The organism is Streptomyces sp. NPDC002851 (genome assembly GCF_053591935.1).
On the sequence record NZ_JBSFUT010000024.1, the window covers coordinates 1 to 115,343 of the forward strand.

Here is a 115,343-nt window from a genome sequence, read left to right on the forward strand (position 1 = left end):
GTCATGGCCGCACTGCGGGTGCCGCGGCCACTCGGCCGTCCACGGGTACGCCCGGCGGTGGTGCTGGCGGACAAGGCGTACTCCTCGCGCGCCATCCGCCGGCACCTTCGCCGCCGCCATATCCGTGCGGTGATCCCGCAGCCCATCGACCAGATCGCCAAACGCAAACGCCGAGGTCAACAGGGCGGCAGACCACCTGGGTTCGACCGCGACGCCTACCGGCAACGCAACACGGTCGAGCGGTGCATCAACCGACTCAAGCAGTGGCGCGGGATCGCCACCCGCTTCGACAAGACCGCCACCATCTACCAGGCCGGACTCCACATCACCGCCATCTTCCTCTGGGCCGCACCATGATCCGAGAGAAACGGCCTAGATCCCGGCCCCGCCTGCGGCCGCGCACCGTGCGGGGCCGCGCCACCGCCGCGGTCGCCCTGGTCCTCGCCGTCGCCCTGGCGGTGGGGTCGGTGGTGTTGGTGCCTGTGGTGTACGCGGATCTGCGCCAGGACGCCGAGGACACCGCCCGTCAACAGGTCAAAACCGCACCCATGAGGGCTGGGGCTGAAGGAGATCTGTCAGGTCCTGGTGCTGGGAACCGGGCCACGGCATGCTAAGAGGATGCGCGCCAAGCTGAAACGCCTCGTCAGCCGCAGCATCCTCAGCGAACCCGAATCCGGCCTGTTCGCCCTGTCCCGGCCGGCGCCGTCCGCACCAGGCACCGACTCGATGTGAAACCCAACGAAGTCTGGCAAGATGCCCTCTTACACACTTTACCGGGCGGCGTTCCTGGAGCATCTCATCCATGGGCTCAGGCTACGGCCGGGGCATGTGTCAGTCCTCGTACTTTTCGCGGGCGTGGTCGAGTCCGACCCCGTTGTATGAGGTGGCGGCGGCGCATCCTTCGGCGAATGCCCGCTCGGCCTTTGGGTCGTCCATGAACGCCTCTTCGGGGTCGCTTCCGTACTCGGCCTCAGTCGCCGCGTATCCGGCTTCACGCTTGCAGGCGATTTCGGCCACGGCGGCGTCGTGGCTCATGGCGGCCCGCATGGCGTCGTCGCTGCTGTCGCCGTCGATGGGGGCGTCGGGGAGGCTGGCCATTTCTTCTGGCGTGAGGGTGATCTCTTCGCTGTCTTCGAGCATCTTGTCTCCGCGCTTCGCGCCTGCGTCGAACGCCTTGCACGGGTCGCTCGTGCACGCCTTCCGGGACGGTTTCGAGGACGTCTCGGAGGCGGCCTTCTGCGTGCACGCGGTGAGGAGCGCGATGGTCGCGAGTACGACGGCTATGTGTGGGGTGCGTCGTCTCATGCGCGTGAGGATATCGGTCATGCAGCGGGCACCGGCAGGTCGACCGTTGCCCCTGTTCAGCGAAGGTCCAACCGTGACTGCTGGAGACGGTTCTATGCGAGTACGTGACTAGAAGCTCGTCACCCTTGTGGGCCGGGTAAGACACTCCGTCGCTTGCTGACCACAGCGGCCTGCCGGGATACGGGCTGCCATTGGGTGCTGTGTTACGGGTGTAGGTCGGTCAGCGAGATGGTGTCGAGTTCGCCGCGGGTGGGCATGGCCGCCTGTCCGCCGATGCGCCGCACGCTCACGGCGGCGACGTGTGTGGCGAAGGTGGCTGCTTCCACCAGACGGTGGCCGGAAGCCAAGGCGTCGGCCAGTGCACCCGTGAAGCAGTCTCCGGCCCCGGTGGTGTCCACGGCGTCTACCAAAGGGGCGGGCACGAGTCGGCTCTGCGGGCCGTCGACGACGAGTGCTCCGTGGCTGCCCAGCGTGACCACGACGCGACGGCAGGGCAGTTGACGGGCCAGCTTCTCGACCTCCACTGCGGATTCGGGGATCTCGGCGGTGCACAGTTGTGCCAGCTCGCCGCGATTGGGGACCACGACGTCGACGTGCTGCCACAGTTCGGGCGGCAGCTCGGCGACCGGTGCGGGGTTGAGGATGAAGGTGCCCGATGTGCGGCGAGCCGCCTCCAGTACGGTCTCGACGGGGATCTCCAGCTGGGCCACAACGACCTTGGCAGTGTTCAGCCAGTTGCTGGATCGCTGGGCCGCGGCGGCGTCGACGTGGGCGTTGGCGCCCGGCGAGATGACGATGCAGTTCTCTGCGTGCGGGTCGACCAGCACCACCGCTCGGCCTGACGGCCCTGCCACCCGTCGCACGTGTGAGGTGTTGATGCCTTCGGCGGCCAAGGCGGCGAGCAACCGGTCGCCTGCCGTATCGGTGCCCGCCGCTCCGACGAACCCGACGCTGCGGCCGAGCCGGGCCAGCGCCACGGCCTGGTTGGCGCCCTTTCCGCCTGCCAGGCGCTCGACCGCGCCGCCGCGTACGGTCGCTCCGGGCGACGGAAGGTTCTCCACCGGGATGCGGTGGTCTTCGTTGACGCTGCCGATGACGACCACGTCGGGGGGTGGGGTCATGCCCGGTTCGGCTCGTGTGCGGTGGGTCACATGCCCCCCATTCCGGAGCTCGCCAGTCCGTTGATGAACCGGCGCTGCAGCAGCAGGAAGAGGATGAGCATTGGTGCGATCATAATGAATCCGGCCGCGCTGATCAGTGTGAAGTTCTGGGTGAACCCCTGCTGGAAGGTGAAGAACGTCGTTGACAGCGGCATCTTCGAGTCGGTTTGGATCATTGTCACCGCGAACAGGAACTCGTTGTACGCGGACAGGCCCGTGGTGAGCGCCACGGTGAGGATCCCGGGGAGCATGTTGGGGAGCACGATCCGGGCGAAGACGCGCAGCTCGCCGGCTCCGTCCATCCGGGCGGCCTCCTCGATCTCCCGGGGGAGGTGGAGCATAAACGCGCGCAGCAGGAGGGTGGCGAACGGGGAGAACATGCCGCAGTAGATGAGGACGAGTCCGAGACGTGAGTCGTAGAGCCCGGCTTTGGCCCACATGTAGAACAGCGGCACCAGGAACATCTGGGCGGGCAGTGCGCCCACGACGAGCAGGTAGGTCATGAACGCCCCTGCCCCACGTACTCGCAGACGCGCCAGGGCGTAGGCGGCGCAGCTGGCGACGGCGCAGGTGAGGGCGACGGTCCCGATCACGATCTGTACCGAGTTCCACAGGCCCGCGCTCATGTTGGCCTGTGTCCACGCGGTCGTGAAGTTGCTCCATTCCCAGGTCGTGGGCAGCCCGAGGGAGTTGGCCGCGTACTGGTTGTTCGTCTTGAGGGCGTTGAAGAGGAACAGCAGGATGGGGCCGATGGCGAAGATCGCCAGGGCGGTCAGCAGGACGTAGACGGCAGTGCGGCCAGCGGAAAGGCCGCGGCGGCGGTTTGTGGTGGGGGCGGTGGGGCCGCCCGGCGCCTTGGGGGCGGGTGTGTGCGAGGGCGCGGCGACGCTCATGTCTCCCACTTCCTGAGTTTCCGGACGACGAGGTAGATGGTGACCACGACGCCGCTGATGAGTGCCATGACGACGCCCATGGCGCTGGCGTAGCCGCTCTGGAGGTTGGAGAAGGCGTTGCGGTAGAGCACGGTGGAGAGCAGGTCGGTCGAGCCGGCCGGTCCTCCCTGGGTGAGGATGTAGACGTAGTCGAAGGCGAGGAACGACCAGATGACTGTCATCAGTCCGAGGAAGGCGAAGGTCGGGCGGATGGCGGGCAGGGTCACCGAGAAGAACTGTCTGGTCGCCCCGGCGCCGTCCATGGTGGCCGCCTCGTACAGGCTCGGGTCGACCCCCTGCATGGCGGCGAGGAACACGACGACGAGGAATCCCCACCAGGCCCAGTTGTTGACGAACGCCACCGACCACAGGGCCAGTTGCGGGTCGCCGAGCGGGTTGATGCCCAGCAGGTCGCCCACGCCGCTCTGGGGGTCGAGGATGCTGCGCCAGATGGAGGCGTTCACGACGCTGGCGACGATGTACGGGATGAAGTACAGGGTGCGAAACAGCAGGCGGAAGCGGCGGATCCTTGATAGGGCGTAGGCGCCGAAGAGGCCCATGGCCATCGGCACGGTCAGGAAGAAGAGCGTCCAGAGGATGTTGTGCTGCAGGCCCTGGACGAACTCGGGGTCGTGGAACAGGTTCGCGTAGTTGTCGAGACCGACGAAGTTGGCCTTGTTGCTGATGCCGGTCCAGTCGGTGAACGAGTACCAGACCGTGAAGGCGCTCGGGATGAGGACGACGAACAGGTTGAGGATGATCAGCGGCAGTAGGAACAGCCAGCCGGACACCCTGCGATCGCGCAGTCGGGAGGGCAGACCCGAGCGCTGCTTCGGCGAAGCGGGGGCCGGTCGGCGGCCTGGCGTGCGGGGCGAGTGCGTGCCTGTCGCGGGCGAGGGGGTGCGGGTCGTCATGACAGCTCCCCGCCCGGCCTGGGGGCGGTGGGCACGCGGCCCTTGGCCCTCTCCGCTGTGAAGCGGGACTCGATGCCCTCGCAGTACTTCTTCGCGGTCATCTGGCCGGTGATGACGTTCTCGAAGTAGTCGATCATGTATGTCTCGGTCTGCTGAGGGAAGAACGTCCAGGTGGTGTAGCCGATGGATGTCGCGGCCGACAGCTCGGAGTACAGGCGTACGATGCGCTGGTCCGCGCGTGCGGAGAAGTCGGAGCTGTCGATGTGGACGGGGGACGGGGGGAAGTTCGCCTGCTCGACGCCGGCGATGATCGTCTTGAGGTCGGTGGTGAGGAAGTTGAGGTAGTCGGCGGCCGCGGCGGTGTCGGAGAAGTTCGTGTTGACGCCGGCGGACTGTCCGATCGCCAGGTCCCAGACGACTGAGGGGACCTCGTCACCCAGGGAGGGGACGGTCGTCCAGTCCCAGGTGGCGTCGTTGCCCGCGTCCTTGCCGAAGTACGACGACAGGTTCGGGAATTCCCATGAGCCCGAGAGCATCGCTGCTGCCTTCCCCGTGGCCAGCTGCTGGTAGACCGTGGGGAAGCTGTTCGTGAAGTAGAGGTCGACGCCCCCGCCGAACCATCCCTTCTTGAAGTACGACGCCAGGCGTTCGATCGCGTCTACGAAGACCGGGTCGGTCCACTTCGTCTCCCCAGTGAGGGCGGAGTGCACCGCCTCGGGGCCCGCGCCATGGTTGAGTCCAATGCCGACGAACCACTCGTTGGCGCCCTGGTAGTCCGCGTTGCCCGCGGCGAGGGGAACGTAGCCCTTCCCTTTCATTTCGGTGCAGAAGTTCTCGAACTCCTCGCGCGTGGCGGGCGCGTTGAGGCCGAGCTTGTCGAGCGTGGCCGGATTGACGTAGAAGACCATGGTCTCGTACGAGGTGGGCAGGGTCACGAGCTTTCCGTCGACCTCGGAGGCGGCCAGCGCCCAGGGCGCGAACTTCTCCCGCCACCGGTACTGGCGCTCGTACGGCGCGAGGTCGGCGAGATACCCGGCGGAGGAGTAGGCGGCCACGAAACTCGACGGTCCAGGCGTGACGATGATCGACGGTCCTTGGCCGGCGGCCAGTGCGGTCTGGGTCAGACGGTCGATCGTGCTGTGTGATCTCGGGCTGAACCGGACCGGGTACTTGCCGCGGTAGCCCTCGGCGAAGTGCTTGCGGAAGTAGGCGTTCTGCTGTGCGTCGGCAAGGTTGTTCCAGATCGTGATGACGTCGCCGGACTCCTGGGGATCTGTTGGTACGCACGCGCCGAGGAGCGCGACCGTACCGAGAGCACCGCCGGCTCTCAGGAGCTGGCGGCGGGTAACCGTGGCCATCCTCATCTCCTCATCTGCGTTGATCGAGGGTGTGTTGACCGGGGCCTGCCGGGCAGGCCCCGGAGCCGTTCAGCCGGTCTGGGCGAAGCGCACGGTGCGGGCGGCCAGGTCGGAGATGACGGAGTTGTCGAACCCGAACAGCGCCGAGCGGGTCCGGTCCTGCAGGGGTTCGATCAGATGGCGCGGGAGCGCCGCACTGCCGGCGAGGATGCCGGCGACCGAGCCGACGGTCGCCCCGTTGGAATCGGTGTCCCAGCCGCTCATGACGGCCTTGCCGACGGCACTCGTGTAGTCGCCGTCCGACCACAGCAGGGCCGCGGCGATGGCGGCGGCGTTGTTGATGGTATGGACCCACGAGTAGTGGCCGTAGGCGGAGCGGATCTCGTCCAGCGCCACTTCCCAACTCGTGCCGGCCGCCCGCAGCCCAACGACGTGGCTGATGGCCTCGTGCAGGCGCGAGCGCGGCGGAACGACACTCAGCGAGGCGGCCACCGCCTCAGCGGCATCCGAGGCGGTGAAGGCACTCGCGACCAGGGCGGCGGCCCACATCTCCCCGTACACGCCATTGCCGGTGTGGGAGAGCGCGGCGTCCTGGTAAGCGAGCGCGGCAGCCGCCCACGGGTCGCCCGCGTTCACGTAGCCGAACACATCACCGCGGATCAGCGCGCCGATCCACTCGCGATACGGGTTGCGGAACCGGGCGACCTGCGGAACCCGCAGCCCGTTGACGAGGTTGACATAGGCCGCCCGCTCGGCGGTGAAGATCTGCCGCAGCGGGAACAGCGCCGTCCAGGCCTCGCCGACCTGCTCCGGGCGCAGCGCTCGACCGTGCGTCTCCAGCAGGTGCAGCGCGAGGATCGGGTAGTCGATGTCGTCGTCGCGCGCGGATCCCTTCACACGGCCGCGCGTGGTCTCGGGCCAGTTCTCCCGGAACTCGAACCCCTCCGGCATCGGGTCGAGGACCGGGAAGTAGTCCGTGAGCGGGTACGCGTCCGCGAGCGTCAGGTAGTCGCGAATGCGCTCGACGGTCCAGTTCTCCCCCCACTCGACCGGCTTGCCGAGGTTGCAGCCGGCGATACGTCCCAGCCACGCCGCGTGCACCTGGTCGCCGTAGCGCTTGGGGTCCACCGCGACAGCAGGTGAGGGGGCCACGGCGGCGCGGATGTCCGCAAGCGTCTCGGGCTCCTCGTATGCCCAGCCCGGCAGGCGCTCACTGTCGCCCATCGCGTCGACCAGGGCGAGCACCGCGGCGCGGTCTTCTGGATCGGTGGCGTTCGCGGCGCGCACCACGTCGTCGACGTCGTACCCGCTCTCGCGACGCTGGGCCACCTCGTCCGCAAGAAGGTCTTTCGGCAGGCAGGCGTCGAAGGTGCTGTTGCGGTACGCCATGCCGAGCTCGGCTGCGGAGCGGGCTGGGGTTTGGGTCATGAGCGGGTGGATCCTTCTCTTCCGTGGTCGTGCAAATCGATTTGCACTCGAGGTGGAGGTGACCGGCCTACCTCAGGACCGGCTTCTGGGCCGGCGTCAGGCCGACTGTCTGACGACCAGACGGGTGGGGAGAACGGTTCGCTTGTACGGCACGCCGGGACCGTTCTCGACGCGCCACAGGATGGTGCGGGCGCAGGCGTCCCCCACCGCCGCAGCGGGGTTGACGACCGTGGTCAGGCGGGGGGTGACGAGATCTGCCGTCTCGATGTCGTCGAACCCGATGACCGCGACGTCCTCGGGGACCCTCAACCCGGCCCTGCGCGCGGCCTCCATGGCGCCGATCGCGATCAGATCATTGCCGCAGAGTATGGCCCGGGGACGATCGGGACGGCGCAGCAGCCGCGCTGCCGCCGTCGCACCGCCGTCGCGCGTGAGCGGCCCGTACTCTGTCCATTGCTCCGGCACGCCCAGCCCGGCGGCGGCAACGGCTTCCCGGAATGCGGACAGCCGCAGCGGTCCGGCGGCCGCGCCCGGCGGTCCGGCGATGAACCCGACCTCGCGCACGTCCTGTTGCGCTAGATGGCGGACGGCCTCGGTGAGGCCGGTGACGTCGTCGGTCAGCACCCGGTCGGCGGGCACGTCACCGGCGTCGGCCGTGGTGAGCACGAGCGGCATCGTCGGGCCCGCGATCTCCCGCACCTCCGCGCCGGAGAGCGCCATGGGCTGCATGACCACGCCGTCGACGCCGCGGGCCACCATTTCCTCGAGAAGCCTGCGCTCCGTGCCGGCGTCGCCGTCGGTGTTGCCGATGAAGGAGACGTAGCCCTCGGCGGCCAGTACGTCATGAATGGCGCGAGCGACAGCCGGATAGTAGGGGTTCGCGATGTCGACGAGCAGCAGAGCCACTGACTGCGTCTTCTGGCTGCGCAGGCCCTTCGCCACCAGGTTGGGGCGGTAGTTCTGCTGCTCGATGGCCTCCAGGATCCGCTTGCGCGTCTCCTCGGAGACGGCCCGCTTACCGCTGAGGGCATGGGAGACGGTGGTGCGGCTGACGCCGACAGCGGCGGCCACACTCGCGATGCTGGGGCGGTCGGGCTGTCTCGGCACCGCGTCACCTCCTCGACCACGTGATGCAAATCGTTTTGCATCGCTTGGGGCGTCACCTTAGCCGGGCGATGCGCCGCCCTGTCAACCCACATGTGTCCGCCACGCGTAGTGGTCGTGAACGCCCGTCTCCTGGCGTACGTCCGCGCGGGAGCCCGCCGCGAACACGGCCGTCTCGTCGAACGCCCCAACTGATCCACAGGTCTTGACGATTACCCGTTCGACGACCATGTTCTTCCCGGCGGGCCGCTGTCGTTCTGACCCCACCGCTGCCCATGCCGCATCCAGTTGCACCGACCCAGGGAGACTTCTTTCATGTCCATGCGCGCCCTTGGTGCAGCTGCCGCTACCGCGGTCGTGTTCGGGAGCGTCCTTGTGACGCCAAGTGCCGCGCGTACTCCCGACGGCGGGGCCTGCTCGTCGTCCGTCGCCATCGACGGTTACTCGGACGCCCTCGACAAGACCGAATTCCAGGGCGTGTTCGTGGGGAACCTGTCCGCCCTTGCCACCGACGCGGGCGGCAGGACGCTGGCCCTGTCCGACCGCTCCCAGCTGTTCTCGCTCGACGCGGACAGTCTCCGGCCCCGTGGTGTCGTGCGCCTCGCGGACGAGAGCGGGGAAGGCCTGGACGCCGAGGGACTGGCCGTCAACCGTGACGGGACCCGACTGGTCGCCTCCGAGAGCGAGCCCTCCATCCGCCAATACCGCCGTAACGGCGCCCTTGCCGCAAGCCTGCCCGTGCCGGATGCCCTGCGGGTCGCGCCCGTGGGCCGCGCGGTGGAGAACCAGACGTTCGAGGGGCTCACTCTCAAGCCGGGCGGGCGCACCCTCGTCGCCGCCATGGAGGGACCGCTCGGCGGAGACGGCGCGGGCATCGTGAGGCTGCAGACCTGGAGCCGGGATGACCGAACCCGCGACTTCCAACTCGCAGCGCAGTACGGCTACCGCACGGATGCCGATCTCGGGGTCAGCGAGACGGCCGCCACACCGGACGGGAGGCTCCTCGTCCTGGAGCGGGGGTTCACCGCAGGGGTCGGCAATACCGTCCGTCTCTACCTCGCCGACACACGCCGGGCCACCGACGTGAGCGACGTCGAGCATCTCAGCGGTCAGGAAGGAGTCGACCTGGTGCACAAGACGCTCCTCGCCGACCTCGTGGACTGCCCGTCCCTCGGCGCCCCCGCCAAGCAGCCCCAGCCCAATCCCCTCCTCGACAACATCGAAGCGATGGCCGTCACGGGACGCACCTCCGACGGAGGCCTCTGCCTCCTCCTGGCGAGCGACGACAACGAAAACGCGAAGCAGATCACCCGCTTCTACCACCTGACCGTACGGACGCCCGCCCAGCTTGATCGTTGACGTCAAGGGTCGACCGCGCCCTTGAACTTGATCACTCGCAGGGGTAACTGCCGTACGCGCAGGCGACCTTCGCCCGACCGGCTTTCCCGCGGCGCCGCGACGACCGGCGGGACCGAGCCCCGGACCCGTCAGCGCAGGGCGGCGGTGACCGCGTCGGCCATGGCCTGCTGGCCTCGCGCGTTGGGGTGGATGGGCTGTGCGGGCTGATGCGGCGTAATCCCCTCGATCCAGCGCTCCCAGGGGACCTGACAGATGTCGTGCCCGATGCTCGGGGTGTAGGTGTCCACGTAGGTGGCCCCTGACTGCTGCGCGGTAGCGGCGAGCAGGGAGTTGAGCTCCTTGATCCGGTCCCGCAGGAACGCCGCGTCGTTGACGGTGATCGGCTGCTTGAACAGGCAGTCCATGTGGTCCTCGGGCAGCACGGCCGGATAACCGACGAGAAGCACCTTCGCCTCGGGTGCGCGCTCACGGATCTGTGTCACCGCCGATGCGATCGCTGGAGCCACGGCGTCGATACGGTCGGACAGAGTGTTTCCGTAGCTCTTCGAGCAAGGCGCACCGGCAGGGTCGGTGGCTGCCAAGGCGACGCACTTGACGAGCACTTCGGCCATGCCGAGATCGCCGGCGCCCAGATCGTTACCACCGATGGTGAGGGTGACCAGCTTGGTCTGTGCGGTGACGGCGTTCAGCTGCGGGTCGTTGACCTTGCCGACCACGGGATAGGTCTGGAGCTCGGTCATGTGCTTGATCTTGGCGCCCGCACAGGTGACATCGCGTACGTCGGTGATGTCGGCCTTGGCCGCCACGAGGCGCGGGTAGTTGCGGTCGGAGCGCGCACACAACCCGGCGCTCTGGTCGGGAACACCGGCGCCCGCCGCGTAGGAGTCGCCCAGGGCCACATACAGCCCTGCGGGCTCTTCGGCCGCGGCTGCCGGGGCGGCACCGACAGCGAACGGGACGGCGACGGCGGCGGCAAGCCCGGCGCGCATCGCTGATGCGCGGATGGCCGAATTCCATTTCGGCATACGGGAGTTACCAGCGAACACAGCTTCTCCTGTCACTTGGGGGGTGGCTGAAACTGCCTCTTACCTCTGGTTAGCCAGGAGAATGACGCGTGTTACCGGCAGGTACAACTGGCGGGTAGGTCACGTTTCGGTCACCTGTTGCGGTGTTACGCGGGTGATACGCAACTGCCGGTCTGTTGTGATGCCGGGGTGATGACGCCGACGCCGACAGCCCGCGGCTGGCGTGCCTGATACCGGGTGGACGAAGGGGCTGCCAACTGCTGCGGCTATCGCCATCGGACCTCAATGTCTCTCAGAAGGCGTTATGGGGTTTGATGTCTGTCGTACGTTTGGTGCGAGCTACGGCTCGGTGCTCGTGGGGTTGGGTTCGGGGTTACGGGCGGGGCTGGGCGACCAGGCCGGGCTCGGCGAGGATCCCGCGGCTGACCAGGCATTTGAGCTTGGAGCGGGTGCCTTCGGTGTGCTTGGGCAGCAGGGTCAGGCACAGGTCGCGGGCGCGCAGCGGCCCGTCCTCATCGGCGAAGACAGCCATAATCTGCTGGTAGGCGGGGTGCTCGGGCAGCTCGGGTGCCGGCTGGGCCGGTAGTTCGAGGTCGGGTTCGTCGGCGAGGGCGAGAACCGTCTTGCGGGTGATCCGCAGGTGTTCGAAGGTGCCCCCATCGCCAGTCGGGCCCGCGCCGCCCTGCGGGTAGTACGCGATGCACCGTCCCTCCGTGCAGACTCCGGCGCTTTCGGCGGCTGTCCTTACCGCGATCGGCGGCATGAGACCGGTCGGACAGGCTGCGCAGGCACAGAAGGTAGGACGAGGGCAGCGGACGCGAGCGTGACGGGCGGGACGTCGAGCACCAGGCGCACGGGCACGCGCGTACGCGCGTGGTGTTGCGGGTAGAGGGCGACCAGTTTGAGGACGTAGGGAGGGTGGAGGGCCGATGGTGAACGCCACAATGTGCAGCTTCCCCGGCTGCGGGAACGCCGCGCTTGCTGTGCCGTACGCGGATAGGCGTCTGTGCGGCGCCTGTATGCACCGGATACGGACCCAGGACCAACGGGCGCAGGACCGACGGGCGCGGGAAGAGCAGGTGCGGGAGGTCGTGGAAGAAGGTCGGGTGCAGCGGAGGGCGAAGGAAGACGCGAAAAGGGCCCGGAGTCGCGCCGCATCCCCGGCCCGGCAGGAGGCGGCGCGACTCCGGGCCGTTGAGACACTGCGCACCGAACCCGCACCGCCGAAGAAGACGGCCCACACGCCGCCGCGGCCTTTGCGTGAGCGCGCGCCGGGATGGTGGGAGATCAACGACCGCTAGTGACGGCGAGCAATAAGAGGAGTTATGAGGCTTGATGCCCGTTACAGGTTTGGCGTGGGGTAAGACTTGCTGCTCGTGGGATTGGGTGTGGGTTACGGGCGGGGCTGGGCGAACGCGGATGCCTTCGGTGTGCTGCTCATAACGCCGTCTAATAGATTGCTGGTGGCGGGGGCGGGAGTCTCTCGGTGAGGACTGGCCGTTGGCGACTGCGGCCAGCGTCAACTCGGGGTAGGCGTCCAGCGGCGCTGTACCTATCGCCGTCGGCGACCGCGGCGCTGGGGCCAGCCCAGGGCGACGGACTCCAGCGTGATGAGCCAGCCGTCCAGGCCGTACCGCCCGCCGCGCGGCACGTCCGGACTGATGTCCCTGGCCGCGGAGTCCTCGACGGCATGCAGCCACAACTGCCCTGGCACGGGAGCGAACGAACGTAACCCGGGCGGGTCCTCCCGCCGGCGCAAGGCCACCGTGTGGATCGCGCCGATGCGCGCGGTGACCCGCTCGGGCTCGCCGCCGATCGCGCCGTGCCAGCACACCTGCACCATCCCGTACAGCCGTGCCCCCTTGGGCGGGGAGACAGACTCCCGCTCCACGGCCGTGCGGCGCAGCGCGGGCAGCTCGTCCGGGGTGAGCTCGGTGAGATGATCCCGCCAGGTGGTCCGCCGGTCCGTGTCCAGGTCCATCAGAGCGAGCTCCCAGGCCACCTCGTCCCCGACCCGGAATGGCTGCCCGCAGCAGGCGTGCTCCCATTCCTCGTAGAACGCCTCCATTTGCTCCGCCCCTCTGGTCAGGGCGACCCTGCCGGATCGTCCGTCGTGTATCCATTGACCGTGACCGGTGACTTTCAAGGCGTAAGGGCCTGACTGTGCCAAGCCCGCGCGTCTCCGGCTGATGGGGCGGAGTTTTCGAAGCGGCGTAGAAGTTCCTTCAAGGCGGTCATCTCGGCCGTCAGCGCTGTGCGGCCCTGGTCGGTGATCTCCACCCAGGTGCGGGGGCGTTTGCCCTGGTAGCCCTTGGTGATGCGCACCAGGTCCTGCCGGGCGAGGACTTCGAGGTGGCGGCCAAGGTTCCCGTCGGTGAGCTGCAGTAGTTTCTTGAGGTAGCCGAAGTCGGCTTGCCCGGTTTCGTGGAGGACGGCGAGCACACCGAGGCGTGTGCGTTGGTGGATGGCATCGTCGAGTCCCGTGGTCGGGTGGTCCGTGGCATCCATGGTTATCGACCGGCTCGTTCGTTACGCAGCGACACCAGACCGGCTGTCAGGACCGCCAGCCCCATCAGGGCGTAGATGAGGGGTTGTACTTCGTAGATCTGGCCGCCGTGGGACGGCGGGCCGATGATTTGTTCCGCGATGGTGTTCAGCTTGCCGCTGAGCAGATAGGAGCTCTCCATCGCGGCGGCGATTCCGAGAGCTGTCGCGCAGACGGCGAGGTAGGTGTTGCGCTGGGGTACGGCCAGGGCGGCAAGGACCAAGGCGATCAGGACGGGCGGCCCACCGATAAGCGACGCGGGCAGTGCCAGGATGAGCAGCAATGCGACCGCGAGGGCCCCGGCACCATAGGCGCCGCGACCGGAACCGACCCCGAACCTGATGCGCCGCCTGCGATACCAGAGAGCCACGACGGCGAAGCCCAGCGCCCCCGCCACCCACCAGTACAGGTACCCCTGTCTCCACAGCGGACCGAACGGGACGTACTGGAACGGCGCGCTCAGTAGGAACACGGCCCCGAAGGTGAGCAGCGGGACCGAGGACGCGCGACGGTCCCCGCGCGCCCGTTCGCACAGTGCGTCCAACTGGGCAAGCGTCCCCGATGTGTCAGCGGCTTCCATCACAGGCCCCCCATCCTCGTTTCCTAACTCCTTACTCTGCAGTGCAGAGTATTCTCCCGTCAAGAGCCCAGAGTTCGGGTGCGCTTGTCAGATCACGGAGCGGACGGCGGGGAGTTCCATCGAGGCGCCTTACCGGCGCATGCCGAGTTGATCGGGCCGCTGAAGCCGGACGGGGGCCTGGCAGCGGGCGCCGTCGTCGCGGATCGCGTCCATCGGGATCAACTCCGCCCGGCGGGCCCGTTGAGGGCTTCGGTCAGCCGCACGTACGGGCCGACTTCTGCGTCGCGAACCCGTATGCGCCGACCAGCCGGTAGAAGGCGCGTTCTCCATCGTTTCGATGTCTCAGGTGACATGGCATGTCCGCAGCGTTCGGGCCTGAGTGGGCGTCAAGTCCGATCTTCCTCGGTCCGTGATCGCTCGGTCGTGGTACTGATCGCCACGTAGGCCATCTGCTGGACATGTCCATGTGGAGATGCGGGGCGGGGAAAGAGAGCCGTATCGCAGCGACTTATCGGACGAGCAGTGGGCGTTGATCGAGTCGGTGATCACGGCCTGGAAGCCGGACCGGGTGGCGCGGTCGGCGACCGGGGACCCGGGATCCTCCGCCCCCGCTGTCCCGCACCAGCGCAGGCCGGACGAGCGAACGTGATCCCGACGGTCCACCAACACGCTGATTCTGACGGCAAGTTCAGAGAATGCCTGATCTTCCGTATGGCCTTAGACATCACGAAGGCCGTAACGACCTCATGGACGAGGGCTGGGAGGTGGGCCCCGCCGTTACTCCGTACGTCACGAGCAAGACCAGTCGGCCGACACTCCGGTTGCCCTCCACCTTCGAGAGTGCGGTCGCGGATGGCTTCGCATTCCATACCCGACAGGGCCGCCAGCGCAGGTGACCAGGACGCCGGAGGGGCTTCGACGGCGTGGCCGTCTCCGACTGGATGGCCGCCCGTACCACCGAAGGAGCCTCGCGGGGTGGCCTCGACCTGGTGATGCCGGGCCCGCTCGGCCCGTGGGGCGACGCGCTTGTGGCGGCAGTGGAAGCAGGCCGTGTGCCACAGGAAGTGGTGGACGACAAGGTGCTGCGGCTGCTGCGGGCCGCGGCCCGAGTAGGGGCGCTCGGCCCCATCCGGTCAGGACGCCCCCGCCGCCCCCCCGGCCGCTCTGCGGCCGCCTGTGAGCCCCTGGCTAGCGGTAGTGATGGGAGTACCGTGCACGATGGGCCAATTTTCATGGCTCTGGGGAAGCATGGTGCACACCATGATCCTGGCAGGGCCGGTGCGCCTACGTGCTGACGGACAAGATCGGGAACCGTCGTTTCATGGAAAGGCACAGCGGGTTGAGGTGTTAGTGCCTCAACACCCGGCAATCTGGCCCGGTTTGACAGGAGCTAGAGGTAAACCGGGCATTGATGTCACTGGTTGGAGCCGCAGGGCATAGCAGACCCCGGACCGGAATGGAGTGGAGTGGGTCGACGATCTAGGCCAAGTAGCTGCGGTGTTCGGGCTGCAGGGTCTCAGCGATGTCCTGGGCGAGTTCCGCCTACCGTGCCCGTGGCCTTGCCGGTCTCGTCCCCGCCCGGCGCTCGGACGCCGGGCACGGACGTATCCCCGAGGAACTGCTGCACCTGGTCGAGGGGCTGGCCCTGCGCCGTCCGGCTCCGCATGTGACGTGCGTGCACCGGCGGGTGGTCGAGGTGGCCAAGGACCACGGCTGGCCGGTGTCGAAGCCGTTGGGGGTATCGGCCCCAGGCGGCCTGCAGGCGCCCGTCGGGTGAACTCGCAGGTGAGCGCTGCGTTTTACCGGACGCTGGTGTCGCTCCTGGTCAGTGTCGTGAGTACGTCGGCGACGGCGTTCGCGGAAGCGGTCATCAGCTTCCCGTCGACATTGTCGAGAGAGTCACACGCTTGGTGATAACACGGAGCGAGTCCAAGGTGCCGTCTTCCTTGGTCTGCATCGTCGCCATGCTCACGTTTCCCGTGGGGACACCCGCTTGGGAGAAGCCGGCCGAGTCGGTCGCGCGATAGCCCATCAGGTCCTTGACGATGGGAATGCCGCGCTGTTTGAGCGCATCGGTGAGAAGTTTCTCGACAGTCGCCGAGCCACGTGGCGGAACAGGATCCTTCTTCAACTCCTCTTGCAATTCCTTTGGTTGGTCGTCCAGACTCGAATTTTCGCCGTCCATGACATATGCCTTGCCGCCCCTCGTGCCGAGCATGTCGACGTTGACATAGGCGGTGAGGGCCTTGCGGTCACGCTCGGACAAGTTCCGCAGATATCCCGCGGACCCGAGCAGCCCCTCCTCCTCGTCCCCCCAGAAGGCAAGGCGCACGGTCCGGTCCGGCCGGAGGCCGTCACGCTTGAGGCTCTGGGCGAACTCCAAGAGCGCGGCCACGCCGGTGCCGTTGTCGTTGATGCCCGGTCCCTTGCTCACGCTGTCCAGGTGGGCCCCGGCCATCATCACCTGGGACGGGTCGGTCTTTCCGGTCAGTTCGGCCACTACATTGCTGGTCTGCCGGCCCTTGTGCGGGGTTTCGGTGGCGGTGACCTTCTGCCGGGTGACCCGGAAGCCGGCGGCGGTCAGCTGCTTGGCCACATAGTCCATGGAAGCCGTGTAGCCGGGGCTGGAGCCAGCGCGATTGCCGCCCTTGCTGTCGGCGATCTCCTGCAATGCGCGGACGTGCCGCCTCAGCTGTTCGCCGGTCATCCGGTCGGGAGCGGATGCCTTCCCGGATGTGGTTGCTCGCGGCGGGGCCCCCGCTTCTTCACCGCTTCCGCAGGAGACCGTAAGCAGGGTCACCGACATCACGACGCCGAGGACCGCGGCGCATCGGGGCTTCGACGGAATTCTGTGGTTCATGATCCTTCCATCTCTTTGCGAGTTGACAAGGGGCTTGGACGAGGGGCAGCCGCTGAGTCCTTCCTGCTGGATCACACCGTTCGCCCGGGGACGATGGCTGCGCGCGACGCGGAGCAGTCGCTCAGTTGGGGCACAGGGCGTTCTTCGACGGCAGAGTGCCCTCGACGAGGTAGGCATCGACGAGCCGGTCCGTGCAGGCCGACCCGGATACGTAGGCGCCATGCCCTGCGCCCTGGCGGGTGATCAGCGAGGCGGTGCCCAGGTTCTTCTGTACGGAGCGGGCGTTGTCCAGGGGCGTCGCCGCGTCGCGGGTGAAGGAGACCAGGAGCATGGGCGGGGCGTCGGGGGCGATGATCGGTTCGACCGTGCCGGTGGGGGAAACGGGCCAGGACGCGCAGTCGAGCATCGTCCACGCGTTGGAGGCGCCGAACAAGGGGGATTGTTCGGCCAGTTCCGCTGCTGCCTCAAGCAGGCTGCGTGCCGAGCGGGGTGCCTTGCTGTCCAGGCAGAGGACCGCCGACTGGGCTATGTCGGAGTTGAAGTCGGCGTCGACGCGGCGGACCGGGCTTCGCCGGTCGCCCTCGGTGCGGCCGGCGCCGTCCTGTGGGTCGGCTTCGTCCTCCTCGGCCAGGCGCATGAGGGGTACGCCGTCGCCGTCCATGGCCGCGTCCAGCGCCTCGGTCAGGTGGGGCCACTCCTCCTCGCGGAAGAGGATTCCGGCCAGGGCGTCGGTGGCGGCCAGAGTGGTCAGCTCCGTGGCGTCGAGGCCCGGCAGGGGGTTCTCGTCCAGGTCCTGTATGAACGCGGTGATCTCGTCGATGACCTGGTCCGCGGTGGTGCCGAAGGGGCAGGAGCCCTGGGCGGCGCAGTGCCGGGCGTAGCGCCGGAAGGTGTCCTGGGCGACCTGCACGTCGCGCGCGGTGACCTGCTGCATGGTCATGCCCGGGTCGACCACGCCGTCCAGCACCAGCTTGCCGACCCGGGCTGGGAAGAGCTGGGCGTATTTCTGCCCGATGTAGGTGCCGTAGGAGGTGCCGACGTAGGTGAGCTTCTTGTCGTCGAGCGCAGAGCGCATGATATCCAGATCACGGGCCACGCTGGTGCTGTCCATGTGGGAGAAGACCGGGCCGCTGGCCCGCTGGCAGGACTTGGCGCGGGCCGCTGCGGCCGTAATGGCCGTGTCCGCCTCGGACTGGGTGCGCGGTAGATACGTCATGTCCGGTTCCGGCGGGGCGTCCTTGCCCGTGGGGCAGGTGATCGACGCGGATTCGCCGATGCCGCGCGGGTCGAAGCCGACCACGTCGTAACGGGCCGTCGTCTGGTCGCCGGGCGTCCAGGCGCCGCTCGCCACATCTGCCGCGGCACCGGCCCCTGGGCCGCCGGGGTTGTAGAGCAGGGACCCAAGGCGGCGGTCCGGGTCGGTCGCCTTGAGGCGGGAGACCCGGATCTTGATGGTCTCGCGGTCCGGGGCGGCGTAGTCGACCGGCACGGTCACCCAGCCGCATTCGGCTTCCGGTAGCGCGTCCTTGGTGACCTCGGGGCCGCAGGCCGCCCATCGGATCTTCTGTTGCGTGAAGTGGGCCGGCACCGGGCGGCGCTCGGTCTGGTCCCTCTTGGTGCCTTTGTGGTCCGCCGACGTCCCCTGCGGAGTGCATCCGGTGACCACCAGTACGACTGTGGCCAGCGCCGCCGCGCAGGGAACCGCAAGGTAGCCCTTCGCCATGTCCGTCGATCTCCCTGTGTTCCAAGAACAGCACTGTCAAGCCGTACGGCTTCTCCGTCGGCGCTGCTGTCGCTCCTGGGGCCCGGGCCGCTGGTCCGCGAACGCTGCCGCGGTCAGTGCGAAAGGGGCCTTGTGCCAGGGTCACCTTCGTGTTCGGCAGCCCTGTCACACGGGCATCTCGCCGGTTCGGCATTCCGGTGTCGCCTGTGTAACGGGCGGACAGCGAAGGCTCAGGCGTGGGGCAGCCTCAGGACCAGGCGGGCGCCACCCAGGACGGGGTCGGGGTCCTCGGCGGTGAGGGTGCCGCCGTGGGCGGTGGCGATGGAGCGGGCGATCGCCAGGCCCAGGCCGGTGCCGCCGCTGTCGCGGTCACGGGCGGTATCGAGGCGGGTGAAGCGTTCGAAGACGCGCTCGCGGTCAGCGGCGGGAATGCCGGGTCCGTCGTCGCTCACCTCCACCACGGCCTGGCCGTTGTCGGTGGTGACGGTCAGGCGCACAGCGCTGTCGGCATGGCGGCAGGCATTGTCGACGAGGTTGGTCAGCAGCCGCTCGAGCTGGGAGGCGGCGCCGTTGACGGGTGTGGGAGCGGGGGCGCGGACCTCTACGGCGGGGTCGTCCTTAAGACGTTGGGTCTGCGCGTGGGCGAGGTCGGCGAGGTCGAGGGGGCGGTGGGCGGTGGGGGTGTGGGCGTCGAGCCGGGCCAGGAGCAGCAAGTCGCTGACCAGGTTCTGGAGTTGCGCGGTGTCCTTGAGTGCTTCGTGAGCTACGCGCGGCCAGTCGGCGCGCTCGGGGCGGGCGGCGGCGACTTCGAGGCGCGCGCGCAGGGTGGCCAGGGGGCTGCGCAGTTCGTGCGAGACATCCGCGGTGAAGGTCTTGAGCCGTGACACCGCCCTCTCCAGGCGGTCCAGGGTGGAGTTCAGGGTGGTGGCCAGGCGGGAGATCTCGTCATGGGAGGCGGGCACGGGTAGGCGGCGGTGCAAGTCGGTGGCGGTGATCTCGGCGGCGTCGCGACGCACGGCCTCCACCGGTGCCAGCGCCCGGCCCACCGCGTACCAGGTCAGCAGCGCCGCCAGGAGCAGGATGAGCAGTACGCCGGGGATGAGCACGATGAGCAGGCGGGCGAGGGTCTCGTCGGTGGAGGTGAGGTTGATGGCGGTGGAGATGCGGTAGCGGCCGTCGCCGCTGGTCTCCACGATCGACTCGTCCTCCGCACTGGACGACGGCGTAGGGGACGGGGCGGGCGAGGCATCGGGCACCGGCTGTGCGGGCTCGCCGCGGGTGACGTCACCGTCAGGGCCGATGACATAGTCGCCACCGCTGTCCGCCCCGGTCGAATCGAGCAACTCCGCTACAGTTTTGACCTGTTGGCGGGCAGTGTCCTCGGCCTCCTGACGCAGATCCGCGCGTACCGCGCTCACCAGGACCACCGAGCCCACAGCCAGCGCGAGCGCCAGCACGGCGGTGACGGCGAGGGTGGCGCGGCCCCGTACCGTGCGGGGGCGCAGCCGGCGGCTAGCCGCCATGGGGGTCGAGCCGGTAACCGGCGCCTCGGACGGTCTGGATGCTCTTGCGCCCGAACGGTGTGTCGATTTTCCGGCGCAGCGCACTGACGTACACCTCCACGATGTTCAGATCGCCGTCGTAGTGCTCGTCCCAGGCACGCTCGAGGATGTCGGTCTTGGTGACCACCTGACCGGCCCGCTCAGCCAGGCAGACCAGAACCGCGAACTCCTTCGCGGTCAGGGAGACTTGCTGCCCGTCGCGCCAACAGCGCAGCCCGACCGGCTCGATCCGCAGATCGCCCAGCTCCCACACGGTGGTCGTGGTCGGCCGGCCGGAGCGGCGGATGAGGGCCTTGAGGCGGGCAGCGAGCACCACGAAGGAGAACGGCTTGCTCAGATAGTCGTCGGCGCCGGTGTCCAGGCCGTCGGCCTCGTCGTACTCCCCGTCCTTGGCGGTCAGCATCAGGATGGGGGTCTTGTCTCCGGCGGCGCGCAGGCGGGCGCAGACGTCGTAGCCGTGCAGGCCCGGCAGCATCACATCCAACGTGATCACGTCGTACGTGCCTGCCCTGGCCAGGCGCAGGCCCTCGCGGCCGTCGCGGGCCCAGTGGACATCGAAACCCTCGGCGGCCAGGCCGTCCCGCAGCACTTCGGCCAGCCGTTCGTCGTCCTCCACCACCAGTACGCGCATGCGGGCAATCCTGCCGCAAGTGTGCCGCATCCACCTGAAGCGGCCTTCAGGTCTTCAGGCTCGGTTCAGGTTCTCAGGGCCGCTTCAGGTTCTCAGCGTGGCCTCAGCCCTCGCCCTGCACGGTGGAGCACATCGCCACCGCGCTCCGAGCGGCGGCAAGCACCGAAAGGGACTTCCCATGAAGGCCACCAAGACCGCCAAGCGTCTCGTGATCGTCGGCGCCACCGCCTGTTCGGCATCGGCGCCGCGATCGGCACCGCCAACGCCACCGGCGGCGACTCCGACAAGGCGGCGACCAAGGCCGAAAAGGTCGAGGGCGCCGAGCCCACACACCCCGCGGGCACCGTCATCCAGAGCGACGGCACCGTGTCCACCATCGTCGACCCCAACGACGGCGGCGAGGAGACGGAGAACGGCACCCCGGCCCAGCCGAACAGCAAGGGCTCGGACGCCAAGAAGTAACACTCTTCGCGGGCGGGGTACAGGCAACTGGGCCGGACCCCGCCCGCGAGAGTATGGCGCAACGCGGGTGTACAACTACTGCGGCGGGCTCGAGCAGTCCCGATGTGGGCGTGCGCCGCACGCGGCGACGTGATCGTCCAAGGGGAAAGCCCTGATGCTATCGCTGGGCGGGCGGCTCCGCGGGGCAGGTGGTGCCGTCGTCCGGCACGGTTCCCTTGACGAAGAAGGCGTCCACCTTGGTGCGGATGCACTGTGAGGGGAGGTAGGCGCCATGACCCTCGCCCTCGTACGTGATCAGCACGCCGGACCCCAGCCGCTTCGCCGTGTCCTGGGCCCAGGCGTACGGTGTCGCCGGATCGTTCTTGCTCCCGATCATCAGGATCTTCGGGGCGCCGGGCTTGTCGATCCGGCGAAGGTAGTCCGTACCCTTGGGCCAGCCCGCGCAGGCCACCGCCAGTGCGGCCGAGCCCGGCCCGAAGTACGGGGAGACCTTGGTCAGTTGCTTGTCCGCGTCCTCGTACTCGCGTACCGGATCGGCCGGCCGCTCGGGGTCGTCGGCGCAGTTGATCGCGAGTATCGCCTCGCTGCCGATCCTGTCGCCCGTGCGCTTATTGATCGCCATGAGAGTCCCCGGGTCATCGGCGTCGAGGATGTCCTTCACGCCCTGCGCCAGCGCGGGCCAGGACTTCTGGCTGAGCAGCGCCCCTTGGGCGGCCTTCTGCAGATCCTGTGCGGTGACGTCCTGCCCGTCCGCGGTCTTCAGCGGCCGTTCGGTGAGCTTCTTGACCGCTGCGTCATAGCTCGCCTGCACGGCCTGCGGGCTGCTGCCAAGGCCGCAGCCTTGCTCGGCGCAGCCCGCGAAGAAGGCGTCGAGCGCCTGCTGGTAGCTCTTGGTCTGCATCAGCGCGCGCTGTTTCCCCGTGAACTGCAAGGTGTCCACGGCGTCCAGGGCCATCCGCCCGGTCTTCTTCGGGAACTGGCTGGCATACACCGCTCCCAAGCGTGTCCCGTACGAGATCCCCATGTAGTTGAGCTTCTTGTCGCCGAGGGCCTGGCGCAGGACGTCCATGTCCCGGGAGACGTTGATGGTGCCGACGTGGTCGAGCAGCGGCCCAGTGTCCTTGCGGCACGCCTCGGCGAGCTTCTCAGTCGCGGCCACGATTTCTGCCGCGCCGGGCTGCTTGCCGCTGCCGTCCTGGGGCAGTTCCTCGCGTTGCTCCTGGCCGCCGCACTTGACCGGCGAGGAACGGCCCACCCCACGCGGGTCGAAGCTGACCAGGTCGTAGTACTCGGCGATTCCGGCCGCCTCCTGCCTGAAACCGGGGAGCGTGTCGATGCCGGAGATCCCGGGCCCGCCGAAGTTGAAGACGACCGAGCCCTTACGGTCCGTGCCGGACGCCTCGGTCCGGAAACGGGACAGGGCCAGTTCGAGGGTGTCCTCGCCGGGGTCTGCGTAGTCGACCGGCACCGTCAGCTTGCCGCACTCCATTCCCTCGGCGGCCTCCGTCTCCTCTTCGGACGCGTCCTCCTTGGCTTCGCAGGGGCTCCAGTCGACCTGTTGTGTGTAGAACCGTGTGAGGTCGGGTTGCGAGGCAGCTTCGGTGACGGCCGTGGAGCCCGCAAGCAGCAGGGCTGCACCGGTCCCGGCCGCGATCACGCGTCGTACGTGCATGGGTCAAACCCTTCAGGGAGTAGTGCCCCTCGATCAGCCTAAGCACCGCTGTGCCCGCTGCGCGCGGCGAGCGCGCAGGCGCCCTCCGCCATGGCCGCCCCAGGGCGGGGCACGGGCACGCTCGGACTCGGTGTGGCGCCGGATCCGAAGCCGCGTGCGGCCAGACGGACGGCGGCCTTCAGGCGGGTGGGAGCGTCAGGCGGGCAGGGCGTAGAGGACTGTGCCGAAGGCGGTCAGCCGGCCTGGGCGCTGGTGTCGCTGGCGTGGGTGAGGTCAGGGGTGTCGCGTCAGTCCGGTCCGCGGCAGTCTCTCGTGCCGCCGTGAATCCACCTGTGGACCTGCCGGAGTGCGCCAACCGCTGCGGCCGTCCCGCCCGGGTGCCCCCACGGCGGGACGGCGCCCCGGCCCCGGAGGGGCGATTGACACCCCGTTCCTCCGTTCGAGGGAAACCCCCGCGCTGCGGCGACCGGCGGGGCGGACGGCACGGTGCGGTCATCGTGGAGCATGACCATCCAGCACACCGCCGATACCGATGGCGCAGCATCTGGGCTGTCGAGCCGCCGTCTCGCCGTCGGTGCCGCGGCCACGGCCGCAACCATCGCGGTCCCGGAAGTCCCCGCGCATGCCTCGTCCCCCGACGCCGCCATCAACGGCGTCACCTCCCCGGGCACGGCCCGCAGCGTGGCACGGGCCGTCCTCCTGCTGGACGAGAACGAGCGCGAACACCCCGCTCTACCGGAAGATCCTGCTCAGGGAGGGCCTGCCCCGCACCCGGAGCGGGCCGAACAAGGTCCTAGTCATCGGCGCGGGCATCGCGGGCCTGCCCGCCGTCGGCATCCGGGTGCGTCGTTCCGCCTACCAGAAGTCCCCACGCGCGGTGAACCGTTCCTTCGGCATCCCCCAGAAGTAGCCGGACACGCCCTCCTCGCAGATCCTGGACGACGTACTCGATCCCGTACGTGACGAGTTCAGCACCGTCGTGGCCGGCCGACGCGTCAACAAGCCCACCGCACAAGCTCTGGAGGGCTGGACCCGGGTGATCGAGCGGTTCGGTGACTGGTCGATGTACCGCTTCCTGACCGAACACGCCAAGCTGGACCAGAACACGATCGATCTGATCGGCACTATCGAGAATCTGACGTCGCGGCTCGCGCTGTCCTTCATCCACAGTTTCGTCGACGCCTCGTTGATCAATCCGCAGAGCCGATTCTACGAACTGGACGGCGGCACCGCGAAGCTCCCCGACGCCTTGCTCGCCCTCGTACGCGATCAGGTGCGCTTCGACCGCCGGGTGACTCGCATCGAGTACGCGGCCACCGCCCGGCCCGACCCCGACGTCACCCACGCCGACGCTGACGGCCCGCGGGTGTGGGTCGACACGGTTTCCGGAGGACGGTAAGGCACGGTTCAGCGTGAGCAGTTCACCGCAGACTGCGCCATCATCACCGTGCCGTTCTCCGGACTCCGACAGGTCTCCGTCGCCCCGCCGCTGTCGTAGGGAAAGCGCCGCGCGCTCATCGCGCTGCACTACGACAGCGCCGCCAAGGTCCTGCTCGAATTCAGCCGCCGCTGGTGGGAGTTCGACGAGGCCGACTGGAAACGGGACTGGAGGCGATCAAGCTCGGTCTCTACGACGCCTACCGCAGAGGCCAGACACCCGACGACGGCAGCCTTCTCGGCGCCCACCCATCGGTGCCACCCGGACACATCAGGGCCACCCAACGCGTCCAGTACGCCGCGCGCCGCTGGATCTCCCGAAATCAGCCCGCGGCCGCGGCCGTGACAGGCGGAGGACCAGTCACCGACAACCACAGCCGCCTCATGTTCAACCCTTCCCACCCAGGGCCCGGCAGCAAGGGCGGAGTCATGCTCGCCGCCTACTGCTGGGCCGACGCCCGCCGCTGAAACTCCTTCGACGACGATGCCCGCTACCCCTACGCCCTGCGCGGAGTGCAAGAGGTCTACGGACAACGCGTCGAGGTCTTCTACACCGGAGCGGGCCGAACCCAACGCTGGCAACGCGCCCCCTAGGCCTACGGCGAAGCCTCCGTCCTCCGCCCCGGCCAGCACACCGAACTCTTCCACCACATCGGCCCACCCTCGAAGGACCCCTGCACTTCGCCGGCGACCACACCTCGCTCAAACCCGCCTGGATCGAAGGCGCCCCTCGCGCAAGGGCTGCCACCAGTTGGTGATCGAGCCGTTCAAGCCGGTCATCGATGCCTGGCTGCGGGCCGACATCACGCTGAAGGGGACGGTGATCCACGAACGGCTGGTCGATCAGTACGGCTTCACCGGCAACTACCAGCGGGTCAAGCTCTATCTGCATCAGGCCAGGCCGCGGGTGATGGACGAGCTGGGCATCAGTCCGGACGAACTGGACGGTCTGCACCGCAGGTTCGAGGTGTTTCCCGGCGTCCAGGCCCAGGTCGACTGGGGCGACGAGGGCGGCATCCTCGCCCGCGTGGGGATCAAGAAGGCGTACTCCTTCCACATGGTCCTGTCCTACTCGCGGGACCCGTTCTGCTGTTTCACCACGTCGATGGACCTGGCGACGTTCTGGGATTGCCACCGACGGGCGTTCGCGCACTTCGGCGGGGTGCCGAAGACGATCGTCTACGACCGGACCAAGACCGTCGTGCGCCGTCATGTCGCTCCGGGCGAGGCGGTCCCGCTGCATCCGGAGGCGGTTGCGTTCGCCGGGCACTACAACTTCGACATCGACGTCCTGGCCGCCTACCGGCCCCAGGGCAAAGGGCGGGTCGAGCGGCAGGTCACCATCGACCGCGATCATGTGCTGGCCGGGCGGCCCTTCGGCTCGGTCATCGAGCTGGATGCGGCCTTCGTGAACTGGGTGCCGTTGCGGCGGGCGCGGGTCCACCGCACGCACCTGGAGGTAATCGGCCTGCGGGCCGAGCGGGATCACGCCGCCCTGCGGCCGCTGCCGAAGCGGCCCTATCTCGTCGCCGACCGGCACCTGCGGCACGTCAGCAAGGACTGCCTGGTCGCCTTCGAGGCCAGCCTCTATTCGGTGCCGGCCCGAAGAGTCCGCCCGAGGCAGTTGGTCGAGGTCAGGGTCGGAGGCGACACCGCCTCCCTGCATCTGCTGGCGCCGGACCTGAGCGGGTCCACGCTGCTGGCCGTCCACCCGCGAGCGCATGCCCGTGGGACCTGGACGAGTCTCACTCGGACGGCCTGCCTGATGGCACGGGCCGTCGCACCACCACGTAGGTTCCCGACTTCGCCGTCCGGCCCGGCAGGCCACAGAGTTAGGAGCGGTTCAGCGGTCGAGGGCGGCGATGGCCGCTTCCCGGGCCTTCTGAGGCCCTGCCCCGAGACTGTCCGGGGCGCCGTTGCGGCCCAGGGTCTCCCACTGTTCAGGGGTGACAACCGCGTGGACCTTGATGTCGTCCAGCGGGTCGGCGGTGCCGTCTGGCTGCTTGCCGGACTCGGTGGTGCGGCCCTGCCACATCTTGGCGAGCTCGTGGATCATCGGTGCGCGCCACTGGCCACCACCTTTGAGGACCGGAGAGGGAGCGGGTCAGCTCCGCAGAGTTGACCATGTGGCGGTCATGGGTGTTGCTTCTGTTGTGGGGTTGTGGGGGTGAATTCGGTGTGGTCGAGGTGGAAGGTGATATGGGCTTCGGTGTCACCGTTCCAGGTGAAGCCCGGGCCGTGGTAGCGGGGGCTGCCGCGTTCGAAGGTGACGCTTCCGGTGATGAGGTAGCCGAGTTCGTTCAGGTAGGCGGTGGCGTCGGGGCGGTGGGCCCAGGTGCGGGCGAGGTCGTCACGCAGTGCGATAAAGCGGGTCTCCGCCTCCCGCGCGTGCCGGCACACGGTGTCGACGGCGGTTTGCAGGTCCATGCCGCGGCCGTGGCGCAGGACGGTGATGGCGTTGTTCATCCAGTCCCCGCCGATGGTCTCCTTGCGGTAGGAGTACAGGTCGTTGACGAGGCTGAGGTGGTCACACACGGCATCGATGAGGGCGTCGTAGCGGGTGTCCGAGGTGAGTGCCTGGGGGAGGTCGACGCCGAGGGTGTATTCGGTCAGTACGGCGAAGGGGCGGGCGACGACGGTCTCACGCCGGATGCGCAGGTATTCCTCGTAGCCGGGCAGGTAGGCGCTGGTGTTGTTGGCGAGCTCGGTGACCATGTGGTGCTGGTAGGTCTCCACGACCTGTAGATACCGTTCGGTCATGGCGGGGGGCATGGTGCGCCGGATGCGGCCCCACACATCGGCCAGCATGCCGGCCAGCGCGCCGTGGTCTGCGGCGTCCCCGGTGCGAAAGACCTGCAGGAAGACGTCGGCGGCCGCCGTGGCGGCGGCGAAGTCGCGGCCGAGGCCCGCGGTTTCCTGGCGGGGGTCGCGGGCAGCGGTGAGGGCGAAGACGTCGTCGATGGAGGTCAGGCACTGGGTCATGTCGGCCGCCTCACGCAGCCGGACCGGGTCGGCGTGGGGGTAGACCATGGCGGTCCACCATGCGCACAGGTAGGAGGCGAACCGCCGGGGATCATCGGGGTTGCCGAAGTGCCGGGTGAGCCATCGGCCGGTCCAGGCATCGGATGCCTGCATCAGCTGAGGACACCAGGGGTGGCATGCGGTGGGCAGGGTGTGCAGGACGTCGGGCAGGTAGTGCTGTTCGCCGACGATGTCTGGCCGGATGCTCTGAACTGTGGTCATCGGATGCTCCGTTGGGGCGGCGGCGCCCCGGTGCGGTGGGCACGCTTTAGTCGCGGGCTGACGGGATTGACGGGGTGCCGGAGCCGTAATGGAGGCAGGCCGCGGCTGTAGTTGGCGTGGTGGCGCGAACCGCTGGTGCTCCTTGGCCGCTTTGGCGGTCTCCACATCCTCGTGGCTGGGGTCATGTGCTCCTCCTGGTTGCGGATCGTGCGAGTTCGCGTAGGGCAGGGGCGGTGGCAGTCGGGATCGGGCTGCGGGTGAGGGCCTGTTCGGCCTGCCGGCAGCGGTCCTGGATCATCTGCTCGACCATGTCGGGGGCGCCGGTGGCGGTGATGATGTTCCGGGCGATGTCGGCCTGGTCATCGGTGAGTTGGGGGCAGCCCAGGAACTGGCGCAGCTGGGCGGCCTGGGCGCGGCTGGCGCGCTGGAGGGCGAGGGCGATGAGGGTGGTGTGTTTGCCGTCACGCAGGTCGTCGAGGTTGGGTTTGCCTGTCGCTGTGGGGGTGCCGTAGATGCCGAGGAGGTCGTCCCGGAGCTGGAAGGCCTCGCCGATGGGGAGAGCGAATGCGCTCAGTGCGGTGCGGAGTTCGCGGTTGGCTCCGGCGAGGGCGGCGCCGATGTGCAGGAGCCGTTCGACTGTGTACTTGGCGGTCTTGTAGCGGATGACGGCCAGGGCGAGCTGGACGTCGTCGGTGGGTTGACCGGTGGCGGTCAGGTCGAGGTACTGGCCGTACATGACCTCGGTGCGCATCGCGTCGATCAGCGGCAGGATGCCGGTGAGCTGGCGGTGGGTCAGGCCGGCGGTGTGCAGGAGTTCGTCGGACCAGGCCAGGGCGAGGTCGCCGATGAGGATCGCGGCTCCGGCTCCGAGCTGGTCGGCGGCGGTGGGGCTGCGGCCGTGGGCGTGGCGAGTGGCGATGATGCGGTGGACGGTGGCTCTGCCGCGGCGGGTGTGGGAGTGGTCCATGATGTCGTCGTGGATGAGGGCGAAGGCGTGGAACATCTCCAGTGCCGCCGCCACCCGCAGCACGCGGCGGATACCTTTCTGGCCGTCGGCAACGTGCCAGCCGGTCATGCACAGGAGGGGCCGCAGGCGTTTGCCGCCCGCCAGGAGGAAGCCGCGGAGGGTCTCGACCACTTCCGCGGGCATCCGGTGTGCGGCTGCGGCGGTGGCCTTGCGGTCCAGGTACTCCTCCAGGATGAGGTTGGTCTGTTCCCGTACGGCGGTGAAGTCGCCGGGTTCCACGACGAGGGTTGGGGCGGTCATCGGCGGTCGCCTCCCGCTGCCATCGCGTTCTCCTCTACAAGACGGAGGGGGCCAAGGCCCGCGCCCTGAACGAACTGGGCGACCGGGCGGTGGTCGCGGTCATCGGCGACGGGGCCGGCGGCAGGGCGTGGGAGGCACTGAACAGACCCGCCCGCATACGACAACGCCGTCGCGGCGTGCGACCTCTCCACCCAGTCGTGCACCGACTCCGCCCGGGAGGTATACCCCGACAGGCCGTCCGCCTGCGGCAGGGAACCGAAGTTTTCGCGGCGGCCGGTCAGCAGCTTGTGGACGTAGGCCTGGCGCCCGATGTCGAGCACGAGCCCATCCCGCGGGGAGTCGAAGACCCGATGCAGGCGAGGGTGAGCTCCGCCATACCCAGGTATCGGACCCAGCTGCCCGCCCGTGGCGCGTCCCGGTCACCGCGTCCTGCCGTCCGGGGACAGCCCCTAACCCGTACACCTTCAATCTCCCCCCTTGCCCGGGCCGCCACTCCCCGCCAGACGGGGGCGCACGGATCACAACGAAGCAGCGCGCATGGCAACTGCATTCCCGCACGCCACCACAAGCCGACCCACGCCCCCAAAGCGCGCTCCCGCACTCCGGCCGGCCACACCGCCAGAACGGCTGACAGAGCCGACCCCGGACGACGAACCCGGCCTGCACCCCATCGCGCCCGGCTCTGGCTTCGAGTGCGGCGCTCTCGGTCGCCGCGGCGCCCGGCCAGGTTCCCCCGACCCGCCAGCGAGGCGGAGGGCGGGATCGCAGGGGGCGGGCGGGACGTGCAGGCAGTTGGTGCTGTAGTCGCTGAACCTCAGGACATGCCCGGGACCGTCTTGTTCCGGTCGGTGGGAACGTACATCAGGGCCTGATGAACACGATGAGCGGAGAGCGTCCTCGTGATGCGCTCCACGACCCTGGCCCTCAACTTGTCGGGTCCCACAAGGTCACGAAACTCGCTTCACGTCCGCCGCGAGCAGGCTCCCAGGGGATTCGATCTCTTCGGCAGGTTCCTTGGACAGGGACCTCGCCTGACGCTCCCGTTTGGGCTGGTCGCCCGAAGGGCTCTCCCTACGCCGGGTGAAAACGTGGAGAGCCTTGATCGTGCCCCCTTCAACACTGGTCGGCTCGCGGAGGAAGCCACTCTGATCGCCCGGCGGGCGAAGCGCGGACTGCGGCGAGATACTGATCTGTGTCCGTGAGGCGGCAGGAGGACGAGTGGTGCATGTGCCGATCCGCCGCGTGATGACGGCCCTCGCCGCGTTCCTCCTGTGCGGCTGCGGAGCCGCGACGGGGCAAGCCAAGCCGGAGCCGACCTCAGTCCCCGAAGGGCCGTGCGCCCTGAAGTGGCACGACAACACCGACAACATTGGGGTGCCCACCCCGCCCGGGAAGTGGACCAACTCCACCGGCACCGTCAAGGCCCTGACCCTGTTCGTCGACTTCCCGGACATCCAGGACACCGAAGGCGTCCAGGCCCGCCACGACCGGTTCTTCCCCGCCACTGCGGAGTACTTCAAGACCGCCTCGTACGGGCGGCTTGACTACCGGCCGGAGCCGGTCATGAAGTACCTGCGGATGCCCAAAGCTTCCAGCGTGTACGGGCTCAAGCGAGGCGCCTCCTACGAGACCCGCCTCGCCCTGGTCAAGGACGCGATCGCGGCGGCCGACCCCGATGTCGACTTCAGCAGGTACACCAAGGGCGACCTGGTCAACATCATCGTCACGCCCGAGGCCGGCAAGGGCATGGATCTCGCGGCGACGCACATCGTCGCGGAACCGATCGACACGGACGAGGGCCCGAGTCCGATCATGCACGTCGTCGATGTCTGGGACGACGACAGCTCCCTGAGCCTCAACCACGAGAACGGCCACACCATGGGCCTGCCCGACCTCTATCCCGCCGAGGGAGAGGACCCCGCCTACCCGGCCGGGCGCTGGGACATCATGAGCGACGCCACCAGCGACGAAACCGACATGCTGGCGTGGAACAAATGGAAGCTCGGCTGGATCGACAACAACCAGGTCGACTGCGCCGCCAAATCGGGCACCACCACCGAGCACACCCTCACCCCGCTCGCCACCACCGGGGGCAAGAAGATGGTCGTCATCCCGTCCAGCGACAGCATCGGCCTTGTCGCCGAGGTCCGCACCAAGAGCGGGCTCGACCGAGCCCAGTGCGCCGAAGGCGTCCTCGTCTACCGGGTCGACACCAACAGACCGGGCGGCGAGATCCCGGTCACCGTCCACGCCGCCAACCCGCCCGATCAGTGCGGGAAGTCCAAGGGCGGCCACGGGGAACCGCTCTCCAACGCCCCCTACCACGCGGGACAGAGCTACAAGGATCCGAAGAGCAACACCACCATCTCCGTCACCGGCAAGAACGAGGACGGCAGCTACACCCTGAAGGTCACCCGAAGCTGAGCGAAGGCTCCTGCGGTACACGCCCAGAGGCCCACGAGCTCACCCAAACTTCGGTGTACGGCGGCGGTTCGTCTGTGCCGGGCCCGTAGGTTCGTGCCACTCCTTCACCGAGCGGTCTGTAGGTCCAAGACCACCGACAGTCGCCCTCAATCGGCGGAGGCGGTCCCTTTCGGGATGGACCGATAGGACGCCATGGCGGTCGCTGCCAGGAGCGCGGCCGCTGTCCCCGCGGCGACGCGCAGTCCTGTCGTCATGCCGAATCCGGTGGTCGAGATCAGGACGCCGAAGACGGCGACGCCGATCGCGCCTCCGGCCTGCCTGCATGAGCTCAACAGCCCCGAGACCACGCCGGCCCGTTCGGCCGGGACCGCTTCGAGCAGTGCCGTCATCATCGGCGGCGAGGCGACGCCGCCGCCGATGCCTATGGGCACCATGGCCAGAAGCAGGAGCCAGGTCGGTCCGTGCGGTCCGACCGCCAGAACGCCTGCGAAGCCCGAGGCTTCGAGCAGCAGTGCGCACGCCATCGGGTAGCGCGGTCCGAACCGTGTGGTGAGCTTGCCGGACAGCAGGTTCGACGCGAGAACGAATACCGTCAGTGGCAGGAAGGACAGGCCGATCTCCATCGGTGACCAGCCGCGTTCCTGCTGGAAGATGAGGGCGAAGATGAACATGAGGCCGTAGTAGGCGAAGTTCAGCGCGAATCCGGTGGCGAGGCAGGAGGCGAATACGGGCGACCTCAGTTCCCTTGGGTTCACGAGGGGGGCCACGGCGCGCGCCTCGATGCGGAGGAACCAGAGCGCGCCGGCGAGGGAGACGAGCAGCGGTAGGAGCACGGCCGGTGATCGCAGGCCCGTCGATGCCGTCTCGATCGCGGCGAACGTGAAGCCGGTGAGCGCGACGATCGCGGTGAGCTGACCGGCCAGGTCGGCCGGGGAGCGCTGTGGTGCCGATCGGGGGGCCCGTGCCAGGCCCGTCATGGCGAGCAGACCGAAGGGGACGTTGACGAAGAAGATGGCGCGCCAGCCGAGCTGTGCTGTGAGGAATCCTCCCGTGAGTGGCCCGGCGGCGACGGCCGCTCCGCCGCCCGCTGCCCAGATGGCGATCGCCCGGGCCCGTGCGGCCGGGTCCGGCAGGCACTGGCGGAGCAGGGCGAGGGAGGCGGGCAGGACCGCCGCGGCGGCCGCGCCTTGCAGGATCCGGGCGATGATGAGGACGGTGATGTTGGGGGCGAGCCCGCAGGCGGCTGAGGAGATGGAGAAGGCGAGCAGTCCGTAGCCGAACAGGCGGGTGGCGCCGATCCGGTCGGAGACGGTACCGGCCGAGAGCAGTAGTCCGGCGAAGGCGAGGGTGTATCCGGCCACCACCCACTGGAGGTTGGACAGGCCCGCGTGCAGTTGGCGGTCGATGGCCGGCAGCGCCACGTTGACGATGGTTGCGTCGAGGTTGATCAGGAAGAAGCCGAGACAGGATGCCAGCACGACGATTTTCGTCCGGCCTGGCATACCCGTACCGGGCTTGGCGACATCGTCTGGCGTGCCGTCACGCAGCTGGGGCGACCTGGCGGTCATGGGCGACTCACCTGTCCTTCGCGGGGCTCGGCGGTGGGAGCGATGTCGACCCGGTTGTCGTGGTAGACAGGCCCTTGACCCGTGTCGGTATCGCGTTCGGCCACGGTGGCGTTGACGTTTGCCCCGCCGGTGAGCTTTGACCAGTGGCCTTTTGTGGTGGCGGCGACACCGGGCCGTACCGCGTCGGTGACCTGGACTTGGGCGGAGAACGATCCGCGGTCGTTGAACACCCGGGCGTCCTGTCCGTCGACGAGGCCGCGGCTTGCGGCGTCGACGGGGTGCACGGCCAGGCTCGGTGGGCCGACTCGCTTGGCCAGGCCGGGCCGGTTGGCGAAGATCGTGTTCAGGAAGTAGTGAGAGGCGGCCGAGATGAGGACCAGGGGGAATCTCCGCGCGAGTTCCGGATCAGCGACTTCGTGCGCCGGGGTGTAGCCGGCCACTCGGTCGAGGCCGGCTGCCTCGGCGGCGGCGGACACGAACTCGAGCCGCCTGGAAGGGGTCGGGAAGCCGTCTCGGAACCGAGCCTCGTGCGCCGAGTGGTTCAGCCGTACCCAGCCTTCAGCGCGTAGGCGTTCGAGGGTGATGCCGGACAGGGAGGGGTGAGCGGAGGCAAGCAGTTGTCGGGCGAGCTCTTCGTCCGAGTCGAACAGGCTCGGCTCGGTCAGTCCCATCCGCCGGGCCAGGCGCCTGAATATCTCCGTCGTTGGGAGGCACTGCCCGGCGGGTGCCACGGCTGGCTCGTTCCAGGCGAGGTACAGGTGGCCGTAGCCGGTGTGCAGGTCCATGTGCTCGGTTTGCATGGTCGTCGGCAGCACAATGTCCGCGTAGTCCACCGTGTCGGTGGGGAACTGGTCGATCACCACCGTGAACAGGTCGTCACGGGCCAGGCCGCGCAGCACTCCGTTCTGGTTCGGGGAGCTGGCCGCCGGGTTCGCTCCGTAGACGAACAGGCACTTGACGGGCGGATCGTGGAGGTCGAGCAGGCCCTCGGACAGACGGGTCATCACCAATCTGCGTACCGGCGCCCGGCGCAGATCGTCGCGGCGCAGTGCCGCGATGTCGCCGCCGAAGGCCCCACCGGTGGAGTACGACAGGCCCCCGCCCAGGTATTGCCAGTCCCCGGTCACCCCCGGCAGACAGGCCAGAAGACGCAGCGCGGCGCCCCCGCCCGCATGCCGCTGCATCCCCATTCCCGCCCGGATCGCCGTCGGGCGGGTGCGGGCGAGCCGCTCGCCCAGCCCGATGATCTGCTGCTCGGGCACCCCGGTGATGTCGGCCACGCGGACAGGCGGATACTCCATGATCCGTCGGCGGAACTCGCTCCAACCGAGCGTGTGCTGGGCGAGATAGCCGCAGTCCTCGAGCCCGAGGGTGACGACGACGTGGAGCAGTCCCAGCGCCAAGGCGCCGTCGGTTCCCGGGATCAGGGCGCAGTGTTCATCGGCCTGCTTCGCCGTTCGAGTCAGCACCGGATCGACCGCGACGATGTGGGCGCCGTTCCGCTGTGCTTGTTTGATGAAGCGCCACAAGTGGTGCCCCGTGGTGAGCGTGTTCACGCCCCACAGCAGGATCAGCTGGGCGTGCGCGAGCGACTCCGGATCGATGCCCTGTTTTGTTCCCGTGGCGAACTGGACGCCTTCGGTGCCGGCGACCGAGCAGATCGACATCACATGCTCGGATGCGCCGAGCACGTTCCACAGTCTGGCCCCGGCCGGGCCGCGCATGCCCTGGAGATGGCCGAGGCTTCCGGTGCCCCAGTACGGCCAGATCGCCTCGCCGCCGAAGGCGGTGCGTATGTCGTGCAGGCGCTCGGCTATCTCGTCCAGCGCCTGATCCCACGTGATGCGTTCGAAGCGGCCGGCGCCTTTGGGACCGGTGCGACGCAACGGGTGACGCAATCGGTCCGGTGCCGTCGTGTGCTCCACGTACTGGTTCACCTTGACGCACAGTGTGCCGCGGGTGAAGGGGTGGTCGCGGCGGCCCTCGAGCCGCACGGCAGCGCCGTCCTGGACAGTCACGGTCCAGCTGCACCCGTCCGGGCAGTCCAGCGGACAGGCTCCGGATGTCGTGTGCACCGGGAGGGTGGGGAGGTTCTTGCGGTCAGAGGGCACGTGAGGATTCCTTGCTCCGCAGTCGCTGCCGCACCCGGCCCATCTCCGTGGCGAGCGCGGCGATCTCCGACGGTTCCACGGTCCGCGGGAGTTGCACATGGCGTTCGACCGCCTCGAGGGTGCGATCGGAGAACTCCGCGCGCCCTTCGCGGTCCACGGCCACGCCGTCCCTGGCGCCCCAATACGACTGCCACACGACGGCGGTCGCCTCGCTGACGCCAGGGGGCAGGTCCAGCTCGATCCGCCCCTGTTCGATCCGCACCGGATACCCGCCGGGCAGACCGAGCGGTCCGGGCACATGCGTGCTGACCGGGTGTTCACCCAGCAGATCACGCACGAGCAGTGCTGCGGTGTGCCCCGTCAAGGAGTTGAGCATCCGCCGATCGCAGGCCCGCAGGGGCGCGAGACGGTCGTGGACGTCGGTGACTTCGTCTGCGCCGATCCACGCCCGCGCCTCGTCCTGCAGCTCCGGCGTCGACAAGTGGTAGTGGTGCGCGAGAAGGCGGAGCTGCTCCGGTGCGCCCGCATCGGAGCCGGCGCCGGTCAGGGATGCGGCCAGGGTGGCGATGTTGCCGACTCCGCAGTGGATCGGGCCGCCGAGAGCCGCCAGGACCGGGTTGACGGCATCGGGGAAGCTCGCGTTCACGAACATCGTCCCCGGCCCCCCTGCGCGCGCGACGGCGTGGGACATCTGTGCGGAGAACTGCGCATGGAACGCAAACGCCAAAGCGATGCCGCCGGCCCGGACCAGATCGGTCCATGCGGAGGGGCGAACACGGGCCTCCGCAGGAGAATGTGTGGAGGAGCAGTTGAGCACGATGTCGGCGCCGACTTGGCCGACGAGTGCCGCCACCGAGTCTCCCGGCCGGTCTGCGTTCATCTGGTGGGGTGTGCAGCGCATCGACGTTCCCCGCAGGGCCGCCCGGCACGAGGCCACATGGGCCATGGTCGACAGCCGACCCAGGGATCGGGCGATCAGATGCACGGCGGTGGGCCCGCCACCGCTGTCGGTATCGGCGAGCGAGTACAGGACGCTCTGCGCCAGGGAACCGCTCCCGATGACAACGACCGTTCCCCTAGGAGTCCTTGACATGGCGCGTCACCGGCCTTCGGCTGCGCGGCGTACCGCTTGGTAGAAGTCGTCGACGCCCTGGATCTGAACACTGCGCGCCGAGTTCAGCACGGTGTAGTCGTCCTCGCTGTAGCTGCCGGATGCGTGGACGAGGATGTCGCGATCGCCGATCAGCCCTCGGTCGATGCCGTTGAGGACCCCGGTGACCGCCATGACCAGGCTCCACTCGCGCAGCCTGCGCGGATCGGCCGGCAGCGGCACGCCTCCGGTCACTGCGACGAGGTCGCGGACCTCGTTGTAGCGCTGGAGGCACTCATGCACCGACACGACGATGCCGGCACCGCCGTTCTGTCTGATGACGCTGTTGATCCGCTCCGAGGTGACCGGAGTCCTGGAGTAGAAGGTCGCATCCAGGTGCTCCGCGGGGTCGAACGTGACCGCAGGGAAGTGCGGGTCCTCGTCCTGGACATAGAGCCCGTCGGACTCCCGTCGGCGGTAGGTCGGCACCAGGTCCATGTCGAAGGAGTCGTGATAGAGGCCGAGCACCATGTCCGGCGTGCCGAGGTGCTGGACCAGCATCAGCTGCAGGGCCGGCAGGTCGATGCCGAGCTTGGCGAGCTCTCGGTGACCGAACTGCAGTCCCAGCAGGCCAAGCGCGCTGGAGACGGCATGTGCGTGCATCCGGCCGCGACCGGTCGTGGGCATCAGGTCGTGCTCGGCCAGAGCACGGACCATGTCCGCCACCATGTAGTTGCGCAGTTCGAGCGTATGCCACAGCCGCACCCCGTAGCGCGAGAAGAACTCCTCGCTATGGCGGGACATGAACTCCGCGACCATGAGCTTCACATGCACGGGCACGTCGCAGTCCATGACGGTCATGGGGTTGAGCTCCCGCAGCCGCGGATCGTCGCTGAGCGCGGACGACCACAGCTTGTGCCGCGACGCCTCGGGTACCACGGTCGCGATCTGTAGCTCGGTGTCGCGCACGAGTCCCACCTCGACGGCCCGCTGCACGGCATGGCGCAACGCCGTCGCCTTGTTCCCCGACGAGGGCGAGATGAGGAATACCCGCTCACCGGTGTTCCTGATGTGGTTGACGGCGCGAGCGACGTTGATCATCGATCCGAACGTCTTGGTGGTCCGCGTCCCGGGATTGCTCATGAGGTTCAGCAGCCGCAGCGAGCAGTCGCCGTACGCGCCGAGCTCGGCTATGCCGATGCCGGACGGCTGCAGGAACTTCTCCATGGTCGCGTCGAGCACTGGCAGGTCGAACGCGGGCAGGAACTGCTCCGCGGGGACGAATTCGTCCGACTGCTGATATTCGTTCATGGCGCTCTTGAGCACGTCGTAGTAATGCGCCAGGGCGTTTTCGATGTGGTTCATGGCAGCCTCGTTGGTCGTAGTGTCTGGCCGTGGAATGTCTGCGGGGCCTACTGGTGCGCGTCGGGCTCCGGGGCCGAACTCCCGTGGAACGCGGCCCAGAAGCCGTCCAGCCACACCACGATGTCCCGCATGACGACGTCGTTGTGGTGCGGGCGCAAGGCGGAGAACTGATAGGTGGCGCGGGCGGCGGCCGCAGGCCCGAGGACGGTGATGGCGTCGACGGGGCGGCCGTCGTGGCCGAGCGCTCGGGACCGCTCATCGAGATCCAGATAGCCGGGGACGAAGTCCGCCTGGCCGGGTGTCGTGTTGCGCCAGAGCCGGGCCAGCTTGCGCTGGATGAGGTTGCGATACAGCGGACGCACGTCCCGCGACGCGTCGAAGGGGTGCACCCGTGCGTCGAGCACCACATCCAGCGCCGCGCGCAACGAGGTCTCGCGGCCGTGCAGGACGAACTTCCCGTTTTCCTCGTCGAGTTGGAGCATCGCCCGCGGCCCGGCCGAGAGGTCCAAGATCCCCTGTTTGGCAAGGGCCCGTATCTTCGCCATCACCACGGGCGAGGCACCACCGGAGAGCTTGTTCTGGATACGGCGGTGATGTTCCAGGAAGCGGCGATGCGCATCGCCGCTCAGTCCGCCGCCGTCCACCGCGTAGCTGATGACCTGCCGCAGGTCACGCCATACGCCGTCCACACTCGCCTTGAACGGGTTATCGCGATTGCCCTGGTGCGCCCAGGTGAGATCGCGGTCCAGGAAGTCCAGATACGCTCGGCGGAATTCGTCCGGTGCCGCCCCGGCTCGTGTGCGGACGGGGTGGAGAATCGTCTGCCAGTCAAACCGGTTGCCTGTCGGATCGGTGTCCAGGCGCCAAGGAGAGCGGTGTGGAACCGGCACCGGCGAAGGACGGTCGTCATCGATGGTGACCTTTGCGGCGACGTCCGGTCCGAAGACCACTGTCAGCCAGCGGGTCAGCGTCCCCCGGGCGTCCCAGCCGGGCACGACGCGCCTGGCTTCGTTCACCGACCGCTTGTCGGCCATGACGTCGCGCAGCGTCCCGCCGATGATGTCGACCAGCGCGTCGACTCCCGGCAGCAGCCGCTCAACTCCCGCCCCCGCAGCGGGATCGACCGGTCCCGTAAGGAAGCGCTCGTAGTCGCCTTGTACGTGCGCGACGATGAGATCGCCGACCGACGGCCCGAACAGCGTGCGGTAGTGCACATACGCCATCTCCAGGACGATCAGCGGCATCACATGTGCCTCGAAGTCCAGGCGAGGACGCTCGCCGTTGCCGGCGCGCAGTCCGGAAGCGTCCCTGATGCGGTCTACCGCATCCCTGGTCAGGAACCGTCCCCTATGGGGGCGATCCTTGCGGCTCAACGGTCGGGTGTACGGGAAGATCCCGCTCGGGCTGAACGCATACACCTTGGCCGGCTCCGCGCCACATGCCTCGTAGCGCACACCATCACGGTTGTGTGAGAACCGGCCGCCGCGCCCCTCGGTCAGGTATAGGATCTGGTCGATCGCCGTCAGCCCGAGCCCCGCGCAGCCGACCGTCACCTCGGGAGCGATCGACTGCGGAGAGAGCGGCTCCTGCAGCGGATAGGCGCTCGGAACGTAGACGGCACCAGTACGCCGGGAGAAATCGAGATAGGCCGCGGGACCCGGTTCGTGGGAGCAGTCATTGCTCGAGTGGCCGGTGATCAGCAGCACCTGATCCGCCCTGCACTGGACCCCCGAGGTCGAGACGACATCCATGCGGCCGCCGGCCGTGGGGACGAGGTCGGTGACTTCCTCCGCGTGCAGCGCAACCGTGACGCCCGCCATCCGGCGAAGCTCCCCCACATAGCGATCGAACATCTCCCGCAGGGCCAGGCCGTGTTGACGCCGCCTGGGCGAATCCGTCGGTTCCAGGTCGAACGCCGGATCACCGGTTATCTCGAAGCGGTGACGACACCATTCGTGCAAGGTGGGACGCTCTTTCGGATCACGTATGCGATCCGCACCGGCCACCGTGGGATCAGCGGCGAACGCGACCTGGGCACCGGCCCGGTTGAGATAGCTGGTGTGCGGCTGATCGACACCGTGCACCAGCCCTGATCCGAACTCGCCAGCCAGGTCGTATACATGGACCGCGAGCCGCCTGCCGTTCAGCTCACCGACAGTCGCGGAGAGACGCTCGAGTGCGTAGGTCGCCCTCGGACCGCCGCCCACCACGGCGAGCTGAAATGCGTCGGATCGGCCCGGATTCTGTTCTTCCATAGCCCCATCGAGATATGACGTAGGTGTCTGACTGCTGTCCTGGCGTGGCAGAACCACGCCGCACCGAGATGCCTCCACGGCATGGCCGGGTTCCGATCCCGTCATGCCTGCGCCACCTGGCTGAAGCGGGCGGCGATCTCAGGCAGCGTGAGCCCCGGACGACGTCTTGGATAGTGCCCGCCCGGGGCCACGGCTGCCTGGTCGCTTGAGCAAGGCCCGCAGCGCCGCCGGGGCCTCCCATCCGGCCAAGAGGGCGTCGCACCGACGAGTTCGGTAGCCACGCCGGGAGCGACTGAGTCTCGGTGATCATCGGCTCGATACCGGGCCGAATTCGGTCGACTGAGCGAAGAGGGGCAGGAAGCTGCTTGAACGGGGGCTGGTCCCGCGTGGCGCCCGCCCGGGGATCGAGGCGAGCGATCGACTCCATCGGCAGCGCTGGGAGGTCGAGCGGGGTCAGTCATTGCTTCCTGTCTTCGTGGTCGCTGATGCGCCGCGTCTCGCAAGCACTTCATCACGAAATGATCACGTGCCTAGACCTGTTATGGAACGGCTTCTAGGTGAACAGGAACCTAAGTGATCATGACGTGATGTGCGGTAAGCCGCATAGCGCAGGTACGCGGCAAGGCTGAGTAATATCAGCCCAGTTGGTGCAGGTTGACCCTCAAGCCCTGCGTCCGAGACTCGCCGCCCGGGCCCAGGGAGAAGTCCCGCCGGTAACCAGGTCGGCGTCACCGGTGTCGCCGGGCTGTAGTGATGTGTACGGGCGGACACTCCGCGCGGACGGCTGGTGCGCGCAGCGTGGCGATGGCCCTCAGCGGGCGTGAGGCGGTTGCCCGTCAGTTCAGGCGTTTACGGGAGGCAGTCGCCCGATCCTACGATCTCGGGTGTGCCGCTGTTTCCCTCATAGACAGCTACCGACCAACGTGTGTAAATCCAGGTCTTGTTGCGCCTGTACTCGGCCATGAGCCTGCGACATACGGTTTTGGAGACGGTGTCTTGGAAGTTGGCCCTCTGGGCCCGGCCTGTGAGTGCGCCGTAGCCGTCGAAGGCCCACACATACGCGGCCTTCTCGGCGGGGTCGAATCCGAGATTGATGGCGTCGTCCGTGTCGAAGGGCTCCAGGCCGTGCCATTCGGCAACCCTGGCGTTCCAGGCAGTGTTGACAGCCTTGACGGTGGCACCGGCGATGCGGATCTCGTCCTCGTCGCTGCTGGGTATCTCGGCGTTCTCCACACCCTCCTCGGTGCCCTGCCACTGTCCGGCGTTCTCGGTGAAGCAGCCTTCGGTGGCTTGCCCGAAGCCGAAGGGATCTGTGTCGATGTCGCCGTCGGCGATCTTCCAGTAGACGGAGAAGCGGCCATACGGCCAGGTGGTGGGAGCATCCTTCAACCGGTGCGCGAGGGCGGAACAGGCGGCCATCTCCCCGGCTTTGCGGAAGACTTCCCGATACTCCTCGGGAATCTGTAGGTTCGGGCCACCTGTGATCACCACTGTCTGCGCCCGCTTGTTGAAGGTGACTGTGGGCTTCATGAAGTCCATGTCCTTGGTCGCGAGCATGACCTTCATGTGGTCCCGGATTGCGTTCTCGGCGGCCTCCTCCTCCGGGTTGTCGGCCATGGTGCTTGCTCTCCACTCGTCGGGGTGTGGCTGGGACAGGTCGTCGCTGCGCGTGTAGGCGGGGTTGAGTACTCCGGCCAATGGGTCCGTCGGGACTTGGACGGTGCGCGGATCGGCCGGCTTCGTGGGCGTGCCGCCGCCTGGCTCGGCGGATTCACTGCTCTGCGCGGTGCTCTTGGGCGGCGGGGCGGCGTTGCCGGTGTCGCCGCTGTCGGTGTTCGTGGGGAATACGAGGTTGCCACCCACGATGGCGCCGATGGTGGCCGTGATGGCGAGGACAGCGGTAAGGGTGCGCTTGCGGGACGACGGGGCCAGGGTGCGCCAGGTGGGTCGTCCAGGGTGGGCATGGCCCATTCGGCCGCGATGAGATTGCCGACCGTGGTTGGCTCCAACCCGGCACTGTCACCAAGGACTTGGGTGGTCTGAGAGGCGAGGAGCAGCGAGCACTCCTCGGCGGCAGTGCCGGCGGATATTCGTTCGTCAGGGCTCTTCGTGAGGGCGCTCTCCACGATCGCCCGCAGTTCCTGGGGGATGCCGTCGAGGTGGGGTGCGGCGGACATGACGCGGTAGGCGACCACGTCCGGGGCTCCGGTGCCGAAGGGGAGGCGGCCGGTGGCGGCGTAGGCGACGAGTGCCCCCCAGGCGAACACGTCGCCTGCGGGTCCTGTGGTGCCGGTGCGGTAGTGCTCGGGGCTGATCCAGCCTGGGGTGCCGGTCATCACGCCGGTGCGGGTCACGCTGGTGCCGTCAGCGGCGTGTGCGATGCCGAAGTCAACCACGTTTGGCCCAGCGGGCGTGAGGATGATGTTCTGTGGCTTGACGTCCCGGTGGACCACACCGGCGGCGTGGATGGCCGCCAGCGCTTGGGCGGTACCGGCAGCGAAGGCATAGAGGCTGCCGTCCGTGAGAGGGCCGTGGGTGGCCAGATGCTGGTTCAGGGTGGGGCCAGGGGCATAGGCCGTGGCCAGCCACGGGGGATCGGCCTCCGGGTCGGCCGCGAGGAGCGGTGTGAGGCACGGGCCCTGGACGCGGGCGGAGAGCTGTACTTCGCGGCGGAACCGGGCCCGGAACTCCGGGTCCTCTGCCTGCGCGGAGTGGATCACTTTGACGGCGACCCGCAGTCCGTCGGGGGCGAGTCCGGCATGGACGGTGCCCATGCCCCCCGAGCCCAGACGGCCGATGATCCGGTACGGGCCGATGCGGGAAGGGTCACTGGGGCGGGCGGGCTGGACCAGCCCGCCAGGAGCGGCACTCACGAAAATCCCCCTCGATGTGGTCAGTCAATCGACGGCCGGATGGTAGCCGCAGCCGACGGCCGGAGGTTGGCCTGGACTTCGCGGACGGCCCGCGCGCAGTTCGGCAGGGTAATTCCGTGGTGTCAGGCATCGGACCCGAGCTCTCCCCTTTGCCGAGGCGGGTATGCCTGTCTTCAGAGCAGCGAGAAGAACCCGGTTCGGCTCATGTCGTTGTAACGGCCGCCCGGTGATCGGAACAGGGTGGGGCGTTGTCCGAAGACCCGATGGAGTCAGTGTTGTTGGGCGCATTTCTCCGCTCTCTCCCGCACCCCACAGCGACAAGGCACGGGAAGAGGTTCGCCGTGTCAGCGGGCCGGTGTCGCCCGGCGCAGCAGAGCGCGCAGCCGGGCGGCCAGGACGTCGGTGGTGAACGGTTCGGTGAGGCAGGCGTCGGCACCGCCGTCGAGCCCTTCGACGACACCGCTCTCGTCGTTGCCCATGAACAGCATCAACACGGGGACGTCGCCGCGTTCGCGGATCGCGCGCGTCAGGCTGACACCGTCCAGGCCGGGCAGGCGTACATCGGTGAAGACCACGTCGGGAGGGTCGGCGTCGAAGCGGGCCAGCGCGTGGCGGCCGTCGGCCACGGCGGCCACCTCGAAGCCGAGCCGTGTGAGACCGATCGTCGCGGCCTCGCGGATGACGTCGTCGCTCTCGACGACCAGGACGCGTGTTGTGCGGCCGCGGTCGGAACGGGGAGTGGTCATCGGGTGCCCTTCGCCGGAGTCCGGCCCAGTTCGGGAGATGCGGAGGGCGCCGGGCCGAGCACACTGGAGATGGATTCCAAGGTGTGCGAGGCGTCATTCCACCGATAGCGGTCGGTGCTGGCCTGGTCGCCCATCCCATGTCCCTCATCCGGGCGCACTTGACGCACGATGAGGTCACGCCCCTGGAGGTCGACGCTGGTGCCCGCGTCCGCGGCGAGCCCGAGCAACTGCAGGACCCTGCCGTTCTCCACGCGGTACACGTACAGCTCGGCATAGGCGCTCTCCCCGGGCGCGCCCGTCTCAGCCGCGCCCGGGTTCTGATCGACCAGGAGCAGCAATTCGGGTCTGCCGTCCCCGGTGATGTCGCGCAGCACGGGCTCGCGCAGCCCGCACCCGGGGCGACAGGTCGCCGCAGCTCGTTTGCTCGCGTCGCTGACACCAGGGTCTTTGGCGATCACGGTGCGCGGGTCGAGGCTGCGGGCGTCGGCGTCCTTGGCGAGGGATAGGCCGGGCAGAGGCTCGGGCTCGTACGCAGGGACCGGTGGGGGTGACGGACGGCCCGCCGGGGCGGGTGGGCGCTTGACGCTCCACAGTCGCTCGGGCATGACCGGCAGGTCGACCGAGTCGTTCGCGTCGATGACCGCTGATCGGTCCTGGCATCCGGTCACGGCGGCCATCACCAGTGTGATGAGCACGACCGGCCGGCGGGCGAGTCCGCTGCGCATTGTGTGCTCCCCTGTGTTTCCCGGCCGTTCCCCTGTGTCCCTTTGGCTTTCAGGCGGGTCAGTGCGGGGCGTTCTAGAGTTCCGGGCCGCCGTTGTTGGCCTTCTCGACGGCGGCGATGCCCTTGGGGGTCCAGCCGCCGTTCGGTGCGATGTAGTCCTTGTCCAGCCACCGCTTGAACTGCTGCAGCGCGGTCACCGGGTCGTCGGAGTACTCGATCTTGTTCGGGTTGTGCCATCCGGTCTTCTGCAGCCGGGACAGCTCCTTCATGGCGGCGTCGCGGTCCTTGGTGAGGCGGACGTCCGGCTTGCCGGAGGCGGGCTTCGCCGTCGAGGGCTTCGACGGCTTGCCGCTGGGGGCTATGTTCGACGGCTTCTGGGAGGCGGCGGGGGTGGCGGGAGAGGACTGGTCGCCCTGCGGGGACTGTTCCGCCGGTGACGAGGCCTGGGGTGAGCCGGCCGGCTTGGTCGGCGCGTCCGACTGCCCGCAGGCAGCCAGGGCCGAAAGGCTGATTCCGACGGCCGCGGTCAACAGCGCGGCCTTGGTCTTCGACGACGTACGCATGGCAGGTCCTCTATGTCATGAGCATGGCTCGTGAGTGTGGCTGCGATCGTGTGCGGAGATCACGTGAGGGGTTCCGGCCCACCGTGGCATCGCACTGCGGCAGCGGTGTCCCTGTGCCATCACATTGGTTCGGCCGTTACGCGGCACTCACGTAACGCACGTAACAGCGAGCCAAGGCCGAGCCGGCACCGGGCCCGGCAGGTGAACTCACGACGACTGTTACGTATGAAAGATCACTGTGACCCAAGTGATGAACAACGGCCGCGTCGATGTGACGGCTGTGTGGTCGCAGCGCCGAAATGGGGGGTGAGGATGCGAATATCCCTTCCGGGTTCCCATCAGGTTCCTCCGGGGTTCCTGCAGGGGCCCTTCCGAGGATCTTTCCCGAACCCTTTCCGGACTCTTCCGGCGGAAGGTGCCGCACAAGCGGCAGTGGCGGCGATGTGTGGAGGAGGCGGAGCGTATGCGCCGATGCCCCCTGGGGCGTTGCCTGTCGCCCCGCCGCGCTCGCACCCGCACGGCGCATGGACGCACGCCGCTCCTCGCGGCGTGCCTGGCGCCGTTGTTCCTTGCCGGCTGCGCTCACCCCACCGGTGTCGTGGACGCGGGCCGATCCGTCAGCGCGCCCCCGGTCCCCCGGCCACTGTGGACGGTCACCAGTAGTCCTACGCCCTCCAGCTCCCCGCAGGCCCCGCCGAAGCCGCCCCGTGCCCTGCCCGACCTGACACTGCCGCAAGGGGCCGACGCACGAGCTCTGGATGCCAAGACCGTGATCGCTCGAGACCCTGACGTGTCCGATGAGGCGCGCCGCTCCGTCGCCCTGTGCACCGAGGGCTGCGGACTGCGCTCGCCTGCGTGGCGCGACGTGACCGGCGACGGTAAACCCGAGCTGATCGTGCTCATCGACGCCGACCCGCGCATCGAAGCCAAGAAGAACGAGTACGGCGAGCCGCTTGGCAGCGAGTTGTACGTCTACCGGGTCGATGAGGGCCGGGTGTTCCAAATCCTCGGGATGGCCGTCGATGCCGGTACCACCGTGGAAACCCTGGGCCACAACCTTGTCCTGCGCACCGTCTCCAAGCAGGCCTGGAACCGCACCACCGACCAGATCACCACCGACCGCTATCGCTGGGAGCCCCACGTGGGTGTCCTTGAACTGGTCGCCAGCGCGATCGCCCCGGCCCCCGCGAACCGCGTCACGCCCGACGCCACGACCCCCCGGAAGCAACGATGACCACTCCGCCCGCCGACAACGGCCAAAATCCCCGCATCCTCGTCGTGGAGGACGACGACGTGATCCGCGAGGCGACCACGGTCTCCTTGACCCGTCTTGGCTTCGACGTGACCGCGGAGGCCGACGGTGCATCCGCCCTCCAGCGCTTCCGCGAGGACCCGCCGGACGCGGTCGTCACCGACGTGATGCTGCCCGAGCTGGACGGGGTCAGCCTGACCCGCTCCATCCGCGAGGCCAGCACCGTACCCGTGTTGATGATCTCCGCGCGCGGCGACGACATCGACGTCATCGCGGGTCTGGAAGCTGGCGCCGACGACTACGTCACCAAGCCCTTCCGCGCCAACGTCCTCGCGGCGCGGCTGCGTGCGCTGATGCGCCGCGCCTCCCGCGACGCGGTGCAGGATTCCCCTCGGCCTGAACCGCAGGCGCCCCCCGAGCCCGAACGCCCGCCCCACACCGTCCGCAAGGTCGGCGACCTGGAGCTGAACACCGACACCCTGGAGGTGTGCGTCAAGGGCGAGTTGCTGCCCATGACCCCGACCGAACTGCGGCTGCTCCTCGAACTCACCGCGTCCCCGGGCGTCGTGGTGAGCCGCGAGACCCTCCTCAGAGAGGTCTGGGACTACGCCTGGGGTGGCGACACACGTGTCGTCGACGTCCATGTCCAGCGCATGCGCGCGAAGATCGGCGCCGAACGCATCGTCACCGTGCGCGGTTTCGGCTACAAACTCGTCGGCTGAGCGGGCCGTGACGCACGTGTCCCGTCTCCTGGGCAGGATCTCCGCGCTCTTCGGACGGCGCTGCGGTCTTCTCAGCACGATCTGCGGGCCCTTTCACATCCGTATCCGCCGCCAGGGCCGCCGTGCGCGCGGACTGCAGACCCAGATCGCCGCTCTGATCGCGGTCATCTCCTGTCTGCTGGCCACCGCGTTGGGCCTGCTGGTCGTGGTCACCGCCGCCGAACAGCGCCTCGACCTCAACCGCACCATCGTCCTCGGCCGTCTGGAGAGAGCGCTCACCGGGTACGTTGAGACGTCCACGGTCACCGGTGACGGTGCCGCCCTCGACGCCGACGGCCTGCCGCCCGAGCTGGCCCGTAGAGTCGCCGACGGACGCGTTGCGACGCAGCTCGTCGAGGGCCCCAAGGGACCCGAGCTGTGGGCGGCCGCCGGTGTGGGCTCGCGGATCTTGTCCGTACATGGCGACTACCGCCTGGAGCAACAAGCCGATCAGCGCTTCAACCAAAGCGTCGTCGTCCTGGCCGTGGGCACCGCGGTCATCATGTCCGGCGCCGGGCTCTGGCTCGCCAAACCCCTCAGTGCGCGCCTGCGGCGAGTCTCGCGCACCGCCCGCGAGATCGCCGACGGCCGCCTCGACGCGCGCATCGGCGAGGTGCACGGCGCACACGAGATCACCGAACTCGCCGTGTCCGTCGACCAGATGGCGGCCGCCCTGCAGGACAGGCTACGCACCGAGCAGCGTTTCGCGGCCGACGTTACCCACGAACTGCGCACCCCCGCCGCCGGGCTGTTGGCTGCCGCCGAGATCCTGCCCGACTCCCACGAGGCCGACCTGGTGCGCGATCGTGTCGAGGCCCTGTGCACCCTGATCGAGGACCTCCTCGAAGTCTCCCGCCTAGACGCCGACGTGGACACGGTCACCCTCGAACCGCACCACCTGACCCAGCTCCTGGAGCGCACCATCGCCTCCACCGGCCTGCCCGTGGCAGTGCAGATCCGGGACGACTCAGCGGTCCTGACCGAGACGCGCCGCCTCGAGCGCATCGTCGCCAACCTCCTCGCGAACGCCCACCGGCACGGCGCACCACCGGTCACGCTGACCCTCGACCACGGTGTGATCACCATCCGCGACCACGGGCCTGGCTTCCCCGCCGAGCTGCTGGCCCAAGGCCCCCGCCCGTTCCGCACCGGCGGCAAGGGCACCGGCCTCGGCCTCACCATCGCCGCCGGCCACGCCCGCCTCCTGCGCGCCGGGCTCACCTTCACCAACCCGCCCGACGGCGGCGCGCAGACCACCCTCACACTCCCGCCGGACAGCGATACCTGACGAGAGACCAGGAGCCAGCGCATCCCGCGTCGAGGAGCCCTGACGTCGCCGGGATGAAGCCTCCCGTTGATCGTGAAGCCTCACTGGAACTGCTGCCAGCCGGGCGTGTCGGTTGAGCACGACCTGTGCCTTGGCCGCGTGAAGGGGGCGGTCGGCGCAGTGCATACCCGCCGCCAACAGCGCGTAGAGCATCCGCTTCTCGTGCAGTTCGGGGAAGGTGCCCAGGAACCCCCGGTGACTTCCAGGAGTTGGTGTTCGGGTGTCCGCTCACTTTCCGGCCGGTGCTGGGCGAAAGCATCGGCGATGTCCTGTAGGTGCTCGGCCATGGGGAGTTGGTTCCAGTTGGCGTCGTCGCGTTCGGACCATCGGGCGAGCACGGCTGCCGGGGACGTCAGTTCTTCGGCCAGCGCTTCGGTCTTCTGGCGGCGAAGAACGTCGGCGATGGCCTGGCGGCGCTGGGCGGCCAGCAGCGCGGCGACGGCGGCCTCGTCGTCGGGGCGCAGCCTGAGGTCGAGGTCGGCGGCGCGGAGGCGCACGATCCGCTGGGTGTGGAGGGCCTGGAGGACGCCGGGATTGCCTGGCCCGAGAAGGGCAGAGCATCACCTGAGCCCTCAACCGGACCGCCTCAGGAACGCCGAAGCACCCACAGGTTCGCTGAGCGGTTCCCGCCTGGGCCCTGCGCCTGCCCGCCGTTGGAGACTGAAGGAGTGGCACCGATCGCAACCACATCAACCTTGCTCACCCTGATCTGCAGCGGCCTCGTGGGGTGAGTTTCGTCGGAGCGTTTCACGATGTCGAGGCTGAGCTGGACCTCTTCGCGGGCGAAGTCGACCAGGCTCCCCGCGCAGCCGCCGTCCGCCCAGATGAGGCGGATGGAGAATTTGGTGCCGCTTGCGCCCCCACCCTTTGCCGCCGTCCCATCCTGACGCTGCGTGCGGGACGTTCACCGCCGCCCGCACCGACTGGAGTCCATGATCGCAGCCGTCGGATCCGGTGAACGCCCCTCCTTGTCACGGACTTGTCACGGAGCAGGTCGTGGAGCTCGGCCAGCAGGGCCGTGGCCTGCTGGCGGCGCGCGACGTCGTGCACGCGACGGTACGGCGGGAAGTCCGCGGCAGGTTGACCCACGTCACCCGTTGTCGACGACGTAGCGGACCGAGTCGAGCATCACGTGGTGGCAGTAGCCCTCTGGCCAGCCCCCGGCCCCTGAAGCCAGGACGGCACCGGCAGCAACGGCCGAATAGCATGCTACTCCGCCTCGCTCATGTCGTAGCCGCAGCACGGGCTCCGGTCCGTCCGGTCCGCGGTCTTCCCGAACCGGTGCGCGAGGCAATCGCACAGCGACAGGCGGAAGCCTTCTCACAGCCGTTGAGTTGTTGGGGCCGGGACCGACAGCTGCGCTGAGGCCAGACGTCTACGCGGCGGGGGGCGTATCACCGGGCAGGGTGCCACGTCGCACGCTCGGAACGCCTTGACGGATACGGACGGCATGCGTACTGCCGTGCCCCCTTGGCCCACTGGGCCGTGGGTCAGGAGGCTGTCTCGGATTGCTCGGATGCTGAACCGCATCACCGGGCTGTTCTCGTCATCCGTACCCACCGTGCTTCCGACGGAACGCCGTCGCTGTCCACCACGACGAGCAGGTAGTCGCCGGGCGGTGCTGCGGCCGGGTTGCGCGGTGGGATCGCGGTGATCGTCCACCCCTCGCCGTCCGGTTCGCATGTGGTGTGCAGCCACACATAACGCTGGTCGTGGTCGTAGCCATGGGTGACGGCGCCCGGGCGGATCAGAGCGACCCGGGACTCTTTCGTCAGACCATCTCCGCGGGCGGTGATGGTGAGAGCGCGGCCGTATCTGAGGGCCGGGCCTGCGTCTGCCGCCCCTTCAGCATCCATAGTGTCGGCGGACAGCTCGACGATCGAGGGCCGTGGCCCGCGCCACAGGTAGGGCGGCAGGTAGCGTTCGGCGTCGGTGTGGACTCGCACCCACTGCGACACCTCGTCGTCGTTCGCCCCGTAGCCACCGGTGCTGCCCGCTTTGAGGACCGTACCGTCGGGCTGGAGAAGGGCGGTTGCGTGGTACCGCCGGTCGGTGTGGGCGGTGTCGGCGGTACTGAAGGTTTCGGTCACAGGGTCGAACAGTTCCGAGTCATAGACAGGGTTCTCGTTCTTTGCGCCCCAGCCGTTTCGCGACCCGCCGCTGACCAGGACGGAGCCGTCGGCGAGCAGTGTGGCGTCGCACAGGGTCCGCCGGTGACTCATCGACTCGATCTTGCGCCACCCCGACTGCCGGGTCAGGCCGCGGTTCGTGTCGAGGTCGAAGATCTCCGCAGTGGCGGTGGTCTTCTGCGTCGGCGTGTCGTCGCGGTGGTCGGTCACCGTCTCCTGCTGACCGCCCAGGGCAAGGATCCGCACTGTGCTCCGGCCCGGTTCGAGCGGCAGCAACACGTACGAGCCGTATGTCGGGTAACTTCGCGAGCCCGTGGTGTGCATCGGGTAGAACTTCGGGGCCCGATGAAGTGGGCGGCGGGAGCGGTAGCGGTAGAGCCACGCCTTGTTAGTCTCCGCCATGGCGATGACGGTGCCCTCCGCGTCGTTCTGCGGCAGCATGAAGATCGCAGGATACGTCGCCAGCCGGTCTTTCTCGGGAATCGCTCCTTGGTCGATGAGGTCCACCGCGCCCAGGTCGAGCGTTCTTCCCGTCTCCGGGTCGAAAATCAGGTAGTCGTTGTTGATCCTGTCCCACCAGTGCTCGTTGTACTGGCAGTCCCAGCTTCCGCCGGCGATGAGCATCAGGCCGTCCGGAAGCGCCGTGACGGTCGGGTACCACCGCGGCGGGTCGAGGAGCACGTCCTCTTGCAGGGTGTAGCCGGGGTTACGGCAGGGATCGTAGATGTAGAGCCGGTCGCCGTTGTTCCCAGGAGGCTGGCCGTGGTCATCGGGGTCATGCACGATGTGCCCGCCCGCGATCAGCAGGCGCCCATCTGGCAAGTGGCCATGGCCGGCGCAGAAGAGGTTCTTCTTCGGCGTACCGTGCGGCCCGTCCATCGGCCTGTCGAAGGCCCGGAGGCTGTCGAGGTTGAGCGCTCGTGATTCGAGATCGCCCATACCCTTCACATTCCACAGCCATTGGCCCGGGAGGTTGGGGTCGGGCTTGAACGAGCCGTCCGCATAACGTTTCCTGGCCGCGGAGAACATGATGTCCTCCGAACTCGAACCCTTCCTCATCAGGGCGGCATGCACGGCTACGATGCCCAGGTCCAGAGGCGTTCCGTTGCGGCCGGCGGGCTGCCACTGCCCGCCGGTGGGCTCGGTCCACACCTCGACCGTCATCTTGCCGTGCGGCGTACGTACCGTGAGCCGGTCAGCGGGCACCTGCGGGGATCCGATACCGCGCGGAACCACCCACACAACCGCCGGCTTCTCCTTGGAGACCGACACAGTTGTCGTCCTGGACTGCCCGGCTTGTCGACGACTGGTACCCACCGTGGTGATCCCTGACGTGCTGTCGACCACGAGAGAGAGTGTCTCGTTCTGTGACGTGCCCAGAGTGAGGGGTACCGCGGCTCCATGACCGGCATGGCGGGAGGCACTGTCGAGCCTGAGCCGCAGCCAGTTACGCCCCGCACGCACATCGGATCGGGATACGTCGAGAAAGTCGGGACGGTGTGCGCTCGGATGTGCTGCAGCCTGGCCTGGGACGATGAACATCCCCGCTGCGGCGGCCGCTGTGGTGAGTACGGTGCGGCGCGCGAGTGGCTTGCTGTAGAGCCCCTCGGACAAAGAATTCAACGACCGCTCGGAGATGGATTCAGACACCAGCCCTCCACACAGCTTCTGTCGCGAGCGGCCCCAGCATTCCCATATCGATGTCCGATAGATGACCGACACGACGCACCCAAATCGGTGAAGACTTAATTCGACAGTGAGTTCAACCCGGTCAAATGAGGTTTCCAAGAGCGCAATCACTGAATGGGGGACGGTGTTTCGGGCCTGCTTCCCCCAAGTCCAGTCCACAGGTGGCATGGCCGGCAGCGCCTCGGCCGTGGCCTTCGGCCACTCTGGTGCCACCGTCCGCAATACGCCCCCCACTCGGCCCCGGGGAAGACGGACACGACGCTTTCCCGAAGCTCTCGGCTTGCCCCGCGTTCATCCGGGGCCTGCCCTTGCGGCGCCAGATAAGGCACGTGCCGATCAGCACAACTGCGACTGTACGGGCCCAGACCGGGATACCCGATCATCTGGATATGACTTTGATTCGGCGCCGATCCCGCACTAATCGTGACTGCCGGTGGTATCACCAGGGAGGGGCTCGCGGCCTTCCTTCTGCCGGACGCAGTCGCGCAGCCGGTGGTGGAGCTAGGCGAGCAGGTCCATCAGCTGCCAGCGGCGGGCGAAGTCCATCTCCCGTCGCAGGGCGTCCTGTTCACCGGCGACAGCATCGCCCGGGGCCCAGCCGGGGCAGCCCACCTGGGCGTCTTCAACGTCGACCGCACGGGGCCCCGACTCCTTCCACCGCCAGGCCGCGCTGGCCACGGACATGATCTGCCTTCGGCCACGCGAAGCACTCACCACCGACGCCGTGAAGCACCTGCGTGCGGCAGCGGAGCGGCTCGCCTGACTGGCGGCGCCGCTGCCCGACGGGGATGCGAGACTGGGCGGCCGTGAACGGCATAGAGGGGCGGGGGAAGTTGGTGCGTGCGCGAGGAGTGCGGGTCTGGATGGCGGCCGGGGCGATGGCGGCGCTCGTGCCGGTGACGGGATGTGCCCAGCTCCTCGAAGACCGCGGCCCGCTTCCGCCGCGCCCCTCCCCGGTGCCCGCGGACACGGTGGTGTCGGACATGATCGAGGCCTTCGCCGCGGAGGGTGTCCGCCTGGACCGGACACCGCGGCGGGAGCTCCCGATCGACTGCTACGAGCGGCTCGTCGGCCGCTACAAGGCCTCGGCGAGCCACACAGCCGTGAAGTCCGCCTTCGTCCACGCCCGTTCGGCCTACGACTGGCGGCCCGGCGGCGGCCTCGGCAGCACAGGAATACCCAACCTGCAAAAAGGCAACTGGACGGCGATGGCCACGGTGCCCTCTCCACACCAGCACGGCCCCGACGTGACCCAGATCTCGGTCACCCTCATGTGCCACGACCGCCCCGAAACGAGCCCGCGCCCGGCTCGGCCCAGCTCGACTGGCCGGACCTTGATGAGTTCATCGCCATAGAAACCGACGACGATCAGCACGCGACCCGAAACGCCCGAGCGTTGCGAGATCTGATCCGTAAAGCGCATCGAGACAGGTGAGCTGGCAACGCTGAGCGCCGAGGCGCAGCGGCTACGGCCGCGGCGGCGGCCGAGCAGTGGCGGGCCGACGACCTGCGTATACGCGAAGCACTGCTGTGAATTCCTCCGTCTTTCCCCTGCCCGGGCCCATCCCCTGGGCGCGAGGGAACTCACGTGGGATCGTGGCCTTGCCAAGGCTCCGCGGGCACAAGGCGCTGGGTCCTCACACCGTTCACCACCGTGCATCTGCGATCAGCCCCGCGGTACGGGGAGCACTTGTTCTCCGGTAAGGCGTTCATCTATTGCCCGGGATCAGCCCCACGGACGCGGGGAGCACTCGCCGACGACGGAGACCGTGGAGCAGTACGGGGGGTCAGCCCCGCGGGTGCGGGGAGCACGAGCTCTTCTGTGAGGGTGTCGAGCATGTCGTGGGATCAGCCCCGCGGGTGCGGGGAGCACACCGGCTGCAGGGCGGGGTCCTTGTGCCGGTTGGGACCAACCCCGCGGGTGCGGGGAGCACACTCGATGACCTGGCGCGTTCCGATAGCCGAGGGGCGTTTCCCAGTACTTCCACCGCTTCGCGCATACCAGGGAAACAGGACATACCCCGCTCTCTACGTTAGAACACGGCTCCGCCCGAACCGTACCCCGCGGCGTCACTCGCTACCAATCTTCGCCCTTGCCCGCAGCAGGGAAAGCCTGACGTCTTTGCTCCTGACTCACCGGCTCACCTGGCACCGTGTAGGCATCCGCGCCTCGCTCCTGCAGCAAAAATCAGCGACCTCCGAAGTGACCGCCAGAGGCTCGTCCGCCACTCTTGCCATGAGCCGCTCAGCACCAACACAGACCGACTCATGCAGCTGCCTCGCGCCCGGCGAGGGCCAGACCTGCAGACCAGATCCCTCCACACCCTTCGGCACTTCATCCGCCATATCCAGCAACCATCCAGCAGCCGTACCTACAACGAGAGCTGACCACGGATGACGAACCGTCAGACGGTCCAGCACAGATCCAGCAACGGTCGCGGACGGGACCGTCCGCCACTCGGGACGCACCCAACTGACCTGCATGTTTGCCTAATTTGAGAGTCGACGCTATGGCGCACGCTCCTAGTTTCCTGGAACGTCGTACGGCCGACGTGGATGTTCACGCGCCAGCGGCCCGGCGGGTCGAGGTCGGAAGCAGTGTCGTCGGGGTAGTCCTTGGTGACGATGTTGCCGTACGGCTGGACGTTTTTCGGCGGCTGTCCGTCGGGGGCGTAGTAGAAGAAGGCGTCTCCCCAGGCGAGCTCGGGGAAGTCGCTTCCGGGTTCCGGCACAAGGACGAGCGCGCCGTCGAAGGCGCGCACGGTCGCGATGATCTGCTCCATACTCATGCTTCAAGCATCACCTTCAAGTGCTTATGTGGGGTTGACCGGTGGAGCGTCGAGTACGACTCAGAACGGCCGATGTCGCCCGGGAGTCGGGGTACTCGGTGCAACAGGTGCGCGACCTGGAGCGGCTTGGAGTCATTCCCCCAGCCGCCCGTTCAAGGAACGGATACCGCTCCTATACGGCCGTGCACGTACAGGCCCTGCGCGCCTATCGAGGGCTTGCCACGGCTGTGGGGCCGGTCGTGGCCCGGCGGACGCTTGCGGAGCTGCACACCGGGACGGTCACGACGGCCGCCGCGGCGATCAACGCGCTGCATGTGCGGCTCGCGCGGGAACGAGACGAGGCGCTGCGCGCTCAGGAAGCCTTGCGGGCGATCCAGGACGAAGCAGACACACGCGAGTTCGAGCAGGACAGCGACAGCGACGCGATGACGATCACGGAGCTCGCCGGAGCACTGGGGGTACGGTCCTCGACCCTGCGGTTCTGGGAACAAGAAGGTCTGATCACCCCCGAGCGCGTCACGTCCCTGCGCGCACGCCGCTACGGCGTCCCGGCGATCAGAGCGGCCCGGATCGTCGCGGCCCTGCGCGCCACCGGTTACGGCATTCCCGACGTACGCGCCCTCATGGACTCCCTGCACCGGCTCGACGGCGCGTCAGACACCCAACGCATCCTGCACCAGCGGCTCGACCAAGTCGCCACAAAAACCCTGGCGCTCCTTCGAGCGGGCACCGACCTGGCCGCCGTCGTGACCTCTGAGACCTGTGACGTGCGGGATCAGTAGAAGGCCGGGGCGCCGCCGATTCGGACCGCGTCATAGAACGCGTGGGCGGCGCCGTAGCACGCGGTGTGGCGGATCGGGCCCGGCCTCTCCTTGTCGCAGATGCGCCGTATCTCTTCCAGGAAGCGGTCGTCAATGGCCTTCTTACGGCGGGGGGTTGGGTCCAGGCCGAGCGACGAGTCGGCGTGGGTGCCGTAGTTCCGGTAGCCGAAGTCGTGCTGGGCGCAGGCAGGCGTGAAGAGCTTCATATACGGGGCCATCCCGCCCGGGACGGAGCAGCCGTCCGACGTCCAGTTGAACGGCGGCGTGTGCTCCGCGGCCGCGAACTCCTCGGCGGGCAGGGCCATGATCCGGTCGGCTCCCTGGATCAGGTGGGGGTTGCCGTGCGCGGACGCCGTGGGGGCGACGGCGAGCAGGACGGCGGTGACGGCGGCGGCAGCGGCCTTGGCGATGGTGCGCACGCGGGATCTCCTGGTTGTTCTTCCAGGTCAACGAGGTCGCCAGGAGGAAGGTCACCGCCCCGCCCGGTACGTCAGTCCCAGTACGTCAGTCAAGGAAGCAGCGCCCGCAGCCTCGCCGTGGTCCCGGGCTCGCCGCCGTCGCCGTCCGCCACGGGCGCGTAGATGACCAGATGCAGGCCGGGGTGGTCGGCCGGGGCCAGGCGGTGGTGTTCGAAGCGGAGGGTGCCCGCGTGGGGGTGGTGGAAGACGCGCTCGCGGGAGGTGAAGCCCTCGATGTGGTGGCTCGCCCAGCCTGCCCGGAACTCCTCACTCGTCTCCAACAGCCGCTGGATGACCGGGGATTGGGCGAGGTCGCCGAGCCGGGGTCCGGCCTCGGCGCGGAATTCGGCGAGGAAGCGGCGGCTGGTGACCTCCCAGTCGGGCAGCAGCGCGCGGACGTGCGGGTCGGTGAAGACCAGCCACAGCAGGTTGCGTTCGGCGGGCGGCGCGGTGGCCACATTCGGGTAGAGCGCGGTGTATGCGGTGTTCCAGCCTGTGATCGTCCAGTCGGGGGCGATCGCGTACGCGGGTGAGCACACCAGGGAGTCGAGCAGCCGCTGGATGTGCGGGGGTGCCGCCTCGGCGGGGCCCGGGTCGGCCGCCGCCTGCGGGGTGTAACCGGCCAGCGAGAGGACGTACGCGTGCTCGGTGGCCGTCAGGCGCAGGGTGCGGGCGAACGCGTCGAGGACCTGCCGGGACGGCTGGACGTCACGGCCTTGCTCCAGCCACGTGTACCAGGTGACGCTCACCCCGGACAGCGTGGCGACCTCCTCGCGGCGCAGGCCGCCGCGGCGGCGTGGCCCCGCCGGGGGCAGCCCGACCGCCGAGGGTTCGAGGGCGGCGCGCCGGGCCCGCAGGAAGCTGCCCAATTCGGCGCGGTGTTGTGCTGCCGTGTCCATGCAAGGAAGCGTAAGTGCTGGTAGTCGTACTACTAGGAGAAGGGCCGTCTTCGCCTCGGTCGCCGCCGCGGCCAGGCTTGGCCCATGCCTCAGATGAGATCTCGTACGGTCACCCACGGTCGGAACATGGCGGGCGCCCGCGCCCTGATGCGGGCCTCCGGAGTGCCGTCCGCCGATATCGGCGTCAAGCCGGTCGTGGCGGTGGCCAACAGCTTCACCGAGTTCGTGCCGGGACATACCCACCTGGCGCCGGTGGGCCGTGTCGTGAGCGCGGCGATCACCGAAGCGGGCGGTATCGCCCGGGAGTTCAACACCATCGCCATTGACGACGGCATCGCCATGGGGCACGCCGGGATGCTGTACAGCCTGCCCTCCCGGGATCTGATCGCGGACTCGATCGAGTACATGGTCGAGGCCCACTGCGCGGACGCGCTGGTGTGCGTCTCGAACTGCGACAAGATCACGCCCGGCATGCTGATGGCGGCCCTGCGCCTGAACATCCCGGCCGTCTTCGTCTCCGGCGGGCCGATGGAGGGCGGCAGCACCGTCCTCGTCGACGGCACGGTGCGCCGCCGCCTCGACCTGGTCACCGCCATGTCCGAGGCCGTCGACCCGGCGGTCTCCGACGCCGACATCGCCCGTATCGAGGAAGCGGCCTGCCCCACGTGCGGCTCGTGTGCGGGCATGTTCACCGCCAACTCCATGAACTGCCTGCTCGAAGCGCTCGGCCTGGCCCTGCCCGGCAACGGCTCCACGCTGGCCACGCACACGGCCCGCAAGGACCTGTACGAGCGCGCGGGCCGCACGGCGGTCCGGCTCGCCCGCCGCTACTACGACGAGGACGACGCCTCCGTGCTGCCGCGCGCGGTCGCCTCCCGCGCCGCCTTCGACAACCCCATGGCCCTCGACCTGGCCATGGGCGGCTCGACCAATACGGTCCTGCATCTGCTCGCGGCCGCCCACGAGGCCGGGCTCGACTACACGCTGGCCGACATCGAGGCCCGCTCGCACCAGGTGCCGTACCTGTGCAAGGTCGCGCCGAACGGCTCGTATCTGATGGAGGACGTGCACCGAGCGGGCGGAATCCCGGCGATCCTGGGCGAGTTGCACCGCGCCGGGCTCCTCGACGAGAGCGTGCACACCGTCCACGCGGCCTCGCTGCGCGACTGGCTCGGTGGCTGGGACGTGCGCGGGACGGCACCGGCGCGGGAGGCGGTGGAGCTGTTCCACGCCGCACCCGGCGGAGTCCGGTCGGCCGCCGCGTTCTCCCAGTCGGAGCGCTGGCACACGCTGGACACGGACGCCGCGAACGGCTGCATCCGCGCCGCCACCCACGCCTACTCTCCGGACGCGGGCCTGGCCGTCCTGCGCGGCAACCTCGCCGTGGACGGGGCGGTCGTCAAGTCGGCGGGCGTCCCGGAGGGCATGGCGGTCTTCACCGGCCCCGCCCTGGTCACCGAGTCCCAGGAGGAGGCCGCCGACGCGGTCCTGACCGGACGGCTGCGCCCCGGCGACGTCCTGGTCATCCGGTACGAAGGGCCGCGTGGTGGGCCCGGCATGCAGGAAATGCTGTACCCCACCGCGTATATGAAGGGCCGGGGCCTGGCCACGCAGTGCGCGGTGGTCACCGACGGCCGTTTCTCCGGCGCCAGTTCGGGCCTGTCCATCGGCCATGTGTCACCGGAGGCGGCGGCCGGGGGCACGCTGGCCCTGGTCGAGGACGGCGACCTCGTGACCATCGACATTCCGGCCCGTGCCCTCCGTCTTGAGGTGGCGGAGGAGGAGCAAGCCGCGCGCCACTCCGCTCGGGAGTCCGGACCCGGCTACCGGCCGCGTCAGCGCGAGCGGACCGTGTCCACGGCCCTGCGCGCATACGCCGCCTGGGCCCAGTCCGCGGACAAGGGAGCGGTACGGCTGCCCCCTGCAACGGAGTAAGGGCTCACGGATCACGGTCCGTGCCGTCGGCTCGGTTGCCGACTGTGTCGATATGCGGCTAACGCCGCGTGAGGGGGCTGCCCCCCAGCGGCCCCCTATCGGCCCAGGGGGCACCTCCCTGCTCGAACGAAGTTGAGAGCTTGGGGGAGGGTCTCGTCCTCAAACGCCGGACGGGCTGAGATGTTGCCCCCGAAGGGGTCACGTCCCCGGGCAGCGCGCTTCACGCACGGCGCGCCCGGGGACCTCTCTGCGGAACCGGAGCGCCGTGGAGGATGTATGGCTGACCTGCCGGTCGTGCTTGCCGGTCCGATCCTGCGACGGGTGGACCCGCGCCATGTCTGCGTCTGGATCGCGCTGAGCCAGCCGGGAGACGTCACGGTCACCGTGTTCCGCGGCCGGGAGCCCTCGACCGGCCCCGGTACGTCGGCGGGCACGATGGTCGGCACCCGGACCCGCCCCACGCGCAAGTGCGGGGCCCATCTGCACGTGGTCGTCGTCGACGTAGAGGTCGTCGGGCTGCCGCCGCTGACCCGGCACTGCTACGACGTGACCGTCACGGCGGGCGGGCAGACGAAGGGGCTCAAGGCGCTCGGCCTGCTCAAGGACGGCACCGGCACGCCGAAGCCGCTGGCGCTCGGCTACGGGGAGGACATACTGCCGAGCTTCGTCACACCCGGAGGCCGGATCGAGGACCTCCGGATCGCCCACGCGTCCTGCCGCAAGTCCAACGGGCCGGGGCAGGACGCGATGGCGTGGCTGGACGACCGGATCCAGGAGGGACTGTCCAACCTCGGCAAGGCACCGCAGCAGCTCTATCTCACCGGCGATCAGATCTACGCGGACGACGTCGGCGGGGTGCTGCTTCCGATGCTCTCCGAGCTGGGCAAGGATCTGGTCGGTTCGGAGGAGCTGCCGGTGGGCGGCGCGAAGGTCCCCGCCACCTACGAGCGGTTCCCCGCGCTGCGCCGCCAGGGCGTGGTGCGGGAGCTCGGGAAGTTCACCACGGTGGACGGCCACAACCACCTGCTGACGTACGGCGAGTTCGCCGCCATGTACTGCGCGGCGTTCAGCCCCGCCGTCTGGCGGCCGCTGAAGAACCCCGCCGACCTCTTCACGCCGCCCCCGGCGGACGCCGCCGTCACGCGTACGACCGCCTGGGAGTCGGCGTACGACGGGGACACCGAGAAGTGGAAGACGCAGCCGGACAAGCACAAGAAGAGCCGGCTCGACCGGGCGACCGCCGAGGCCGAGCGGGTCTTGGCCTGGCGGGACGCGGTGCCCAAGGTGGCCCGGGCGCTCGCCAACGTACCGACGTACATGATCTTCGACGACCATGAAGTCACCGACGACTGGAACATCTCCGAGCGCTGGCGCCGCCGGGTGATCACGGCGCCGCTCGGACGGGCCGTCATCCGGCACGGCCTGCTCGCGTACACGGTGTTCCAGGCCTGGGGCAACGACCCCGCCGCCTTCCGGCACGAGGGCACCGTCTCCGAGGACCAGAAGAGCCCCAACGAGAAGCTGCTTGAGGCGCTCACCGAGTTCGCCGACGGGATCGGCTCACTCCCCCAGGCCACCGTGGACAAGGTCGACGCGCTGCTCGGCATCGACAAGGTCCTGACCAGCCCGAAGGTGCGGTTCCACTACGAGGTGCCGGGGGCGCTGCACACCGTACGCGTCCTCGACACCCGCACCCGGCGGGGCTACAAGGCCGCCGGGCACGCGCCGCCCAGGCTGCTCGGCGGCAGCCTCGACGAGCAGCTGCCCAAGGGGCCCGACGGGCGGGACCTCCTTATCCTTGTCTCGCCCGTGCCGGTGCTGTTCCCGCGGATGATCGAGTCGCTTGTGCAGCCCGTGGCGGCCATGGTCTTCGATCTCGCGACGCATATGGCGGGGCGGGAGACCGCGACCGAGCCCGGCCAGGTCATCGGGTTGCGCGGCAGTGAGGTCCGGGACGTGGAGGGCTGGCGCGCCGACGAGGAGCATCACGAACAGCTCCTTCGCCGCCTCGGCAGCTACCGGAGGGTCGTGGTCCTGTCCGGCGATGTGCACTTCGCGTCCACGCTGACCCTGGACTTCTGGGGCAAGGACGCGACGGCCGTCGCCTCGCGCATCGTCCAGTGCACGTCGTCGGCCGCCCGCAACCAGCCGAGCGGGAACGAGCGCGGGGTCCTTCGCACCTTCCGCCTCGGGCAGCAGCTGCTCCAGGGCATCCCCTGCGAGCGGATCGCCTGGGAGGGCGAGCACGGCATCGTCCTGCCGCCGGGCGCGGCCATCCGCCCGGGCCGGCGGGCCCGGCTGCGCCGCACGCCCGCGATCGTGTCCGCGCAGGGCTGGCCGCCCGGCACCACGGTCGGCAATCCGCCCGACTGGCGCTGGCGGCTCGCGGTGAACCGGGACGACCGGCCACGCACCGCGCTGCCCGCCGGTGCCCCCGAGATTCCGGTGCTCGGCTGGAACCCCGGCGACCGGGTGGCGTCGTACGGCGATATCGCGGGGCGGCACCAGGAGGTGACCCGGGCCCCCAAGGACCCGGTACGGCTGATGGTGTTCCGCAACAACATCGGCCTGGTGTCCTTCGCGGCCGACGGAGCGGACTATCGCGTCGCCCACACGCTGCTTTCGGCCGCCGACGAGCAGACCGCGGACGAATTCACCGAGCACAGCGTCCCGTTCGCGCCGACTCCGACCCCGGCGGCCCCCGTCCTGAAGGTGCAGTGATGGCCGACCCGAAGAAGCAGCGCAACGGCTTTCAGAAGATCGCCGCCGTACTCCAGGACGTCGTCGACTGGATCGAGAAGACCTTCGCGGACCCCGCCATCAGTCGGGAGGTCCTGGAGGATCTCGGCCTGAGCGCCGACAACCCGGCCGTGCCGCCCCCCACTACCGCGGCCGAACGGCAGGCGCTTGAGGAGTTCCTCGCCAAGGACGACATCGGGACGCTGACGCCCGCCAACATCGCGCAGATCAAGGACCTCGCCACCACCATTTTCACGTTCGCCGACTCCGTGAAGTCCGGCGGCACCGACGGGTGGGACGTCTTCTGGCTGATCTTCAAGGTGTGGGTCGCGGACTCGCTGCGCGTGCGCAATCCGAGCGCCTACGCGCTGTGCGCGCTCGCCGGTCTTGTCCTTGAGGACGACGAGCTGCTCCCCCAGGCCGACCCCGCCGTGGCCACCCGCCTCCTCAAGGGCGAGGCCACGGGCGCGGACGCGGACGCCTTCATCGACCGGCTCTCCGCCGTGGCCGGAGGGCTTGTGGTGTTCCTCGACGACAAGCTGGGGGAACACGCGCCCATCGACGCGATGTACGGCTGGGACCCCGAACCGGGCTCGGTCCCGGACGCGTCGGTCGCGGCCTCGCGCGCCCTCAGCGTCCTTTACAAGTCCGGCGGCCCGGCCGACCCGCTGCTCACGGTCATCCCGGTCACCCGGGGCGACGGCGGGCCCGGGCTGCTCGTCAGCGTCGGGGCGCAGCTGAAGTTCGAGCACGACACCGGCACTTATACGTACGTCACCGACATCGGTGCGCACGGCGCGTTCTCGCTGTTCTTCCGGCTGTCCACCGACGACCCGGGTTTCCGGGTCCTCGGGCCGGGCCTGCCGTCGATCGGTATCGAGGTGCAGCGCACGGTCAAGGACGGAAAGCCGCTGCTCGTCCTCGGTTTGGGCGGCAAGACGCGGCTTGAGATCGGCGGATTCTCGTACGGCTTTGAACTCGGCGCGGATCAGGCCGGGTTCAAGGCCCATCTACGCAAGGGCAAACTCGTCATCGCGCTCGCCGACGGCGACGGGTTCCTGTCAAAGATGCCCGGCCACGCCATCGAGGTGCCCTTCGAGTTGGGGCTGCTCGCGGACACCACGCACGGCATCCGCTTCGACGGTGGCTCCGGTCTGAAGGTCGATCTGCCGGTGGCCGCCTCGGTGTTCGGGGTGTTCCGGATCCAGTTCGTGGCTCTGGAGCTGAAGCTGAGCGGCGATCCTTCGGTGGAGATCCGTGGGGGCTTCTCCCTCAAGCTGGGCCCGTTCCAGGCGACCGTCGACCAGCTCGGCACGGCGCTCGATCTCGCGGCGCTCGCCCGGGGTGTCGACGATGTCGGCAAGCTGGTGAAGTTCCTGCCGCCGAAGGGCATTGGGCTCGCCCTTGACCTGGGGCCGGTCAAGGGTGGCGGGTATCTCGGCATCGACGCGGAGCGGGGTGAGTACAGCGGGGCCCTGGAGCTGAAGATCTTCTGGTTCTCCATCAAGGCGATCGCCCTGATCACCACCAAGCGGCCCGACGGCACCAAGGGCTGGTCGCTGCTGCTCTTCCTGTTCGCTCAGTTCCGGGCCCATATCGCCTTCGGTATCTTCCTGAACGGCATCGGCGGCATGATCGGCCTGCACCATCGCGCCGACCTCGACGCACTCACCGCGGGCATGAGCAGCGGCGCCCTGGATGACGTGCTGTTCCCCGAGAACCCGGTCGCCGACGCCCCGCGGATCATCAACCGGTACAAGCAGCTCTTCCCGGTGGAGCCGGACAGCCTGCTGCTCGGGCCGATGCTGGAGCTTTCGTTCTCGCAGCCGCCCATCGCGTACGTCAGGCTGGGGCTGATCTTCGAGATCCGGAACGCCCTCGGTGACCGGCCCGCCGAGCTGACCCGGGTGATCCTGCTCGGTCAGCTCCTGGTGCAGCTGCCGCCGAAGGACCTCGGCGTCCCCGCCATCGTCAAACTCCTCGTCGACGTGGTCGGCTTCTACGACGGCGTCGCGAAGTTCCTGCTGATCCGGGCCAGGCTGCGGGACTCCTTCGTGGGGATTGAGGGGTTCACCAAAATCACCGTCACCGGGGAGCTCCTCCTCGCCATGCGGTTCGCGGGTGACCCGTCGTTCGTGCTGACGGCGGGTGGCTTCCATCCCGCGTTCAAGGACGTGCCGTGTGGCGTACCCGCCGAGTTGGAGCGCTTGGCGGTGTCGCTCGGGATCGGGCGGCTCAAGGTCCGCTGCGAGAAGTACTTCGCGATCACCAGCAACACCGTGCAGGCCGGGGCCAAGTTGGAAGTGTCGGCCAATATCGAGGTGGCCGGGATCAAGGGGCATCTGTCGTTCGACGCGCTGATCATTCTGCAGCCGAAGTTCCACTTCCTCGTGCAGCTGGAGTTCCACGTCGCGCTTGAGGCCCTCGGGGAGGCCTTCGCCTCCGTCAAGGTCTCGATGTCCCTTGAAGGGCCCGGGGAGTGGCGGGCCAAGGGCTCGTTCAGCTTCTCGGTCCTGTGGTGGGACATCGAGCTCGGTATCGACGAGGGCTGGGGCAAGGCCCCTGCCGTGGAGAAGACGACGACCAGCGCGGCCAAGGCCCTCCTGGATGAGCTGCGCGATGTGTCCCGCGTGCTGCCCGGCCCGCCCCTCGGCGGCAACGGCCTGGTCACCCTTGCCCAGGCACCGGGCAAGGCGCCGTCGTCGGCGCACCCGCTCGGGCAGGTCACCATCGCCCAGAAGGCCGTTCCGCTCGACGTACGGATCGACCGGGTCGGCACCAAGTCGCTGACCGAGGGCGAGGCGAAGTTCACCGTCGAGGAGGTCAAGGTCGGCGGTCTGGCGACCAGCGCGTACGAGAAGACCACCGATCACTTCGCGCGGGGCCAGTTCATGGAGCTGACCGAGCAACAGAAGCTGGAGGGCCGCTCATTCGAGACTTTCACCAGCGGCGTACGGATCGGCTCCACCGACTACACCGTCTCCACGGTCGGTCAGACGGTGCGGGCGGACTACGAGGTGAAGATCCTCGAAGAGAAGCCGGAGCTGAACCTCCACTGGAAGGTCGCCGAGGCGTACCGCGAGATCCTGCCCCCCGACGTCGCACACGAGCTGTCGGCCTACGGTGCCGCGGCCGGTTCGGCCCGCGCGCGGGCCGCGGCGCTGCGGCCCGACGTCGGGAAGGCGGTCATCCGGGAGGCGCCCCTGGCGGTCGTCGACAGCGACTCGCTGCAACAGAACTTGTCGGTGACGATCGGACCGGTCTCGTCCGAGGCGGTCGCCGCCGAAGCCGCCTCGCTGAGCGGCGGATTCGTGGTCGAGGCTTACGAGGTGGCGCCATGACCGACACGGTGTACCGGTTCCTGCCCTGGTCGCGGCGCGGCCTGTCCGCCGCCATCCCCAGCGCCCCGGACGGGGCCGCGGTCCCGGACCGGGCGGCGGTGAAGATTGACGTCACGGTGGGCGGGGCGGGGTCCGAAACGGTCTCGACCGGGACGGCCCTGTCCGGACCGGGTGACGTCATCGGGCTCGACCCGACCGTCATCGTGCGGACCGTGCCGCGCCCGAACTCCACCAATGTGGAACCGAATTACCTCGCCGCCATCGAGTTCGACCAGCCCGAGCTGCCCTGGCTCTTCACCCCGACCGGGGTGCCCCCGTCCGGCCACCTCGCGCCCTGGCTCGTCCTCGTCGTCGTACGCGACCGCCCCGGGGTCACGGTCAGCGCCCCCGCCGGGTCGGTGCTGCCCCGGCTGATGATCGAGTCCGGGGCCGCCGCCGAACTCCCCGACCTGAAGGAAGCGTGGGCCTGGGCGCACGTCCAGCTGCTCGACGAGGACGCGGGCACGACGCCCGCCGCAGTCGGCGCCGCCCTGGCCGAGCACCCGAACCGCAATGTCTCGCGCCTGGTGTGCCCGCGCCGTCTTGAGCCGAACGCCCGCTGGATCGCCGCCCTGGTCCCGGCCTTTGACGCGGGGGTGGACAGCGGGCTCGGCCGCACGCCCAAGAGCGGCAACCTCAAGCCCGCCTGGGCCGCCGGTGCGGACGCGGTGACGCTGCCGACCTACTACCACTGGCGGTTCCAGACCGGCCCGCAGGGCGACTTCGAGTCACTCGCACGCCGCCTGAAACCCCATGAGGCCGGGGCCCGCGTCGGCCGGATCAAGATGCACGTCCGCGAGGGCTCCCCGTTCCCCGACCGGCCCCCCGCGGGCTCCCCGGGACGGTTCCTCGACATGGACGGGGCACTCCAGGCACTGAAGATCACCCGGGACACAGACGACCCCAAGGTGCCCGACCCCAGCCTCGACCAGGTGCCCGCCACCCTGCGCTCGGGCCTGGCCAAGGTCACGCGGGTGATGGCGGACGCCGCGGACGGTGTGCTCGACGGGCAGGCCCCGGAGGACGGCGAGGCCATCGGCCCGCCCGTGTACGGGGGCGCCCACATCCGGCGTACGTCGGTCGACGACACGGACGCCACCTGGTTCCGGGAGCTCAATACCGACCCTCGGCCCCGGGTCGCGGCCGGGCTCGGCGCCGAGGTGATGCGGACGTACCAGGAGGAGGTGATGGAGGCCTGCTGGCAGCAGGTCGGCGATGTGCTCGCGGTCGAGGCCGCCCTGTCGCGGGCCCGGCTCAGCCTGGAGGCGGCCCGGCGCGTGCGCGAGCGCCACCTCCTGCCGCTGCCCACCGGACGTCTGCTGCAACTCGCCGCTCCCCTCGCCGACCGCACCCTCCTCGACGGCCGCGCGCTGCCGAAGGCCATCGCGCCGACCTCCCTGCCCGACCGGACCACGGACCCGGCGATGCGCCGCGTCACCGCCGCCACGGGACGGGTCATGGCGGGCGTACGGCGGCGCGCGGCCCGGGCCGCCGTCACGGTGGATACCCGCAGGGTCGGCGAGCGCCTGGTGTCGACGCTCGCGGACGGGCGCCCGGACGTTGACCCGACCCGGTTCCCGGTGCCCGCGCTCGACGGGCTGCTGGGCCCGTTGCCCGAGCCCGGCCCGGACGGCTCGGTGGCCCTGGACTCCCTCGGGGTCCGGGTACGTATCGACCAGGCGGGCGCGACCGCGCTGACCAAGGCATCCCGCGAACTGCAGGCCGCGCCGTCCCTACCGGCGCAGCAGATGCTGACGTTGCGCGCCGACCTACGGACCACCGGCCTGCTGACATCGGCGCATCTGACGGCCGCGCGCAAGGCCGCGACGGCCCAACTGGCGGGCCGGATCGCCGAGTTGCCCGCGGGAACGAAGCCCCGGCTCACCGACGTCCTGTCGGCCTCGATGTCCGCCATCACGGGCTCCGTCGCCAAGGCCGCCGCGCTGCGGGGTGACGCGGGCTTCCTCATCGAGACCGGCTCGCAGGTCGTCGTCCATGCGCTCGGCCTGCGCGGTGGCGGCGAGCTCGTCGTGCACACGCCGCCCGGCGTCGACAACGTGCCGCTGGCCCGGCTCGACCCGCGGCTCAGCGGGGACGCCCGCGACATCGGTGCGCTGATCGGACGGCTGCCCAGCGGTGCGCTGTGGCCGCCCGGGCGACGGCCCGGCGGCGGTCTGAGCGCCCCGGCCGCGGCCGCGCTCCGGCCGGGTGCGAGCCACGGCCAGGTCGTCGTGATCCCGTCGGTGGGCGGTGGTGCGGGCGCGCCCGCGGTGCCCGCGCCGACGGTCACCATGCCGCCTCTGGTCAAGGACAAAGAGGTGATCGCGCGGTACGAGGCGGCCGTCGCGGACCTGGCCGCACACACGGCACTCGGAACGGACCCCGTCGTACCGAAGCTGGTGGCGTTCCCGCTCGACCAGGCCGGGACGGCCCTGCTGCAGCGCTGCGACCCGATGACGGTGCACCCGGCCCGCCTGGACACCATGATCAGCGTGGCCGGTCACGGGCTCGCCTCCGTCCTCGCCGACCCCGGGCTCGTCTCTCACTGGCAACTGCCCCAGCGTTTCGACCGGGTGATGGCCTATCCGCGGCTCGACCTCCCGGCGTACCACTATCTCGCGGAGTACGACCGCACCCGGTTCTGTCCCGGCGTCGACGAGGTGCCACCCGAGTCCATCACGCTGCTTGAGACCAACCCGCGTTTCATCGCGGCGTTCATGGCCGGGCTCAATCACGAGACGAACAAGGAGCTCCTTTGGCGCGGTTATCCGACGGACAGTCGGGGGACGCCCTGGCAGAAGTTCTGGCAGCGCAAGGACGACCGGGCCGACGTCTTCCAGATCCACACCTGGGGCATGCGGCGGGGCCGCGACGACCTGCCGGCCCAGACGTACGACCCGGCGGGCAATCTGGTGCTGCTGCTGCGCGGCGACCTGGTGCGCCGCTACCCGAACGTGATGGCCGTCGCGGTGCGGGCGGTGAGCGTCGGGGGAGGCGAGAAGCCCAGCGACAAACCCGCCGACCTGCAGGTCTCGGTGTTCGCCGGGCAGTTCGACCCGGATGTGTCGTTCTTCGGCTTCCCGCTCGTGACCGACGATCTGAAAACCGGGGACGGCTGGTTCTTCGGGCTTCTTGAGCCGGTGACCGAACCGCGGTTCGGCTTCGACGAAACCGTCGACCGCGACAGACGCGGGAAGCCGTCCAAGTGGGACGACGTCGCCTGGCCCGACCTCGGCGTGCCACCCGCGGGGGTTCTGCAGGTCGGCCAACTGGCCGCCCTGAGGCTCAAACCGTCGGTGGGGCAGGCCGATGAAGTGGCCGCCGCGATGTTCCAGCGGCCCTTCAAACTGCTCGTCCACGCCCGCCACCTGGTGAAGGGACTCTGAGGTGCCCGAACCGGACCTCACCACCGACCTCCGCAAGATCGGCCGCGCCCGCGACGGGCTCGCCGGACTCGACCGCACCCTCGAAGAACTCCGCACCAGCCGGGCGGACCTCACCGCCAGGCGGGACGCCCTGCGCGGCACGGGAGATGTGCACCGGGCCGCCGAGGTGGACCGGCGCATCACGCAGCTCGACGCCGAGCTCAAGACGCAACGCGACGCGCGTGCCGCCCTGGTGAACGACATCACCAGGCTCTCCGGCGGGCTCGTCGCCCGGTTCCCGCCCGAACAGCTCGTGGGCACGCTCGACGGGCGGCAGCCGGTGGCGATGCTGCCGGTGCGCATCGAGACCCGCTTCGCCTCCCCGACGAAGCTGCGGATCCGCGTCTTCCCCGACCAACTGCACATCGACGCACACGAACCGGCGCTCACCGAGGACGAGCGCGAGGGCGCCCGCTGGTACTGGAACCGGCGCTGGGCGGCGGGCCTCGACGACACCGCCGCCGCGACCGAAGCCTGGCGGCAGCTCACCGAGCGGTTCCGTCCCGGCCGCGCGGCCTACCTCGTACAGGCAATGACCCCGGCGAACTCCCCGCACGACGGCGCCCCACGGTTTCCCGAACTGCCGTCGCGGGCGACCCCCTGGGGCCGGGCGCCGCAGGCCACCGCGCTGCCGGACCGGTTCTGTGTGGTGGGGCTCGGCAAGCAGGACGGGCAGTGGGTCGAACGGTTCCGCAAGTGGGGCGAGCACGTCCCTGACCGGCTCGCCGTGGGCATGGATCCGGTCCAGGTGACATCGCCCGCGACCAAGGGCCGGCTGCCGGTGGACGAGGGCACCCGATGGCTGCGCGAGCCCCAACTGGCCACGGACCAGGGCATGTTGATCGAGGTCAGCGACTCGTCGCTGGCGGGCGGTGTCGACCGGCTCGTGGTGCTCGGCGTCGACTGGACCCAGTCGCCCGAGCCGGCCGCCGACTCCCTGAGCTCGCTGCTCACAGCGCAGCGGTACGTCGGTCAGCTCGGCTTCGTCGCGCAGGGGACCCCGACCAACAACACCTCGGAGAGCCGCTCCGGCTGGACCAGCGACGCGAGCGCGGCGGCTACGGCGCTCGACCCGGTGGCCCCCGTGGCGGCGGTCGACGAGTGGAGCGCGGGGCCCCGGCTCGCGCAGGCACTCGGCCTCAGCCCAGCCGTGTTCGCGGCGCTGCCCGGCGCGGACCTGCGCGAGCACGCCTGGGCCTCGGCCCTGACCGACGTACTGTGGCGGAGCACCGGGGGCCACTACCTCGCCGACATGCTCGATCCGCTCGCCGAGGATCCCCAACTCGACGCGAATCTACGGGAGTTCATGCGGCGCCATGTGTTCGCCTGCGGTCCGCTGCCGACCCTGCGGGTGGGCGCGCAGCCGTACGGTGTGCTGCCGGTGGTGTCGTCGAAGCATTTCGAGCCCGGCCCGGACCAGGCCGCCAAGCTGGTCCGGCGGGTGGCGACCCTGATGCGCGACATCGTGAGCCCGAGCATTGCCGACGTGCCCCATTTGCGGCGGGCGGGCGAGGACCAGGACGTCGACGCCGTCCTCCTCGCCCTCCTGCAACGGACCCCGGTCCCATGGACGTTCAGGTTCCGCTCCCTCACCGGCCCCGTGGAGCGGTCGAACACAAGCTTCCGCTGGGATCTCCAGAACGCCTGGCAGCGCACCTGGACCACGGCCATGTGGACCGGACTCGGGGTCTTCACCACCGCCCGGATCAGCGAGCTCACCCACGGCAAGGACCATCCGCTCCCGGTGCCGCTCGTCCGCAAGCCCGGGGAGGCGGACCCCATCGGCTACCTAACGGAGATCGCCGAGCTCGCCAAGGACCAGAATGGCCTCCTCGCACTCAACCTCCGTGAGAACTCCCGCACCCTCCTGGAAGCCCTCGCCGCCTGCAGCGCGGCCGCTGAGCTGCAGCGCTGCGCCCTCAAGATCGTCCTCCACACGCTGCAGTTGGGGCTTGAGGACCTGGCGGCCCTGCCCGCGCTGCGCAAGCTCGCGGTGCCGACCCCCGACATGCTCCGGGTCGAGCCACCGCCGCCGGTCGCACCGTCCCCGCTCGATTTCAGGTCCGGTCGGCAGCTCGCCGAGACCGTCGTCCCGGAGGTGTCGGAGCTGCCCCTGGGCCAGCATGTGGCGGTCGACTTCGCGGAGAAGGTACGCGACGGCGTGGCCGTGCTCCTGAACGCGCCGACCAAGCCCCACTACTGGCTCGCCCGCACCCACGAAGCGCTGCGGACCCTCGCGCAGGCGCCGCCCGACCAGCTCGACTGGGCGTTCCGTGGGCACCTTGACCTGTACGCGACCCGCCTCGACGCCTGGTTCACCGGCCTCGCGTCCCACCGCCTCGCCGACCAGCGGGCCGCCGCGCCGGGCGGCGTGCACCTGGGATGCTGGGGGTTCGTGGAAGACCTGCGGCGCGATGTCGGATCCGCCGCCGAGAGCCTCGGATACGTCCATACGCCGTCCCTCGCGCACGCGGCCAGCACCGCGCTGCTGCGCAACGGGCGACTGGCGAACCGCGGTGCCGACGGCAAGGTGTTCGACCTTGAGGTGACCTCCGAGCGGGTACGCCGCGCCCAGTGGCTCCTCGACGGCGTGGCCCAGGGCCAGCGCCTCGCCGCCCTCCTCGGCTACCGGCTCGAACGGAGGCTGCGCGAGGCGGGGTTGGAGATGATGCGCTATCAGATGCCGCTGCGGCGCACGGCCCCGCTGCGCGGCCCGGACGTCGCACCCGACACATCGGTCGAGGTCCTCGCCGCCCGGGACGTCGTCGACGGGGTAACGCTGCTCGACCGGTGGCGGGAGGATCCGGCGGAGGTGCTCGCCGACGTGGCCGCGCACGCGGAGCTGGCGACGCTGCCCGCTGGTGACGCCACGCGACTCCGCGCGGTGATGGACTACGTCAACGACTCGTACGACGCCGTCAGCGACCTGCTGGTGGCCGAGAGCGTGCACCAGGCCGCGGTCGGCAACCTGGACCGGTCGGGCGCCGCCCTCTCGGCGCACGACCGCCACGGCCGCGCCCCCGATCTCGACTTCATCGCGTCCCCGCAGTCCGGCCACACCGTGGCCCACCGGGTCGCGGTCGTCCTGCAGGACGCCACGCTCGGCCACGGCTGGCCGCGTGACGCACGGGGCGCGGCCGAGCCGCTGCTCGACGCGTGGGTGGCACGGCTGCTCGGGGATCCGGCGAAGTGGCAGTTCAGCGCGGTCCTTACGGCGCATGGTAGGTCGACCACGCTCAGCCCGGTCTCGGCCGCCGACCTCGGCATCGGCCCGCTCTCGCTGGCCCTCGCGGCTCAACGGCCGGGCGAGGGCCGCCCCAGCGAGCTGGAGCAGCGCGTAGCGCTGGCCTTCGCCGCCCGGGCAGGCGACGCCGACCCGACAGCCGAGCTCACGCTGAAGCCGGACCCGCCGGGCACCACCGCGACGGGCGGCCTGGCCCTCCTGTCGACCCTCACCGAATGGGTGGCCAAGGTAGCGGGAGCCGCCCCGCTCACCGCGGGTGACTTCGTCTCGGGCGACGACGTACGCCCCGGCATGGGCGAGGGCGCACCCGGCTCGGCCGACACCGCCGAGCTGGCCGCTCGCGTGGCGGCCACGCGGTCCCGGCTCGGTGGTGTGATCACCGCGTTGACCGGCGCGTCCGATGACGACCAGCGGGCCAGGGCGTTGCTCGACGCGGCCGCGTTCGCGGGGCCCGACGCCCCGCCCCGGGTGCCGGCCAACCATCCGGACGCGGCGCGGGAGCTCGGCGCGCAGGTGACCGAGACCGCCGCCCGACTGACCGCGCTCGCGCAGACCGTCGACGCCGCCACGGCCGAGCCGCCGCCCACGGCAGCCGACCAACTGGTCGCCCACCACGTCGAGTTGCTGCGTACGATGCTCGGCGCCGCGCAGCCCGTACTGCCGAAATGGTCGCTCGCCGACCATGCCGCCGTCGCCGGTTCCCTCGACGCGCGCGCCGCTCTACTCTCGGGCGACCCGACGGCACCGGCCGCCTGGCTGCAGCGCTCGGCCCTGGTCCGGCCCGAACTGGACGCGTTCGCGGGCCTGTTGCTGCACGCCGAGGCGACGGGCGCCGACGTGTCCGGCCAGCTGCACGTCGTACAGCTGCCGCACCGGCCGAACGCGCCCTGGCACGCCCTGCCCTTCGGCACATCCGGTCCGCCGCAGCACGGATCCCTCGGCCTGGTGGCGCACGCGTGGCAGCCGTTCAACCCGGCGCGGCCCTTCGCGGGCGTCGTCGTGGACGCGTGGACCGAGACGATCCCGGCCACCACCGAGACCACGGCCCTCACCTTCCACTACGACGCACCCGGAGCCCGGGCGCCGCAGGCGGTGCTGCTTGCCGTGCACCCGGCGCGCTCCCCACAGAAGTGGAGCTTCGACCTGCTCCTCGACACCGTCAACGAGGCCGCCGACCTGGCCCAGTTGCGCACCCTGTCGGCCAAGGAGCTGGCGCCCATGGGCTCCTTCCTGCCGGCCCTGTACCTCCCGGAGAACTACACCCGGGACGTCCCCTCGGTCGGCCTGAACGATCTGGTCAAGACCGCCAAGCCCGACGTGCTTGTCACCGGCGTACTCGGAAAGGCGTGACGCATGCCCGGCTACGACCTGCGGAAACTGACCGCACGCGACATGGAGCTGAAATTCAAGCCGACCGTGGTCGGGTACTCCCGGCTCGAACCCGTCAGCCTCACCAAGGGCGACCTCGGACCCGGCCTGGAGACCCCCCTCGCCGACCCGCTGTGGATGGTCGCCCGGCAATGGCAGTTCGAGGAGCTCCGCGGCGAGGACGGCGGCTCCCCGGTCCTGGCGGAGGTGCAGGCCGAGCAGGCCGAGGTCACCCGCTTCCACCCGGGGTCCCCGCGGGCGGGCGCGGACCCCTCGGCCACCGCCGTGGACCACCCGGACACCGCCCTGCCGCTCGCCGTGGCGGTGGAGGCCGAGCGGCCCGTCGTCCTGCCGGAACGGGTGCGGGCGCAGACCGGGATGCAGCTCCTTCGGCTCACCCGCGCGGCCGGTCTGCCGGGGCCCGTGCTCGCGAAGGTCGAGGAGGCGTACGTCACCGACTGGGCCTTTACCGGCGCCCTCGGCGCGGCGGCCGATCCACCGCAGCACGACCCGGTCGGGGAAGCACGTCGGCGCGTGGTGGCCGGGCGGGTGCCCGACGGCGCCCTGGCCGCGGCGGCGGTGACCGCGCTGCGGGGCGCCGGTGGCACGGTCGACAGTCTGCCGCCCGCCCTGCAGAGCGCGGCCGGGACCGAGCAGCACCGGACGGCCCTGCGGAAGGTGCTCACCACGTGGCTGACGTGGGCCGAACGGTACGTCGCCGGACCCTCTGGCGACACTGCCACCTCGTGGGACCCGCACCGCCTGGAGTACTCCTTCGCCGTCCAGGCCGCCCTGTCGACCGGCGACGTCGTGCTGCGCGCCGACGAGTACGCGGGCCGCGCGCTCGACTGGCACTCCTTCGACGCGTCCGCCTCCCCCGGGCTCGGCGCACCGGCGTCCCCGGTCGTTCCGGAAACGTTCCCGAAGCAGGTGATGCCGACGCCGGTGCGCTATCCGGGCATGCCGAGCGACCGGTTGTGGGCCTTCGAGGACGCCCGCGTCCACCTCGGCGGCCTGAAGGCCGGGGCAACCGACCTCGCCCGGCTCGCCCTGGTGGAGTTCGCCCTCGTCTTCGGCAACGACTGGTTCCTGGTGCCGCTCCCGATGCGGTACGGGCACGTGACCGCCGTACGGAAACTCCACGTCGTCGACACCTTCGGCGAGAAGATCACGGTGCGGCCATCGCGCGAGACCACCCAGCCCGGCTGGACGGCCTTCCAGCACACCGGGGTCGGCGACGGATCAAGCCTGGCCGACGTGTTCTACCTGCCCGCCACGGTGCGGCACGCGCTGCAGGGCCCGCCGCTGGAGGAAGTAGCGCTGTTCCGCGACGAGATGGCGAACCTGGTGTGGGGCGTCGAACGGATCGTGCAGGGCGCGGCGGGGGAACCGGTCCGGCGCGGGCTCGTGGAGTCGCGCTCGCTGCGCCAGCATGTGCCCACCGATCTCGACGATGCCGAGATCGTCTACCGGTTGATGACTCCGGTCCCCGAACACTGGGTGCCGTTCGTGTCGGTGCCGGTGCCCCACCTCCCGGTCTCGCAGTTCGCCACCGAGCTGGAGCGCCGCCCGATGGTCCGCTTCGTCGAAGGCATCGGCCCCCAGGTGGCCCACCCACGGGGCATGATCCTGCGGGCCGACCCTGCCGGACCGCGCGAGACCGACCGGCTACGCATCGCGGAGGAGGAAGTCCCCCGTGAAGGCGCCGTCATCACGCGCCGCTTCCGGCTGGCCCGCACCACCGACGGCGGCACCGTGCTCTGGTTCGGCCGCCGCAAGGAGAGCGGCCAGGGCGAGGGTGCGTCCGGCCTGAAGTTCGACACGGCGCTGCCTCCGGGCGGGCTGTAGCCCAGCTAACGAGCCTGAGCGAGCCGGTGCTCGGCGAGCTCCTGTGCGGCCCGTAGCGGAGTGACGCCGGTCGAGCGGGACAGGTCGAGGATGCGGGCCACGGTGTCGCCGATGCCCTCCACCCGTTTCTCGGCGGCGTCGTGGCTGTAGTGCTCCGACTCGCGGCTGAGCACGTAGGCGACGCCTCCGGCGCCGGCGACGTAGTCGGGTATCCAGGTGATGCCGCGCTCCGCGAGGGCTTCGGCGATGCTGAGCTGGTTGTTCGCCGGGCCGACGATCAGGGGTGCGCTGAGGAGCGGGACGGTCGCTTCGTCGAGTATGCCCCCGACGGCTGCGGGGACGAGGATGTCGGCCGGTGCGGACAGGGCCAGGCCGGGGTCGACCCAGCCGTAGCCGCGCGCGAGGGCCGCGTCCTTGCGGGACCGTTCCACGTCCGATACGACGACGTGCGCGCCCTCGGCCGCCAGGCTCGACGCGATGGCACTGCCGACCGAGCCGAATCCGCTGATGACCACGGTCCGCCCGGCGCAGGAGGCGTCGCCGAACACCTGCCGCACACCGGCGTGCAGGGCGGCCAGGACGCCCGTGGCCGTGGGTCCGCTGGAGTCGCCGGTGCCGCCGTGTTCCTCGGGCGCGCAGTACGCGTACGGCGAGAAGCGCCGCAGTACCACCATGTCCTCCGGGCCGGTGCCGACGTCGGGCCCGGTGCGATAGGAACCGTCAAAGGAAGCGATCAGCTCACCCAGATCCCGCAGCGCCAACTCGCGCAACTCCGGGGTGATTTCGGTCTCGGAGTCGAGAGCAATCACGCTTTTGCCGCCGCCGAAGTCCAGACCCGCCACGGCGGCCTTGTAGGTCATCGCCTCCGACAGACGCAGCGCGTCGGCCAGTCCCTCCCGCCAGGACTCGTACCGGCGCAGTCTGCAGCCGCCGACCGCCGGGCCGAGGGCCCGGGAGTGGACGGCCACGATCAGCGGAAGCCGTGAGCGACGGCCACGCCGTATGACCACCTCGTCATGGGCGATTGCTCGACGTTCTTCATCCCCGAATGCTTGGCTCATGGCCGTAAAGCTAGGCTGATGCACGGGTCAACAGGCGGCATGCCGAAGGAACTTCGGATGCTGGGGCTAGGGGGTAGTCATGGACGAACTTGATACGGGCGATCGTGCACCATCTGCAGGCCGATGGTCGGCAGTCCAACCGCGCCCTGGCCGAGAAGCTCGGCATCGCCCCGTCGACCTGCCTCGAACGCACCCGGCTGCTGCAGCAGCGCGGCATCATCCAGGGGTACCGGGCCCAGGTGTCCCTGCGCGCGCTCAACCGCTCCGTACAAGCGATGGTCTTCACGCAGGTCCGGCCGCTGAACCGGGACGTCGTCGCCGCGTTCGAGCGATCGGTGACCCAACTGCCGGAAGTGGTCTCCGTCTACACGATGGCCGGGAGCGACGACTTCCTCGTCCACGTCACCGCCCAGGACATCGACCACCTGCACGCCTTCCTCCTGGACCAGTTCACCAACCGCCGCGAGATCGTCAGCTTCCGCACCTCGATCATCTTCCAGCACCTGACCAACCCGGTGCTCGACCCGCTGCCCGACCCGGAAGAGCACCCGTGACCACCTCAACGACTAGTGGGGAGCGGCAAGTTCGCGTTCGAGAGGGGTGCGGTAGCTGGGGGTGATGCGGGTGGGGCCGAGCCAGGTGGACAGGGCGTGGGCGGTGGTGTCGATTGCCGTACGGGACTCGGTGACGGGGTCGGTGAGGAGGCGTCGGCTGATGTGGCCGTCGGGGCGTTGTGCCCAGGCGCCGACGATGCGGCCGTCCGCCCAGATCGTGGGGCCGATATTGCCGTTGCGGTCATACAGGGCGGATACGTGGTCGGGGTTCACATTCACGTTGGCGTCCCGAGATGGACACGGCGGTGGCGGTCACCAATCACCTGCGCCTCTGGCTGCCGAGCCAGCTAGCGCATCCTGCCGCAATCGGCTGCTGAAGCCGGGCGGCTATAGAGGCCTTTAGCCCCGGGTATTCAGTGGAATGGGGCGATCTGATGCCCCGATAGCAGAAAGGTGCCGTTGACCTGCGAGGATGCGAGTGTCTAGATCGTATCCGCTGCAGAGAGCAAGGCACCTTTCTGGTGGTCGAGAGTACAGGGTGGGACCGTCGGCTGAACCGCCCCCAAACACCTGGACACATCCGATCAGGTCCAGTCCGGTTGCTACGGCCAGTCGCAAGGTAGCGCGGGCGTGTGATCGTCATAATGTGGACCGTGATCGGCCGCTATGAGGCGCCACCGACGGATGCGACCGCGGAGGACCATGATGTCGACCGACCACCAGATCGACGCCCTGACATTCACCAACCCGCCTGGTTTGTACGACCCGAGGCCGAACGGATACTCCCACCTGGCCCAGTTCCCGGCCGGATGGCGCATCATCACCCCGGCTGGTCAGGGCGGGGAGACCGAGGACACCCATCTCTCGGCGGACTTCCGCGAGCAGTTTGCCCAGGCGATTGCCAACACTGCGACGGTCCTGGCAGCCGCCGGCGCGACGCTGAGGAACATCGCGAAGATCAACCTGCTCATCGTCGACCACGATCGCGAGAAGTTCCGCGTGATGACCGAAGAGGTCGCCCGAGTGTGGGGCGACGACAAGCCCGCTATGACTCTGATCCCGGTGCCTGCGCTCGCGCTCGCGGGGATGCTCGTCGAGATCGACGTGATCGCCGTCGTACCTGCATGAAGCGCCGACCGAGCGCTACGCGGGGGTCGTCCCATGGGTGGGACGAGCCCTGACGGGTGACCCTGGGTATTCAGCGGAATTGGGCTATCTGACGCCCCGACAGCAGAAAGGTGCCGTTGACCTGCGAGGATGCGAGTGTCTAGATCGTATCCGCTGCAGAGAGCAAGGCACCTTTCCGGTGGTTGAGCGTACAGGGTGGGACCGTCGGCTGTCGGTGTGGCTGACGGGAAGAGGCTGATCGGGCATGCCGGGGCGGTGCTGCTGCGCCGGTGTGCGGACCGCACGGGGCCGACGGACGCACTGTCCGGGGTGCTGCCGTCCAGCACAGCAGCCGGCTGGCGGGACCGCGCCGGAGTACTGGTGCACCTGGCGATCGCGGTCGTGCTGGGTGCGGCGAACTTCTCGGAGGCCGAGCAGCTCCAGCTGCATCACCGGCCGCTGTTCGGGCCCACAGTGTCGGACTCCACCGTCCGCCGCACGCTGGCCGCGCTGGATAAGGCCACCCTGGCGAAGATCGCAAAGGTGCGGGCCCGGGTCCGCCGGCAGGTGTGGAGTCTGCTGCATCTGCGGCCGGGCGGCTTCCCCTGGCTGACGGTGGCGGGCAAGCGGCTGACCGGTTGGATCGTCATCGACCTCGACGCCACCATCATCACGGCCGCGTCCAGGAAGGCCGGGGCTGCGGTCACCTTCAAGGAGACGTTTGGGTTTCATCCGCTGGCCGCGTGGTGCGCGAACACCACTGAGTCGTTGACGATGCTCCTGCGGCCGGGGAATGCCGGAGCGAACACGGTGGCCGACCACATCCGTGTGCTCACCGAGGCCCTCGCCCAGATCCCCGGCTCCTCCACGTCTGCCGTGGCTCTAGCAGGAGGGACGACTCGACGAGGAGGCGGTCGGCGGGCAGGTTCCGCTCCGTGTACCAGGAGCGGTAGAGGTCGGCGACGGCCGGACTGAGGCTCTGCGGCTCGTCGAAGCGCAGCACGTCCAGGTCGAGCCGGTGCCGCTCGGCATACGAGGCGAGGTCGTCGACCAGTGCGGGCTGCAGGCCCCACTCCGTCTCGGGGCTCTCACCGTCGCTCGGGGGCGGATCCCAGCGGCGGACCTTGGCCCCGTACCGGGAGAGCAGGCCGGTAGCGCGGGGGCTGCCCTCGCGGTACTCCTCAGGCGGGGCGTCGCCGAGGGGCCGAACTGGAAGACGTAGCGATCGTCGACCGTGGTGGTGGGCCAGCGCAGCGTGCAGTCGACCGCGACGAGCTTGCCGCCGGGAGCGAGGTGCTCGTGGATGAACCTGCGGTAGGCCGCGGGCAGCCGGTGCCACTTGAGCCGCAAAGACACAAAAAGGCCGTCATCGCAGGTCAGGGCCCATTTTTGGGGTCAGCAAACGGCCCGAAAGTCAGCAACGACGCGGACCGCACCGAGGGAAACGGGTCGAAACCCGGTGTTATGCACTGGCCGTGCAACCTGCCTGGAGAGGCGGAACCGTGACCAAGTGCCATTTGCGCCACCCAAGTTACCTTCGCCGCGCAGCCCCTGAACATCCCCTTAAAGCATGAGAGTTGATCGGGCTCAGCGGGCCTGCTTCCAGACCGTTGAGCCCGGGTCGATCAGCGCTTGCCTGTCCGCCACTGCGCTCACGGCATTCGTCGAGGCACGCCGCGGATGGCCAACTCGTCGACGTCGAGTCGGAGATGATCGTCGGAGTACTGAATGCGTCCTGCTTGTACCGGGGTTCGCACCCTCATCTGCCGCGGCAGCGGGGGTATTGATCAACGACCCGACCCTTTGCGCCGCTTCCCATCTGCGCTGTGCCCCGGGGGAGAGAGGGGGGACCAGCCGCTGGGCCGGTTTGTAGCCAGCAGGACCGCGGAGCCGCGTGGTTCTCGAGTGTGCCCGACATCCGATGAGGGGAGGCCGAGGGACGCCAGTAACCGGTGCTCTCACTGCGCGTGGGTGCCATCTCGGGCACGGATCGACCGGACGGAACGCAGTACGGGTGGCCGTCTAGCCGTGTAGTGGCACTGATGAGTAGTGTCGTCCTGTCTGGTGTTGATCAAACGGCTGGAGTGGCACCGGCGTTGTCGCGATGTGCCCGATGCTGGTGGCTGGACTGCGGGGGCGTGGGATGCGACGGCAAGCTGTATGGATAGGGGTGCTTGCCAGTTGTGCCGTTGTCGTGGGCGCATTGCTGTCGTTGGCGGCCAACGCCGGGACGTCCCAAGAGCACTGGCCTGGTCCATTGGACCTCTTGCGCCGCCATCCCTGGCCAGCGGTGGGGCTGTTCACACTTCTCGGGGTGCTCGGAGCGGCGCTTACGGCATGGCGCCAGGAGCAGTCGTCCACCAGCGAAGGGAACGATCCTCCACCGCCCGCGGCGCCGCGCGTGCCGGAGTGGGTCGTCGACCGGACGGAGAGCAAGCGGGCCGAGGCTGCAGTGTGCGGCGGCAGGCGGGCAGTGGGAATCACCACATCGCTCTGGGGTGCGGGGGGATTCGGTAAAACGACACTGGCCGCCATGATCTGTGCCAGCCCTCGGGTGCGTCGGCGTTTCAAGGGCCGTACGTACACCATCGTCATCGGACGGGATGTGCGTGGTCGGGCGGACATCGCCGCGAAAGTCGCCGAGGCCACGAGGTTCATCACTGGCGACACCGCACCGTTCACCGATCCGGACCTTGCCGGCGATCATCTGGGGCGCCTGCTGGATCGCCGTGGCCGTACGCTCCTTGTTCTCGATGACGTTTGGGAGCAAGAGCAGCTTGAACCCTTCTTGCGCGGCGGTAGGCACTGCGTGCGTCTGGTAACCACCCGTGTCCCATCCCTGCTGCCGCCCGGCACCCAGTCGGTTCAGGTGGACCAGATGTCTCTCGAACAAGCTCGAACCATGCTGACCTGGGAGCTCAACGGCCTGCCCCCACAGATGACTGGCGCACTGCTGGACGCCACCGGACGATGGGCCCTCCTCCTGCGCCTGGTCAACCGGCAACTCAAGGCCCAGGCCGACACCGGGCGGCCTCTGGCCCGGGCCGCCGAAGATGTCCTGGCGACGCTGCGCGACCAAGGGCCTCAAGGGGTGGACAGCCCGTGGGCAGAGGTTGACGTGAACGATCCTGCGAGCAGGCGGCGGGCGGTCCGTGCCACGGTGGAGGCCGCAACCAGCTTGCTGCCGGCGGGCGGAGCTGAGCGATTTGCCGAGCTGGCGGTATTCGTCGAGGACGAAGCGGTGCCCATGGCATTGGTCGCCCAGCTGTGGTTAGCCACCGGCGGCTTGGCAGAAGCGCAGTCGCACGCCCTGTGCGCAGAGCTGGCAAGCCTCTCGCTGCTCTCGCAGACATCCGACAACGGTGGGCGCATCAGCCTGCACGACGTTGTTCGTGACTATCTGCGCAGCACACTGGCTCCTTCGGACCTGGCCGCGCTGCACGCGCAGCTGGTGGACGCTGCCGCCGTCGGCCTTCCCGACGCCGCACCGTTGGTTCAGTACGGACCGGGTCCGCGAACCGCATGGTGGCAGCTGGCCGATGGCTATCTCCAGGAGCATCTCATCGAACATCTGGTGGGCGCGGGCCGCACTGATCAGGCAGAGGCCGTCGCAGGCGACCTGAGATGGGTGGAAACCCGTCTCGTAAGACACGGCGCCAACGCACCTCAGCGCGACCTCAGCCATATCCCCACCGCAGAGGCGCTATCACGGGCACGTTCGCTGGCGCAGGTCACGCATCTACTTGCCCCTACCGATCCTGCGCGTGCCGTGCTCAACACTCTGTACACCCGTCTCGCACCCCTATCGCCCTGGCGCGATCAGGTTGCTGTGCGGCAGAACGACCCTGCTTCGTATCCACTTCTCGTCGGCCTCCGGCCGCCACCAGACCTGCCCAGCCAAGCCCTGCTGAGCATCCTCACTGGCCATGCCGACGCGGTGACATCGGTGGCGATCTCACCAGACAACACGTGGCTGGCGAGTGCCGACCCGGATGGGATGGTGCGGATCTGGGATCGCGTAAGTGGAAAGTGCACTGCCACTTTCGACAGCCGCACCAATGCGGTGTTGTTGGAGATTTCACCAGACGGCACTTGGCTCGCCAGCAGTGGCGACGACCGAACAGTGCGGCTGTGGGATCGGGCGAGTGGGGAGTGCACTGCCACGCTCATCGGCCATACCAATGATGTGGTGTCGTTGGAGATTTCACCGGACGGCACTTGGCTCGCCACCGGCGATGTGGGTGGGACAGTGCGGGTGTGGGATCGGGCAAGCGGGCAGTGCACCACCATCCGCACCGGTCATCACCTCTACGCCGTGGTGTCGTTGGAGATTTCACCGGACGGCACCTGGTTCGCCACCGGCGACGTGAGCGGGACAGTGCGACTGTGGGATGGGGTGAGCGGGCGGTGTACTGCCACTCTCCGCGGCCACATGGGTTCGGTCGTGTCTTCGTTGGAGATTTCGCCGGATGGCACTTGGCTCGCGAGCAGTGGAGCCGACGGGACGGTGCGGCTGTGGGATCGGGCGAGTGGCGAGTGCACTGCCACGCTGATCGGCCACACAGAGACGGTGAAGTCGGTGGCGATTTCACCGGATGGCACTTGGCTCGCCAGCAGTAGCGACGACCGGACTGTGCGGCTGTGGGATCGGGCGAGTGGCGAGTGCACTGCCACGCTGATCGGCCACACAGAGACGGTGAAGTCGGTGGCGATTTCGTCAGACGGTACGTGGCTTGCCAGCGCCAGTGAGGATCGGACGGTACGGCTGTGGGACCGGGAAAGCGGCCGGTGCACTGCCACCCTCAGTGGCCACACGGAGGCGGTGAAGTCGGTGGCGATTTCGTCAGACGGTACGTGGCTTGCCAGCGCCAGTGAGGATCGGACGGTACGGCTGTGGGACCGGGAAAGCGGCCAGTGCACTGCCACCCTCAGTGGCCACACCGCCCCCGTGGAGTCGGTGGCCATCTCACCCGACGGCGCCTGGCTTGCCGCCGTGTGCCTGGACAGGAGGGTGTGCATTTGGAACGTACCCGGCAGGCGAATTGCGACATTTGTGCGCACCGATGACTACCTATGGACGTGCGCATGGGCAGAAAACCTCAAAGTCATCGGCGACGCTGGGGTGCACGTCTTCGAGCTACGCATGTAATGACAGGACTCACTACTCTCTATGAGTGTTGTGCATCGCGAAAACATGTAGGTCAGAAGGGTTGATATGCACGCCTCTTGCCGTGCTCCCACTGGTCGTCGGCCTGCCGCCAAGGTGAAGATCGCCTGACGAGGCGACCGGGGGGCGGTTCCGGCATCTGCCGTGCCTGCCGGGAGGGTCCGCCTACGATCCGTCGTGGTTCGGCCACGGCACCAGAGCAGGGACCCCCGAACTGGAGCGGAGCACGGCTCATCGGAGCGAGCTGTCGGTGCTTGCCGAGGAGCCAGGCAAGCGGCCTCGAGAGGTCAGCGAGTGAGTGGGAGTTCGCCGCTGATCCACGCTCGGTTGGTGAATGGTTCAAGTCCCCCCTCGGACACGCACCGGGCACGGGAGTCATGCATTGCCACGAACTCTCGCGAACGAGAAGTCGCAAAGAGAATTTTGTCATCACGGCACCCGCTTCGGACCTCAAGCTGGACGGGCCCTGATGCGGCCGATGACTCCATCGGTCATCCGCTCACGCGGAGACGCACCAGGGTGCGTCTCCTCGATCCCTGCGGGCCCGCAGCGTTCGGAACGGCACCTCGCACCAGACGCCGCGGTCTGGCCAGCAACGATCGAGCAGACGCACCCTAGGGGTGGGACCCGCCCACGGAGCTGTCCGTGCCCCGCTCCGGAGGCCCGCCGCCATCGGCGAAGAACTGCCAGAGGGTGAAGAGAGCGACGAGCTGAGCGAGCAGATACGCGATCTGCAAGAGAAGTATCGGAGCTGATAGACCGACAGCAATAGGCCCAGGCGGCTCTGCCAGTAACGCCGCTCGACCCGGAAATGATCCAAGTCCAAGACGATGCTGGTGACCGTGAGCACCAGGAGCATGCTCACGGCATAGAGCGCCAGGTTCGCCTACCCCTCCCGCGTGATCCAGTTACCGATGACGTCAATCCCTATCGGCAGAGCATAGGCCGCCGCCAGAGGCAAACTTCGCACGGGACCGCGGCGCCCAGGCAGGCTTCGCCATAGGCGCCGAGCAGGAAACCCGCTGCTGCCCATGTGATCTCCCAATACGCAGCGTTCAAGCAATGTCGGGCAGTCCGAACTGCGAGTTGAGGGTCGAAGTCAGGAACTCCCCTTTGATGTTCTCGGCCCACACGAGCAGCCCGCTGGCGGGCAGTCCTATGAGCGCGGCGACTCGGGCGGCTCGCCGTCCGTTGGCCCACCAGTTGTCATGGGGACCGAGAGCGAGTGCTGCGTCGACTACCGAGGGGCCGCCGATTCGCCGTGCTCGTAGAAGCCTCCGTCCTGCGCGACGGCCACGTATCCACGCCTCACGTTCTACGTCAGACAGCCCTGCATGTGTGAGCTGCGGCATCCCTGTTTGAAGACGGGCCCTAGAACCGTGCTCCGCGCCCTCACGACTACTTCACCTACGGGGAGGACGACCCCCGCACCTTGTCCCTCCCGTACGAGTACGGGTACGTAGAGCGTCCCGCGCTGATCTCGTACGACCTCATGGTCCTGATCGGGGAAACCCGCGCAGATGCCACCGTCCGCGCCGCCGCCTAATCCTCAGACGTCGCCCCAAACCGATCGTCAGGGGCCGCCAGTTGGGCGGCTGTGGTGCCTGGGGCGGGAGCCTCCCCAACCACCGGACAGGCCCCCAGTGCACCCAGGTGGGCGTACAAGCGTGCGGACTCGGTGTCCTCGACGGCCAGGCGCACGCTGAGCGTAACGAAGCGCCCGCCCGGTTCTCGGACCGGGCGGGCGCCGTCGTGTTTGGTGCGGCTGGTCAGCTAGCAGCCGTCTTGCGCCGTCGCATCCACCAGGCGAGGGCGCCGCCTGCTGCGACCAGGGCCGCGGCAATGGCGCTGATCAGCCCGATGGGGGTGTCCGAGCCGGTGTCGGCGAGGTCCCCGTCCGGGTCCTGCGGCTTGTGGGTGTTGCCCGGGGCCGGGGTGGAGGTGGTCGGGTCCGGCGCCGGGGTCGTGGGCTCCTTCGTGGGGGTGGGGGTGGGCTTGTCGGTCGGTTCATCGGTCGGCGGGTTGGTCGGGTCCGGGCCAGGATCGCTCCCGAGGTCGCCGGCGCCGTTGCCGCCCATGAACGAGGTGGTGGTGTCCCGGTGGGCGGTCTCGTCCCGCACCGAGGTCTTGGTGGTCTTGTCCCGCTGCGGGTGCTGAAGGTTGAATCGGGCCTGGGTGATGTTGCGCTTCTCCGCCTTGGAGAAGTCCACGCCGCCCACGGTGAAGGTGTAGATGGTGCCACCGGAGGGCCACTCATACGTGTATTCGCCCTCAGTGAAGGACTTACGCATCTCCTCCCACACCGTGCGCTTGTCCCAGTCCTTGTTGGGGGCGCGCAGTGGCCACCGGTCGAGGTTGTTGCTGTTGATGATCTTCCGGAAGTCGGTGGGCTGCTTGGCGTCCTGCTGGCGGATCCACTCCGCTGCCACGCGGGCCTTGTAGACGCGGCGCAGGTCGGCGTACTTGGGGTCGTTGTTGACCTTCTCCTGGACCGCGGGGATGATCCACCGCTTCATCAGGCGGACGCTGTATTCCTTTTCCGCCCTGGTCAGCTTCTTGTCGCAGCGCTCCCCAGGTACCGGGGTGGTGAAGTCCATCGGCGCGTGGTTGACCTTGAGTGGCGCGTCGAGGATGTAGATACCGCCGTCCTGCTCGCGGACCTGGGCGCGGTCCGGGACGATCCAGTTACGGCCCGGACCCCAGCACGGAACGCCGTCGACCTTCGGGGCCGCGGCCATGAACTCCCGGCCCGGGGACTTCTTCGGGTTCAGGGCACGGGACCAGTCCCGCTTCATCTCCATGTCCGCTTCCAGCAAGATGCGACCGGCATCGGTCTCACCGAACGCCTTGTCCATGATCTTGTCGGGCTGGTCGGGGTTGAGGTTCACCCACATGCGGTCCGGGGACAAAGCGAGCCACGTGAAGAGCGCGTCCGAGGACATTTGAAGCTTCGCCTGCCCGCCGTAGCCCGGCTTTTCGTCCGGGTCGGGCATGTAGTCGGCCTTGAAGCTGTAGTCGATGCCCTTGCCCTTGGCGGGGTTGCCTACGTACTGGAGTTCCAGGGTGGAGAAGTCCACGCCGCCCGGCCCGCGTCCGCCGGGGAACGCCCCTCGGGTGCCCGCGTTCTTCGCGGCCTCCTGGAGACGGCGGGCGTCGTTCGGCGTCGGCCCGGAGTTGCGGGCAGCGGAGTTGATCGGGCCCCGGCCGCCCTTGTTCGGGTCCGGGTTCAGGATCGGGTCGTACTTGGTGTAGACGTTCGGCTTGCCGATCTGCGCCCGGCCGGTGGAACGGTGCTCACGCACACGCACCTGGGTTCGATTGGTGCCGCGTTCCTTCTTCAGCTCGTCATCGAGAGCCTTGGTGGCGTCCTTGGTGACGTCTTCGGTTTTCATGCCAGTGACGTACGTCAGCCGGTGGTTGCGGTATTTTGGATCGCGCAGGATGGTGCGTTCGGCCTTGTGCTGATCGGGCCGGTGCTCACCGGTGGACTTGAACTCGGCGAACTCCTTGTTGCGGGTGTTGTAGGCGTCGAAGTCGCGTACGACCCACTTCCCGGTGGCGGGGTCCTTGACGCGGACCTTGACCTGGCACAGCCAGTCGGGGCCGACGAGGTTGAAGTCCTTGACGACCTTTGCTTCGAACCTGTTGCCGCGGGCGTTGATGACCTGGTTGCCGATGTACTTCACATCGCGCCAGGTCTTCCAGTCCGTGGTGGGCCTGGAGCCGGAGAGCTGCCGGTTGTAGCGGGCGTAGATCGCCATCGCCTTGTCGGCGGGGTTGCCGGACTTCTTGAACGCCGCGTCCCACTTCTTGACGTCCGCGTCGGTGTCCCCCGCCTTTTGCTTCTGGGCGTCGGTGGGGGCCTTGAGGTCGTCGTAGGCGGCGTTGGGGTTGGCGTAGTCGTAGGCGGTCTCCGCGCCGGCGGCGATCTCGGAGAACTGACTGGAGCCGGGGATCTGCCCGTTGCCGTTGATCTCCTTGCCCAGCCACTTCTTGTCGCAGCGTGTGCCGCCGATGATCTCGGCGGACGCGTCGGTGACAGGAAGGCCGGGAAGGCCGGTTAAGGTGACCGCGCAGGCCGCCGCGGCGGCCACAGTCAGACGCGCCCATATACGGCGCCGTCTGTGTTGGGGTGGTGCTATCGCGGAACTCACTCCTGCATCTTTCCCTCGGTCGGTGGGGGCAGTTGAGGGGTGCGGTGAGGGCTTGCGGCGCGTCGAGCCCCCGTGACAACAGCGCCGCGGGCACCACACTAGAGCCTCAACTCCCTGCGCGCGCAGGGGATATGAAGGTGTCGACACGTCCCCCTCGCCGGGTGTGGTCCGGTGTACGCCTGCCGCGCCCGGTGCCTAAAGTGGTGGGCATGCCCTCTGCAGACGAAGCGATACCGCAGCCCGCGCAGCAGCTCGACGCTTGGCTCCACGACCGCGCAGGGTTCTTCGAAGCCTGGCGTGAGGAGACCGGCTGCCCGCAGAGCTGGGACTTCAGTGAGGAATCCCTCGACGTCCTCGAAACGCTCGTGCGTGAGCGGTTCAGCGAGGACGTAGAGGTCAGAACGGCCAAGACCAGCAGCTTCGTCCAGGGGGCCGTCTGGTATGTGGGCGAAACCGTACGGCGCAACCGCACCGCTTTCTGGGTGTTCGATCCCCGCCACCTGGCGCCCGAAGGCCCAGCTCCTGCCCTGTTCGAAGGCACCCGAGGGCAGCAGGACACCCCTTCCCTTAGCGGATGGGTCCGCGGGGGCGGCGACGGCGGCATCTACCCGCTCGGGGCGCTGGTGGAACTGTTCTGGGACGAAGACGACGCAGGCGAGCCCATCGAACCGCACCTGAGAGACATCCTCGACTGCTTCGACTGATGAAACGGCCCCGCTCAAGATTGCGGGGATAAACGCCGGCACCGAACCCCAATCCACGCTCATGCCGAAAGTGACCCGCACCGTTAGCGAGCTTCGGGTACGTCGCGTTCGTCGTGGACGTGTTCTCCAGAGCGATCATCGGCTGGGCCGCAGCCATCAGGAAGCGAGCCAAGCTCGTCCTCGATGCACTGGACATGGCCTTGGCGTCGCGACAGGGCCAGAACTTCCGCCGGACAAGGGCTCATTCACCATTCGGATGCGGGCAGTCAGTACACGTCCTTCGCATTCACCGCCCACCTCCTCGACGCCGACATCGACGCCTCGATCGGCACCGTCGGCGACGCCCTGGACAAGACGCTCATGGAGTCCCAGATCGGCCTCTACAAACCGGAGATGATCAAGCCTCGCAAGCCCTGGCACGGCCTCGCCGAGGTCGAACTCGCCACCGCGGAATGGGTCGACTGGTTCAACAACCGGCGCCGCCGCACCGCCATCGGCGACATCCCGCCCCACGAACACGAAACCAATTACTACGCTCAACACCAGACCCAACCGGCGGCTCGAGTCAACGCATAGAGCCTCCACCGATCCCGGAGCGGTTCAGTTGGGGAGCAGCCGGTTTCGGTGGTCGGTTTGAGCTGGTGGTGCCGGTCGCTCGCAGTCGGTAGGGGCGGGTGTGCCATGTCCAGCCGTGCTGCAGGATGAGCGCTGCCAGGTCCATGGAATCGAGCGGTATGGACCCGATCGCGGCGTGTACTTGGGGCCAGGTGAGTTCTTCGTGCTCGGTCAGGGCGGTGCTGAGTGCTGCTTCCAGTCGTGGATCGGTCGAGCGGTTTTCGAGATGTTTGCGGGTGCGGGCGCCGTCGGTCGTCAGCAGGCCCCATCCTCTTTCGCGGCAGAATTCTTCCATTGCCCAGTATTTGGCTATGTTGATGGCGATGGCCATCTCGTATACGGGTTTGACCTCGATGAGGAGACAGCGTCCGTCAGTGGTGGCCACGAGCAGGTCCGGGTAGTAGGTGTACTGCTTGCCTGCGAACTGGTAGCTGATGTCGAGGGGTTGTTCCTGGTAGTACTCGACCTGCTGGGCGAAGCTGAGGAGTTGGATCACCTGCCGCTCTATGCGTGACTCGTAGGCCACGTCCCGGTTCAGTTTGGGGCAGTACCAGGTTCCCGAGTATTCATCGTCTTTGTTCGCATCACGGAGCGTGTTCAATTCCCCTGGTGCCGGAGGACGTTGTTGTGGTGGCTCGAACCAAGTGACGTCCTCAGCCAGGGCCGCCCAGCGTTGTGTGGCGCGGTCTACGCGTCCCTGCCTCGCGGCTTCACGGCGGGCGGCGGCGTCTCGCTGCTTACGTACGGTCGTGACTTCGGCCCCAAGATTGTCTGCGTGTTCTTTGGGGGCGCCGGCTAAGCGGGCAAGCAGCGGAACTGCGTATCTCGGATCCAGAGCAGGCAGGAGGATCTCGGCCAGGTCGAAGAGGTGTTCGCCGCTTGAGGGCTCTGTGTCTGATGGAGTGACTTCGATGCCGCTCAGTTCTGCGAGTAGCGTGCGAAGCCTCCGGGAGGCTGGTGCCCGCGACCTGGCCATGTACCGGAGCGCTCGCTCCTGCAGTTGGCGGGCCCGTTCTCCGGTTCTTCCAAGGGCCTCGCCTACCTGTCGGAGTGTTTGCGCCGGCTGGTCATGTTGGCCCAGGCGGCGGGACATGACCTCCCGATGCCGCTCGGAGGGGATTTCTGCTACAGCCGCGGCGACGAGTTCCCGCAGGATCAGCACTGTGTTGGCGTCATGCTCGGTGAACGCGCTCCAGTCGGCTGGCAGGTCCGAGGCACCGGGGCACAGGGACTCCAGCAACCAGTCATCCAGCAGCAATCGGGCGTCCTTCTGCCACAGGCGCTCGGCGGTTGCCCGCCGCACGGGCGCGGCCACGGCGGCGAGGTCTTGCGCTGCGTGCCGGGTGCGGAATGCTTCACGCCTCTCGGGGCCTAGTGTGTGGCCGGTCGTTTTTTGCCAGTCGTTTAGTACCTCGTCCACTGCGGCGGCGGTGGGCGAGGTACTGGAGGTGCGCCAGCGGTTATGCCTGCGCCGTTGGTGTCGTTCGTGGAGGCGTTCGTCGCGCACATTCCGCCACGCGTATGTGGGGTCGTCAGCAAGCCGGACTCGTAGCCATTCCAGCGGATCGTTGTCGTCCGCAGCGGCTGGCAGAACGAACTGTTCCAGCCGGTAGCGGATGGAGGCAGGAGAGCGGCCGTGTCTGTCTGCGAGCTGCTGCTGGTCCAACCCCTCGCGTACGCCGTCGACGAGCGCGGCGTCCTCTGCCTCGCTCCAGCCACGGCCATGGCGTGATTCCGGCGTCCCATCCAACACGCTCTCTCCTCATCGCTCCTGCACTACGCGGAAGCAGTATGCCCGCCGGGTCTGACACCTACTGTGGTGAGCGTCGCGTGCAGGGGCCGCTCTCCAGGCTCGCCCCGCAGGGTGCCTGTGCACAGGTCTACAGGCTCGATGCGGCGGTGGGACGTCTGCGCGCCTGGACGGCCGGTCCTTGCACCGCTGTGGAGGCCGAGCTTCTTTCATCCTCGACCACAGAAATGGTGGTTGAGAAAAACTGCTAGAGATGCACCTATCCCCTGGTAGCTTCCGCCGGCGAGACGATCGCGTCGCAGGCGTCGGCGATGCCGGACTCACTGAAGGCGGTGCAGTCGCCCAGCTCAACGTGGCACCCGACAACGAGTTGTTGGCCGTATGCCGCTACACCCGGGGCCCCCTTCGAACCAACGGACAGCGCCGGAATGATGCCGCGTCTCACGGTTATGATCTCTCGCTTGCTCGGGGATCGTGGTCCACACCCCGCAGAGAATTCGAACATGCGATCCATTATTCGGGGGCCTTCGTCGCGCGAACGACCCAGCTGATTGTCCTGTGACAACACACCTTGAGCGCGTGCCATCGAAGTTTGATGACGCCGGCCCAGCGCCGCCGCATCGCGCGTCGCTGATGAGCCGCGGCGCAGATGGTTGCGGCGTAGACCGTCAAGGGTGCACGGGAATGTCAGCCGATAGCCGCGACCTGCGGCGCCGCAATCACCCGACTCGGCGGTACATGATCCGAGATCGACTCTCGAAAGCACACACCAGGGTGCGCGCACTGCAAGTCCCGGAGGGCGGAGGGGTGGCGCTGCCCCGGAAGCTGCTGGTCATCGCGGACGTGGCCAGACACGATCTCGCCGATGTGGCAAGGCGTCTGGAGCGGTTCACCGGAGACCTCGACAAGGGGCGATTCCCCGATCCGATGAGGAACCAGAGCCTGCGCGCGAGAGGGGACGTTGCTCATGGAGGGACAGATCGATCAGCGGACGGTGCTGCTCTTACTCGTCGGCGGAGGCTCCGTGTATGTGGCCTTCGAACACCCGTCATTCGGCACCGCCCTCTTGGTCGGTGTCGGCGTCGTGACGCTGCTGCATCTCCTGATGAAGGACCGGTGATGGTGCCCGCCTCTACTCAGACTTCGATGGCACAAGCTCAAGGTGCGTTGCCACGGGACACTGATGGCCGGATTTTCGCTGAGCAAGCTGCTGCCGCAGAAGGTTGACGAGAACGAAAGATATGCGCTGTTGCCTGCGTCGGCGTCGAACGTAGCGATCAGCACCGCCCGCCAGCGAACAACGCCAACGAATCCCCGTAAGCAATCCGACCGAGGGTACATACCTAATCAAGAACGGCAAGACCGGCCTGTACACGGCGGCCAGGGACGACAGTAAGCAGCCCAGCGCCCACATCGAGCAGCGGAAGTTAAAGACCCCGCGATACCGGACATTCTGCTTGGTGAAAAGCCGCACGCGCGGTCAGGCACGCATTCGACGCCGCAACGCCCACAATGTACAGACCCTGAACCTACAGGTCAGCGGCCCTTTTCCTCAGGTTCAAGGATCGCGACGCACTCCAGGAATACCCGAACCCGGCAGCGGCGCACACCCGCCTCGACGAAGCGATTCAGGTGGAGGGTCTGCACCGTCGCGCGGTGCCACACACCATCTGCTGTAACCGGCCTCCTCGATCAGCGTGTCGTAATCCCGCGAGCCTGACTCCGGTACAGGGTCAGCCAGAAGGTCGACCCACTCTCCGGACGTGGTGAGGAGCTTCCTGGGAACTTTCGTCATGCTGGTGCACCATCGGGTTGGTCAGGACACGGCGGCGGAACCGGTACTGCGCCCCGCCGGGTGTCGGGCGGATGCCTCGCGCAATCAGGCAGATACAGGGTCCGATTCGGGGCTGCGCGTACAAAGGTGGCCTGCCGGGCAGGCCTCGCAGCCGCGGTGTTCGAGCCACTTCGTCGCCTTGACCGCAGCAAACAGTGCGTGGGCCCGGGCCGTGCCCCCAGTGCCGGCAAACCGCCCGAACTCCAAGGCATCGGGCTCTTCAAGACGCGCTGCTTTGGCGCGCATGTACATCAGGGCAGCGAATTCGTCCGCGGCCAAGTCCGCCTGGGCCCCGTTGGGTACGCATACCCGGGGCACAGCCTGCGCCGCCGCGTCTCCCTCGAGAATCCACTCGTCGCCGGGGCTCTCCGGGCGCTTGGCTACGATACGGACAAACGTGTGCTCCTCGTGCTGCACCGTCAGCAGGGCGCCGACCGCGTGCAGCCGGTGCAGGCTGGCCCGGACATCGTCGCCGTCAGCACCGAGCGCGGCGCCAGCCTGATCCAAGGGGATGATGTCGCCACCGTCGGGGCCGGTCAGGATACCGAGCGCGCCGACATCGATGGCGATGTCCAGCATCACGGCAGCCTCAGGCAGCTGCTGACCGCCGTAGTACGGCGCAATCCGCCTGAGCCGTTTCATCAGATCCACGGCGTCGTCCGACAGTCCTTGCTCCGGCAGCGCGGTGGGCTCATCGGCGCGGACATGGAACCAGGTGGTGTAGAGCTCCCCCGGGGGCTGCAACTGCCGAAGTGTGTAGGTGGCTTGCCCGCGCTGTCGCCGCGGCTTGTTGGGCTTGGACCGTCCCATCCGTGCTGCTCCGTTCCTCACGGTGGCCGCTGCTTCTCCAACGCGACTATGGGTTCTCGGTCGCGGTCACGTCGGAGTACGCCACCCGCTCAGACGACAGCTCCCTCACCCTGCCGGTCCCGAATTCAGGTCCGTTGTCCAGCAACGGCCTCGGTCCCAGGAATCAGTCCCACGGTCGCGCACAGCACCGACGACGTCGAACACCTCGCTCGATGGCCCACCACGCCCGGGCCGAACTCGGCCGCTAGCTCAAGGCCCAGGCCAGCGACCAGCCAGCGGCCCCGCTCCACGTGGCCGCCCTCGCCTGGACACTCAAACGCCACCAGAACAGCGGGCCTGAGCGGAACACATGAGTCCGTCGGCACCACATGACGGGCCCGCTTACATCTGCCATGGGCAGAACACCACCGGCAGCACACCATTACTTGCCAGCATGACCGGATGGACAACATGACCTAGGGGCCGTTGGGAGGCGTTGGCCTGTTGGGCCTGTTGCCCGAAGAGCTCTCGCGCGCCCTGACCGGCCGCAGCAGCCGTCCTGAGCAGACCTCAGGAGCGGATGGCGCGGGCGAGGACGGCCTCGACGTCGGACCGGTTGAGCAGTTCGTTGCGCAGGACGGCCTGGATCAGTAGGCCGCACAGCAGTCCGCCGAGCATCCGGCCGGTCAACGCGTCGGTGCGCTTCTCAAGGACCTGGGCCACGGCGTCGTCCCAGTCGACGGCGGCTTTGCGCAGGGCCGGGCGGTGCAGTGCGAGGGCGTAGAGGTTGTACTCCGCCATGGTGTCCTCGCGGTTCTCCCCGATCGATCGGAGTACGAAGTCCGCGAGGGCCTCGGCGAGGTCAGCGTCGGGCGGCAGTACCTGCTCCCACTCCCGAAGCGCCGCGATCGACCGTTCGGCCGCCTTGTCGAAAGCGGCCGCGACGAGGGCGTCCAGCGTGGAGAAGTGGTATGTCGTCGACCCCAGCGGCACCTGTGCGGCCGCCGCGACCCGCCGGTGCGAGAGCGCGGTGATCCCCTCCTCGGCGACGAGGGAGATCGCGGCGTCCGCGATCCGGTCCCGCCGCCCGTGATCGGTCGGCCCCCGCTGCCGCCTTTTGGCTTCTGACCTGCGTTGATCCACGGTGCCAGGCTACCTGATCCACGCCGCCGGGCTGACATATCAAGTTCAAATCACTGCCATATCAGATGTGGACGACGGTACATAATTTGTGTACGGTCGTCCGCAACTTAAACCCCGACCAGAGGACGTCTGGACATGCACGACCTCTTCATCGACGGGCAGTGGGTCGCCTCGGCCGCCCCCACGCCCGGCCGCGCCGTCGTGAACCCCTTCGACGGCAGCGAACTGACCACGGTCTCCGAGGCCACCGAGACCGATGTCGACGCGGCGGTGGCGGCCGCGCGCAAGGCGTTCGACGGCGGCCCGTGGCGGCAGACCCCGGCCCGCGAGCGCGGCGAGCTGCTGCGCACCGTGGCAGATCTGCTGCAGCGCGACCGCGAGGAGATCGCCCGTACCGAGAGCCTCGACACCGGCAAGTCGCTGGCCGAGGGCCGCATCGACGTCGACGACGTCACCGGCGTGTTCCGCTACTACGCGAACCTCGCGGACGCCGACGCCGGACGAATCGTCGACACCGGCGACGCCGGCGTCGTCAGCCGCGTGGTGTACGAGCCGGTCGGCGTCTGCGCGCTGATCGCGCCGTGGAACTACCCGCTCCTTCAGATGTCGTGGAAGCTCGCTCCCGCGCTGGCCGCGGGCAACTCCGTGGTCCTGAAGCCCAGTGAGGTCACCCCGCTGACCACGATCCACCTGGTCAAGCTGCTCGCCGAGGCCGGTGTGCCGTCGGGCGTGGTCAACCTGGTCCTCGGCGGCGGCCCGGTCGTCGGCTCCGCGATGGTGGCGCACCGAGGCGTCGACCTCGTGTCCTTCACCGGCGGCCTGACCACCGGTCAGCGGGTCCTTGAGCTCGCCGCGCCGGGCATCAAGCGAGTCGCTCTTGAGCTGGGCGGCAAGAACCCCAACGTCGTCTTCGCCGACGCCGACTTCGACACGAGCGTCGACTACGCGCTTGCCGCCGCGTTCTTCCACAGCGGCCAGGTCTGCTCCGCGGGTTCACGTCTGATCGTGCAGGACGAGGTCTACGACGCGTTCGTCGCCGAACTGGCCCGCCGCGCCGACGCGATCCGGCTGGGCAACGGCCTGGACGAAGAAACCGAGTGCGGACCGCTGGTGTCGGCCGAGCACCGGGAGAAGGTCGAGCGCTACATCGCGACCGCCAAGTCCGAGGGCGCGCGCCTGGTGGCCGGTGGCCACCGGCCACACGAAGGGGAGCTGGCTCAGGGCTACTTCCTGCGGCCCACGGTCTTCGCCGACTGCACCCGGGACATGACGATCGTGCGCGAGGAGGTCTTCGGCCCGGTCGTCTCGGTCGAGCGGTTCGGCACCGAGGACGAGGCCATCGCGCTGGCCAACGACACCGAGTACGGCCTCGCGGGCGCGGTGTGGACGTCCGACGCCTCGCGCGCCCAGCGGGTCGCGAACGCGCTGCGGCACGGCACGGTGTGGATCAACGACTTCCACCCCTACGTCCCGCAGGCGGAGTGGGGCGGCTTCGGCAAGTCCGGGATCGGCCGCGAGCTCGGGCCTTCCGGCCTTGACGAGTACCGCGAGGCCAAGCACGTCTACCACAACATCAACCCCGAGCCGATGCGCTGGTTCTCTGGAGGTAAGCAGCAGTGAGTAACGAAACCTACGACTACGTCATCGTCGGCGGCGGCTCCGCGGGCTGCGTGCTCGCCAACCGGCTCTCGGCCGACCCGGCCACGAAGGTCCTCGTCCTTGAGGCCGGCCGCAAGGACTGGCTCTGGGACATCTTCGTCCACATGCCGGCCGCGCTGACCATGGTCATCGGCAACCCGCTGTACGACTGGCGCTACGAGTCCGAGCCCGAGCCGTTCATGGACGGGCGGCGCGTGTACCACGGGCGCGGCAAGGTACTCGGCGGCTCCAGCTCCATCAACGGCATGATCTTCCAGCGCGGCAACCCCCTCGACCTGGAGCGCTGGGCGTCCGACCCGGGCATGGAGACCTGGGACTACGCGCACTGCCTGCCGTACTTCAAGAAGATGGAGCACTGCGAGGCGGGCGCGGACGAGTGGCGCGGCCAGGACGGGCCGCTGTGGCTGGAACGCGGCCCGGCCGAAAACCCGCTGTTCGGCGCGTTCCTCGACGCCGCGAAGCAGGCGGGCTACCCGCTCACCTCCGACGTCAACGGCCACCAGCAGGAAGGCTTCGCGCGCTTCGACCGCAACATCAAGAACGGCCGCCGCTGGTCGTCGGCCCGCGCCTACTACCACCCGGTGAAGAAGCGCCCGAACCTCACGCTGAAGACCCTCGCGCACGTCACCAAGGTGAACTTCGAGGGCAAACGCGCGGTCGGCGTCCAGTACCGCCAAGGCGGCGTCACCCGCTCCGTCCGCGCGGGCGAGGTCATCCTCTCCGGCGGCGCGATCAACACCCCGCAGCTGCTGCAGCTGTCCGGTGTGGGCAACCCGGACGACCTCACCCCGCTGGGCATCGACATGGTGCACGCGCTGCCCGGCGTCGGCGAGAACCTGCAGGATCACCTTGAGGCGTACGTGCAGCACGCCTGCACCAAGCCGATCTCGTTCAACCCGGCGCTCAAGATGAGCAACCGGCCCAAGGTCGGCCTGCAGTGGATGTTCGGCCGCCGGGGCCCGGCCGCGACGAACCACTTCGAGGCGGGCGGGTTCGTCCGCGGCAACGACGAAGTCGACTACCCGAACCTGATGTTCCACTTCCTGCCGATCGCGGTGCGCTACGACGGCACCCCGGTCGACGCCGACCACGGCTACCAGGTGCACATCGGGCCGATGTACTCCGACGTCCGGGGCGACGTGAAGATCAAGTCCGCGGACCCGAAGCACAAGCCGGCGCTGCGCTTCAACTACCTGTCCACGGAGAACGACCGCCGGGAGTGGGTAGAGGCGATCAACGTGGCGCGGGAGATCCTTTCGCAGTCCGCGCTCGACGCGTTCAACGGCGGCGAACTCTCCCCCGGTCCAGACGTCCAGACCGACGAGGAGATCCTCAGGTGGGTCGCCCGCGACGCCGAGACGGCTTACCACCCGTCGTGCACCGCGCGCATGGGCATCGACGACATGTCCGTCGTGGACCCGACATCGATGCGCGTGCACGGCCTCAAAGGCCTGCGCGTCGTGGACGCGTCGGCGATGCCGTATCTGACCAACGGCAATATCTACGCCCCCGTGATGATGCTCGCCGAGAAGTCCGCCGACCTCATCCTCGGCAACACCCCCCTGCCCCCCACGACCACGGAGTTCTACCAGCACCGCGACCAGAGAAGGTGATCGGCGTGGCCACCACGCAAGAACCAACGCAACGCGAAGAGGTAGCAGAAGCAACACCACACGACAAGGCCGCGGCACCGGCACCGGCGCCCAACCGGTCGCCGGGCCGGATCAACCCGGTGGTGTTCTTCGGGTCGTCGGCGCTGATCCTGGCGCTGTCGATCTGGGCGATCATCACCCCGGACGGCGCGTCCGCCGCCATCGGCACGGCAGTTGGCTGGATCGCTCGGGGCTTCGGCTGGTACTACTTCCTGGCCGCCACGCTGATCCTGGTCTTCGTGGTGTTCATCGCCGCGTCGCGGCACGGCAAGGTCAAGCTCGGACCGCAGCACTCCAAGCCGGACTACAGCCTCTTCGCGTGGACTTCGATGCTGTTCGCCGCGGGCATCGGGATCGACCTGATGTTCTTCTCGGTCGCCGAGCCCGTCACCCAGTACCTCGCGCCGCCGTCCGGTGACCCCGGCACGGTCGAGGCCGCGCGGCAGGCGATCGTGTGGACGCTGTTCCACTACGGCGTCACCGGCTGGGCGATGTACGCGCTCATGGGCATGGTGCTTGGCTACTTCGCGTTCCGGTACCGGCTGCCGCTGTCGATCCGCTCCGCGCTGTACCCCATCTTCGGCAAGCGGATCCACGGCGCGATCGGTGACGCCGTCGACCTGGCCGCCGTCATCGGCACGATCTTCGGGATCGCGGTGTCCCTGGGCATCGGCGTCGTACAGCTGAACTTCGGTCTTAACGTCCTGTTCGGAGTGCCGGTAGGGACCTCCGCGCAGATCGCGCTGATCGCCGTCGCCGTCGTGATGTCCACCGCGTCGGCCGTCGCCGGGGTGGACAAGGGCATCCGGCGCCTCTCGGAACTCAACGTGGTGCTCGCCATCGTACTGATGCTCTACGTGGCGTTCTTCGAGAACCCGATCCGGCTGCTGAACGCCCTCGTCCTCAACGTCGGCGACTACGTCAGCCGCTTGCCCGGCATGACCCTGAACACCTTCGCCTACGACCCGCCGACCGACTGGCTGAACAACTGGACGCTGTTCTTCTGGGCGTGGTGGATCGCCTGGGCGCCGTTCGTCGGGCTGTTCCTGGCGCGAATCTCGCGCGGACGGACCATCCGGCAGTTCGTGTCGGCCACGCTGGTGCTGCCGTTCCTGTTCACGCTGACGTTCCTGTCGATCTTCGGCAACGCCGCGATCAGCACCGTCCAGAGCGGCAACAGCGCATTCGGCGAGACCACGATGAACGCCCCCGAGGAAGGGTTCTACACACTCCTCGCCCAGTACCCGGGCGTGACGTTCAGCGCGGGCCTGGCGACGTTCGTCGGGCTGCTGTTCTACGTGACGTCGGCCGACTCGGGCGCGCTGGTGATGGGGAACTTCACGACGCGGCTTGCGTCGCCGACGACCGACTCCTCCCGCTGGGTGCGGATCTACTGGTCCGCGGCGACCGGGCTGCTGACCCTGGCCATGCTGCTTGTCGGCGGGCTCGACGCGCTCACCTCGGCGACGATCATCATGGGCCTGCCGTTCTCGTTCGTGATGTTCCTGGTGATGTGGGGCCTCTACCGGGCGCTGCGCGTGGAGCAGTTCCGCGAGGACGCCCTGCGCACCAGCCTGCCGTCATCACTGTCGGAGCGGACGACGAACGAGGCGCGCGGTGTGCATCGCACCTGGCGCCAGCGCCTCGCCCGAACGATGAACTACCCCGGCCAGCGGGCGGCGAGCCGGTTCATCGACGAGGTCGCGCGTCCGGCCTTCGACGACGTAGCCGAGGAACTGCGCGCGCAGGGCATCAACGCGACGGTCAGCGAAGTCGGCGAGGGCAGCGTGGACGGCGTCCGGCTGCCACACCTCGGCCTCACGGTGGCGATGGGCTCCGAGGAACAGTTCCAGTACCGGATCTGGCCGAGCGAGTGCCAGAAGCCGTCGTTCGCGACGCGCTCGGTGAGCCCGGCCGACACCTACGTCCGGTTCGAGGTGTCCCTCACCGAGGGCAGCCAGGGCTACGACGTCATGGGTTACAGCCGCGAGCAGCTCCTCGGCGACATCCTCGACCAGTACGAACGGCACCTGGAGTTCCTCCGGTTGCACCGGGAAAGGGCCAGCCACTCGCTGCTGCCCGACCACGGCCCCGGTGCCGCCGAGGACGCCGCCGTCTGACGCCGTGAATCCCGTTCGGTGCGCGCACTCGCACTTCGCACCGAACATCCGCATCGCGTAGGGGCCGCCCGCAGGGACGGCCCCTACGGGCGTCTTCTGGTGTCGCGGCTGTCATCCACGAGCTAAGACGGCGGTGCCGTCCCCAGGGTCCGGGCACCGCCATGGCCCAGTCCCCCAGGGCCTCCAGAACGTCACGCAGCCCCTCACCGGCAGGGGTGAGCGCGTACTCGACGCGCGGCGGATCTCCGCGTACACCGCCCGGGTCACGATGCCGTGCCGCTCGAACTGACGCAGCCGGCTGGTCAGGGTGTGCGGGCTGATGCCCGGCAGGCCTCGCGTAACTCGGTGAAGCGATGCGGGCCGCGCAGCAGTTCACGCACGATCAGGGTGGCCCACGGCCGTTGAGCAGGGTGAGGAACCGGGCGACACCGCACTCGGGCAGACAGGGACCGGTCATGTTTCTGACGGTAGCTCCATGAGTGCAGTTGATGTAAATGGTGCATCGTATGCACTCATGACGCCATGGCCTACGTGATCCATGGCGCCACCGGCGCCCCAGGTGCCCCCGTACTGGTCGACGGTGAACGCCGGGGGCAGATAGCCGTCGTTCCCGGTCAGCGGGAACCGTGGGTCGATGATGTGCACATGGGCGTCGAAGACGGGTCGTTGAGAGTCGAAGGTGGCGGACCCTGGCCGGTAGCGCGCGACTTCCCCCAGGATCTCTCCCCCCGGCAGCGGAGTGGAGGAACTCGCGGTCGCCAGTGGCCTGCGGCACTGCCACACGTTGTACGCGATGGTCAAACCCACATGCCGCTGGAGCCGCGAGTGGCCGGGCAGCCAGCGCCCGGAGCACGGATTAAGGTGCAGCTGCTGCGTCTCCTCACAGCCCGAACTCACGCTCTGCCACGGATACATGGCGCCGTCACGAACGGCGGCGCGGGCCGCGGCGGCCGGAAGCCGACGGTGGCGGGTACAGGAGCAGGGACCGGGCCACTTCGTCACTGAGTTCAAGGAACCGAGACCGGAACGAGAGTGCCAACGGCCGGTTCGCGTTCCCTGCAGCCGACGCACCGACCGGCACTGCCGTCACCGCCCCGACGTCGATGGATGGGCATGGGATGCGAGTTGCGTGGCGAGCGCCGAGCGCATACTGGTCGGGTTGGCGTTGTAGGCGTCATTGATCACCGCGACGCCGTCTGGGCGTTCGGTGACGGCCATGCGCCAGGGGGATGCGACTCTCGCCGTGCTCAGGCCCTGCGCGATGTCGTGCACAGACAGACCGACGTGGCGGGCCACCGCTGCGGCTGAGAGCGCGTTGTGCACGTAGTGCCTGCCGGTGTACCGCAAGAACACGGGGCACTGCCTTCCGGCGTGCGTAGCGTGAAGCGAGCTCGTGCTTGGTCATCCACGGTGATGTTGGCAGCCCGGACGTCGGCGTGCGGCGAGCTTCCTGTGAACACGACAGGGGCGCGGCTCACGTTGGCCATTGCTCGTACCCCTCGGTCGCCGCTGCCGAGCACAGCCAGGCCGTTCCTTCGGCAACCGGCACTGGACCTATCGGGACCGGAAAAGGCGGGTGGACCGGCGCGAGGTCGTCTGGTTCCTCGCCGCCAACCTGGCGGGGCTGATCGTCACGGCCGTTCCCGTGTACGTCGCGCACGAGCTTCTCGGACTCAGTTCGCCGTTGAGCGACAACGTGGCACGGCTGTTCGGGTGGTCGGCGGCTACCCTGCTGCGCTTCACCGCCTACCGGAATCTCGTCTTCGTCCCCACCCGAGAGGACTCCACCCTCGTGCCCAGCATCACCGGACGGTGGGCCATGACGCTCCGTCATTGCCGGTACTGGCCGTGGTTCCTCGCGGCGGCCGCGGCGGTCCGCGGCTACGCCGTGTCCGTGGTGTTCTACCCCGGATTCCTCAGCAACGACAGCGCCGATCAGCTGGCGCAAGCGAAGGGCCTCAAGCCGGTCACCGACTGGCACCCGCCGGTGATGGCACTGCTGTGGCGGACCCTCATCGCCACCACTGGGACGCACGCGGCGATGGCCGCGCTGCAGGCTGCGGCGCTGTGGGGGACGCTGTGGGTCCTCGCCGTCGTCGTCTGGAAGCGCACCGGCAGCCGACCCCTGTCGCTGCTGGTACTCGCGATCGGCCTTGCACCTCACATCACGACCTTCACGGGTGTGGTGTGGAAGGACACGCACATGGCCTACGTGCTGCTCGCGGCGTGCGCGGTCGCGTTCCTCGCGCGCGAGCTGCCCGCGGGCCGCGACCGCAACCGATGGGTCTTGCTGGCGCTGGGAGTCTTGTTCCTCGCCTACGCGATCCTGGTCCGGAAGAACAGCTTCCCGGCTGCGGCCGCGGTCTTTGTTCTCCTCGTCCTCGCCATCTGGCCGAAACCCGGCCGCCGCCGCTGGCTCATCGCCGTCTGCTCGTTGCTTGCGATCACGGCCGTGGGCAGCCTGATCGTGTCCTCAGCCACCCATCCGGTCGCCGCCCGGCAGTACGCGCAGATCCCGCTCGACGACGTGGTCCATGTGCTCACGCCGGAGCAGGTGCGCATCGCGGCTGAGAAGGCAGGCGCGAATCCGGAGTTCCGCGATGCCCTCGTCGCCACCGCCCAGAAGTGCCAGGAGCGGGACATTCCCGCGGACGCCTTCTTCGCCTGCTACCCGGGCGCCCCCGGCGACCGGCCCATCGGGCCGCCGATCCCCGCCGACTACGCCGAAGTGCTGGTGAAGATGTGGGTGCAGCAGATGCCGCAGCACGCGGCCGACTACGCCGCGTACCGCACCCGGGTCTTTGCCAGGTTCCTCTTCCAGAGCAACCTGCCCTACTTCGATGCCAGTTGGCACAACTCGCCGGAGAACGTCAAGGTGGACCCGGCACTCAACGCCACCCTCAGGTCCTACGTGACCGGCTTCGTCCGGGACGTTCCGGTGCTCTTCCAGGGCTGGTTCTGGCTGGCGGTGGCCTTGGTCCTGATGCTGCGGCGCCGCTGGAGCGGTCCCTGGTCTCGTGAGCTGCGCCTCCTCGGTGCCAGCTCCGTGCTGTATCTCGCCACCTATCTGCCCACCGCACCCGAGTCGAACTATCGGTACATGTACTGGCCCGCGCTCGCCTGCACCCTCGCGGTGATCCTGATCGCGTCTTCCCACGTGCTGCGCCGCCGCGCGGCCCGGGCCGCCGAGGAGGCTGAGGAGAAGGAGGCGGCGACGCGGGCTGACGAGCGACCGGCCGCTCCGCGTCCCGAGCATGAGACGCCCACGCCGTGCACCACAGCTTGACTGCAGCGGCTGCGACGACGCCCCGACGGCGGCGGTCGCCACGTGCCGCATGGGCCCCACACCGGAAGAGATGTGAGGATACGTCTATGAGCAACGTTTTCTTCGACATCACCATTAACGACGAGCCCGCAGGGCGCATCGTCTTCAAGCTGTACGACGACGTGGTTCCCAAGACCGCCAAGAACTTCCGTGAGCTCGCCACGGGCGTGCACGGCTACGGCTACGAGGGCTCCGGCTTCCACCGGGTCATCCCTGACTTCATGCTCCAAGGGGGCGACTTCACCCGGGGCGACGGCACTGGCGGCAAGAGCATCTACGGCGAGAAGTTCGCCGACGAGAACTTTAAGCTGAAGCACACCAAGCCGGGGCAGCTGTCCATGGCCAACGCCGGCCCGAACACGAACGGCTCGCAGTTCTTCATCACCACAATCGTCACCGACTGGCTGGACGGCAAGCACGTCGTCTTCGGTGAGGTCGTTGAGGGCATCGACGTCGTCAAGGCCATCGAGGCCGAGGGCTCTCGCAGCGGTAAGACCAAGTCGGCCATCAAGATCGCGAGGTCCGGCGTCGTCGACGGCCAGTAACTGGGTAACACCCGCGCCAGCTCCTGCTTTCAGCACACGGACCGGCGCGGGTGGCTGGTACCGGTGGCAGCAACCTTTGAGGTGAAGCGGCCTTATGGGCGCAGGGCAGGCCCGGCAGCAGTACCCGCTGACCGAGCCCTTTGAGCATGCCCAGGCAGCGGCCTGGGCGCTGCGGCTCACGGGCTAGATCACGCTGGACGCTCAGAGGGAGGGGGGTCTGCTGTCACCGCCGCGGCGGCGGTCGCGGAGGATGTTGCCGAGCAGATTTCTCGGCGTCGATGGGTCAGATGAGGTAATCCTCAGCGCCGGAACCGGCGCGCACGGTGTCCAGGGTGAAGCAGTGGAATCCGCCGCTGAACAGGCGACGGTGGCGGTGACGTACGGGGATGACGGTGAAGCCGTGTTTCTCCAGGGTTCTGACGAGGCGTGGTGCTTCCGAGTTGGCGATGACTGTGCTCTCGTCGATCGACAGGACGTTCATGTCGATGTACAGGCTGGTGAGGGTCAAGTCCTCCGGGCCGTAGATGAGGAACTCCAGTGGGTCCGGCTCCGGGACGTAGATGTGGTCCCACCGACGTAGTGGGGATTCACGGAACTGCGGCCAGAGCCGTTCGGGTTCTTCCTGGCGGACAGTGATGCGGCTCCGACGGTCAAAGACGCGGTACGCGACGTGTTCGGACTGATCGCAAAGATCGATTTCTAGGCCAGCTGTCGGGCGCGGGTGAGGTGACCGTTGCCCTGGCTGTCACCCCTGCGCCCAGCAGCCTTACCAACCAACTGCAGCGTTCACGCAGGACCCGGGCGGCTTCGAGCCCGGCCGGCCCGCCGCCGACGATCACCGCCTTCCGGCGGCGGCCAATAGCCGGGGTGACGAAGTGGGGTATCTGGAGTTCGCGTCCGGTGGCCGGGTTGTGGATGCACTTGGTGCCCCCGGAGCCGTAGATCGCGTCCAGGCAGTAACTCGCCCCGGCACAGGGCCGGATGGGGTCCGCCTGCCCGGCGGTGAAGTCGATGCCGCCCAGGTCACCGTCCCGGCAACGCACGTCGACTAACTCACGATTCCGTCTAACTCACGATTCCGTCCATACAGACCTTGACACACCGTCCGAACCGGGCACAGAGTCATGGCGCATCGTAGATGAAGTTCCACAATACGAAACACCTCGCAGACCGTTCCGGCTTCCGCCCGACGACAGGAGCACCTCATGATTCGCATCAGATGCCATGCGTGCGACCCGCTCGTCGCCGGCTGTGTCGCCGCCGCGCTGACCCTGGTCACGGCGTGCAGCGGCAAGACAGCGACGGTGGATTCAGGTTCCGGCGACGACAAGACCATCAGCATCACCGTCACTCCGGGATACGACGAGGGCGTCGCCGCCACGTACCTGTGGAAGGAACTGCTCAGCCAGCGCGGCTACAAGGTTGACATGCATAAACTCGAGGTCGCCGGCAGCTACACCGCCGTGGCGAACAAGCAGCTCGACCTCTACCTGGACGCCTGGCTGCCCACCACCCACCAGCCGTACTGGGAGCGCCTCGGCAGCAAGCTTGAGAAGGTCTCCACCTGGTACGAGCCGGCCGACCTTAACCTGACCGTCCCGAAGTACGTCACGGACGTGAACACCATCGCCGACCTGAAGACCCATGCGTCCAAGTTCGGCAGCCACATCACCGGCATCGAGGCGGGGTCCGGCCTGATGCGGAAGACCCGTACCAGCGCCATGCCCGAGTACGGCCTCGACAAGTTCCAGCTCACCGAGAGCAGCACCTCCGCCATGCTCTCCGAATTGAAGTCCTCGATCGCCTCGGAGAAGCCCATCGTGGTCACCCTGTGGCGGCCCCATTGGGCTTACACCAAGATGGAGCTCAAGGTCCTCAAGGACCCCAAGGGCGCTTACGGCAAGCCGGACAAGATCCAGGCTGTCGCCTCCAAGGGATTCACCGACGAACATCCCGAAGTCGCCAAGTGGCTGAAGAAGTTCAAGCTCACCTCCAATCAGCTGGGCAACCTCGAACTGCTGCTCCAGGAGAAGGGCTCGGGCCAGGAGGAAGAGGCCGCCAAGGAGTGGATCGCCCAGAACGAATCAGTCGTGAACGCCTGGTTCTCATGACGGTCGGCCCTTGCGGGACTTGACCTCTTCGGTCAGCTGCGGGACGACCTCGAAGAGGTCGCCGACCACGCCGTAGTCGACCAGGTCGAAGATCGGGGCCTCGGCGTCCTTGTTGATGGCCACGATGGTCTTCGAGGTCTGCATACCGGCGCGGTGCTGGATCGCACCGGAGATGCCGGAGTCGATGTACAGCTGCGGGGACACGCTCTTACCGGTCTGGCCGACCTGGTTGGAGTGCGGGTACCAACCCGCGTCGACCGCGGCACGCGAGGCGCCCACGGCGGCGCCGAGAGAGTCGGCCAGCGCCTCGATGATCGCGAAGTTCTCCGCGCCGTTGCGGCCTCGACCGGAGCCGAGTTGGGCTTGACGGTGATCACCGGGGTGCCGGCGGTGTTCCGGGACTTGGTGGTGAACGCGGCGGCGAACACCGACTGCGTGGCCACCGGGCCCTCGTCACCGGCCTCCAGGTCGACGGCGTCGGTGATGATGCCGGACTTGATACAGACCGCGAGGCGGGCCGCGATCTCCTTACCCTCCGCGGACGACGGGACCAGGACCGCCCTCGGCTGAACGGCGTCGTACGCGGCCTGCAACGCGTCCACCTTCGGCACCACCAAATTATCGGCGAACTCCGAAGAATCCGCAGTCAGAACGCGAGTCGCACCGTGCTCGGCCAGCACGGCCAGCACGGCCACCGTGTCTGCCGCACCCGCACCCAGAGAAACCGCGACCGGCTCGCCGACTCGACGAGCAAGCGTCAGCAACTCCAGAGTGGGCTTACGGACCGCACCGTCCACATGGTCGACGTAGACGAGAACTTCAGCCATGGGACTTCTCAACTCCCAATGACTCAAACGAACTTCTGGACCGCGAGGAATTCGGCCAGTTCCCTGCCGTCAGCCCCTCGTCCTTCACGATCGTCCCCGCCGTACGAGGGGGGCGTTCGGCGGCCGACTCCCCCACGGTCCACGCGCCCGCGAGACCAACCGCATCCGCCTCGACGCCCAGGTCGCCCAGGTCGCCCAGGTCGCCCAGGTCGAGGGACTCCACCGGCTTCTTCTTCGCCGCCATGATCCCCTTGAAGGACGGGTAACGGGCCTCGCCCGACTGGTCCGTCACCGACACCAGCGCAGGCAGAGCTGCCCCCAACTGCTCGGACGCGGTGTCACCGTCACGACGGCCGCTCACCACACCGTCCTCCACCGACACCTCCGACAGCAGCGTCACCTGCGGCACACCGAGGCGCTCCGCGAGCAGCGCGGGCAGCGCGGGCAGCGCGGGCAGCACACCCATCCCCCGTCGGTGGAGGCCATTCCGCACATCACCAGGTCGTAGCCGACTTGCTCGGCCGCCTTACGCAGCGCGTCCTCGGCATCCTCGGGACCGACGGTCAGCACCGTGACCGAAGTGCCGGTCGCCGGTGACGTCGGGCACGTACTTCACGCACGCAACAATCTTCAGACGCACGCTTGTCTCCTGTTCGTTGCGTCGTCCGTCCCGGTCACCGGGTGGCTGCCCACGGATTCAGGGGGCGTCGGCAGCGTGGCCGCCGGATTGCATGACAACTCGCTGTTCATCGCCGGCCTCACTGGTGTGACGGTGATCCGGCAAGCTCGCTGGCGAGGTGGCTGACCACGTAGCCCCATCGGTGAGCACGATTCGCAGCGGCTAAGTCCAACCGCCAAGCCGCCCGATCGAGCGCCACACAGGCCGCTCTTGCTGCCGACGTATGTGCCGCTTCGTTTCCCAGGACAGTGCGCCACTGCCAAAGGCACGAGTGGCCCGACGGTTCACCTCGGCCTCCACATCGCGGAGATGCGCACCGATCCGTTGTATCCCCCGGTTGCAGTCCCTCAGCCAGAGCAGCCCCACGAGGATGGCTACACCCGCGAGATACAGGTTGGGCTTGTCGACTGACAAACCCCCTGTTGCAAGAATGGCAGCAATCACTCCCGAAAAGCCGAGCACCTGCATCCTTGACGATACTCGCTGCTCTACCTCTGCTCGCAGCGCCTCATACTCCCGCATGAGCAGATCAATGATCTCGGCGTCCCGTTCCCCACCATTTTGCTCGGCCACGGCATCTCCCCGGATCGTCGGCACGTGCAACCGTAGATTCCCAGCGCCTTCGCGGACGAACCTAGCGGCCTGTTGCCGCGCTCTGATCCAAACGGAACGACCTAGACTGCAGAGAACGAGCTATGAGGCTGCGTCAGAACCTCCGCGACGTGGGGCGAGGCGGCGTGGGTGCGGTCGAAAGCATGGACGCCGCCTCACGGTGCGAGTGCGGCCGCGCTACGCGATCAGAGTCGATGTAGCGGAGTCGTGCTGTCGAACGAACCCGAAGTCCCGGTCGCCCGCGCCCGCCCAGGGCGCCCGCACCGTGACGCAGCTGCCGTCGTCGCGCAGCAGCTCGGCGGCGTACCGGATCTTGGTACGCCCGGCCTTGCGGAGGACGACCTCCACCGGGCTGCCGACGCGCTCTCGGGGCCGATTCTCCGGTCAACCTGCCTATTGAGCCCGCGACTTGACGGATCCTACGGTGACGCGGCCGACCTCACCTGTGACTTGACGGACGCTCCGGTCACTTCGCGGTTGTCCGTCTTCTTCTCTTCACTTGATGGGTCCCGGTCAACTGAACGGATTCCTCGTCACCTGACGGATTTTCCGCGGCCACCTGATACATTCCCGGGCCGTTTACGTGCGGTGCCCGTTCCGCGCTGCATGATTTCTCTGGCCGTGGTGGCCCCGCGGGTCATGCGCAAGCGTTCTGCGGATGCCGCGCGGCCCGTTCTTGCTTCGGCGTCCGCGCTTTCCCGGTGCGCCCGGAGTCCTCGCCCATTCGTGACTTGGAGAAATCATTCACGCACCGGGTGCTGCTCGAGATACGGGACGGCCGCGTCGGCGCCCCTTGAGACACCCCTCGGATCTGCTTGCATCTGGCTCTCCCAGCGGCCGTCTCGCGCCAGCGGGCTGAGCGTGCGCGCCCGCTGGTAAGGCACTCCCCGTGCGGTGGGAGCCGGGAAGAGCCGGCAGCAGGTGGTGAGCACGTGTCGCAGGCGACGGCGGGTCTCTGCGCCACCTCCAAGGCCGGACCGTTCAGGCACCACGAACCCCGTCAGGATCTGGCTGACCTGAGGTGTGGAGCAGGACGGGATCGTGCCCCACTGGTCGTTGACCAACTCGACCGCCAGAGCTCAACGGCCAGAGCTCGACCGCCAGAGAAGGCACGGTGTCAACTACAGCCCTGCGGCTGTCCGACCGTTACGGCGCTGCTGGACACCCGCTCGTGCACATGCGCCGACGACCAACAGCGTTCCCCGTGGCAGCCTTTCGCACAGCGGGTGACAGCGTCGCCCGCGGGCGCGGCTGACCGCATCGACCTCATCGGATGCCTGTCGGTCGGAGCCTGCCCACTTCCGAGGCCGTACCGGACACAGCGAGTACGGAGAGCAGGATGAGTGCGCAGGCCGGGCCGAGTACGGTCCAGGGCGCCAACTCCATGTACGGCTGGTTCTCCGACAGAAGGCGGCCCCACTCCGCAGTGGGCGGCTGCTCACCCAGACCGAGGAAGCCGAGGGAGGCCAGCACGAGGACCGTGGTGGGCAGGCGTAGCAGGGCGTTGTGCAGTACGGCGGGCAGTACGGCGGGCAGCAGGTGGCGGCGGAGCAGATGCGCCCGGCCAGCGCCGAGTGAGATGGACGCGAGCATGTGGCCGCTGGCCCGTTCCTGTTCGAGCAGGGCCGCGGCCTGGGCGGCGTAGGGGGTCCAGCCGACCAGACAGACCGCGCACGCGGCACCCCAGGCCGAAGGGCCGGTCACCGCGGTCGTCAGCAGTCCGGCGAGGACGGCCGGCAGCGTCGACACCACTTCGGTCAGGCCCGCGCCCACCTGTGCCGCCATACCGAGCAACAGCCCGGTGACAACGCAGACCACCGTCACCGCGAGGGCCACGCACGCCGTGCGCAGCGCCCCGTGGCCCAGCCGGGCCAGCAGGTCACGACCGAGTGAATCGGTACCCAACGGGTGCGCCGCCGAGGGAGGGAGCAACCGGGCGGCCGATTCCACGTGCAGGGGATCACGCAGCAGACCGGCAATGACCAAGACGACCAGGGCGGCAGCACAGAATCCGGCGACCCAGCGGGTGGAGCGCCCTCGCGGGACGGCTGGCGCGTGCAGGGCGGGCAGGGCCCCGTCCCTCAGGGCAGGGCCGAGGAGAGCACGACGCAGGGCCCGGAGAAGAAGACCGGCGGCGACGCCGAGCAGGACGAGGACCAGTGTCGCGGTCTGCAGCGGCGGCAGATCCTGGGCCACGGCTGCATCCAGAGCGAGCCGGCCGAGCCCTGGAATGTTGAAGATCTTCTCCACCGCGACGGCACCGCCGACCAGGGCCACGACGGTCGGCAGGAGTTGCGGGAGGACACCGGCCAGCGTGCGACGCAGCGCCTGTCGGGCGATGCGGCCGGGGGCAAACCCGTGGGCATGCCAGGTACCCGCCCACGGCTCGTGGAAGGCGGCAGGCAGCGACTGGTCGAGCAGACCGCCGATCATCGCCCCGGACGGCACACCGAGTGCGAGCGCAGGCAGCACCATCGACCACGGTCCCTCCCACCCACTGGACGGGAACCAGCCCAGCCATACCCCGCACACGGTGGCGAGCAGTGAGGCGAGCAGGAACTTGGGCAGCGCGGCGAGGACGGCGGCCCCGGTGGCCGCCCTCCCCCGGCGCAGGCGTCTGCGGGATCCGAGATGCAGGGTGCGGGCACTGACCAGCGCGGCGACCGCGATCGTGACCACGAGCGCTCCGAGCATCAGCGTGAACGAGACCGCGAAGGCGGCCGTCACCTGGGGGAGGACCGCTTCGCCCGACACCCAGGAGGTGCCCGCGTCGCCCCGCGGCAGCCCGCTCAGCCAGTGCGCGAGATGCGTGAACGGCCCTTCGTCCAGGTGCAGTTGCTCACGCAGGGCGGCCAATTGCGCGGGGGTCGGAACCTGGTCGGCGGAGCGGGCCCGCAGGACCGTCAGCGCGGGGTCGTTCCCGGACAGCCAGGGCAGCAGGGCCACGGCCGTCAGCAGCGCGGCCCCGGCGGCGAGGCGACCGAGGCCCGCGCGCCACTGAGCCTGGCCGACAGCGGCGCCGGTCGACGTGACGCTCATCAGCTGCTACTTCAGGCGAGTGTCGACGTCGATCAGGGAGCGCTCGCGGGGGTCGAGGAGCACGCCCTCGACCTCGGTGGAGATGCCCTGGACGACCTTCTCGTGGACCAGCGGCACGACGGCGTCGGTGCGCAGGATCTCCGCCTCGGCCGACATGATCTTCTGCTGCCGCTGCGCCGTGTCGCCTTCCTCGGCGGCGGACTTGATGGCCCGGTCCACTTTGGAGTCCTTCAGACCGGCGATGTTGTACACGCCGTCGCTCGTGTAGTCGCTCGCCAGGTAGGCGACCGCGTCGCCGGTGTCGAGGAGCGTCACCCGGGAGAAGACGAGCGCGTCGTACTTGCCGGCGAGGAGGTCGGCCTCCATCTGCGTGTACTCACGTACGTCCTGCTTCACGGTGAACCCGGCCTTCTCCAGCTGCTGCTGCAGGACGGTGGCGGCCTCGGGCAGTTCCGCGCGGTTGGTATAGGTGGCCAGGCGCAGGGTCCGTCCCTCGGTCTTCGCCTTGACCTGTGCGGGCGTGGCGGCCTTGGCACGGTCGGCCACCTCCACCCGGTTGTCGGCCGTCCAGGGGACGGCGGGCCCGAACAGGCCCTGCGCGGGGTCGGCGTACCCGCCGAAGACCGAGTCGACGAGGGCCGAACCGTCCACGGCCTCCCGGGCGGCCGCACGCAGAGACTCGTCCGTGAAGATGCCGCTTCGGGTGTTGAGGACCAGGCTGTCGGTCCGCACGGAGGGCACTTCGTGGCGCGTGCGCTTGGCCAGGAGCTTCGCCTGGGCGGTGGGGATCCACTCGGCGATGTCCACGTCGCCGCTGCGCAGGGCGTTGGCGCGGGCGGTGCCGTCGGCTATCCAGGTGACGTCGATCCCGGGAGCCTTGGCCATACCGCCCCAGTAGCCGTCGTAGCGGTCGAGTGTGGCCTTGGTCTTGCCGGTGAGCTTCGTGATCTCGAAGGGACCGGTGCCGGTGCCGACGGGGCTGACGGTGCCGTCCTTGCCGTACGCCTTCGGGGAGAGGATTCCCAGTGCCGGGCTGGCGAGCCGCAGCGGCAGCACCGGGTCGGCCGTTGCGGTCGTGATGGTGACGGTGTCGGCGTCCTCCGCCTTCGCGGTCAGGGTCACGTCGCTGAGGACACGGGGCTTGGGCTTTGCCGCGCCCGCACGGTCGAGCGCGTTGATCACGTTCTCGGCGGTGACCGCGGTGCCGTCCTGGAAGGTGGCCTCGCGCAGTTCGAAGGTCCATGTGGTGGCGTTCTTACGCGTCCAGGACTTCGCCAACGCGGGCGCGGCGACTCCGTCGTCTTCCAGCACCGTCAGGCCCTCGGCGATGGAGAGCTTGCTCAGCACGGTGGCGTCGTTGCTGTACGGGGAAAGCGCCTGCGTCGGCGGGACCGCGAGAGCGACCCTCAGCCGCCCGGCCGACGCGCCTTCGGCACCCGTGCCTGAGGCGCCCGCTCCCGACACGAAGCAGCCGGCCAGCAGCGGGGTGAGAGCAAGCACCGCGAAGAGGCCACGGGAGGTCCTATGCATGGGGTTCCTGTCATACGGGAGAGACGGTCACAGGCCCCTTGCGCACCAGATAGGCCAGGGGACCCCAAGAGCATATAAGGCAAGCCTTGCTTTACTTCCCCCTGGTAGGTGAAATATCAACTACTGAGATCGATTCACCATGGGGCGGCTGGATATCGACGGCTGACGCAGCTCGACCGGGGTGCGGCAGCCTCCGTCATGCCCCCGCATTCATGACAGGAAGCCTGCACCACCCCGGGTCTGATGCAGCATCAAGTCGAAGCACGTCCGTCCCCGGCCCTTCCCGGGCGTGCGGTGTGCCAGCCCGGTCGCCGAGCTGGCGTCCGGAAGCGCCTCCAGCTCCTCCGATCGGAAGAGCGTTTACCCACGGCTGGCTTGACCCGCGCTCTTCCGGGCCTGTCGGCGAGCCGCTTGTGCCGCGGTCACGTGCGGATCCATATCCGCCGCTGACACCGGCGAGAATCGGGACGGCCCGTGATGAAGGGCGCCGGACCTCGACACCGTCACCGTGACGGTCCGGCGGGCGGTCGGGCAGGCTGGAGGACCGTGCGGATGGCTTCCTCGACCGGCAGTGCGAAGGCGCGCAGGAGGTGCGGGTTGAGCGAGGGCGAGAAGGAGAGCATCCGTTCGCCGCGGTCCTCGCCGTCTTCGCCGTCCTCGCACAGAGCGTTGTCTCAACTAGTGCCGCATCAGCCAACGTTCGCCCTGTAGTGCCTCAGATCGCGGATGGCACAGGTCTCGGCGAACGCGACGTCCGAAATCCGCCAGCATGCTCGCGGTCGGTAGGGCGAGAATCTGCTCGTGATCGTTGAAGCGCGGGGAATCCGCATCCGGCATCGCGGGCATGAACCGCAGGTCCATCCCACCGCCTACGTCGCCCCGACGGCCACGCTCGTCGGTGATGTCCGCGTGGGGCCGAGGGCGCGGGTGATGTACGGTGCGGTGCTCGATGCCGAGGGGTCGCGGATCGAGGTCGGGGAGGCGGCGGTGATCTGCGAGAACGCGGTGTTGCGCGGGTCTGCGGTCGCCGGCGATCAGCCGGTGCTTGTCGACGACCACGTCTTCGTGGGGCCGCATGCCACGCTGCTGGGCTGCGAGGTCGGCAGGTGCGTCTATGTGGCGACCGCGGCGACGGTCCTGCAGTGCGCACGGTTGGGGGCCGGCTCGGTTGTCGCTGTCGGCGCGCTCGTCCATGCGCGCACCGTTCTGCCGGACGAGTACTTCGTGCCGCCGCACACCGTGGCGCTTGACGCGCCGGTGCGGCTGCTGGCCCCTGGCGATCCGGGCCTGGCCGAGGCCGTCGGGCGGGTGGGCTTCGCGCAGGTGGCGTTCGGCGTCGACGCGGAGTGGACCGACCGGATCAGCCGGTACGAGCACATCGCGGAGGTGCGCGTCGCCGAGTTCGGCACGCACGCGGACGATGAGGTTCTGAATCTCGGCTAGCGCCGCATCAGCGACCCTTGTGCTGTGGTGAGGTGACGCACCGTCCGGATTCCACTCCGGCGGCGCGCGTCCGGCAAGCTGTGCCGGTGGCAGAGCGAGTGCGGGTCTGTGAGATCGATGACGACGAGGGCAGACGGCTGCTGCGGATCATCCGCAGGGGCACCGGGTCGGTGGTGACCTGGCGCCGGGCGCAGATGGTGCTGCTGTCAGCCCAGGGCATGCCCGTGGCGAAGATCGCCGAGGTGACGTTCACCAGCGCGGACCGGTCCGGGATGTGATCCACAACTTCAACGCTGACGGCTTCGACGCCCTCTATCCGAAGTACACGGGCGGGCGGCCGAGGACCTTCACCCTGCCCGAGCGCCGGGAGATCAAGAAGATCGCCAAGTCAAGCCGACCGAGCACGGCCTGCCGTTCTCGACCTGGAGCCTGGCCAAGCTGGCCGACTTCCTGGTCGCCGAGGGGGTGGTCGACGACATCAGCCACGAGGGCCTGCGGGTCCTGCTCCGCGAGGAGGGTGTCTCATTTCAACGCATAAAGACCTGGAAGACCTCCCGCGATCCGGACTACGCCGCCAAGAAGGCCCGCGTCGAGCACCTCTACGCAATCGCCGATGGTGAGGTCATACCCGAGGACGGCGAGCCCGAAGTTGTCTTCTGCATGGACGAGTTCGGGCCGTTCAACCTCCAGCCTCACCCCGGTCGGCAATGGGCCGAACGCGGCAGCCGGCACAGGGATCCCGACCGCGAGCCGCGGCCCCGCCGCCGGGCGACCTACACCCGCCCGCACGGGGTCCGCCACCTCTTCGCCGCCTACGACCTCGCAAAGGACCAGCTTTACGGGCACATCAAGAAGACCAAGAACAGGCCGAAGTTCCTGGAGTTCTGCCGCTACCTGCGCTCGCTGCACCCGGCGGACGTGCGCATCGCGATCATCTGTGACAACTACTCCCCGCACTTGACCACGAGGCGCTGCCGCCGGGTCGCGACATGGGCGGCGGCGAACAACGCGGAGATCGCCTACACCCCGACCAACAGCTCCTGGCTCAACCGCATCGAGGCCCAGTTCACCGCCCTGCGCTACTTCGCTCTCAACGGCACAGACCACGCCAGCCACAAGGAACAGGGCAGCATGATCCGCCGCTACAGCATCTGGCGAAACAAGCACGCCCAGGACGAGCGCCTACGCGAAGTCGTCAATAGGGCGAACGTTGCCTGATGCGGCACTAGGCCCTGCGGAGGAGACGGTCTCGGCGATCTGCCTCCTGCGATGGATCCTTGATCATTCCGGCGGCCGATGTCCCAAGATCCGGCGGGGCAACAGGGTGGAGGGCGCAGGTGATCACGGTGCCCGGGGGGACATCCGGCCCGCGAACAACCGCCTGTGTCCAGACCGATGACCTTCGGACCTTCAAGGAGTATGACCATGAGGAAGTTCGCGCGGAGCGCGGCAGTGGCCGGCGCGGGGTTCGCGCTGGCGGCGGGGCTGTCGCCGGTGGCCCACGCGGCCGACCAGGCCCCGGCCCCCAGGGCGCAGGGGCAGATCTGGGTGCACGCCCACGAGCATGCCCAGACCTACAAGGAGGCCACCACCCACTCCCCGAAGGTGGGCAACGGCATACGGAAGGGCGAGAGCGCCCCGGTCATCTGCATGTCCACGACCGGGTGGTACAAGATCGCTGACGCGGGCCCGAATCCCATCTGGGCGGAAGCGCAGCACTTCGACTCCGTGGTCCACATGCCGAAGTGCTGACCACCTGACCAGTGACCTCGCGCCTCCGTACGGGGGCGCGAGGTCACTGTCCATGTGCGGCTCCGCCGCGTGGGCGCGACCAGCGCGCGGAGCGCCTAGGGCGTGTCTTACCGACACGCCTAGGACCCGTCTCCTCGATCTCCGTGGGCTGCTCCACGAAGATCGGGAAGACGGGCCCTAGGACAGGAGTCTGGCCAGCGCAGCAGCCGCTGCGGCCCCGGAGCCTGTCGCGGACAGTTCTACGAGGGTCCTCATCATTCTGGTTCGTGCGCCGTCGGAGCTCGCCCTGCGCAGTTTCACATCGACCAGGTGAGCGCGGACTTCCAGCGTTGGTACGTTCTCCACCAGCATGACGAAGTTGATCGGTCGAGATCTGCTGATCAGTTCAGGCCCGAATGTGAGTGTCGTACCTGTGACGGTGCAGCCGTCCATGACGGAGTCCCGCTCACCGTTGGTAGCGCTCAGAAGTTCCTTGATCGGCACATTCAGATCGAGCTCCAACGGGCGTTCGCGATCGAAGCGCTGACTGTCGATGTCATGGCGGCCGGTGTTCTTGAGTCGCACGGCAGCCAGGTGGGGATCGTTCAACAGCTCCCCGTTGCGCCGGACTTCGATCTCCGCGCCGCCAACTCCCAGACCTGCTCGATTGACCAGAGCGATGACACTCTCAAGTGAGTACGTAAGCTGACGTTTCGGCGGGAACAGTGTCTTCCTGGCGTAATAGGCCGAGATCCCTCCCAGGACCACCGCCACAACCGCTAGAACGATCGTGACAAGGTTGAAGCCCTTCCCATCCAGAAACTCCACCGCCAACGGCACGC

Annotated in this window: 85 protein-coding genes and 9 pseudogenes; 37 read left to right on the top strand and 57 right to left on the bottom strand. The window is 68.5% G+C overall.

What is annotated here, in order from left to right; all coding sequences use genetic code 11:
* Positions 1 to 357, top strand: a 357-nt coding sequence (locus tag ACWD10_RS24015; protein WP_451094255.1) for a transposase, incomplete at its 5' end; no start/stop codon positions are given.
* Between the two features lie 474 nt (positions 358 to 831).
* Here the strand turns inward: ACWD10_RS24015 and ACWD10_RS24020 are convergent.
* From ACWD10_RS24020 to ACWD10_RS24055, 8 genes are all read right to left on the bottom strand, one after another.
* The gene (locus tag ACWD10_RS24020; protein WP_451094257.1) at positions 832 to 1,305 is read right to left on the bottom strand and encodes a hypothetical protein; all 474 of its coding nucleotides are present in this window, start codon (positions 1,303 to 1,305) and stop codon (positions 832 to 834) included.
* Between the two features lie 203 nt (positions 1,306 to 1,508).
* Positions 1,509 to 2,426 carry a ribokinase gene (locus ACWD10_RS24025; protein WP_451094259.1) on the bottom strand — a complete coding sequence of 306 codons (918 nt, stop codon included), beginning with the start codon at positions 2,424 to 2,426 and terminating at the stop codon, positions 1,509 to 1,511.
* A 26-nt stretch (positions 2,427 to 2,452) separates the two neighbouring features.
* The gene (locus ACWD10_RS24030; protein WP_451094261.1) at positions 2,453 to 3,358 is read right to left on the bottom strand and encodes a carbohydrate ABC transporter permease; all 906 of its coding nucleotides are present in this window, start codon (positions 3,356 to 3,358) and stop codon (positions 2,453 to 2,455) included.
* Entirely contained in the window at positions 3,355 to 4,311 is a 957-nt protein-coding gene (locus tag ACWD10_RS24035) for a carbohydrate ABC transporter permease (RefSeq protein WP_451094263.1), read from the bottom strand. The genes ACWD10_RS24030 and ACWD10_RS24035 overlap by 4 nt, the downstream gene beginning before the upstream one ends.
* Positions 4,308 to 5,669, bottom strand: coding sequence for an ABC transporter substrate-binding protein (locus ACWD10_RS24040; protein ID WP_451094265.1), 1,362 nt, complete (start codon positions 5,667 to 5,669; stop codon positions 4,308 to 4,310). The genes ACWD10_RS24035 and ACWD10_RS24040 overlap by 4 nt, the downstream gene beginning before the upstream one ends.
* 69 nt (positions 5,670 to 5,738) lie before the next feature.
* A complete protein-coding gene (locus ACWD10_RS24045; RefSeq protein WP_451094267.1) occupies positions 5,739 to 7,097 on the bottom strand; it encodes an ADP-ribosylglycohydrolase family protein in 1,359 nt (452 codons plus the stop codon).
* A gap of 96 nt (positions 7,098 to 7,193) precedes the next feature.
* The gene (locus ACWD10_RS24050; RefSeq protein WP_451094269.1) at positions 7,194 to 8,204 is read right to left on the bottom strand and encodes a LacI family DNA-binding transcriptional regulator; all 1,011 of its coding nucleotides are present in this window, start codon (positions 8,202 to 8,204) and stop codon (positions 7,194 to 7,196) included.
* A gap of 81 nt (positions 8,205 to 8,285) precedes the next feature.
* Positions 8,286 to 8,432: a hypothetical protein gene (locus ACWD10_RS24055; protein WP_451094271.1), complete on the bottom strand. Its 147-nt coding sequence runs from the start codon at positions 8,430 to 8,432 to the stop codon at positions 8,286 to 8,288.
* 84 nt (positions 8,433 to 8,516) lie between these two features.
* Here ACWD10_RS24055 and ACWD10_RS24060 point away from each other — a divergent pair, with 84 nt between their 5' ends.
* Complete coding sequence (locus ACWD10_RS24060) at positions 8,517 to 9,560, top strand: esterase-like activity of phytase family protein (protein WP_451094273.1); 1,044 nt, start codon at positions 8,517 to 8,519, stop codon at positions 9,558 to 9,560.
* A 128-nt stretch (positions 9,561 to 9,688) separates the two neighbouring features.
* Here ACWD10_RS24060 and ACWD10_RS24065 read toward each other — a convergent pair whose 3' ends face one another.
* The 5 genes from ACWD10_RS24065 to ACWD10_RS24085 all read right to left on the bottom strand — a co-directional run bounded on the left by ACWD10_RS24065 (position 9,689) and on the right by ACWD10_RS24085 (position 13,674).
* Positions 9,689 to 10,585, bottom strand: a complete 897-nt coding sequence (locus ACWD10_RS24065; protein ID WP_451094275.1) for an SGNH/GDSL hydrolase family protein — start codon at positions 10,583 to 10,585, stop codon at positions 9,689 to 9,691.
* A 373-nt stretch (positions 10,586 to 10,958) separates the two neighbouring features.
* A complete protein-coding gene (locus tag ACWD10_RS24070) occupies positions 10,959 to 11,348 on the bottom strand; it encodes a hypothetical protein (protein WP_451094277.1) in 390 nt (129 codons plus the stop codon).
* 789 nt (positions 11,349 to 12,137) lie between these two features.
* Entirely contained in the window at positions 12,138 to 12,653 is a 516-nt protein-coding gene (locus tag ACWD10_RS24075; protein WP_451094279.1) for a DUF6578 domain-containing protein, read from the bottom strand.
* Between the two features lie 74 nt (positions 12,654 to 12,727).
* On the bottom strand, positions 12,728 to 13,093 hold the full coding sequence (locus tag ACWD10_RS24080; protein ID WP_451094281.1) for a transcriptional regulator: 366 nt from the start codon (positions 13,091 to 13,093) through the stop codon (positions 12,728 to 12,730).
* A gap of 2 nt (positions 13,094 to 13,095) precedes the next feature.
* Positions 13,096 to 13,674, bottom strand: coding sequence for a hypothetical protein (locus ACWD10_RS24085; RefSeq protein WP_451094283.1), 579 nt, complete (start codon positions 13,672 to 13,674; stop codon positions 13,096 to 13,098).
* 508 nt (positions 13,675 to 14,182) lie between these two features.
* On the opposite strand from ACWD10_RS24085, the pseudogene ACWD10_RS24090 reads away from it, so the two are divergent.
* Positions 14,183 to 14,311, top strand: a pseudogene (locus tag ACWD10_RS24090) (IS5/IS1182 family transposase); the annotation flags it as partial.
* Positions 14,312 to 15,232: 921 nt separating this feature from the next.
* Positions 15,233 to 15,487, top strand: coding sequence for a hypothetical protein (locus tag ACWD10_RS24095; RefSeq protein ID WP_451094285.1), 255 nt, complete (start codon positions 15,233 to 15,235; stop codon positions 15,485 to 15,487).
* Between the two features lie 93 nt (positions 15,488 to 15,580).
* Here the strand turns inward: ACWD10_RS24095 and ACWD10_RS24100 are convergent, their stop codons facing one another.
* The 5 genes from ACWD10_RS24100 to ACWD10_RS24120 all read right to left on the bottom strand — a co-directional run bounded on the left by ACWD10_RS24100 (position 15,581) and on the right by ACWD10_RS24120 (position 22,620).
* A complete protein-coding gene (locus ACWD10_RS24100; protein WP_451094287.1) occupies positions 15,581 to 16,570 on the bottom strand; it encodes a M20/M25/M40 family metallo-hydrolase in 990 nt (329 codons plus the stop codon).
* A gap of 121 nt (positions 16,571 to 16,691) precedes the next feature.
* Positions 16,692 to 18,293, bottom strand: a complete 1,602-nt coding sequence (locus tag ACWD10_RS24105) for an alpha/beta hydrolase (RefSeq protein WP_451094289.1) — start codon at positions 18,291 to 18,293, stop codon at positions 16,692 to 16,694.
* A 230-nt stretch (positions 18,294 to 18,523) separates the two neighbouring features.
* Positions 18,524 to 19,816, bottom strand: coding sequence for a sensor histidine kinase (locus ACWD10_RS24110; RefSeq protein WP_451094291.1), 1,293 nt, complete (start codon positions 19,814 to 19,816; stop codon positions 18,524 to 18,526).
* Positions 19,806 to 20,486 carry a response regulator transcription factor gene (locus ACWD10_RS24115; RefSeq protein ID WP_451094293.1) on the bottom strand — a complete coding sequence of 227 codons (681 nt, stop codon included), beginning with the start codon at positions 20,484 to 20,486 and terminating at the stop codon, positions 19,806 to 19,808. The genes ACWD10_RS24110 and ACWD10_RS24115 overlap by 11 nt, the downstream gene beginning before the upstream one ends.
* 619 nt (positions 20,487 to 21,105) lie before the next feature.
* A complete protein-coding gene (locus tag ACWD10_RS24120) occupies positions 21,106 to 22,620 on the bottom strand; it encodes an alpha/beta hydrolase (RefSeq protein ID WP_451094295.1) in 1,515 nt (504 codons plus the stop codon).
* A gap of 622 nt (positions 22,621 to 23,242) precedes the next feature.
* Between ACWD10_RS24120 and ACWD10_RS24125 the strand changes: the two genes are divergently transcribed.
* From ACWD10_RS24125 to istA, 4 genes are all read left to right on the top strand, one after another.
* On the top strand, positions 23,243 to 23,530 hold the full coding sequence (locus ACWD10_RS24125) for a hypothetical protein (protein WP_451094296.1): 288 nt from the start codon (positions 23,243 to 23,245) through the stop codon (positions 23,528 to 23,530).
* Positions 23,531 to 23,599: 69 nt separating this feature from the next.
* Complete coding sequence (locus tag ACWD10_RS24130) at positions 23,600 to 24,019, top strand: hypothetical protein (RefSeq protein WP_451094298.1); 420 nt, start codon at positions 23,600 to 23,602, stop codon at positions 24,017 to 24,019.
* Positions 24,020 to 24,192: 173 nt separating this feature from the next.
* Positions 24,193 to 24,525: a hypothetical protein gene (locus ACWD10_RS24135; protein ID WP_451094300.1), complete on the top strand. Its 333-nt coding sequence runs from the start codon at positions 24,193 to 24,195 to the stop codon at positions 24,523 to 24,525.
* A gap of 286 nt (positions 24,526 to 24,811) precedes the next feature.
* Positions 24,812 to 26,179, top strand: a complete 1,368-nt coding sequence (istA, locus tag ACWD10_RS24140; protein ID WP_451094302.1) for an IS21 family transposase — start codon at positions 24,812 to 24,814, stop codon at positions 26,177 to 26,179.
* Positions 26,180 to 26,190: 11 nt separating this feature from the next.
* Here the strand turns inward: istA and ACWD10_RS24145 are convergent, their stop codons facing one another.
* The 3 genes from ACWD10_RS24145 to ACWD10_RS24155 all read right to left on the bottom strand — a co-directional run bounded on the left by ACWD10_RS24145 (position 26,191) and on the right by ACWD10_RS24155 (position 28,962).
* Complete coding sequence (locus ACWD10_RS24145; protein WP_451094304.1) at positions 26,191 to 27,300, bottom strand: terpene synthase family protein; 1,110 nt, start codon at positions 27,298 to 27,300, stop codon at positions 26,191 to 26,193.
* 181 nt (positions 27,301 to 27,481) lie between these two features.
* The gene (locus tag ACWD10_RS24150) at positions 27,482 to 28,567 is read right to left on the bottom strand and encodes a polyprenyl synthetase family protein (RefSeq protein WP_451094306.1); all 1,086 of its coding nucleotides are present in this window, start codon (positions 28,565 to 28,567) and stop codon (positions 27,482 to 27,484) included.
* The gene (locus ACWD10_RS24155) at positions 28,564 to 28,962 is read right to left on the bottom strand and encodes a 1-deoxy-D-xylulose-5-phosphate synthase N-terminal domain-containing protein (protein ID WP_451094438.1); all 399 of its coding nucleotides are present in this window, start codon (positions 28,960 to 28,962) and stop codon (positions 28,564 to 28,566) included. The genes ACWD10_RS24150 and ACWD10_RS24155 overlap by 4 nt, the downstream gene beginning before the upstream one ends.
* 826 nt (positions 28,963 to 29,788) lie before the next feature.
* Between ACWD10_RS24155 and ACWD10_RS24160 the strand changes: the two genes are divergently transcribed.
* A complete protein-coding gene (locus ACWD10_RS24160; RefSeq protein WP_451094308.1) occupies positions 29,789 to 30,991 on the top strand; it encodes a M6 family metalloprotease domain-containing protein in 1,203 nt (400 codons plus the stop codon).
* Positions 30,992 to 31,137: 146 nt separating this feature from the next.
* On the opposite strand, the gene ACWD10_RS24165 is transcribed toward ACWD10_RS24160, so the two are convergent.
* From ACWD10_RS24165 to ACWD10_RS24210, 10 genes and pseudogenes are all read right to left on the bottom strand, one after another.
* On the bottom strand, positions 31,138 to 32,469 hold the full coding sequence (locus ACWD10_RS24165) for an MFS transporter (protein ID WP_451094310.1): 1,332 nt from the start codon (positions 32,467 to 32,469) through the stop codon (positions 31,138 to 31,140).
* A gap of 86 nt (positions 32,470 to 32,555) precedes the next feature.
* Entirely contained in the window at positions 32,556 to 34,670 is a 2,115-nt protein-coding gene (locus ACWD10_RS24170; protein WP_451094312.1) for a molybdopterin-containing oxidoreductase family protein, read from the bottom strand.
* Complete coding sequence (locus ACWD10_RS24175) at positions 34,660 to 35,763, bottom strand: hypothetical protein (RefSeq protein ID WP_451094314.1); 1,104 nt, start codon at positions 35,761 to 35,763, stop codon at positions 34,660 to 34,662. Before ACWD10_RS24175 ends, ACWD10_RS24170 begins: the two co-directional genes overlap by 11 nt.
* A gap of 6 nt (positions 35,764 to 35,769) precedes the next feature.
* The gene (locus tag ACWD10_RS24180) at positions 35,770 to 37,125 is read right to left on the bottom strand and encodes a DUF6002 family protein (protein ID WP_451094316.1); all 1,356 of its coding nucleotides are present in this window, start codon (positions 37,123 to 37,125) and stop codon (positions 35,770 to 35,772) included.
* A gap of 47 nt (positions 37,126 to 37,172) precedes the next feature.
* On the bottom strand, positions 37,173 to 39,380 hold the full coding sequence (locus ACWD10_RS24185) for an FAD/NAD(P)-binding protein (RefSeq protein WP_451094318.1): 2,208 nt from the start codon (positions 39,378 to 39,380) through the stop codon (positions 37,173 to 37,175).
* Positions 39,381 to 40,229: 849 nt separating this feature from the next.
* Positions 40,230 to 41,243 carry a hypothetical protein gene (locus tag ACWD10_RS24190; protein WP_451094442.1) on the bottom strand — a complete coding sequence of 338 codons (1,014 nt, stop codon included), beginning with the start codon at positions 41,241 to 41,243 and terminating at the stop codon, positions 40,230 to 40,232.
* Positions 41,244 to 41,512: 269 nt separating this feature from the next.
* Positions 41,513 to 42,154, bottom strand: a pseudogene (locus ACWD10_RS24195) (serine/threonine-protein kinase); the annotation flags it as partial.
* Between the two features lie 443 nt (positions 42,155 to 42,597).
* Complete coding sequence (locus ACWD10_RS24200; protein WP_451094320.1) at positions 42,598 to 42,999, bottom strand: response regulator transcription factor; 402 nt, start codon at positions 42,997 to 42,999, stop codon at positions 42,598 to 42,600.
* Positions 42,996 to 43,724 carry a hypothetical protein gene (locus ACWD10_RS24205; protein WP_451094322.1) on the bottom strand — a complete coding sequence of 243 codons (729 nt, stop codon included), beginning with the start codon at positions 43,722 to 43,724 and terminating at the stop codon, positions 42,996 to 42,998. The genes ACWD10_RS24200 and ACWD10_RS24205 overlap by 4 nt, the downstream gene beginning before the upstream one ends.
* 73 nt (positions 43,725 to 43,797) lie before the next feature.
* The gene (locus tag ACWD10_RS24210) at positions 43,798 to 44,286 is read right to left on the bottom strand and encodes a hypothetical protein (RefSeq protein WP_451094324.1); all 489 of its coding nucleotides are present in this window, start codon (positions 44,284 to 44,286) and stop codon (positions 43,798 to 43,800) included.
* A 769-nt stretch (positions 44,287 to 45,055) separates the two neighbouring features.
* On the opposite strand from ACWD10_RS24210, the gene ACWD10_RS24215 reads away from it, so the two are divergent.
* The 3 genes from ACWD10_RS24215 to ACWD10_RS24225 are packed head-to-tail and all read left to right on the top strand — an operon-like array spanning position 45,056 to position 47,587.
* Positions 45,056 to 45,520: a hypothetical protein gene (locus tag ACWD10_RS24215; RefSeq protein ID WP_451094326.1), complete on the top strand. Its 465-nt coding sequence runs from the start codon at positions 45,056 to 45,058 to the stop codon at positions 45,518 to 45,520.
* A complete protein-coding gene (locus ACWD10_RS24220; RefSeq protein WP_451094328.1) occupies positions 45,517 to 46,260 on the top strand; it encodes a response regulator in 744 nt (247 codons plus the stop codon). The genes ACWD10_RS24215 and ACWD10_RS24220 overlap by 4 nt, the downstream gene beginning before the upstream one ends.
* Before the next feature lie 16 nt (positions 46,261 to 46,276).
* Complete coding sequence (locus ACWD10_RS24225; RefSeq protein WP_451094330.1) at positions 46,277 to 47,587, top strand: ATP-binding protein; 1,311 nt, start codon at positions 46,277 to 46,279, stop codon at positions 47,585 to 47,587.
* 80 nt (positions 47,588 to 47,667) lie between these two features.
* Here ACWD10_RS24225 and ACWD10_RS24230 read toward each other — a convergent pair whose 3' ends face one another.
* The 3 genes from ACWD10_RS24230 to ACWD10_RS24240 all read right to left on the bottom strand — a co-directional run bounded on the left by ACWD10_RS24230 (position 47,668) and on the right by ACWD10_RS24240 (position 52,128).
* Entirely contained in the window at positions 47,668 to 48,123 is a 456-nt protein-coding gene (locus ACWD10_RS24230) for a hypothetical protein (RefSeq protein WP_451094332.1), read from the bottom strand.
* A gap of 1,032 nt (positions 48,124 to 49,155) precedes the next feature.
* Positions 49,156 to 51,477: a galactose oxidase-like domain-containing protein gene (locus ACWD10_RS24235; protein ID WP_451094334.1), complete on the bottom strand. Its 2,322-nt coding sequence runs from the start codon at positions 51,475 to 51,477 to the stop codon at positions 49,156 to 49,158.
* Positions 51,478 to 51,945: 468 nt separating this feature from the next.
* On the bottom strand, positions 51,946 to 52,128 hold the full coding sequence (locus ACWD10_RS24240; RefSeq protein WP_451094336.1) for a hypothetical protein: 183 nt from the start codon (positions 52,126 to 52,128) through the stop codon (positions 51,946 to 51,948).
* 179 nt (positions 52,129 to 52,307) lie between these two features.
* Here ACWD10_RS24240 and ACWD10_RS24245 point away from each other — a divergent pair, with 179 nt between their 5' ends.
* On the top strand, positions 52,308 to 52,799 hold the full coding sequence (locus ACWD10_RS24245; protein WP_451094338.1) for a hypothetical protein: 492 nt from the start codon (positions 52,308 to 52,310) through the stop codon (positions 52,797 to 52,799).
* 1,050 nt (positions 52,800 to 53,849) lie between these two features.
* On the opposite strand, the gene ACWD10_RS24250 is transcribed toward ACWD10_RS24245, so the two are convergent.
* On the bottom strand, positions 53,850 to 54,227 hold the full coding sequence (locus ACWD10_RS24250) for a DUF6194 family protein (RefSeq protein ID WP_451094440.1): 378 nt from the start codon (positions 54,225 to 54,227) through the stop codon (positions 53,850 to 53,852).
* Positions 54,228 to 54,274: 47 nt separating this feature from the next.
* On the opposite strand from ACWD10_RS24250, the gene ACWD10_RS24255 reads away from it, so the two are divergent.
* Positions 54,275 to 55,015 carry a MerR family transcriptional regulator gene (locus ACWD10_RS24255; RefSeq protein WP_451094340.1) on the top strand — a complete coding sequence of 247 codons (741 nt, stop codon included), beginning with the start codon at positions 54,275 to 54,277 and terminating at the stop codon, positions 55,013 to 55,015.
* Here ACWD10_RS24255 and ACWD10_RS24260 read toward each other — a convergent pair.
* Together ACWD10_RS24260 and ACWD10_RS24265 are read right to left on the bottom strand one after the other, a co-directional pair.
* A complete protein-coding gene (locus tag ACWD10_RS24260) occupies positions 55,009 to 55,473 on the bottom strand; it encodes a phospholipase A2 (protein ID WP_451094342.1) in 465 nt (154 codons plus the stop codon). The genes ACWD10_RS24255 and ACWD10_RS24260 overlap by 7 nt on opposite strands.
* Before the next feature lie 89 nt (positions 55,474 to 55,562).
* Positions 55,563 to 56,411 (bottom strand): helix-turn-helix transcriptional regulator, encoded by an 849-nt coding sequence (locus ACWD10_RS24265; RefSeq protein WP_451094344.1) that lies wholly within the window; start codon positions 56,409 to 56,411, stop codon positions 55,563 to 55,565.
* Positions 56,412 to 56,495: 84 nt separating this feature from the next.
* Here ACWD10_RS24265 and ilvD point away from each other — a divergent pair, with 84 nt between their 5' ends.
* From ilvD to ACWD10_RS24295, 6 genes are all read left to right on the top strand, one after another.
* Positions 56,496 to 58,346: a dihydroxy-acid dehydratase gene (gene ilvD / locus ACWD10_RS24270; RefSeq protein ID WP_451094346.1), complete on the top strand. Its 1,851-nt coding sequence runs from the start codon at positions 56,496 to 56,498 to the stop codon at positions 58,344 to 58,346.
* Between the two features lie 276 nt (positions 58,347 to 58,622).
* Positions 58,623 to 61,067 (top strand): hypothetical protein, encoded by a 2,445-nt coding sequence (locus tag ACWD10_RS24275; protein ID WP_451094348.1) that lies wholly within the window; start codon positions 58,623 to 58,625, stop codon positions 61,065 to 61,067.
* Positions 61,067 to 64,426 (top strand): DUF6603 domain-containing protein, encoded by a 3,360-nt coding sequence (locus ACWD10_RS24280; RefSeq protein WP_451094350.1) that lies wholly within the window; start codon positions 61,067 to 61,069, stop codon positions 64,424 to 64,426. Before ACWD10_RS24275 ends, ACWD10_RS24280 begins: the two co-directional genes overlap by 1 nt.
* Complete coding sequence (locus tag ACWD10_RS24285) at positions 64,423 to 67,851, top strand: hypothetical protein (protein WP_451094352.1); 3,429 nt, start codon at positions 64,423 to 64,425, stop codon at positions 67,849 to 67,851. The genes ACWD10_RS24280 and ACWD10_RS24285 overlap by 4 nt, the downstream gene beginning before the upstream one ends.
* A gap of 1 nt (position 67,852) precedes the next feature.
* Positions 67,853 to 72,484 (top strand): hypothetical protein, encoded by a 4,632-nt coding sequence (locus tag ACWD10_RS24290; protein WP_451094354.1) that lies wholly within the window; start codon positions 67,853 to 67,855, stop codon positions 72,482 to 72,484.
* Between the two features lie 3 nt (positions 72,485 to 72,487).
* Positions 72,488 to 74,350 carry a hypothetical protein gene (locus tag ACWD10_RS24295; RefSeq protein WP_451094356.1) on the top strand — a complete coding sequence of 621 codons (1,863 nt, stop codon included), beginning with the start codon at positions 72,488 to 72,490 and terminating at the stop codon, positions 74,348 to 74,350.
* Positions 74,351 to 74,355: 5 nt separating this feature from the next.
* Here the strand turns inward: ACWD10_RS24295 and ACWD10_RS24300 are convergent, their stop codons facing one another.
* Complete coding sequence (locus ACWD10_RS24300) at positions 74,356 to 75,411, bottom strand: Glu/Leu/Phe/Val dehydrogenase dimerization domain-containing protein (RefSeq protein ID WP_451094358.1); 1,056 nt, start codon at positions 75,409 to 75,411, stop codon at positions 74,356 to 74,358.
* Positions 75,412 to 75,515: 104 nt separating this feature from the next.
* Between ACWD10_RS24300 and ACWD10_RS24305 the strand changes: the two genes are divergently transcribed.
* The gene (locus ACWD10_RS24305) at positions 75,516 to 75,965 is read left to right on the top strand and encodes an Lrp/AsnC family transcriptional regulator (protein ID WP_451094360.1); all 450 of its coding nucleotides are present in this window, start codon (positions 75,516 to 75,518) and stop codon (positions 75,963 to 75,965) included.
* 12 nt (positions 75,966 to 75,977) lie between these two features.
* Here the strand turns inward: ACWD10_RS24305 and ACWD10_RS24310 are convergent, their stop codons facing one another.
* A complete protein-coding gene (locus tag ACWD10_RS24310; protein WP_451094362.1) occupies positions 75,978 to 76,244 on the bottom strand; it encodes a DNA glycosylase AlkZ-like family protein in 267 nt (88 codons plus the stop codon).
* 423 nt (positions 76,245 to 76,667) lie between these two features.
* Between ACWD10_RS24310 and ACWD10_RS24315 the strand changes: the two genes are divergently transcribed.
* The 3 genes from ACWD10_RS24315 (at position 76,668) to ACWD10_RS24325 (ending at position 82,221) form a co-directional block, all read left to right on the top strand.
* Positions 76,668 to 77,093: a RidA family protein gene (locus ACWD10_RS24315; protein ID WP_451094364.1), complete on the top strand. Its 426-nt coding sequence runs from the start codon at positions 76,668 to 76,670 to the stop codon at positions 77,091 to 77,093.
* Between the two features lie 216 nt (positions 77,094 to 77,309).
* Positions 77,310 to 78,047: a transposase gene (locus ACWD10_RS24320; protein WP_451094366.1), complete on the top strand. Its 738-nt coding sequence runs from the start codon at positions 77,310 to 77,312 to the stop codon at positions 78,045 to 78,047.
* A 1,339-nt stretch (positions 78,048 to 79,386) separates the two neighbouring features.
* Entirely contained in the window at positions 79,387 to 82,221 is a 2,835-nt protein-coding gene (locus ACWD10_RS24325) for an NB-ARC domain-containing protein (RefSeq protein ID WP_451094368.1), read from the top strand.
* Positions 82,222 to 82,853: 632 nt separating this feature from the next.
* Here ACWD10_RS24325 and ACWD10_RS24330 read toward each other — a convergent pair.
* The 4 genes and pseudogenes from ACWD10_RS24330 to ACWD10_RS24345 all read right to left on the bottom strand — a co-directional run bounded on the left by ACWD10_RS24330 (position 82,854) and on the right by ACWD10_RS24345 (position 86,333).
* Positions 82,854 to 82,976 carry a DUF6185 family protein gene (locus ACWD10_RS24330; RefSeq protein WP_451094444.1) on the bottom strand — a complete coding sequence of 41 codons (123 nt, stop codon included), beginning with the start codon at positions 82,974 to 82,976 and terminating at the stop codon, positions 82,854 to 82,856.
* Positions 82,977 to 83,032: 56 nt separating this feature from the next.
* Positions 83,033 to 83,272, bottom strand: a pseudogene (locus ACWD10_RS24335) (DUF6185 family protein); the annotation flags it as partial.
* Positions 83,273 to 83,294: 22 nt separating this feature from the next.
* Positions 83,295 to 83,591 carry a DUF6185 family protein gene (locus tag ACWD10_RS24340; RefSeq protein WP_451094370.1) on the bottom strand — a complete coding sequence of 99 codons (297 nt, stop codon included), beginning with the start codon at positions 83,589 to 83,591 and terminating at the stop codon, positions 83,295 to 83,297.
* A gap of 417 nt (positions 83,592 to 84,008) precedes the next feature.
* Positions 84,009 to 86,333, bottom strand: a complete 2,325-nt coding sequence (locus tag ACWD10_RS24345) for a hypothetical protein (protein WP_451094372.1) — start codon at positions 86,331 to 86,333, stop codon at positions 84,009 to 84,011.
* 269 nt (positions 86,334 to 86,602) lie between these two features.
* Between ACWD10_RS24345 and ACWD10_RS24350 the strand changes: the two genes are divergently transcribed.
* Positions 86,603 to 87,097, top strand: a complete 495-nt coding sequence (locus ACWD10_RS24350) for a hypothetical protein (RefSeq protein WP_451094374.1) — start codon at positions 86,603 to 86,605, stop codon at positions 87,095 to 87,097.
* Positions 87,098 to 87,280: 183 nt separating this feature from the next.
* Positions 87,281 to 87,673: an integrase core domain-containing protein gene (locus ACWD10_RS24355; RefSeq protein WP_451094376.1), complete on the top strand. Its 393-nt coding sequence runs from the start codon at positions 87,281 to 87,283 to the stop codon at positions 87,671 to 87,673.
* On the opposite strand, the gene ACWD10_RS24360 is transcribed toward ACWD10_RS24355, so the two are convergent.
* Positions 87,663 to 89,465, bottom strand: coding sequence for a TnsA endonuclease N-terminal domain-containing protein (locus ACWD10_RS24360; protein ID WP_451094378.1), 1,803 nt, complete (start codon positions 89,463 to 89,465; stop codon positions 87,663 to 87,665). The genes ACWD10_RS24355 and ACWD10_RS24360 overlap by 11 nt on opposite strands.
* A gap of 735 nt (positions 89,466 to 90,200) precedes the next feature.
* Between ACWD10_RS24360 and ACWD10_RS24365 the strand changes: the two are divergent.
* Positions 90,201 to 90,389 (top strand): annotated as a pseudogene (locus ACWD10_RS24365) (SCO5555 family protein); the annotation flags it as partial.
* A 40-nt stretch (positions 90,390 to 90,429) separates the two neighbouring features.
* Positions 90,430 to 90,582 (top strand): hypothetical protein, encoded by a 153-nt coding sequence (locus ACWD10_RS24370; protein ID WP_451094380.1) that lies wholly within the window; start codon positions 90,430 to 90,432, stop codon positions 90,580 to 90,582.
* 759 nt (positions 90,583 to 91,341) lie between these two features.
* On the opposite strand, the gene ACWD10_RS24375 is transcribed toward ACWD10_RS24370, so the two are convergent.
* Both ACWD10_RS24375 and ACWD10_RS24380 read right to left on the bottom strand, forming a co-directional pair.
* A complete protein-coding gene (locus ACWD10_RS24375) occupies positions 91,342 to 92,106 on the bottom strand; it encodes a hypothetical protein (RefSeq protein WP_451094382.1) in 765 nt (254 codons plus the stop codon).
* Positions 92,107 to 92,655: 549 nt separating this feature from the next.
* Positions 92,656 to 93,228, bottom strand: coding sequence for a TetR/AcrR family transcriptional regulator (locus tag ACWD10_RS24380; RefSeq protein WP_451094384.1), 573 nt, complete (start codon positions 93,226 to 93,228; stop codon positions 92,656 to 92,658).
* Positions 93,229 to 93,363: 135 nt separating this feature from the next.
* Here ACWD10_RS24380 and ACWD10_RS24385 point away from each other — a divergent pair, with 135 nt between their 5' ends.
* From ACWD10_RS24385 to betT, 3 genes are read left to right on the top strand one after another with little or no spacing between them, the layout of a single operon-like run.
* Positions 93,364 to 94,848: an aldehyde dehydrogenase family protein gene (locus ACWD10_RS24385; protein WP_451094386.1), complete on the top strand. Its 1,485-nt coding sequence runs from the start codon at positions 93,364 to 93,366 to the stop codon at positions 94,846 to 94,848.
* A complete protein-coding gene (betA, locus tag ACWD10_RS24390) occupies positions 94,845 to 96,500 on the top strand; it encodes a choline dehydrogenase (protein WP_451094388.1) in 1,656 nt (551 codons plus the stop codon). The genes ACWD10_RS24385 and betA overlap by 4 nt, the downstream gene beginning before the upstream one ends.
* Positions 96,501 to 96,505: 5 nt before the next feature.
* Positions 96,506 to 98,659, top strand: coding sequence for a choline BCCT transporter BetT (gene betT, locus ACWD10_RS24395; RefSeq protein ID WP_451094390.1), 2,154 nt, complete (start codon positions 96,506 to 96,508; stop codon positions 98,657 to 98,659).
* Between the two features lie 217 nt (positions 98,660 to 98,876).
* On the opposite strand, the pseudogene ACWD10_RS24400 reads toward betT, so the two are convergent.
* The 3 genes and pseudogenes from ACWD10_RS24400 to ACWD10_RS24410 form a co-directional block, all read right to left on the bottom strand.
* A pseudogene (locus tag ACWD10_RS24400) lies at positions 98,877 to 98,989 on the bottom strand (winged helix-turn-helix transcriptional regulator); the annotation flags it as partial.
* A 123-nt stretch (positions 98,990 to 99,112) separates the two neighbouring features.
* Positions 99,113 to 99,661, bottom strand: coding sequence for a hypothetical protein (locus ACWD10_RS24405; RefSeq protein ID WP_451094392.1), 549 nt, complete (start codon positions 99,659 to 99,661; stop codon positions 99,113 to 99,115).
* 84 nt (positions 99,662 to 99,745) lie between these two features.
* On the bottom strand, positions 99,746 to 100,012 hold the full coding sequence (locus ACWD10_RS24410) for a hypothetical protein (protein ID WP_451094394.1): 267 nt from the start codon (positions 100,010 to 100,012) through the stop codon (positions 99,746 to 99,748).
* Between the two features lie 133 nt (positions 100,013 to 100,145).
* Between ACWD10_RS24410 and ACWD10_RS24415 the strand changes: the two genes are divergently transcribed.
* The gene (locus ACWD10_RS24415) at positions 100,146 to 101,945 is read left to right on the top strand and encodes a GtrA family protein (protein ID WP_451094396.1); all 1,800 of its coding nucleotides are present in this window, start codon (positions 100,146 to 100,148) and stop codon (positions 101,943 to 101,945) included.
* Positions 101,946 to 102,031: 86 nt separating this feature from the next.
* Positions 102,032 to 102,529, top strand: coding sequence for a peptidylprolyl isomerase (locus ACWD10_RS24420; protein ID WP_451094398.1), 498 nt, complete (start codon positions 102,032 to 102,034; stop codon positions 102,527 to 102,529).
* A gap of 283 nt (positions 102,530 to 102,812) precedes the next feature.
* Here ACWD10_RS24420 and ACWD10_RS24425 read toward each other — a convergent pair whose 3' ends face one another.
* Complete coding sequence (locus tag ACWD10_RS24425; RefSeq protein WP_451094400.1) at positions 102,813 to 103,037, bottom strand: hypothetical protein; 225 nt, start codon at positions 103,035 to 103,037, stop codon at positions 102,813 to 102,815.
* 697 nt (positions 103,038 to 103,734) lie between these two features.
* Here ACWD10_RS24425 and ACWD10_RS24430 point away from each other — a divergent pair.
* On the top strand, positions 103,735 to 104,640 hold the full coding sequence (locus ACWD10_RS24430) for a glycine betaine ABC transporter substrate-binding protein (RefSeq protein WP_451094402.1): 906 nt from the start codon (positions 103,735 to 103,737) through the stop codon (positions 104,638 to 104,640).
* On the opposite strand, the pseudogene ACWD10_RS24435 reads toward ACWD10_RS24430, so the two are convergent.
* The 6 genes and pseudogenes from ACWD10_RS24435 to ACWD10_RS24460 form a co-directional block, all read right to left on the bottom strand.
* A pseudogene (locus tag ACWD10_RS24435) lies at positions 104,635 to 105,467 on the bottom strand (electron transfer flavoprotein subunit alpha/FixB family protein). The gene ACWD10_RS24430 and the pseudogene ACWD10_RS24435 sit on opposite strands and share 6 nt — an antisense overlap.
* 23 nt (positions 105,468 to 105,490) lie before the next feature.
* Positions 105,491 to 106,107 (bottom strand): annotated as a pseudogene (locus ACWD10_RS24440) (electron transfer flavoprotein subunit beta/FixA family protein).
* Positions 106,108 to 106,308: 201 nt separating this feature from the next.
* Entirely contained in the window at positions 106,309 to 106,719 is a 411-nt protein-coding gene (locus tag ACWD10_RS24445) for a hypothetical protein (protein ID WP_451094404.1), read from the bottom strand.
* 252 nt (positions 106,720 to 106,971) lie between these two features.
* Positions 106,972 to 107,106, bottom strand: a pseudogene (locus ACWD10_RS24450) (DUF402 domain-containing protein); the annotation flags it as partial.
* A gap of 918 nt (positions 107,107 to 108,024) precedes the next feature.
* Positions 108,025 to 109,797 (bottom strand): ABC transporter permease subunit, encoded by a 1,773-nt coding sequence (locus ACWD10_RS24455; protein WP_451094406.1) that lies wholly within the window; start codon positions 109,795 to 109,797, stop codon positions 108,025 to 108,027.
* Positions 109,798 to 109,803: 6 nt separating this feature from the next.
* The gene (locus tag ACWD10_RS24460) at positions 109,804 to 111,327 is read right to left on the bottom strand and encodes an ABC transporter substrate-binding protein (protein ID WP_451094408.1); all 1,524 of its coding nucleotides are present in this window, start codon (positions 111,325 to 111,327) and stop codon (positions 109,804 to 109,806) included.
* Positions 111,328 to 112,128: 801 nt separating this feature from the next.
* On the opposite strand from ACWD10_RS24460, the gene ACWD10_RS24465 reads away from it, so the two are divergent.
* The 3 genes and pseudogenes from ACWD10_RS24465 to ACWD10_RS24475 all read left to right on the top strand — a co-directional run bounded on the left by ACWD10_RS24465 (position 112,129) and on the right by ACWD10_RS24475 (position 114,522).
* Positions 112,129 to 112,770, top strand: coding sequence for a gamma carbonic anhydrase family protein (locus ACWD10_RS24465; RefSeq protein WP_451094410.1), 642 nt, complete (start codon positions 112,129 to 112,131; stop codon positions 112,768 to 112,770).
* 86 nt (positions 112,771 to 112,856) lie between these two features.
* Positions 112,857 to 113,988, top strand: a pseudogene (locus ACWD10_RS24470) (IS630 family transposase).
* Positions 113,989 to 114,195: 207 nt separating this feature from the next.
* Entirely contained in the window at positions 114,196 to 114,522 is a 327-nt protein-coding gene (locus ACWD10_RS24475) for a hypothetical protein (protein ID WP_451094412.1), read from the top strand.
* A 177-nt stretch (positions 114,523 to 114,699) separates the two neighbouring features.
* On the opposite strand, the gene ACWD10_RS24480 is transcribed toward ACWD10_RS24475, so the two are convergent.
* Entirely contained in the window at positions 114,700 to 115,341 is a 642-nt protein-coding gene (locus ACWD10_RS24480) for a hypothetical protein (protein ID WP_451094414.1), read from the bottom strand.
* Positions 115,342 to 115,343 lie beyond the last annotated feature (2 nt).

What these genes read in the sequence shown, in the direction of transcription:
- ACWD10_RS24035 (WP_451094263.1), bottom strand. Translation starts at nt 4,311, where the DNA reads ATGACGACCCGCACCCCCTCGCCCGCGACAGGCACGCACTCGCCCCGC.
- ACWD10_RS24060 (WP_451094273.1), top strand. Translation starts at nt 8,517, where the DNA reads ATGTCCATGCGCGCCCTTGGTGCAGCTGCCGCTACCGCGGTCGTGTTC.
- ACWD10_RS24265 (WP_451094344.1), bottom strand. Translation starts at nt 56,411, where the DNA reads ATGGACACGGCAGCACAACACCGCGCCGAATTGGGCAGCTTCCTGCGG.
- ACWD10_RS24185 (WP_451094318.1), bottom strand. Translation starts at nt 39,380, where the DNA reads ATGGAAGAACAGAATCCGGGCCGATCCGACGCATTTCAGCTCGCCGTG.
- ACWD10_RS24095 (WP_451094285.1), top strand. Translation starts at nt 15,233, where the DNA reads ATGTCCTGGGCGAGTTCCGCCTACCGTGCCCGTGGCCTTGCCGGTCTC.
- ACWD10_RS24045 (WP_451094267.1), bottom strand. Translation starts at nt 7,097, where the DNA reads ATGACCCAAACCCCAGCCCGCTCCGCAGCCGAGCTCGGCATGGCGTAC.
- ACWD10_RS24175 (WP_451094314.1), bottom strand. Translation starts at nt 35,763, where the DNA reads ATGTCAAGGACTCCTAGGGGAACGGTCGTTGTCATCGGGAGCGGTTCC.
- ACWD10_RS24205 (WP_451094322.1), bottom strand. Translation starts at nt 43,724, where the DNA reads ATGCGCAGCGGACTCGCCCGCCGGCCGGTCGTGCTCATCACACTGGTG.
- ACWD10_RS24275 (WP_451094348.1), top strand. Translation starts at nt 58,623, where the DNA reads ATGGCTGACCTGCCGGTCGTGCTTGCCGGTCCGATCCTGCGACGGGTG.
- ACWD10_RS24105 (WP_451094289.1), bottom strand. Translation starts at nt 18,293, where the DNA reads ATGGCGAAGGGCTACCTTGCGGTTCCCTGCGCGGCGGCGCTGGCCACA.
- ACWD10_RS24180 (WP_451094316.1), bottom strand. Translation starts at nt 37,125, where the DNA reads ATGAACCACATCGAAAACGCCCTGGCGCATTACTACGACGTGCTCAAG.
- ACWD10_RS24020 (WP_451094257.1), bottom strand. Translation starts at nt 1,305, where the DNA reads ATGAGACGACGCACCCCACACATAGCCGTCGTACTCGCGACCATCGCG.
- ACWD10_RS24030 (WP_451094261.1), bottom strand. Translation starts at nt 3,358, where the DNA reads ATGAGCGTCGCCGCGCCCTCGCACACACCCGCCCCCAAGGCGCCGGGC.
- ACWD10_RS24110 (WP_451094291.1), bottom strand. Translation starts at nt 19,816, where the DNA reads ATGGCGGCTAGCCGCCGGCTGCGCCCCCGCACGGTACGGGGCCGCGCC.
- ACWD10_RS24080 (WP_451094281.1), bottom strand. Translation starts at nt 13,093, where the DNA reads ATGGATGCCACGGACCACCCGACCACGGGACTCGACGATGCCATCCAC.
- ACWD10_RS24055 (WP_451094271.1), bottom strand. Translation starts at nt 8,432, where the DNA reads ATGGTCGTCGAACGGGTAATCGTCAAGACCTGTGGATCAGTTGGGGCG.
- ACWD10_RS24245 (WP_451094338.1), top strand. Translation starts at nt 52,308, where the DNA reads ATGGCGGCCGGGGCGATGGCGGCGCTCGTGCCGGTGACGGGATGTGCC.
- ilvD (WP_451094346.1), top strand. Translation starts at nt 56,496, where the DNA reads ATGCCTCAGATGAGATCTCGTACGGTCACCCACGGTCGGAACATGGCG.
- ACWD10_RS24120 (WP_451094295.1), bottom strand. Translation starts at nt 22,620, where the DNA reads ATGCACGTACGACGCGTGATCGCGGCCGGGACCGGTGCAGCCCTGCTG.
- ACWD10_RS24300 (WP_451094358.1), bottom strand. Translation starts at nt 75,411, where the DNA reads ATGAGCCAAGCATTCGGGGATGAAGAACGTCGAGCAATCGCCCATGAC.
- ACWD10_RS24385 (WP_451094386.1), top strand. Translation starts at nt 93,364, where the DNA reads ATGCACGACCTCTTCATCGACGGGCAGTGGGTCGCCTCGGCCGCCCCC.
- ACWD10_RS24475 (WP_451094412.1), top strand. Translation starts at nt 114,196, where the DNA reads ATGAGGAAGTTCGCGCGGAGCGCGGCAGTGGCCGGCGCGGGGTTCGCG.
- ACWD10_RS24315 (WP_451094364.1), top strand. Translation starts at nt 76,668, where the DNA reads ATGATGTCGACCGACCACCAGATCGACGCCCTGACATTCACCAACCCG.
- ACWD10_RS24340 (WP_451094370.1), bottom strand. Translation starts at nt 83,591, where the DNA reads ATGCCGCAGCTCACACATGCAGGGCTGTCTGACGTAGAACGTGAGGCG.
- ACWD10_RS24430 (WP_451094402.1), top strand. Translation starts at nt 103,735, where the DNA reads ATGATTCGCATCAGATGCCATGCGTGCGACCCGCTCGTCGCCGGCTGT.
- ACWD10_RS24240 (WP_451094336.1), bottom strand. Translation starts at nt 52,128, where the DNA reads ATGTCCGTGGCCAGCGCGGCCTGGCGGTGGAAGGAGTCGGGGCCCCGT.
- ACWD10_RS24460 (WP_451094408.1), bottom strand. Translation starts at nt 111,327, where the DNA reads ATGCATAGGACCTCCCGTGGCCTCTTCGCGGTGCTTGCTCTCACCCCG.
- ACWD10_RS24145 (WP_451094304.1), bottom strand. Translation starts at nt 27,300, where the DNA reads ATGACCACAGTTCAGAGCATCCGGCCAGACATCGTCGGCGAACAGCAC.
- ACWD10_RS24125 (WP_451094296.1), top strand. Translation starts at nt 23,243, where the DNA reads ATGCCTCGTCCCCCGACGCCGCCATCAACGGCGTCACCTCCCCGGGCA.
- ACWD10_RS24210 (WP_451094324.1), bottom strand. Translation starts at nt 44,286, where the DNA reads ATGCGTACGTCGTCGAAGACCAAGGCCGCGCTGTTGACCGCGGCCGTC.
- ACWD10_RS24295 (WP_451094356.1), top strand. Translation starts at nt 72,488, where the DNA reads ATGCCCGGCTACGACCTGCGGAAACTGACCGCACGCGACATGGAGCTG.
- ACWD10_RS24070 (WP_451094277.1), bottom strand. Translation starts at nt 11,348, where the DNA reads ATGCCGCCGATCGCGGTAAGGACAGCCGCCGAAAGCGCCGGAGTCTGC.
- ACWD10_RS24375 (WP_451094382.1), bottom strand. Translation starts at nt 92,106, where the DNA reads ATGGGACGGTCCAAGCCCAACAAGCCGCGGCGACAGCGCGGGCAAGCC.
- ACWD10_RS24065 (WP_451094275.1), bottom strand. Translation starts at nt 10,585, where the DNA reads ATGCCGAAATGGAATTCGGCCATCCGCGCATCAGCGATGCGCGCCGGG.
- ACWD10_RS24040 (WP_451094265.1), bottom strand. Translation starts at nt 5,669, where the DNA reads ATGGCCACGGTTACCCGCCGCCAGCTCCTGAGAGCCGGCGGTGCTCTC.
- ACWD10_RS24150 (WP_451094306.1), bottom strand. Translation starts at nt 28,567, where the DNA reads ATGACCGCCCCAACCCTCGTCGTGGAACCCGGCGACTTCACCGCCGTA.
- ACWD10_RS24285 (WP_451094352.1), top strand. Translation starts at nt 64,423, where the DNA reads ATGACCGACACGGTGTACCGGTTCCTGCCCTGGTCGCGGCGCGGCCTG.
- ACWD10_RS24200 (WP_451094320.1), bottom strand. Translation starts at nt 42,999, where the DNA reads ATGACCACTCCCCGTTCCGACCGCGGCCGCACAACACGCGTCCTGGTC.
- ACWD10_RS24280 (WP_451094350.1), top strand. Translation starts at nt 61,067, where the DNA reads ATGGCCGACCCGAAGAAGCAGCGCAACGGCTTTCAGAAGATCGCCGCC.
- ACWD10_RS24355 (WP_451094376.1), top strand. Translation starts at nt 87,281, where the DNA reads ATGCACTGGACATGGCCTTGGCGTCGCGACAGGGCCAGAACTTCCGCC.
- ACWD10_RS24075 (WP_451094279.1), bottom strand. Translation starts at nt 12,653, where the DNA reads ATGGAGGCGTTCTACGAGGAATGGGAGCACGCCTGCTGCGGGCAGCCA.
- ACWD10_RS24370 (WP_451094380.1), top strand. Translation starts at nt 90,430, where the DNA reads ATGGAGGGACAGATCGATCAGCGGACGGTGCTGCTCTTACTCGTCGGC.
- ACWD10_RS24350 (WP_451094374.1), top strand. Translation starts at nt 86,603, where the DNA reads ATGCCCTCTGCAGACGAAGCGATACCGCAGCCCGCGCAGCAGCTCGAC.
- ACWD10_RS24100 (WP_451094287.1), bottom strand. Translation starts at nt 16,570, where the DNA reads ATGAACCACAGAATTCCGTCGAAGCCCCGATGCGCCGCGGTCCTCGGC.
- ACWD10_RS24025 (WP_451094259.1), bottom strand. Translation starts at nt 2,426, where the DNA reads ATGACCCCACCCCCCGACGTGGTCGTCATCGGCAGCGTCAACGAAGAC.
- ACWD10_RS24455 (WP_451094406.1), bottom strand. Translation starts at nt 109,797, where the DNA reads ATGAGCGTCACGTCGACCGGCGCCGCTGTCGGCCAGGCTCAGTGGCGC.
- ACWD10_RS24220 (WP_451094328.1), top strand. Translation starts at nt 45,517, where the DNA reads ATGACCACTCCGCCCGCCGACAACGGCCAAAATCCCCGCATCCTCGTC.
- ACWD10_RS24250 (WP_451094440.1), bottom strand. Translation starts at nt 54,227, where the DNA reads ATGGAGCAGATCATCGCGACCGTGCGCGCCTTCGACGGCGCGCTCGTC.
- ACWD10_RS24115 (WP_451094293.1), bottom strand. Translation starts at nt 20,486, where the DNA reads ATGCGCGTACTGGTGGTGGAGGACGACGAACGGCTGGCCGAAGTGCTG.
- ACWD10_RS24420 (WP_451094398.1), top strand. Translation starts at nt 102,032, where the DNA reads ATGAGCAACGTTTTCTTCGACATCACCATTAACGACGAGCCCGCAGGG.